Raw genomic sequence first — 100,000 nt, forward strand, 5'->3', positions numbered from 1 at the left:
AGCGGCCGGTCCGTCGATAGGATGATCGAGCAACATCGTCGTCTCCAGGTTGAATGGATGCAACCTCAGTCTGGCCTCAGACTTGGTCGCTATCCACCCCCATGGAATCTTCGTCGCAAGAGCTCCTCGCAATGACAAGAGCGACTAGTCATTGAACAATGGCGGCGGCACGAACCCGCCGAACTCGCGCTCGATCAGCTCGGCGAGCTTCAGCGGCGTGCGATCCTCGAGGAAGGGCCCGATGATCTGCACGCCCACCGGCAGGCCGTCCTTCGACAGGCCGAGCGGAATGGCCGTTGCGGGCAAGCCGGTCAGTGTGGCGATGCCGGGCCAGGCAAGCTGGTCCGGATAGGCAAAGTCCTTGCCGTCGATATTGATCCGGCGCGTCTCCTGCTGCGGCGAATGATCATGCGGGTAGGCCGGTGTCGGCATGATCGGACAGATCACCGCATCGAATGTCCTGAACAATTGCCGCCATTGCGCGCGCAGCCCGGCGCGGGCGCCCTCGTCGAACACCCAGGCTTGATGCGTGCAGGTCATGCCGCGCAGCCGCTCGGCGGCAAGGCTCTTGTCCTCTGGCGAGAGCTGCGCCGCTCCGGCACGTGCGCCGGCGAGAATGTCCGGCGAAAAGAACGCGCCGAGAAAGCTCATCAGCATGCGCATGTAGAGGCGCGAGGCTTCCGTAAAATCGGGAAACAGCGGACTCTCGCGTGCGACGCTGGCGCCCATGCTCGCCAATTGGCCCGCCAGCTTGTCGATCGCGCCGCGAATGTCGGCATTCGCCGGCAGCAACGGGTGAGTGTCAATCACGAGCACACGGAAATCCTTCAGCGTGTGATGTCGCGCCTCCGGCAACGCAAGCCTGTATCCGATGCCGAGGTCCAGCGGATCCGGCCCTGCCATCACTTCCAGGAGCAGAGGCAGATCGGCCGCACTCCGCGCCATCGGACCGATCACCGCCATGTCGCGCTCCATCGGGATGGCGGGAAATGGCGGCGGCGTATGGCCGCGCGTCGGGCAGAGATTGTAGGTCGGCTTGTGCGCATAGACCCCGCAATGGAAGGCGGGCACCCGCAGCGAGCCGCCGATGTCGGAGCCGAGCGAGAGCGGTCCATAGCCGGCCGCCAGCGCCGCAGACGAGCCGCCCGATGAGCCGCCGGGCGTGCGGCCGAGATCGAAGGGATTGTTGGTGACGCCATAGATGTCGTTGTAGCTCTGCCAATCCCCCAAGCCGACGGGAACGTTGGTCTTGCCGAGGATGATGCCGCCGGCGTTTTTCACCCGGGTGATCGACAGTGCATCTTCCGCCGGCTTGAAATCCTTCTGCGGCGTCCAGCCCCATGTCGTGGGCAGGCCGGCGACGTTGAAGGATTCTTTCACCGTGACGGGCAGGCCCAGCAGGGGTTTTCGTTCGCCGCGCGCCAATGCGGCGTCCGCCTCGCGCGCCGCAACAAGCGCGCGATCAAAATCGCGCACGCAGATCGCGTTGATCTTGCCGTCGTGACGTTCGATGCGGTCGATCGCGTCCCGGGTGAGCTCGACCGCGGAGACCTTTTTGGTGGTCAACGCGCTCGACAGCTCGACTGCTGTCTTGAAACTCCATTGCGATTTGGCCAAGGCATGCTCCTGTGCATATTTCGGAGGATGATGCGCAGTTTGGCCCAATGCCGCAACGGCTGTTTGATCGCGGTTGACGCTGTCATGCCCGCCGTGGCGGGGCATGACAGCATCAGATAGGCTGAAAGGGTTGGCTGCCTTACAGCTGGCCGAGCAGCGTATCGCCGCCGGAGACCTCGACCTTGCCGGGCATAGCCTCGAGATTCAGCTTCTTCACCACGCCGTCCTCGACCAGCATCGAATAGCGCTTGGAGCGGATGCCAAGGCCGTTAGCCGAGGCGTCCAGCTCCATGCCGATCGCCTTGGTGAAATCGGCATTGCCGTCGGCGAGGAAGATGGCCTCGTCGCGCTGGTCGGTGTCGCGCTTCCAGGCGTTCATGACGAAGGCGTCGTTGACGGAAACGATGGCGATGGTGTCGACGCCCTTGTCCTTGATGGCGTAGGCGTTGAGGAAGATGCTCGGCAGATGCATCTTGTGGCAGGTGCCGGTATAGGCGCCGGGCACCGCGAACAGCGCCACCTTCTTGCCCTTGAAGATATCGTCGGTGGTCTTCACCTGCGGACCTTCCGCCGTCATCACACGGAATTTCGCCTCGGGCAGCTTGTCGCCAACTTGGATGGTCATCGTCAGTCTCCCTGAATATCGGTCCCGCCTTTTAGACCGAGGCGCGGGCCTGCACAATATTGCCGGCGGCGGAAGCGGCGAGGCCGCGGTCGTTCACCGTGATGTCATCAGCCTGCAAAACCGCCGCCGTCGAGGAAGGCCTGCTCTTCCTCAGTCGTGTCACGGCCGAGAAGGCGATTGCGGTGGGGGAAGCGGCCGAAACGCTGGATGATGTCGGCGTGCTCGCGAGCGTATTTCAGGTTCTCGGCATTGTCGGTGTTTTGAAACAGCGCAACGCAATGCAGCTGGTCACTCAGGTGCTCGGAATGCATGAAGGGCAGATAGAGGAATTCGAGCAGGATGGGATCGACCTTGCGATCTGTGCCCCTTTCGATGGCGCGGCGGGCAACATCGCGCGCCAGCGCATCGCTGGCAAAGGCTTGCGGCGTGCCGCGGAACATGTTGCGGGGGAACTGGTCGAGCACGATGACCAGCGCGAGCGCGCCCTCGTCGCTCGTCTCCCATGATGCGAGCTCACCGGCGGCCGCCTTCTGCCACAGGCCGAGAAAGCGGCGCCTGACCTCTGCGTCGAAAGCGTCGTTGCGCTCATACCAGCGCTCGCGGCCGGCCTCGCGCCAGAAGGCGAGAACGTCGGATGGCGTGATGTCGCCGACCTCCAGCATGAATGAAAGCGGCCTTACGCCGCCTCCGCCTTCTTCTCGTCGCGGAGCTGCCGGCGCAGGATCTTGCCGACATTGGTCTTCGGCAAGTCGGTGCGGAATTCGATGTGCTTGGGCACCTTGTAGCCGGTGAGCTGCTCGTGACAGAACTTGATCACGTCCTCGGCCGTGAGGTTGGGGTCTTTCTTGACCACGAAGGCCTTCACAGCTTCGCCCGATTTGGAATCGGGGATGCCGATCACGGCGCATTCGAGCACGCCCGGATGGGTCGCGATGACTTCCTCGATCTCGTTGGGATAGACGTTGAAGCCGGAGACCAGGATCATGTCCTTCTTGCGATCGACGATCTTGGTGTAGCCTTTCTCGTCCATCACGCCGATGTCGCCGGTGCGGAAAAATCCGTCAGCGGTCATCACCTTGGCAGTCTCCTCCGGCTTGTTCCAATAGCCCGACATCACCTGCGGACCCTTGGCGCAGATTTCGCCGGGCTGGCCGAGCGGGACCTCGTTGCCATCGTCGTCGCGGATCGAGATCCAGGTCGAAGGCACGGGGATGCCGATCGTGCCCGAGAACTCCGTTGCCGTCGCCGGGTTGCAGGTCAGCGTCGGCGAGGTCTCCGACAGGCCGTAGCCTTCGGCGATGAAGCAGCCGGTGATCGCCTTCCACTGCTCCGCGACGGGGCGCTGCACCGCCATGCCGCCGCCGTTGGAGATCTTCAGCTTGGAGAAGTCGAGCTTCTTGAAGTCGGGATGATGCATCAGGCCGTTGTAGAGCGTGTTCACGGCCGGGAAGCTGTTGACCTGGTATTTCGCCAGCTCCTTGACGAAACCGGCGATGTCGCGCGGATTGGGGATCAACAGATTGCAGCCACCGGCGCGCACCGCGAGCAGGTAGCAGGCCGTCAACGCGAAGATGTGATAGAGCGGCAGTGCACAGACGATCATGAGCTGATCGACATGCGGCGGCGCGGCGAGTGCCGGCTGGAGCCAGGCGTCGTTCTGCAAGACGTTGGCGACGATGTTGCGGTGGAGCAGGGTGGCGCCCTTGGAGACGCCGGTGGTGCCGCCGGTATATTGCAGGAAGGCGACGTCGCCCGGCGAGAGTTTTGGCTTGCTGAAGGTCATGCCGCGGCCGGCGGAGAGCGCGTCGTTGAAGGACACTGCGCCCGGCAGCGACCAGGCCGGTACCATTTTCTTGAGGCGGCGGACCACGAGATTGACGATCACGCCCTTGAAACCGAGCAGGTCGCCCATGCTGGCGACGATGACGTGCTTGACCTGTGTCTTCGCGATCACCTGCTCGACCGTGTGGGCGAAATTCTCCAGCACGATAATGGCCTCGGCGCCGGAATCCTTGAGCTGATGCTCGAGCTCGCGCGGAGTATAGAGCGGATTGACGTTGACCACCGCGAAACCGGCGCGCAGCACGGCGGCGGTCGCGACCGGATATTGCAGTACGTTCGGCATCATGAGGGCGACCCGCGCGCCGCGCTGCAGCCCGCGGCCCTGCAAATAGGCGGCGAGCGCGACCGACATCTGGTCGAGGTCGCGATAGGTGATCGACTTGTCCATGCAAATGAACGCCTTGCGGTCGGCGAACCTGGTGAAGCTCTCCTCCAGCAGGTCGACCAGCGATGCGTATTGCGTCGGCTCGATGTCGGCGGGCACGCCGGGCGGATATTGCTTGAGCCAGATGCGCTCCATGGAAACTCCCCTCATCTAACTGAGCCCGTTGTGTCTCGGGCTTGCCTCATTGCCGTCAGTATCGAGCCTGCCGGAACGGGTGGCAAGCCGTCGAGGCTTATTGCAAAGGTCGGGGAGTAGCTATCGGAATCATCACTGAGCGCGCTGCCGCAGGTGCGAAGTGCGGGCGCGGTCCAGCCCCGAGGGGCCGTTAACTGTTGTTGGCCGGCTTGGTGGCGGCAGGCTTGGTGGCGGCCTTGGGCTTGGCGGGCTTCGGAGCCTGATCGCCGCTTGGCGCCGGTTTCTCGGCGGGTTTCGCCGCCGCATCGTGCTTGGCCGCGGCATGCTTGGTCCCGGCCGGCTTGGCTGCGGCCTTGGTGTCGCTTTTGGTATCGCTCTTGGCGTCAGGCTTGGCAGCCGGCTTCGCCGCCGCCGTCTTGGATTCCTTGCCCGCGTCCTTATTCCCGTCCTTCGGCTTGTCGGCGGCGTCAGGCTTCTTGGCGACGCGCGACTTCTTGCCACGCGGCTTCGCCACCGTCTGTTGGTCGGCATCGGCCGCGACGGCGGCGATCAGCGCCGTGCCGGTGCGAGTCGGGCCGGTATAGACCAGCACGGGCTCCGTGGCCGCCGGAGCAGAGGCTATCAACTCGGAGGCCTTGATCAGGGGCGGCTGAAGGCCGGCCGTGAAGAAGGTGACCTGGGCTTCGCCGCCGGTGGCCGATGCCGATCCGGTCGCCCCGCCATTGGCCGCGATCAACGCATCGTCGTCGTCGCTGGCCGGCCGCTTGCGGTTGGGCCCGCACATCTCGTCGCGCAGGTTCGGCGGCGAGGCGTCGACCGGCACGAGATTGTCGACGGTGCCGAGCGAGGGTCGCAGCCAGGTGAGATTGTCTTGAGCGAAGCCGCGCTCGAGCAACTGCGCCGCCTTCACCGCGCGCGCGGTGCCGGAATTGGCGCCCAGCACCACCGCGATCAGCCGGCGACCGTTGCGCGTGGCCGATGCCACGAGATTGTAGCCGGAGGCGCAGATGAAGCCGGTCTTGAAACCGTCGGCGCCGGGATAGCGGCCGATCAGCTTGTTGAAATTGCCGGTGATGCGCTTGCCGAAGCGGATCGCCGGGATGTGCACGAAGTACTCGTATTCCGGCAGGTCGCGCAGGAACGCGCGCGCCAGGATTCCGAGATCGCGCGCGGAGGTGATCTGGCCGTCGGCGGGCAGGCCGTTCGGATTGACGTAGCTCGTCTGCGTCATGCCGAGCTTCTTCGCGGTGTCGTTCATCATCGCGGAGAAGCCGTCGATCGATCCGCCGACGCCTTCGGCAAGCACCACGGCCATGTCATTCGCCGACTTGACCATCATCATCTTCAGCGCGTTGTCGACGGTGAGCTGCGTTCCCGGGCGGAAGCCCATCTTCGATGGCGACTGCGATGCTGCCGTCGGCGACACCGTGAGCAGCGTGTCGAGCGTGAGCCTGCCGTCCTTGACCGCCTTCAGCGTCACATAGGCGGTCATGATCTTGGTGACGGACGCGGGGTACCATGGAATGGTCGCATTATCGGCCTGCAGCACCTTGCCGCTGTCGGCCTCGATCAGCAGCAGCGCTTCGGCACTCGCCGCGCGCGGGGCGAGCAATGCGGCGCATGCGAGGCTCGCAGCGAACAGGTTGAACAGCGACTTGCGAAGCAGCGGGCGAAGGGCGTGCACTATCCGATTCCGGTCCTTGGAGACCCGCCGGTTCCGGGCGGTTCTCGTGATCTGATGTTCGGTTTTGAAATCCAGCGCCGCCGCTTGCGGCGTCGCAAACCTATACCGGCTGATGCCTCGAGAATAGGGGGACCGGTGCGGTATTCCGCAATGAAGTAGGCCGAATTTCGACGGTCCTATGGGGACTTGCTACGGGGATTTGACCGCAGTCGCGGCAGTCTCCGCCGCCGTCACGCTGGCCCGTGCGTTTTCCTGAACCATGAACTGGGCCCTGGCGAGCTCGGCGAAATGGCCGCCTTTGGCCACGAGTTCATCGAAAGTTCCGCTTTCGATCACCCGGCCGGCCTCGAACACCAGGATCCGCGTGGCGTTGCGGATGGTTGAGAGGCGGTGGGCGATCACGAAGGTGGTCCTGCCCTTCATCACTTCGTCGAGAGCGGTATTCACCTTGGCCTCGGTAACGGCGTCGAGCGCGCTGGTCGCCTCGTCCAGGATCAGGATCGGCGGATCTTTCAGCAGCGCGCGGGCGATCGACAGCCGCTGCCGCTCGCCGCCGGAGAGCATGCGGCCGCGTTCGCCGGCATTGGTCTCGAAGCCGCCGCTGCGCTCGATGAAGTCGAGCGCCTGCGCGCGCTCGGCCGCCTTGCGCATCTCGTCTTCGGTCGCATCCGGCTTGCCGACCAGCAGATTCTCCGCAATCGAGCGATTGAACAGCAGCGCCTCCTGGAACACCACGCCGATGTTCCGCCGCAGCGATGTCAGCGTGATCCCGCGTACATCCATGCCGTCGATCCGGATGAAGCCGGATTGCGGGTCGAAGGCACGGTGCAAGAGCGCGATCGCGGTCGACTTGCCGGCGCCGGTCGGACCGACCAGCGCGATGGTCTGGCCGGGCAGCGCCGTGAACGAGAGGTCCTCGACCGCCGGGCGCTTGCCGTCGTAGGAGAAGGTGACGTCGTTGAACTCGACGAGGCCGGAGAGCCTGCCGGCATCGATCGCGTCGGGGCGGTCGTGCACGGCGGGTACGGCATCGAGCACATTGAAGAATTCTCGCAGTCGTGGCGCCTCCATGAACACGCTGTTGATGAAGCTCACGACCTGTTCGAGCCTCTGGATCAGCATCGTCGCGAAACTCACGAACATCACGATCTCGCCGACGGAGGTCAGCCCCCGGTCGTGCAGCGCGATACCTATGGTGAAGATCGTGAGCACCGTGATGGTGGTCGAGGCGCGCGTGATGACGGTGACGAGCGCCCACCATGACAGCACCGGCATCTGCGCGGCCAGCAGCTCGTCGGCGACGGAGCGCAGCCCTTTGACCTCGGATTCGACGCGGACAAAGCTCTGCACCAGCGCGACGTTGCCGAGCGCATCGGAGGCGCGCGCAGACAGCTCGCTGTAGTGTTCCTCGACCTCCATCTGCATCCCGAAGGTCTTGCGCACCACGAAGGTCGTCAGCGCGGTGAAGACAATGCAGAGCACGAACAGCAGGATCGCGAGCCGCCAGTTCAGGTAGAGCGACAGCGGCAGCAGCACCACGACCGAGAGGATCGCAGCAAAATGCTCGCGGAAGAAGCCGAGCCATAGCCGCCACAGCGCGTCAGTGCCGTTGAGCATCACCTTCATCAGCCGGCCCGAATGGGTGCCGGAGTGGAAGGTCAGCGGCAGTTGCAGGATGTGCTCGAAATAATCGGTCAGCACCGCCTGGCGCTGGCGGTGCGAGAGCCGATCGGCCTGCAAGGCCACGAGCGCGCTGCATGCGATGGTGAACAGCCCGAACACGACCCAGGCGGCCAGGAACGGCCAGGCCGAGTTCGAGCCGGCCACCGACTTGCCCGAGAGCACGTCGATGATCCGGCCGAACAGCACGGGCTCGGCGAATTGCGAGCCCGCCAGCAGCAGATTGGCAATCGCGAGCAGCCAGCCCAGCCGCGCTTCCTTGCCGAGCAACTCGAGAACGCGGGTGTAGAGACGGAGGATGGACATGCGGGCGAGGAACTCGGCGAAGACGGACTTCGTATTCTAAGCAGGGATGCCCGCGAGATACAGCGGAAGCTTTCAGTTTTGCTCAGTTGATCACCCGGCCGGCCAGCGGCGGCAGGAATTGGTCGTCGAAGATCTCGGCCGCCGCCGGTCGATTGCGGAATTTGAAGTCCTGCGCGACCTGGCCGATCGAGCGCTCGAGGCGCGCCGGGTCGACGCCGCCGAGGCCGTTGCGCCTGACCTCGTCGGTCAGGATGTTGTCGGCGAGGGCGGTGCGCAGGCGCTCCAGCTCCAGGTTGCGGTCGCCATCCTCGATGCGACTGGCGGCCTCCTCCGCCGCGCGCCCCGGCTCCATGACGGTTGCGTTGACGCCCGCGATCAAGGCGCGGACGAAGCCCTTCACGGCATCCGGCTTTGCTGCGGCGAAGGCGGGATTGACCACCACGGCAAAGCCGTAGGCTTCGCAGCCGTAATCTGCATAGCGCAGCACGACGAGATCGGCTGCGGGCACGCCGCGGTCGCGCAGGTTCACGGCCGACAGGTAACTGAAGCCGGCGACCGCATCGACCTGGCCCGCGGAGAGGATCGGCTCGCGCACCGCCGCGCTGATCTTGTGGAATTTGACCCGCGATGCATTGATGCCGTTCTGCTGCGCCAGTGCCGGCCACAGCCGCATCGACAGGTCGCTGTCGGCGACGCCGACGGTCTTGCCGTCGAGATCGGACAGGAGGTGGATGCCGCGGCTCTTGCGCGCGACGATCGCATAGGGCGCGCGGTTGAACAGCACGAACACGGCCTTGATCGGGGCCGCATGGTCCTTGTCGCGAAAGCGGATCAGCTCGTTGATGTCGACGAGCGCGAGCTCGCTGTCGCCTTTGGCGAGGCGCGCGAGGGCTTCCGACGACCCGGCTGCGGTGTTGAAGGACACGCTGAGATGCTCGGCGCCGAACCTGCCGTCCTTTGCGGCCAGGAAGAACGGCGCCATGCTCGCGTCCAATGGACGATCGAAGGTGAAGTGAATTGCAACGGATGGGACTGCGGTCTCGGCCACGCTCACATCGCGTGCAATCAGCGTCGCAAGCGAAATCGAAAGAGCCAGCAGGCAACGAAGAGCAATCGTCTTGAATTCCGACATCAGTTGCGCTGGTCCGGCATTGTTATGGTTCGTGACGCTCGCAGCGCCGGCTGGCGATCAGTCTTTCCGCGCCAACATGAACGGCGGATGAGCGGCGATTGCGGCATCGTTACGCAACCCCATTCAGCTTGTGTTGGGGTTGGGGAACCCAACTTAGGTTATGCGGGTTTGAGAGGCATGAGCCTGTCCGCAGGCGTCCATTCCAGGTCCCAAAGGAGGGCCCAAGATATGATTGAGCGATTCTCCACGTTTGCGGGCCGAAAGGCCGTTCTTGCCACCGCGACGGCGCTGGCGCTGACCGCGATTGCTCCGACCGCTTCATACGCCGGCGGCCGCCACTGGCATGGCGGCGGAGGCGGCGCGGCCGCAGCTGCAGCTTTGGCCGCCATCGGCACAGGTCTCGCCATTGCCGCCACCCGTGATGTCTATGCCTATGACTACGGTCCGGGTTATGGCTATTACGGCGGGCCAGTCTATTACGGCCGCCCTGCTTACGGTCCCTATTATGGTCCGGGCCCCAACTACCAATATCAGCGCTATGGCGGGACGGCTCCGTCCGAGTTCTGCGGCCAAGGCTATTACACCAACTGCTACTAGCCGCCGGACGCCGTGCGTAACCCTGACAGGCCGTCGCGCTTGCTGTGCCGGCCTGTCGTTGCTTTTATTGCCGGGCGTTAACGCGCTCGCCATTGCTTTAGAGTAGTTTGAGTACATGAGTGATTCGCTTGAGCGGCTATATCTGGCTGTGCTCGCGGCCAGAGATCTTGATCCGGCAACATCGCGCACGGCCCGGCTGTTTCAGCGCGGCCCTTCCAAAATGGCGAAGAAACTGGCCGAAGAGGCCATCGAGGTCGTGATCGACGCGGTCAATGGCGATAGCGAGGCCGTGATCCGGGAGAGCGCCGATCTGCTCTACAATCTTACCGTGCTGTGGGCGTCGGCCGGGGTGCGTCCCGAGGACGTCTGGCGGGAGATGACGCGGCGTGAAGACATGCTCGGCATTGCCGAGAAGCTGCCGAAATCAGCGGTGAAATTGCCCAAAGTTGCGTCACCGCGCATTGCCTCAAGGCGGCCAATTGTCGCGCTCGAGGGCCGTGCCGCACGCAAGCGCCATTAAAGCGCGGCGAAAACGTCACAAAACTCGCGATGGACAAATCCGTCCCATGGTGCTTCATCGCGGCGCCATGCTGAAACGTATCTACGACTGGTGCATCGACGCCGCCCACAAGCCCTACGCGCTCTGGATCATGGGAGCCGTGTCCTTCGCCGAAAGCTCGTTTTTTCCGGTCCCGCCCGATGTGATGCTGATCCCGATGTCGCTGGCGCGCCCGCAGCGCGCCTGGGTCTATGCGGCGATCTGCACCGCGACCTCGGTGCTCGGCGGCATCGTCGGCTACGCCATCGGCGCGCTGCTGTTCGACTCGGTCGGCCAATGGCTGATCCAGGTCTATGGCCTCGGCGGCAAGGTCGATGCCTTCCGCGCCTCCTATGCGGAATGGGGTGCGATCATCATCCTGCTCAAGGGGCTGACGCCGATCCCCTACAAGCTCGTCACCATCACCTCGGGCTTTGCCGGCTACAACATCGTCCTGTTCATCTTGTGCTCGATCGTCGCGCGGGGCGGGCGCTTCTTCGTCGTCGCGATCCTGCTCAACCGCTACGGCGATTGGATCCGGATCAGGATCGAGAAGCATCTCGGATTGTGGGTCGCGATCGGCGCGATCGTGCTGGTGCTCGGCTTCGTCGTCGCTATCAAGTTGATCTAAGGGTGCGGCGGCTTTGCCACCGGGCCGGCTTCGGCTACGGTTGCCGTCATGATGGGTCGATCCGGCAATCCGGTCCTGCGGCTGGGGACGCTGATATTCGTCGTGCCTTGGCTCCTGCTTGGTGCCGCCACGCCGGCGTGGACGCAAGCTGCGCCCGCGCTCGGCCTCCAGGAGCAGGGGACGCAGGCCGCGCCGCCGCCGTCGACGCCCGCTCCTTCGGCGCCGCCGGCGCGCGAGGAAAATCCCGGGCTGATCAACGAAATGGGCAAGCTGTTCGACAAGCTGCCCTCGATCCTGCCGCCGATCAAAAGCCCGGGCGAGACCATGAACGATTTGTCGCGACTGACGAAACCGTCCACCATGGTCTCGGGGCGCGTGGCCTGTCCGGCCTCCGCGAACGGCGCGCCCGACTGCAAGCAGGCTGCCGACCAGCTCTGCCAGAGCAAGGGCTATAAGAAAGGCAAGAGCCTGAACGCCGATTCCGCCGAGAAATGCTCGGCCAAGGTCCTGATTCCGGGCCGGCAACGCAAGCCGGACGATTGCCGCACCGATACTTTCGTGACCAGCGCGCTATGCCAGAACTGACGTGATCGACGTTGCGCGCATGCAACAAGGAGCGCCTATGAGCCGCACGGAGCAGGACTTCCTCGGGCAGCGTGACATCGCCGACGACATTTATTACGGCGTCCAGACCATCCGCGGGAAGGAGAACTTCCACATCACCGGCATTCCGATGAACCAGGAGCCTTACTTCGTGAAGGCGCTTGGTTACGTGAAGAAGGCGGCCGCCATGGCCAATCGCGATCTCGGCGCGATCGACGCCAAGGTTGCGGACGCGATCATCCTGGGCTGCGACCGCGTGATTGCCGGCGACATGATGGACCAGTTCGTCACCGACTTCATCCAGGGCGGTGCTGGCACATCGACCAACATGAACGCCAATGAGGTGATCGCCAACCTCGCGCTGGAATCACTTGGCTTTGCGAAGGGCGATTACCAGCACGTCAGCCCCAACGATCACGTCAATTACGGCCAGTCCACCAACGACACCTATCCGACCGCCTTTCGCCTGGCGCTGATCCTGCGGCTCGAGAGCTACATGACGGCGTTGCGCCAGCTCCAGGAAGCTTTCTTCGCCAAGGGCCGCGAATTCGACCGTGTGCTGAAAATGGGCCGCACGCATCTTCAGGACGCGGTGCCGATGTCGCTGGGGGCCGAATTCCGGGGATGGGGCACCACGATCGGCGAGGAGGTCGATCGCATCTCCGAGGCCCGTGCGCTGCTGCGCGAGATCAATCTCGGCGCCACTGCGATCGGCACCTCCGTCACCGCCGCCGTCGGCTATCCCAAGCTCGCGGTCCGGCACCTGAGCGCGCTGACCGGCGTCGAGTTTGTTCTCGCCGGCGATCTCGTCGAGGCGACCTCCGACACCGGCGCCTATGTGCAGCTCTCGGGCGTCCTCAAGCGCACCGCCAGCAAGCTGACGAAGATCTGCAACGACATCCGCCTGCTCGCCTCCGGTCCGCGCGCGGGCTTCAACGAGATCAACCTGCCGCAGCTTCAGCCGGGCTCTTCGATCATGCCTGGCAAGGTCAATCCCGTCATCCCCGAGGTGGTCAACCAGACCAGCTTCCTGGTCATCGGTCTCGACACCACCGTGACGCTGGCCGCAAGCGCCGGCCAGCTCCAGCTCAACGTGATGGAGCCGGTGATCTCGTTTGCGCTGTTCTTCTCGATCCGCACCATGGAGCGCGCGGTCAACAGCCTGCGCGAAAATTGCGTCGTCGGCATCACTGCCAACGAGGAGCACACCCGCAACATGGTGCTGAACTCGCTCGGTATCGTCACGGTGCTGAAGCCCCTGCTCGGCTACAAGCAATGCGCCGAGATCGCACGCGAGGGCTACAAGAGCGGCAAGTCGCTGCACCAGATCGTGGTGATCGAGCGCAGGCTGCTGACGCAGGAGAAATGGGACGAGATGTTCTCGTTCGAGCGGCTGATCAATCCGGATTTGATTTCGTAGCTGTCGGCCATCCGCAGCTCTCGCCTGCATTTTGAGGAGCCTTTGCGACGAAGCTCCGCGGCGCTCGCACTGACTTAGGCGCGAATTCCGCGCCTTGGAATTGCGGTAATGGCATTCGCCACGGCGCCAAAACGCAATACTTGACAGTGGAAAGATTGCCTTGTTGGTATAATCCCAACCGTGTGACCGCCAAGAGAGGACCGTTCCGCAATGTCCATGCCTGCCTTGTTCAAGGGGCGCCTGTCGATCCCGGTGATCGGTTCGCCGCTGTTCATCATCTCGGTGCCCGATCTCGTGATCGCGCAGTGCAAGGCGGGTGTGGTCGGCTCGTTTCCGGCGCTGAACGCGCGGCCGCCGGAATTGCTCGATGAATGGCTGGCGCGGATCACCGAGGAACTCGCGGCCTATGACCGCGCGCATCCCGACAAGCCGTCGGCGCCGTTCGCAGTTAACCAGATCGTGCACAAGTCGAACAACCGGCTCGATCACGACATGCAGCTCTGCGCCAAGTACAAGGTGCCGATGATTATCTCCTCGCTCGGCGCGCGCGAGGAGCTGAACCAGGCCGTGCACGGCTGGGGCGGCATCGTCTTCCACGACGTGATCAACCAGAAATTCGCGCACAAGGCGATCGAGAAGGGCGCCGACGGCCTCATCCTGGTCGCGGCCGGCGCCGGCGGCCATGCCGGCACCATCTCGCCGCTGGCTTTCGTCGCCGAGACGCGAAAGTGGTTCGACGGGCCGATCGCGCTGTCGGGCGCGATCGGCAACGGCAAGGCGATCCGCGCCGCGCGCATCCTCGGTGCAGATTTCGCCTATATCGGCTCGGCCTTTATTGCGACCAAGGAAGCCAACGCCGTCGACAAGTACAAGGAGATGATCGCCGGCTCGAGCGCCGACGACATCGTCTATTCCAACCTGTTCACCGGGGTGCACGGCAATTATCTGAAACCCTCGATCCTCGCCGCCGGAATGGATCCGGACAGCCTGCCGACCTCCGATCCCTCCAAGATGAACTTCGGCACCGACGCCTCCGGCGAACGCGCCAAGCCGAAGGCCTGGAAGGAGATCTGGGGCTCGGGCCAGGGCATCGGCAGCGTCGAGGGCATCGTGCCCGCCGCCGAAATGATCGCGCGCTTCAAGAAGGAATACGACGAAGCGATCGATCCGCCGTTGTAATCGCGCCGAGCTCGAGTGCAGCATGCCTCCCATCTACCGCGTCGACGGCAACAGCGTCGTCACCAGCCCGGACGCCGCCGGACCCTGGGACCGTCGCATGCAGCACGGCTCGGCGCCGGCATCGCTGGTGACGTGGGCGGCCGAGCGCATTCCGACGCCTGTTCCGATGGACATCGCGCGCGTCACGATCGATCTGATGCGTCCGGTGCCGGTCGCGCCGCTCACGATTGCGACCGAAGTTTTGCGCGAGGGCCGCAAGATCCAGCTCTGCGGGATCAAGCTGCTCGCCGACGGCGTGCAGGTTGTCGGCGCCACCGTGCTCAAGATCAGGCGACAGACCCTGAGCCTGCCCGATGACGTCAAGGAGCTGCCGGTCACGTTGCCATCGCCGGAGGACTCCCTAGTCGAGGACGGTCATGCCGCCACCAGCCCGTTCGTGCGAGCGGTCTCCATGCGTGCGGCACGCGGCCGGTTCGGCCAGGCCGGCGCCGGCGCGATCTGGTTTCGTGTCGATCATCCCCTGATCGCGGGCGAGGAAGTCTCACAGGCGATGCGAGCCGTGGTCGCCGCCGACTTCTCCAACGGCACCGCCTCGACGCTCGACTTCCGCGCCTGGACCTACATCAACGCCGATCTCACCGTGAGCTTGTCGCGGCAGCCGGTGGGCGAGTGGATCCTGCTCGATGGCGAGTCCTGGATCGGCCCAGGAGGCGCGGGGTTGGCAATGTCGCGGCTGGCGGACCGGCAAGGCTATTTCGGCCGGGCGGTGCAGAGCCTGGTGATCGACAAGCGGTGAGGGGGCAAGCCCGCGCCTCAGCTCCGCTGTCATGCTCCGCGAAGGCGGGGCCGGTGCGTCGCATCTCACCCCACCAACCGGTCGCGCCCGCTCCAGAAGCCGGCGCGCAGCACCTTCTTGTCGACCTTGCCGACGCCGGTCATCGGCAGCTGCTTGACGAACTGGATCTGCTTGGGCGCGTGCGCCGAGCCCTTGCGCGTCTTCACCAGGTTGATCAGCTCGTCCGGATCGGGCCTTGCACCCTCGCGCGGCACGACGATGGCGGTGACGGCCTCGCCCCATTTCTCGTCGGGAATGCCGACGACCGCAACCATGGCGACGTCGGCATGCTGCGACAGCACGTCTTCGACCTCGCGCGGGAAGATGTTGAAGCCGCCGGAGACGATCATGTCCTTCTTGCGGTCGAGGATGAACATGTAGCCGCGCTCGTCCATGCGCGCGATGTCGCCGGTGTGGACCCAGCCGTTCTTCAGCGTCTCGGCGGTGATGTCCGGCCGCTTCCAGTACTCCGCCATCACGTGCGGCGCGCGCACGCAGATCTCGCCCGGCTCGCCCGTCTTCACCTCCTGGTCGTTGTCGTCGAGGATCTTGACCTCGCAGGCCGCGATCGGGAAGCCACAGGACAGGAACAGCTCCGGTGTCTTGGGATCGTGATCCGCCTTGCGCAGCACCGAGACGGGATAGCATTCGGTCTGCCCGTAAAGCTGCGAGAACACCGGCCCGATGCGCTCGATGCCCTCGACCAGCCGGCTCGGCGACATCGCGGAGGCGCCATAAAGCACCAGCTCGAGCGAAGACAGATCGGTCCTGCCGAGCGCGGGATGATCGAGCAGCACATAGATCATGGTCGGCACGAGCAGCGTGAAGTTGATGCGCTCGCGCGCAATCGTCGCCAGCACGGCCTCGGGATCGAAACTCTTGAGCATGTGCACGGTGCCACCGCGCATCAAGGTCGGCAGCACCTTCGTGCCCGCGACATGGCTGATCGGCGCGACCGTGAGATAGCGCGCGGCGTCGGGGATCTCGAAGTCGGCGAGGATCGCGCCGGCAGCTCCGGCGTTCTCGCGGTGATAGCGCAGCGCACCCTTGGATTTACCGGTCGTGCCGCCGGTGTAGTTCAGCGTGGCGAGATCGTCGGGCCGGGCGAGGCACAGCGCGCTGGCGTGGCCCTCGATCTCGATCGCCCGCAAGAGGTCGACGCCGTAGTCCGCGGGTCCCATGGTGAAGACCGCTTTGAGCCGGCCGGCCTTCGCGGCGAGTTCGCCGCCGCGATTGCGGAAGGCGGCCGCATCGACCACCAGCATCTCGGCCTCGGAATCCTCGAGCTGAAACAGCTGGTCGTCCAGCGATCCCAGAGGATGCAGCCAGGTGATGCAGAGCTGCGCCAATTGCGCAGCAACGCCCGCGCACCAGCTGTCGGCGCGGTTGGCGGTGAGGAAGGCGACGCGCGCGCCGGGCTGCAATCCAAGCCGCATGAACACGGCCTGCATGCGTCCGATCAGGTCGATGGTGCCCTGATAGCTCAGCGATCCCTCAGGCCAGGCGAAGGCGGTGCGGTCGGGATAGCGCGACAGTGCCCGTAGGGTCTGCGCACAAGCCGGGGACGATGCGTGGAGCGGATCGGACATATGTTTCCTGTTTCCTCGTTGCTTTGTGACGTGCCAATGTTGCTGATGACGCTAGCACAGCGAATGCGGGATGGAACGACAAAGCCCGCGCAGGGAGGCATGCATGCCGTCGGATCGACTGCAACGTTTCCGCGATCGTCTCGCTCTGCCGCTGATCGCGGCGCCGATGTTCCTGGTGTCGGGGGTCGAGCTGATGGTCGCGGCCTGCCGCAACGGCGTGATCGGCAGCTTTCCCAGCGCGAATTGCCGTAGCCCGGAACAGCTCGACGAATGGCTCACCGCGATCGAAACCAGGTTACGGCAGCACGAAGAGCAAACCGGGCGCAAGGCGGCGCCGCTTTGCCCGAATCTGATCGTGCACCGTTCCAACGCGCGGCTGGAGCAGGATATCGCCGTACTGCTGCGGCACAGGCCGGAGATCGTGATCACCTCGGTCGGCTCGCCCGCACAGGTCGCAAAGCCGCTGCATGACGCCGGCGCATTGGTGTTGGCGGATGTCGCCGCGATCCGCCACGCCGAGCGTGCAGCGGAAGCCGGTGTGGACGGGCTGGTGCTGCTCACGGCAGGCGCCGGCGGGCAGACCGGCTGGCTCAACCCGTTCGCCTTTGTCCGCGCGGTGCGCGCATTCTACGACGGCATCATCGTGCTTGCGGGCGGCGTCAGCGACGGCCGCGCGCTGCATGCCGCCGAAGTGCTCGGCTGCGATCTCGCCTACATGGGCACGAAGTTCATCGCGACGCGCGAGAGCATGGCGGATGACCGCCACAAGCGGATGCTGGTCGAGAGCAGCGCCGACGACGTCCTGCTCACCACCGCATTCACGGGACTGCAGACCAGCATGCTGAGGCCGTCGATCGTGGCCGCAGGTCTCGATCCCGACGACCTGCCGGCGCACGGCGCGATCGACATCGCCAAGGACATCGACGTCGCCGCGCGCGAGAACCGGCCAAAACGCTGGCGCGACATCTGGAGTGGTGGGCACTCGACGTCGGGCGTGACCGACGTGGTGGCGGTGGGCGATCTCGTTACGCAGACGCGCGCGGAATATCGGGAGGCCGGCGGGCGGTAGTCCCCGTACAAATCCGGAGAAATAGAGAGGCGCCGGCTCCCGATCACGGTTAATCCCGCGCTCTTCCGTCCCGCTCACTTAACGGCAGATTAACCATCGCCCGCCAAGAATCCGCTCACGGCCGCCAATCAGGACCGAAAGGGACAGGCGATGGACTTCAACTATCTCAACGGCAAGACAGCCGCGACGCTGGACGAAATCCGCGTTCGCGTGGCCCACGCGCTGGCTCGCCACCCGTTGTGCCGCAACGTCCGCTTCGACATCGTCAGCGTCCCCCGCACCCGCCGGGGCGGCAACTGGACCGTGACGCTGCAATCGGTTGAGCCGCGCGCGGTCTGGGAGGCCTCCGAGATCGTGGCCGACATCCAGGACGCCTACGATCTGGCGCGAGCTGCCTGATTCTCTTGAGCTTCCCTGGCGATGTCGCCGTAGTCCGCGCGATTGCCGCCGCAATGGCACGGTTGAGCCTTAATTATCGCCCAGTTTCCGGGCACTGATCACGTGGACTTGAAGCCGGGCGCGGAGGGACGTTTGTCCAAAGCCATCACCATCGTCGTCCTGACCTGTTTCCTGGTCCTCGGGGCTGCCACCACCGCCATTCTCGGGCGCGACAGCGTGCCTAGCGTCAGCGCCGAGATGATCTCGCAGACGCCTCCGGCCAAGCCGCTCGCGGCCAACCGCGCCGCCAAGGCCGACCGTCTGGTTCCAACGCTGGCGCTGGCCTCGGCCGCGATCGAGCCGGTGCAGGTCGCCGCCGATAAGCTCGCCCAGGCTCCGGTGCTGACCGAGCCGCTGCGCCAGGCCTTTGCCGCCGCTACGCCTTCCGATTTTCCGATGCCGAAGGCAAGTGCGCGCCAGGCGCCCGCCGCAGCGGAGATTCCCGCCGTCGAAGTCCCCGCCAAGCCGAAAGTCGTGGCCAAGCCGCAGCCGCAGAAATCCTATTCGCTGCTGTCCGACGCACAGATCGCGGGCATCAGGGATCGCCTGAAATTGTCCTCGTCGCAGGAATATTATTGGCCCTCGGTCGAGACGGCGCTCCGCAATGTCGTCCGCAAGATCTCGGCGAACAAGCTCTCCAATCCGAATGCGCCGGGCGTGCCGATCGATCCGAATTGCGACGAGGTCCAGCAGTTGAAGTCGGCCGCGATGCCGCTGCTGTTCCAGCTGCGTGACGATCAGAAAGAGGAAGTGCGCAAGCTCGCCCGCATCATCGGGCTGGAGAAGGTCGCGCAGCAGATCTGACGTCAGTTCCTTTGGGAACTGCTTCCGGATCAGGAACATCTGGCAATCAACGTGCGTTGCTCGCCCCAAAGAGGGAGTGGATCAATGCGCGCCTCGACAGCCTATTTCGTCGGTGCCGGAACCATAGTCGCGGCCATCGCCATAGGCCTTGGCGGCGGCATCGTCGCCGGCAACATCATGAATCCGGTCGCGCCCAAGCAGGGGCCGGATACCAGCAAGATGGCGCAGCGCGCCGAAGCTGGCAGCGCGCCGGCAGCAACCAACGCACCGTCCGAGCGCGTGAATTATCTCACCGGTTCGCAAGCTTTTGGCGCGATCATTGCCGCGCCGGCCGAAGCAAAGCCCGAACCCGCCAAGCCCGACACGCAAACCACTCAAGCGAACGCTGCACCGCCGGCACCGCGACCTTCGCAAGCGGCCGCGGTCGAGCCGCCCAAGGAACAGTCCAAGCCGGCACCAGCCGCGCCCAAGCCTGCGGAGCAGCAGGCGTCGACAGAGCCGGCCGCCTCGCCGGACAATGCCTATGCCAAGGCCCGGGATTCCGACGTGAAGCGCGCCGCCTCCGAACGGCGCCGAATGGAGCGGCGTGAACGCTGGGCCGAGCGCCGCCACTATTACGAGTCCCGCGAGCCGCGCGGCCTGCGCGACCGCACCGATTGGGACGACGTCGCGCGCAATATCCGCGAAGATTCCGATGCGCGCGACTATGCCGGCCGTTCGCGCAGCGGCTTCCCGCAGATCAGGCTGTTCGGGCCTGATGACGACTAAAACATGATCCGCGAAACCGGGTCCGGGTTCGCTCTGCTGGAGCGCTCCCGGACTTGAGGGCCGGCTCAGCCGCCGTGAGATTCCACGACCTTGCGGCAGGAGTCGGAGAGCTTGGTCTTGTTCTGGCGCAGGCAGGCATTCATCTGCGGCGGCTTGCCGATATGTTCGGCGCAGAATTTGCTGGCATCGCCGCGGCAGGCCATTTGCTCCTGCGGCGTCGGACCGGATTGCGCAGCGGCGGACACGGCGGTGGCGGCGAGCAGCAGCGCGGCAAGAACCGAAATCTTCATAAAGCACCTCTTTGGGATTGTCGTTGGTCCCGCCTGGGATCAAGCGGGCCGGACGATCTCGCGACAGCCGGGCGCAGGTCCATGCCATGTTCATGGCACCGGGTACGCCCTTCCGGCCGCCGCACCCCCATCTTCATGGCATGTATCCACGCGCGCTCTTTTGCCATTGAGCTGCACGTCGGTTGCGAAACCCGGTGATTGCGCCGGGACGCCGAACGGGAGCGGGAGAGCAAGATGTCGAAAAGAGCGGGAGCGCTGAGCGCCGGGCTGACGATCATGGCGCTGGCGGGTGCGGCGATGGTGTCGCTGGGCACGAGCCCGGCACAGGCCGTGGTCTATTGCAAGACGGTCGGCGTGCCCAAGGGCTGCGTGGTGCGGCCGACTGCGGCAGTGGTGGTTGCGCCGGGAGCTCCGGTTGCGCGGGCCGCGGCCGCGACACCCGGCGTCGGCGCGCCCGGTGTCGGCGTGCGCGCAGGAACGCCGATGAACCGCGGCGGCCCGGTCAATCGCGTTGGGGTGCGCTGATCGTCAATTCGGTTGATTTGATTGCATTGCTTCGGGCCGACAGCCCTGCGGACGAACACCCCCGTCCTCTGCAGAGCCAATCACCCGGCCCGTCCCCTCTCTCCGTGCGCCCCACACGTTCGGTGAGGGGGCCTTTCAGCCCGCAGCCGCGTCGCTGTCGGGAAAGCGCTGCGGCAATTGCAGCCGCACGCATGTGCCTGAGGCGTCCGAGCTCAGATCGAGCACCGCGCCGCAGCGTGCGGCGCGGCTCCGCATGTTGCGCAAGCCCCGCGCGGTCTGGCCGCCGCTCGCACAATTGTCGGCCCGCGCAAAACCCTTGCCGTCGTCCGTCACGCTGATCACGCCATACGGCCCGTGACCGTCGTCGAGCGTCTCGATGCTGACCGCGATGTGGCGCGCCTCTGCGTGCTTGACGGCGTTGGTCACGGCCTCGTCGAGGATGCGCACGATCTGGATGACGTGCCATGGCCGCAGTTCGGGATGCAGCGGCAGCCCCTGCGGCGTTGCCACGCGCCAGTCGAGCGCGATGTCGTGCGGGCGCAATTGCGCCGTCGCGCGCTCGCGCCAGGAGCCGAGCGCGAGCATCAGGTCGCCGCCGATGTCGTCCATGGAATCGATGACGAGACGCAGATCTTTCAGTGCTGCGCGAGCGGCCTCCGTGATGGTCGCGCCCTCGTGGCCGCGCTCGGAGAGCGCGACGATGCTGACGAGCTGGCCGCCGAGGCCATCATGCAGGTCCCGCATCAGCCGCGTGCGCTCGTTGGCGAGCGCGGCGGCGCGGGCGCGCGCCTCCTCGCGGGCAAAGCTCGCCTTCAGCCGCTCCTCGGCCTCGCCCACCCGTGCGACGAGCTGGCCGGCAAAGCTGTCGACCTGGTTCAGCGCGCGGGCAAAGCGCCAGGTCAGCCCGGCGCCGATCGCAACCAGCATCGCCGAGTAGGACAGGCGCGAGACGAAGATGCGATCGTTGCTCACGATCTCGAGCACCGTGAGCATGTCCTGGACCCAGCAGACCAGCACGATGGTCACGGCGCAGCCAATCGTGAAGCTTGCCGCGTCCTGGCGCCGGACCACTGCGGCTGCGGTCACGCACGCCATCAGGAACAGGCAAAGCCCGACCGTGGGAATGCCGAGCACCAGAAAGAGTATGCGCGGCAGCGGCGGGCCCCCGATCAGCCCGACCACGAACACGATGAGGCCCGGCACGAACAGCAGCGTGCCGTAGCGCGGCCAGCGCCAGCCGAAGAACAGCATGCCGAACACGACGATCAGCGCGCTCTCCATCGGTGCGGATGCCAATAGCACGGCGGCGAGCCGCGACGTGGTGGCCGGCGGCACCGGTGGGGGCACGAATGCCTGCACCACGCCGAGCACCATCGCCACCGCCAGCACGCCGTAAACCGGCTCGTGGCGCCGCATCAACCACATGATCGCAAGGATGACCGCGAGAATCGATTGCCAGGCGGAGAACACGACCGGCAGCGTGACGAACAGCAACGCGCGCGTCTCGTAGGCTGGACGCAAGGCGGCGTCCGGTCCGACATAGACGGTGTCGAGAAAGCCCTTCAGCGGCCCCCATACGAACAGCCGCACCGTGATGTCGTTGGCGCCCTCGCGCAGCAGCGCGGACGGAATCGCCGCGATCTGCGGCGTGTTGCGGTCCGGCCGGTTGGCATTGGCGTCACGCCGGGAATCCAGCACCACGACGCCGTTGACGGCGACCTCCACCGCGTTGCTGAACCGCGGCAGATACACCGACCATCCTGATCCCACATCGCTCCGCCGGAATGTGAAGGTGGCGGTGTAGAGCGGTGGGTCGGCCAGCGAATAGCGCGATGCGGTGAAATGCGGCAGCGTCACCGCCCGCATCGTGCCATCCTCGCGCGCCGAGAAATCGTTCACGGCGAAGTCTTCGGGATCGCTGGGTTGCAGCAGCCGGAGCCCAAGGATGGTGACGATGACGATCAGGGCCTGGAGCAGCAGATAGGGCACGAGGCGCGACGCAATCAGCCGGCGCCGCGGCCGCGTGAGCGTCTTCGCCGCGATCTCGCTCACAGCTTAATCAAGCCCTGCTGCACGGCTTCGAACACCGCCTCGCTGCGGGTGTGCACCTCGAGCTTGCGATAGATGTTCTTGATGTGGCCCGGCACGGTCTGCCTGGACAGGCCGAGATGGCTCGCGATCTCGGCGTAGCTGAAGCCTTTGGCAATGCCCCAGAGGATGTCGATCTCCCGCGGGGTCAGCTTAGCCGTGTTGAGCAGGGGGCCGGGCGAGGGCTCCGCCGAACTCTGCGTACGCCGGACGATGAAACGGGCGATCGAGGCCGAGATCGGCGAATGGCCGGCGACCAGATCGCGCACGGTGGTGGCGATGTCGGTCGGAAAGGCATCCTTAAGCAGATAGCCGGTGGCACCGACGGTGATCGCCGAGATCACGCTTTCCTCGTCGCCGAGCGCGGAGATCACCATGATCTCGCTGTCGGGAAAGCGCTGCCGGGTTTCGCGAATCAGCTCGATGCCGTGGCCGTCGGGAAGCCTGAGGTCGGTCAGCAGCACCCGAGGCGCCGCCATCCCGAACGCGGAGCGAGCTTCTCCGAGCGTGCCGGCACTGCGCACCTCGTAGCCGGCCTTGACCAGCGCGTCGTGGAGCCGCCAGCAGGTCGGCGCGTCGTCCTCGACGAGGAGGATGGTGATGGCCTCACCCGTCTCGCCCTGTTCGCTCATGTTTATCGTCCCGCGACCCGCGTGTCCCCCGCGGCGCGAGGCAAGTCTAACCGCAGCACGGACGGCGTGACACCCATAATCATGGGGGCGGCAATAACTCGGTCGCGCGTCAGGCGCAGATAGGCGGTTTTGGGATTGCGTCTAAGCCAGAGCGCGTGCTCATCATCCGCGCTGCGCTCAGGCCGCGGATGCGGTCCGCTCTGCCTCTGGCACCGGCCCATTCCGGCAGCTCACCAGACGTCCGAGTTGGGCCACAACCGGACATCCGAATGAAGGTCGGTTGTGCAAATATAATGCTTCAGCTTCAATGCGAAGATGGTATCGTCACGCGGGGACGGAATTGACCGTCCCGCTTCGAGGAGGACGTAGTGATGAGGTTGTCGCTGCACAGGGTTGCGCGGCCCGCTTTCGCCGTCTCGTCAATCACGCTGATGCTGTGCGCCTTTGGCGGCACGGCCATGTCGCAACCGACGCCGCCCGGAGCCGACATTCATCTTCCAATCGTCACCGTCGAAGCGCCCAAGCAGATAATGCGGTCTAAGCCTGCGCATCGTGTGGTCGCCCGCAGCAGCAGGTCCGCCTCCATCTCTCCTGCCTCGGCAACAGCCGCGCCGAATTCGGATGCCGCCAAGCTTGCTAAGCTCGCCGCTACCACCAACAACTGCGTCGGCGGCTGCCAATCGAGCTTCAAATCGGGCGACAAGCCCTGGGTTGGCTGCAACGTTTCGGGCGGCGTGTACTCGGCAACGTGCCGCAACATCGGCAACTACAGGAGCTACGAGGAATGCAAGGAAGCCGGACGCCTTGTTGGCTGGCGGTCGGGTGAGACCTCGGCATATTGCAGCAGCGTGGCGATAGCAGCGGGTTGGCGCTGAAGCAAAAGTCGGCTCCGGGTTGGGGCGAACGTTTCAGTTCAGATGGCTCCACGGAAAGCAGAAACATCCTGCACTGCCGTCAGGGCCATCCCTGGCTCCTAGCCTTGCGCAGCGTGAGTCAGCTTAGGGTCATTCGCGTCGGTTTGGCTGGGCGCCGCCAATTTCCGCACTACCCCTAAAAACAGAGATCGTTACCATGCGTGGGCATGTTTCAGGTGGGCCAGTCAGATGATTGCAGCGGCGGTCCCAGCACCGGTAAGTGCTTCGTTCACTACTTCTGGGTGGGTTCGACCCGACAACGAGGATCAGCGTTTTACACGGCGACTCCTCCGCCGCCTTAGCGCAGCATGAGGGATTACCAAACCGCACACAACAGCTAAACTCGCCGCTGCAAGATCGTTTAGGCTGCGGAGGTCCGGAATTCAGGAGTGCCCTCGGAAAAGCACAGCGAGAAGCCCGGCAGCAACGATCGCAAGCCAGATTAGCGAAACGATGAAAGAGGCGAAGTGCCAATCAACGTCGCGGCGCCTGGACTGCATTGTGTCTCCTTCCGGCGAGTGTGCGCCGGCTCAAAAATTGCTATCGTCCTTGCCGTTGGGGCTGCCGTCGGGCGCCGTTGCCATAGCCATTGTTGCCACGAGGGCCGGCCGGTCCGGCGCCAGACCTTGCAATGGCATCCGACGTGAGGGACGTCGACAGCAGGAGCGTCATGACCGGAGGCGTCACGGCGGCGAACTTTCCGCAGGTCTTTAGGAAGTCGCGTCGGTCATCGTCCTGGTCTGGCATGGCGTTGTCTCCCAATGGCGGATTAAATCACATTAACCCAATTAAATCAATTAAATTTCGTTCCAAGATAAAGCGCACCCGTCATCCGGTCTCAATGGCGAAGGGCTGCCTTTCACGGGCGCAGGGAACTCAGGGTGAGCAATCTAGCCCGCTATGTCCAACGAGCGGGCCTTCACCAGATGGCGCGTCACATCTTTGATTGGCCAGAAGCGGGTAACGCCCCAGTCGCTCTGGCAGCCTCTCAGCGGCGCGCGTTCCGCGAGATAGATATGAGCCATTCAACTGCAGGCCGGACCCGCTGCCATCCTCGCAACCCGAGAACCCGCTTGCAGGCGAGCCACCACCAACGACGGGTTCGTTGAACATTCGGATCAAAACTCACCGCAAGTCTTGAAAGGTCTGCCGAGCTTTCCATCGCTCTTTCGCTGAAGGCAGCGCTGGCGCGGCCGACCGCCTCAAGTGCCAATACGTGGTGCAACCGGGCGCGAAGATGATCAGCGTTTGTGAGCCTCGCCGCGCTATTATTCAGGAAATGTTCAATCGCGGGCTTGCGTTGCAGCAGATCTTGCTCCCGCGAAGGCTCACTTGACATATTGCCCGCGTGCGCACGATAGACGGCTTGGTCAGCGGCGATGACCCCGACGTCGCCGTGTGCGGCGGGCCGTAACCACATTTCCATACCAGAGGCGTAGGGTAAGTCGGCCAAATAGCCGCCCAATCTGTTCTGTAGGCTGGTGCGAACCACCACAGTTGATGACAGCACAATGTTTCTTGCGCCGCTAAGTGCAATGAAATCAAGTCCGGACAGAACGCGGGTTGTGGTCAAAAACAATCGCGCCTCCGAAGATGAACGCGACAGAAGGATGATCGTCCATTAGATCGACCGATCTCGAAAGGGCGCCGGGCAACAAGTAATTATCCGCAGAGCGCAGAAGCATGTAGTCGGCTCTCGCCCAGGCGATGCCTTCTACGATCCTCGCCGACGACGCGAGCGGTGGTCTGGTGAACGTCATTGACCGCAATCCGCGCTGTCGACGGAGAGTTCTGCATCGCGACGGCAAAGATATACGTATCGCCTTTGTACACCTTCACCATGGTTGCAATCGGGACCTGCGAGCTTACGGATACAGCCCCGAATACGCTGGGCTCTTCAACACTGGCGAGAGAGAGAGGATCAATTGGTTCGTTCTCGTGACCTCCTCCACGATATCGGGGGAAGCTGCCCACTTCATCGCGTCGACTCCTGGAGTCGTCCAATGAAGGCTAGCATATTTGAGGCAACGGGCCCGTTGCGCCGGCACTCTCGGTATTTCGATCATGGCACCCGAAAAGAGGGGACCGACCGCGGTCACCCTCTCGTAACGTCATCGGAAGGGACCTTCTGAGCAAGCTTGTGCAAGATGTCGAGGAATGCGGGCGACGTCATTGGCCGGTACGGCACCAACGCCGGGTTCGAGGGCGGCATCGTCAGCAGTAGGTCCGCATCGCCATCGCGATCTTGCAGCCAGAGCGCTACTACGTAAACCGCCGGCACGATGAGCAATAGAGCCTCGAAGCGTCCCTTCTGAACCTCGGGGAGTTTCTCGGCACGGCGAATCCCTTCCTCCGTCGCTGCCACGAACGACCCTTCGTTCAGCTCACCCAGTTCGTACGTCCCCGCTGCCGACGTGACCATTGTGGCAGCGGCAATTGGCACGGGCTCCTCTCGTCCATCATTGTCGGCGACGATGCGCCGCTTCGTCTCATGAACAAGAAATCTCCAGTTACCTAGTACCGCGGCCGTTCTGAGGTTGGCTGCGCGATGGATATTGCCAAGCGGCAGATGGGCGATCCGATGCGGCATGGAAATGGAGACCGCGTTGGGGTTTGCAACGGAAAGGTTGGACCGCGGAAATTTCGATTTGCCGGCGCGGTTGGCCACTGCTCGCCTTACGGCTTCGACGGCAGCCGCCGGAGGATCGCTGGGATGAATTGGCATCTCGTTCTCTCCTTCCGTAGAGGCGATTTGCTAATCGGGAGCCTTCGTGAAGTAGGAATCCGTCCAAACACCGCGCGCGTCCTGATACAGTGTGCAAAATCGGTCATAATTGATCTCGGGTGTCGGGCCGTAAAAGGGATCCTCAAGGATCAAACTGTCAGTGTCCGGCAGATATCCAACTATCGCGAGGAAATGCGCTCCTCCTCCTCCCGCTCCACGAGACCAGACAGTACGAACACAAAGTGGCCGGCCTGCGTTGATCTCCTGCAGCACCTCCATTCGTGTAGCGCGGTGGTCGAGGGCCAATTTACCGAGGCAACAGACTTGGTTGAGTGGTGACCCAAGCGTGTGCGGCACATCGAATTGCAAGTTCGGAACGCCGCAAGCGAAATCGCAGCAATCTTGCCGGTCAAGCACGAGATTGGCGATGAGGCACTGCGTGAAAGGACTCGCCTCGTCGTAAAAACCCGAGACGCTGGAAGCGACGGCTGCCCAGCACCAGTAGTTGTGACACTGTTGCTGCATCGTAAAATTGGGATGCAGCGCCTTGGTTGTCGTCTCCAGCTCCGGCTCCTCAAAGCCCAGGTCCAGCGGAATCCGCGTCCTGTCAATTACGGAAACTTCCTCCAACTCGCCCATGGCAATCCCCTCGAGGCTGAAATCGATAAGTCAAATTTCAAATTCTGTTCGTCGCGTGGTGCTTCGTCGCACAGTCAACGATGCAAATTCGGCTGCGCGACCTTGTACTACGCTCAGTGCTCTCTTTTTGCCGCATCGAGGACCGCGCTAAAAGTGGTGCATTCCTTGAGGTACGGAAACACGGATTCAGCAATTTCCTTCCCGGCTGCGGTGTCGCTTGGATAGTGGACGCCGGCGACCTCGCGATTCCTTCCGATGCGCGCGGCCAGTGCCATCAGTGCGCTCTTAGCGCCGGGCATAATCTCTCCCAGCGACAACGCCATCAGGTGGCCCTCAAGCGAATGTCCGCTTGGATAGGAGGCGTGCCAGGGAGAGGCAATCATTGGAAAAAGCGCTGGACACACCTGTTGCGGCCGCCCACGATTGAACTTGAGCTTATAGTAGACGGCGACCATCAGCCCGACATGGTCAGCCATCTCAATGATCTTGATCGTATTTGGATGCGCGGACGGCGAGAGCATGAGGACCTGCGCAAAATAGCCGACAAGTCTGACATCCTGGTCAATGATTTCATTTGCCAAATCGTCGCGATCATCCATCGCCGGCCCAAGAAGCTCCTCGATCTCCGCAAAAATGACTGCGTGATTGGTCGGCGGACCCCTGACATCTATGCTTTGCCAATTAGTTTTGCCGAACTCGGCCAATGCTATCTGAGCAAAAAAGTCAGGCCGCCAAGCGGATTCGGGGAATGTCGCTTCGTAATTCAAGCGGTCAGGCTGGATGGGACATAGGCCCTCGAAGATCGGGAAGGGACGTGGAGGGACTCCGCCGCCAACGTAGCCGCCGCTCACTGAACCGTTGCCGCCTCCGCCGCCTCCACCTCCGCCGCCTTCGACATCAGTCATGGTGCTCTCCATCGAGGGGCTAACAACCTGAGCTGGGCTCCTGCCCCTTCAATCCGGCAACCCAGCTGCTCTTAAACGCTCTACATACAAAGACGCCTGAGGCTCCTTGAACGGACAACGGCGTGCGTAGTCCGATACTCTAAAGGCGGGCAGGATCCGCTTGTGGTGCAGCGACACTTGCCGCGCCTCATCCGCGCGACCAACAGCGACCAGGCTGGCGGCCAAGACTCGTGCGGCGTTTCCAAAACGTGGACTGAGATTCAAAGACTTTTTCGACCAGCGAATGGCATCATCAAAAGCTGCGTTCAGATAATGATTTTGGCCGAGCAGGCAGAAATTGAAAAAGGCCTGTTGGCCAAGCGGCGATAGCCGGATAGCGCGTTCCGCCCGGGCAATTCCGGTTGGAGCATCGCCGATGAAGCCGGGTGTCCCACTACTGAACACCCATGCCCACGAGTTGCTGGGCGATATAGCGAGAGCACGCTCACACAGATCCAATCCGCTGTCGTAGTCGCGAAAGAACATACTCTTCCCGTGCCCCTGGATCGAGAGCGCGAGAGCGTTGTGCGGGTCTCTTTCGATGGCGCAATTGGACAGCCGGATCACCGCAGCCGAATCCGCATCAAAATCTGACGACCAGCCTTCTGCGATGTTGAAATTGTGCCATTTCGCAGAGAACGCGTATGGCGCCGCGTACTCAGGGTCTTCCTCTATGGCCTTCTCGAGTAGTTCCCTGGCTCGCGAAAAGCTTGCGAAATCAAATTTGTAGAGCAGGTCAAGCGCGCGGAGGAGATAGTCATATGCGTTCAGGCTCTTGGGGGGCTTTCGCAGAGCACGTTTGACTTCTGCCCGGCGGACGTAAGCGGCGATTCTCTCGACGACGCTCGTGGCGATTTCGTCCTGTATACCGAAGACCTCAGCAAGATCCGTGTCATAATTTTCCGCCCACACTACGGATCCGGAGGTGACATCGACCAATTCGACCGAGAACCGGATCCGCTTCCCCGAGCGGCGAACGCGACCGCTGACGAAATAGCGAACGCCAAGCTTTTCACTCACCTCAATGGGATCGATTGCTCGCCGACGGAACGGCATTGTCGACCCACGTGATACGACCAGGAGCTCCTGAATATTACTCAGGCTAACAATAATATCTTCGACGAAGCCTTCGGCAAAATAGCTGTCGTCGACCTCCGAGGAGATATTCGTGAACGGAAGAACGGCTATGGAAGGTAATTTGGCGCGCCCCGAGGGCTTGCTAGAAGCGCCAAGCACTGTGCTGCGCTCTACTCCCGGCATGAGGAGGAGAAAGGCATGAACAGGCCGCGACAGGTTCTTGAGATGGAGTTCACCCAAATCGTCGAACTTGAACTCGCTCAGGTCGGGGGCCATCCGTAGGAGGACCGAGGAGACCACAACGCCGCCAGCGGGAGCGACGGATTGCAGGCGTGCTGCGATATTGACGCCATGTCCATAAACATCGTTCAGATCAAAGATAACCGGCTCCCAATGGACACCGATGCGAAAAGCGATGCGGCGCTCGGGAGGTTGTTGAGCCTCAAACCCAGTGACTTCCCGCTGCAGCTCAGAGGCGCAGCGGAGGGCATCTAGCGGGCTTTCGAACACCGCGACGAAGCCGTCACCAGTGTTCTTGACAATCTCGCCTCTGCGACCAACCAAGGCAGGGTCTATTACGCCCACACGAAGAGCCCGATAACGACTATGCGTCTCGACCTCTGCAGCTTCCATAAGCCGAGTGTAGCTGACCACGTCAGCCACAAGAACGGCTCGGAAAGGTCTTTCGAACTCGGGGACAGCGCTTATTGAGGGATCAGAGTCCTGCTGTGCGCAACTGCTCAACGTCGTCGTACCGCCGTCATTGGCAGTGTTCGGCGAACATGGAGCAACGCACGAAGGCACTGATTTCATTGATCCTCGCGAGGAATGTCGCGCTCGTCCGCGGATTCAACAATTTCGCCGAACAGAGCCTCGTCGTTTGGAACCAATCGACAAATAGCCTAGACGCAATTTCGTCGGGACGCTACCGAAATCAAACGCGATGGCTGAAGCGTAAAGTGGCACCGTTACAACCGTTTGCGGTTGAAAATGGACGGCTTGCCTTCTGGAGTGTGATGCCACGGAAAGGAAGTGGCGGCGCAGCGCGAGCCAGGCGAAGCTGGTGGGGTCCAATTCAGCGCTCAGGATAAACGTCGGCTCCATGCCGGCCAGATCGGCAGGTCGAGCGGGGGCTTCGCCTCGGCGGCTGTCTGCCGCACGCAAGCACGCGCCGGTGCGCCGCCTAACAAGCTCCGAACTATCAAAACGACAATCGCCCGAGACGAGCCGCAAGTGACCATCACGATATAACATTCGGGCGTGTTCATGATCACAGGCCGCCGATCACGCTCAAGCGGAGTGACTTCCGCTCTGGTTTGCGGAGCCGACGCTTATGAGGACACACCGTAGCCCGGCTCACGAAGGATCAACCCGCGGCGGCGGATAGCGCCGGGCCAGCACCGACAAGGATAGGGGCCGCTCGTCTTCCGGCAGTTCCAGATAAGCCAGAACGAGCGTCCGCTTCCATTCGCCGACGCCGAACTCCATCGTCATCCATTTCTGCGGCTCGGGGCCTTCCAGGCCTCGCACCCAGACGAAGTAGCGGGGAAGGTCGTCGGTGTCCGCTTCCGTCATGCGTCTCTTTGCCATCGAAGCTGCTCATTGCTTCAGCAATCGTTGCCGCACGATATAGGTAATGGCGAAGCGAAGTCGAACGCCATGCAGGGCGGGATTGAGGAGTGGCTTCCCAGCCGCGCATGCTTCGACCCGCCCTGGGCTGGCGCTCAGGACCCGGACGGAGAGCGCGGCAGCGACTTCAAAGCGCAGGTGCCGTTTAGCTGCATCCCGAGGACACCATTAGAAGCGTCGTCTGGAAGACAAGGCGCGCGTTGCGGCCGCCGCGAAGGACATGCGATCGCCGCCGCGCCCGGGTGCAGCGAAATCGGGAGCTCGGTCGCTTAAATTCTGATTGACAGAAATTCGGAAATGCCGTATGTGATCTGCCATCCCGGTCCATGGATAAGGGGCGTTTCGCGATCGTCACGATACGCGGGCGGGGTGGCGGTGGGCGTGGAGCGCATCGGCGCGCAGGCAATCGCAGGGCGGGCTTGGCCCGTGAGCGGTTGAGCAGCGCGCGCACGACAGGTGCGGTTCGCGTACGGCAAAAGCGTGTGGTCCTGGCGCCCGGGGTCTGTGCGTCAAGGCTTGCGGTGATGTTGCGGCCCGACCGGGCGAGCGCATCAGCTATCTCGCAAGGCGACGGGGGCAATAGTGCATCGCTCCCCGGGGAGAGCGCGCCATAAGCCGTCAAACCACTGCGCAGGGAAGGCCGGGATGTCCAGGCTGCCCTGTATGCCGCTGTGCATTTGTCTTCGCGCAATTTGCGCACAGCGGACCGCGGGTGCCAGCCGGCACTCGGTCTTCCCTGCGCCCTTTCCAAGGACGGGGCGTCAAGAGAAGCTCAAGACTCGGGCGTCATGCGTCGCGAGGCTGTACAGGCGCGCCTCGCCCTGTTTGACAATGGAAGCGTGCACGCTCGTCCTGCCGATCACCGCCACAATTCGCAGGCCGCGACGCGGTTGATGTCGGCGAGCCGCCTTGCGCCATCTCCGTGGAGATCGAGGCTGTCGACCAGCGTCAGCAGGCGACGATAAGCGGTGTCGGCAATTTCGACCGGCAGCGGGGCCTCGTCAAAGGCCTCGACATAGCTGCCGACGACACCGCTGAGCAGGCGGCACAGGCCGCGCTGGGCGGGATCGTCCCGGCCGAGCGTCTCGAGCTTCTGCTGGAAGATTTGGAAGGTCCGCAAACCGTGGTGCTGCTGGGAAAGCCACGCGTGCAGATCGTTCATGTGAGCTCCTTCGAGTTACAGAAGAAGCTACCGGCTTATACAGTGGGGATGGGAGAAGGGCTAGATCGCGCTACGTTGAGCCAGTCCGCCTTCGCCAAGGCTTCGGCGGGACAGCCTTCGCTGCTTCGCATGGATAGACCGGTGCCAGGCTCGCCTAGCCGTAGCTGCGAAGCAGCGAAGGCTGGTGCCCCTGGCCGGAATCGAACCAGCACTCCTTGCGGAACTCGATTTTGAGTCGAGCGCGTCTACCAGTTCCGCCACAGGGGCCCTCGGTCGGCCGCTCGGATGAGGGCGTCGCGAAGCCGGCGGACTATAGCCATGGACAGGATGGGGTCAACCCGCGCCAAAGTGATCCCGGCCGTTCTCGACAGCCACATAAGCCGGAGTTAGAGGCTTGGAGCGCGACCGATCGGAGAGAGGCTGCCGTGACGACCCGGAGTGCCGCAATACCAGCGTTCAAGCCGACTGGCGCCGGTCCCGCGCTGACGGCCTCGCTGCTCGTCACATTGATCGCCGCGGCCACGATCGCGGGCGCCTGGTTCTTCCAGCTCGTGCTGGAGATCCTGCCCTGTCCGCTCTGCCTGGAGCAGCGTTACGCTTATTACCTCGCGATCCCGCTCGGTGCCCTCACGGTGCTCGGGGCCAGAAGCGGCGCGCCGCGGCCGCTGCTGCTCGTTGCGCTAGCGATTCTCGCGCTGTCGACGCTCGCCAATGCCGGTCTCGGCGCCTATCACTCCGGCGTCGAATGGGGATTTTGGAAGGGGCCGACCGATTGCTCCGGTCCCGTCGTCAATCTCGGTAACGCTGGCGACCTTTTCTCGCGGCTCGACACCGTGAAGGTGGTGCGCTGCGACGAGGTGCAGTGGCGCTTCCTCGGCCTCTCGCTTGCCGGCTACAACGTGCTGATCTCGCTGCTGATGGCCGCGATCGCTGCATGGGGATTTGTGCGGACGGCGAAGCGCTGAGCTCAATCGTCCACGTCATCCTGCGTACGACCGAACAAGTGCACGATGCCAGGTGTCGCTATCGTCACGAAGACGAAGCGCGACAGGTGATGGGCGCCGACGAAGATCGGGTCGATGTGCAGTGTCAGGGCCAGCGCCAGCATCGCGTCCATCGCGCCCGGAGCGAAAGCGACGACGACATCGGAGAATTTCACCTGCGTGGTGAGCGCGACGATGCCGACGAAGATGGCGGAAACGGCAATTGCGACCGCGAACGAGCCCAGCGCCGCGTTGATATGGCCGGCCAAAGTCTTGATCCGCATCCGCGCAAAGCGGCTGCCGATCAGGGCGCCGATGCCGACCAGCGCCACGCCGCGCACCCAGCCCGGCAGGCCGCCCTCGACCCAGCCGGCGCCATGCAACACGCTGGAGGCGATCATCGCGCCGAACATCCAGCTCGCCGGAAATTTGATCAGCCGCAGAAACAGCGCCAGCGCCAGCGAGGCTGCGGCCAGCGCAACGAGGTCGAGCGGCGATGCAATGGTTGTCGTCAGCGACGGTGCGGCCGAGGGCACCACGCCCGCGATCGCCAGCACCATCGGCAGCGCCGCGGTGAGGATGATGACGCGCATGGTCTGCACCACCGCGATGCCCGGCAGGTCGGCGCCGCGTTCGACCGCCAGGATCGTGATCTGCGAAAGCGCGCCGGGGCTGCCGGCGAGGAAAGCCGAGGTGCGGTCCCAGCCATGGACGCGCTGGAGGTAATAGCTCGAGCCGAAGGTCGAGCAGAACGTCGCGAGCGCAAGCAGGCCGATGGTGACGGGATAGGCGCTGACCTGCTGGATCAGATGGCGCGAGACCACCGAGCCCAGCGAGGTGCCGAGCAGCACCAGCACGGTCTGGGTCAGGATCGGCGGCAGCATCAGCTGACGACCGGCAATTGCCGCGATCCCGACCGCGATCATCGAGCCCGAGATCAGCCCGCCCGGCAGGCCGGCGAGTAGAAACACGAGGCCACCGGCGGTGCCGACGACAAGCGTCTCGATCGTGCTCAAGACGTTGGCACGGCTCGGCCATTCGAACGGCAGGGAGGCGACGATTTGCTTCACGTCACCTTATCGCAAATCAGCGAGAGGCACACAATTGCAGGCTCGTCATGCCGCAATGCGCGTGCCTCTCACCGATGCTGGCGGAGGATCGTGACGGACTTACTTCTTGTCGGCGGTGGCGGGGGCGGCAGTGCCGGCCTTCGCTTCCTTCATGCACTCGCGGCGAAATTTCTTGCGCTCCTTGCCCTTCAATGCCTTGGCGTCGGCTTGCTTGGAGCATTCAAGCGATTCGGCCGAGCGCTCCTTCGACGCCTTCTTGTCGGCGGTGGCAGCAGTGTCGGTCTTTGTATCGGTCTTGGCGGCCGGCGCGGCGGTCTGGGCGAAGGCGCTGCCGGTGGCGAGCAAGGAGACGAGAGCCAGGGCGGCGAGGCGGGAGGTGACGGTCATGTGTTGCACTCTTGTTGAATTGCGAGGGGCTGGGAACGTCGGCCTGCGTTGCTGAACGCGACATGAATGAGTCGAACGGCCCCACGACTAAATTTTGCCGGCGCAAACCCATCGCATCCTTGTCGCAAGCGATCGACACGCTAGGATAGCAATCCTCGTTTCACTTTCGTCGGGAAGACCAAGGAGGAGACCCAGGGATGACCATTCAGGCAAAATTGTTGTGTTCGATTGCAGCGTCGGCTGTCGCGGCATTGGTGGCGAGCGCGCCGGCGCAGGCACTGACCGCACAGGAGTGCAGCGCAAAATATCAGGCGGCCAAGAAGGATGGCTCGCTCGGCACCATGAAGTGGAATGACTTCCGCAAGGCCCAATGCGGTGCAGACGCAACGCCAGCCGCTGCGCCCACCGCAGCTGCTCCGGCTGCGCCCGCCGCTCCTGCCGAACCGAAGCAGGCGAAGAAGGAAGCCGCGCCCGCCGCCGCGCCGACGCTGCCCGCTGGACCTGCGATCTATCCGAACGCGGTCGATCCGAAATACGCCAAGGAGACCCCCGGCAAGGCGCGGCTCCACACCTGCGTCGACCAGTACAATGCCAACAAGGCCACAAATGGCAATGGCGGCTTGAAGTGGATCCAGAAGGGCGGCGGCTATTACAGCGAATGCACCAAGAAGCTGAAGGGCGCAGCCGCCTGAGCTTCGAAAGCAATGCGATGGCCGGGGCAAAGCTCCGGCCATTTCGCTTAGTCGAGCAGCTTCTCGGCCGATTTGGCCACAAGCTGCGAGCGCTTGCGCGGCCCGCGCTCGACGAACAAGAGGCTTTGGCCGAAGATGAAGCAGTAGAACAGGAAGGCCTGCGCCTCGGCCTCCTCGGCGGCAAGGCCGGTCGCGCGATAGAGCTCGGCGACGTGCTTGAGCCGCGCGGCATCCACGCTCGCCACCGCCGCCGCCGGGCCCTCATCCGAACGGGCCCATTGCCGGATCGCGAGCTCGATCGCCATGCCCTCCGGATTGAGCCGCTCGGAATAGAGCTGGATTAACGCTTTCAGCCGCTCGCGGGGCTCTTGTCCGTCGAGACTCGTCTGCTGCGCGATCGCCGTGGCGCGTCCCTCGCGCCAGCGTTCCAGAATCGCTTCGAGCAGTGCGGCGCGGTCGGCGAAGCGGCGGTAGAAGCCGCCCTTGGTGACGCCGAGGTTCTTGGCGAGCACCTCCACCCGCACGCCCTCGACGCCCGAGCGGGCGAGCTCGGTGAACCCTGCCTCGACCCAGACATCGCCCTTGCCGTCGCTCATGAAGAAAGCCTCGCCGGTTCTTGATACGGTGCCGTATTGCTAGCGCGGTGGAGCTCTGATACGCTACCGTATCAACACGAAGGCGGAAGAAAAGGATAAGGCGGGGAGGCGTGAACGACGATGGCATTCAAGCCGAAAAACCCGGATTATCGAGCTGCGGCCACGGCGATGTTCGCGGCCCAGCCGGCGATGCACACGCTTGGTATCTCGATCATTCATCTCGGCCCGGGCGAGGTGGAGCTGGCGATGCCGCATTCGGCTGCCTTCACGCAGCAGAACGGATTTGTCCATGCCGGTATCATCACCGCAGGCCTCGACAATGCCTGCGGCGTCGCCGCGTTCACCCTGATGCCGCGTCAAGCGGACATCCTCACCGTCGAATTCAAGACCACGCTGCTCGCACCTGCTCGCGGCGCGCGCTTTGTCTTCAAAGCCGCGGTGGTCAAACCCGGCCGCACGCTGACCTTCTGCGAAGCCAGGGCCTTTGCCGAGCATGAGGGCAAGGCGACGCTGATCGCTTCCATGACCGGCACGCTGATGGCGATGCTGCCGCGCGACGCGGCGTCGCCAACGCCAGCCGCAATCCACGCATAGCATGGCGATGACATCGCGCCCGCGACGCTCTATATGAGCCGTAACAACTCTCGGTCGCGGATCGTATTTGCAGCGATGGGACCGAAACGGGACGAGATATGGCTGGATTTGGCAATAAGGGCCTAGTGCCGACGCGGCGCGCGGCGTTGACGTTGATCGGGGCAGGCGCCTTGGCGGCTGGTGGGATCACTTTCGCCCGCGCCGCCGTCAATGACGACGAGGTGCTGACCGAATCCAAGGTGTTGCGTGATCCCGACACGCCGGTTGCCGGCAATCCCGACGGCAACATCACCATTGTCGAATGGTCCGATTATAATTGTCCCTATTGCCGCAAGCTCGAGCCTGAGCTGCGCCAAGTCGTCCAGGACGACGGCAAGGTGAGGCTGGTGATGAAGGATTGGCCGATCCTCGGGCCGGTCTCGGTCACGGCGGCGCGGACCGCGCTGGCGGCGAAATTCCAGGACAAATACCATCAGGCCCACGACGCCATGATGGGCGTCAGCTCGCGCCTGACCGAGCCGCGCATCAACGAGATTCTTGCTGGCGCCGGTGTCGACATGGACCGCCTGAAGCGCGATCTCGCCGGCCACGCCAAGGACATCGACGCCATCCTCAAGCGCAACAACGAGCAGGCCGAAGCCTTCGGCTTCCGAGGCACGCCGTCCTTCATCGTCGGCAAATACCGCGTACCCGGCGTGCTGAGCATGAACGAGTTCGAGCAGGTCATTGCCGACGCGCGCAAGGCCAAGATGAACTGAGCCAGGCGATAGTCATCACCCGACACAAAGGCGCCGCCGCGGAGTTCGCGACGGCGCCTTGTTCATGATACCGCGTCGCTACTTCGACGAGATCCGGACCCAGTCCTTGTGCGCGCGGTCCCGCAGCGCGTCCCAATCGGCCTTGGCGACATCCCAGTTCACGATGGTGCGATTGGTGATCGCGACCTCGCCATTGGCGACCGACGACGTCTGCATGGAATCATAGACGTAGACCCCGCCCGCAAGCAGCAGCGCGCCGAGGATCATTCCGAAAACAGTCTGCATGGCGAACCTCCGGTGACGAGCGATAACGTCGGTGCGGAGCGATTGTTCCGCGGCGGTGCGGCGCGGGTAAGGACGGATCGTTCATGTCCTATTCAGCCAGTCCAGCAGCTCCGCGTTGATCTCGCGCGGATAGGTGTGACTGAGGTCGTCGATCTCCCGATAGGTGACGTCGGCGCCGGCGGCAGAGAGCCTCGCCTGCGTCTGCCGTGCGGTCTGCACCGGAAACATCCAGTCGAGCTTGCCGTGGGTGATGAAGACCGGCAGGCGCTGGAGGCGCTTGGCGTTCGCCACCTCCGCCATCAGCGGGTGGAAGGTCGCCGACACCGGCGCAAGATGGGTAAAGGGCGAAGCGCCGTCGAGTCCGGTGACGTAGCAGAAGGTGCCGCCGTCGCTCATGCCGGTCAGCAGCATGCGCGAGGCATCGACCGTCCAGCGGCTGCGCACGGTCTCGAGGATGCGCATGAGATTCGGCGTGTCGGCATCATCGCCCATTAGCGCCCATGTCGGGCCGGTTGCGGTCGGCGCTACCAGGATTGCGCCGAGGCTGCGCGCATCGCGCAACCAGCTCCACAGGAAACCGCGCCCGTTGCCGCTGCCGCCATGCAGCGCCATCACCAGCGGCATGGCCCGATCGGGCGTGTAATATTCGGGCACATAGACCGAGAAGCCGCCGCGGCTGCCCGGCTCGTTGTGATCATGGAAGATGCCGGTATTTTCGCTAGCGCCACCTTCGAGCCGGGACAACAGGTCGGCACTTCCGCGATTGGCAGCGTTGAGAAAGAAGCTGCTCACGGGAGGAAACTGCACCGCCAGCGGATAGAGCGCCTCTTGCGCGCGCGGCAGGTGGCGCAGCGCGCGGAACACGGCGACGAGGTCGCCATTGCCGCGCTCGACCTCGCGGATCCCGGCAAAGGCGGCGAGCGTCTCGTTGCAAGCGCGATCGAGCCGCTCGCGCAGCCCGGCGAACTGCTCCGGCCAGTCGCCGATCGCTGCCCGCGCCGCTTGCAGCGCCTCGTCCGGCGAGCCGATCGCGTTCATCACCGAGGCGAAGGCTGGCGGGTGCAGATGCCGCTGGAAGAAGCCGAGCGCCTCCAGCGCATTGAGCAGCGGCGGCAGCACGGCCACGATGTCGTCCACCACGGCCTCGGTCATAACCACTTCCTCAAGCCTTGCGTCAGTGCAGCTGCGGCGCCTTCAGGAGCTTGAAGCGGTCGGTCGAGGTCACCGTGACGTCGAAGGTGACGCCTTCATGGTGCACGGTGAGCGGCACGTCGACGCCGGCGGCGCCGAGCGCCCACATTTTCCGATAGAAGTCGGTCTGGCTCGTGACCTTCTCGCCGTTCACGGCGAGGATGACATCGCCGGTCTTGAGCTCGGCGCGCGCGGCCGGGCCGTTGGCGGAGATGCCGATCACCACCACGCGGTTATCGATCTCGGTCGAGTAGAGCCCGAGCCAAGGCCGCGCCGGCTTGTTTACGCGGCCGAACTTGCGCAGGTCGTCGAGGATCGGCTTCAAGAGGTCGATCGGCACGATCATGTTGACGTGCTCGGCCTTGCCGTCGCGTTCGCGCTCGAGCTGGAGTGAGCCGATGCCGATCAACTCGCCGCGTTCGTTGAGAAGCGCGGTGCCGCCCCAGTTCGGATGTGCGGGATAGGTAAAGATGGCCTCATCTAGCAGATATTCCCAATAGCCGGCGAATTCCTGCTTGGCCACGATTTGGCTCGCAACCGAGCGCGTGCGGCCGCCGGCGCCGCCGACCACGACGCGATCGCCGATCCGCGATTCCGCCGAGGTGCCGAGCGGCAAGGGTTCGACGTCGAGCTGGCCGAGCGCCTGCACGAGGCCGAAGCCGGTGACGGAATCGAAGCCGAGCGCATGGCCTTCGACCACGCGTCCGTCGGCCAGGTGCAGCCATACGGATTCCGCCTCGGTGATGAGGTAGCCGATTGTGAGCACCAGCCCGTCGTCGATCACGACGCCGTTGCCGGCGCGTTCGGTGCCCAGCGTCTCGGCGCTGAAGGCGTCGGGCGGGATGATGGCGTGCAGGCCGACGACGGACGCGAGCGCGCGGTCGAGATCGAAACCATAATCGCTTGCACGCGGCTGATTGGCCGGTGGCACTCTCCATTCGGTCAGTGCGGGCATGGAGTTCTCCTGGCTGAGAGCATCGCTCCGCCGTCGCCGGGGGAACGAGGCGCGAAGCACGCATAATTTAGGCCGGAGGACGCCGTCTTGAAAGCCTCGTTCCCAACTATTCCAGAGAACGCCGCGTGAAATCTTCGAAAGGCATAACGACGGTTCGTGCGCAGGTGACAGCCGGCCCTTTGATCCGGCAGCCGTCGCATGGCTGGTGTCCGGCGAGGTGCTAGGCGCGGTGCAATGAAGCTGCTAACCATTGCCGCTTCGTTTGACCAGGGATCACGGATCGAAGCATGGATAACCGCAGCGACATCTGGCGTGGCGTCGACACGATCAAGGCGCGTTTCATCGACCTCAGCGATAAGATCTGGGGCACGCCCGAGGTGTGCTACACCGAGGCGCGGTCCGCCGCCGAGCATCTCGCCGAGCTGCGTCATCAGGGTTTCCGCATCACCGAGAATCTCGCCGGCATCCCGACTGCGCTGATGGGCGAGTGGGGCGAAGGCGGTCCGGTCATTGCCTTCATGGGTGAATATGACGCGCTGCCGGGGTTGAGCCAGGAGGCGGGTGTCGCCGAGCACCGTCCGATCGAGGTCGGTGGCCATGGCCATGGCTGCGGTCACAATCTGCTCGGTTCCGCTGCGCTGCTCGCCGCGACGGCGGTGAAGGACTGGCTCGCCGAGAACAAGGTGCCCGGCCGCGTGCGCTATTACGGCTGCCCCGCAGAGGAAGGTGGCGCGGCAAAGGCCTTCATGGTGCGCTCGGGTGCGTTCGAAGATGCCGACATCGCCATCACTTGGCATCCGCACAGTTTCTGGGAAGTGGCGGTCACGCCCTCGCTCGCCAACACGCGCGCGGATTTCATCTTCACCGGTCGCACCTCGCATGCGGCGGCCTCGCCGCATCTGGGCCGTTCTGCGCTCGACGCGGTGGAATTGATGAACGTCGGCGTGAACTACATGCGCGAGCACATGCCGAGCGATGCGCGCGTTCACTACGCCTTGCTCGACACCGGCGGCATCGCGCCCAACGTGGTGCAGGCCCATGCACGGGTGCGCTATTCGATCCGTGCCCGCGATCTTCCCGGCATGAACGAGCTGGTCGAGCGCGTGTCCAAGATCGCTCAGGGCGCGGCGCTGATGACCGAGACCAAGATGGAAATGAAGATCATCTCCGCGGTCTCCAACATCCTGCCGAATACCCCGCTGGAGCAGGCGCTGCACCGTGTCATGGAAGACCTCGGACCGCCGCATTTCGACGACGCGGACAAGGGCTTTGCCAGCCAGATTCGTGCGACGCTGACCGACAAGGACATTGCGTCAGTTTACTACGCGATCGGAATGGAGCCCACCGATCGGCCGCTGGCCGACTTCCTGGTGCCGCTGGATGCCAAGCGCAACCCGCTGGTCGGTTCGACCGACGTGGGCGACGTGAGCTGGGTGGTTCCGACCGTGCAGGTTCACGCACCGACGGTTGCAATCGGCACGCCCTTCCACACTTGGCAGGTGGTGGCGCAGGGCAAGAGCCCGCATGCCCACAAGGCGATGGTGCAAGCCGCCAAGGCGATGGCCGGGCTCGGTATCAAGGCGCTGACGGAACCGGAGCTGATCAAGTCTGCCAAGGCGGATCTTCAGAGGCGGACGGCCAAGACGCCTTACGTCTGTCCGTTGCCGGACCATGTCGCGCCGCCGCTCGATATGTCGGTGACGTAGAGCATCGATACTTAGTCTGATCCGACGAACAAATTTTCCGCAGTGCAGCGCGCAATCCAGCATGTTTTGATGCTGGATTGCCGAATGGATGGGCTCACGGAAGGCAGTTCTGCCCAACGGACAGCCAGAAGACCGTTTGCATACATACGGTCCCAGTTGACGCGCCCCCCATTCGGTGTGCCATCTACTGCCAGCTAATTGGGCGGCAGCTCTGACCGCCGTCGTCATCACGATAGGAACCAGACGGGGGACAACCATGCTGGATAAAGAACTGCGTTCGATGATCGGCCAGGTGAAGGACGGGCGGATGGATCGCCGCGGCTTCATCCAGCACATGGCCGCGGTCGGTCTCACCGCTCCTCTGGCCAATCAGATCCTCGCGCTCGGCGGCGTCGCTATGGCCGAGGGCGCCTCGACCTACAAGCCGACCAAGCGAGGCGGCGGCGGCGCATTGAAGCTGTTGTGGTGGCAGGGCCCGACCCTGCTCAATCCGCACTTCGCCACCGGCACCAAGGACCAGGACGGCTCGCGCCTGTTCTACGAGCCGCTCGCCTCCTGGGACCCCGACGGCAACATGAAGCTGGTTCTTGCGGCAGAGATTCCCTCGATCCAGAACGGCGGGCTCGCCGCCGACGGTAAATCGGTGACCTGGAAGCTCAAGCCCGGCGTCAAATGGCACGATGGCAAGCCGTTCACTGCCGACGACGTTGTGTTCAACTGGGAATATGCAAGCGATCCCGCCACCGCAGCAGTCACCATCGGCACCTACCGCGACATCAAGGTCGAAAAGATCGATGATCTCACGGTACGCCTCCTTTTCGCCAAGCCGACCCCCTTCTGGGCCGATGCTTTCGTCGGCGCACCGAACTGCATCATCCCCAAACATCTTTTTGCGGACTACAAGGGCGCCAAATCCCGCGAGGCGCCGAACAACCTGTCACCCGTCGGCACCGGTCCGTACAAGTTCGTGGAATTCAAGCCCGGCGATCTCGTGCGCGGTGTGATCAATTCCGACTACCACATGCCCAACCGCCCCTACTTTGATACGCTTGAGATGAAGGGCGGCGGCGATGCCGTTTCGGCGGCGCGCGCGGTGATCCAGACCGGCGAATACGATTTCGGTTACAACATCCAGGTCGAAGATGACGTGCTGCTGCGCTTGGAAAAGGGCGGCAAGGGCAAGGCGGTCTACGCCGTGGGGGGTGACACCGAGTTCATCGCGCTCAATTTCACCGATCCAAACACCGAGATCGATGGCGAACGCTCTTCGATCAAGACCAAGCACCCGCTGTTCTCCGATCCGGCCGTGCGCAAGGCGCTGTCCATGCTGGTCGATCGCGAGTCGGTCAAAAAGGCCATCTACGGCCGCGCCGGCCGCACGACCGCTAATTTCCTCAACGGTCCCGAGAAATTCGTGTCCAAGAACAACACTTGGGAATTCAGCGTCGAGAAGGCGGCGAAACTTCTTGATGACGCCGGCTGGAAGCCCGGCGCGGACGGCATCCGCGAGAAGGACGGCAAGAAGCTGAAGCTGCTGTACCAGACCTCGATCAACGGACCGCGCCAGAAGACTCAGGCGATCGTCAAGCAAGCCTGCCAGAAGGCTGGCATCGATGTCGAACTCAAATCCGTTGTCGCCTCCGTGTTCTTCTCCTCGGACGTCGGCAATCCCGACACTTATCCGAAGTTCTATGCGGACCTGGAGATGTTCCAGATTCCCATGAGCCAGCCGGATCCTTCGCAGCACATGCGCCGCTATACGTCGGACAGGGTGTCAACCAAGGAGAACAAGTGGCAGGGCACCAATTTTCCGCGTTGGGTCAACAAGGACTACGACGGGATCATCGCAGCGGCGGAAGCCGAAATGGACCCGATCAAGCGCGCCGCGCTGTACATCAAGGCCAATGATCTCTTGATTCAGGAGGTCGTATTCATCCCCGTGCAGCATCGCCTCAAGGTGGAAGCCGCGGCCAACAACCTCGTCTGCATCGTTAGCGGTTGGGCCAACGAGACCGACAACCTGTTCGATTGGTACCGGGAGGCATGATCGCGCGGGCGTAAACGGATTTCCCTATGAGCCAATACGTTCTGCGTCGCCTGCTGATCGCGATTCCGAGCCTGCTCGGAATCTCGGTCGTGCTGTTCGTCGTGCTCGCGCTCGCCCCCGGCGATCCGTTCTCCGAACTGGCGACCAATCCGAACGTGCCGCCCGAAGTGCAGGCGGCACTTCGGGCCAAGTTCGGCCTCGACGATCCGATTCACCTTCGCTACCTGCATTGGCTCAACGCCATGCTGCACGGCGACTGGGGCTTCTCCTTCGTCAGCCGGATGAACGTCGACACGCTGATCCTCCAGCGCCTGCCCGCGACCCTCTACGTGATCGGCTCGGCGCAGATCCTTGCGCTCCTGATCGCGATTCCCGTCGGCGTGTACGCGGCGACCAGGCCATATTCGCTGTTCGACCAGATCGCGAATACGCTCGCCTTCGTCGGCTTTTCGCTGCCGACCTTCTTCACGGGCATCCTGTTCATCCTGATCTTCTCGGTCACGCTCGACTGGCTGCCCTTCGTCTACACCACCGACATCAAGGGCACGGGAATCCACTGGGTGCTGGAGATGATCCGCCAGGCGATCATGCCGGTGGCGGTGCTCGGCCTGTTCCAGGCGGCCTCGATGACGCGCTTCGTGCGCTCGGCGATGCTCGACGTGATCCGGCTCGACTATGTCACCACGGCGCGCGCCAAGGGCCTCGGACAAACCAAAGTCATCGTCAAGCACGTGATGCGCAACGCCATGATCCCGGTCGTGACGCTCATTGCGTTGCAGATGCCGGCGGTGTTCGGGGGCGCCATCGTCACCGAGCAGATCTTCCGCATTCCGGGCATCGGCTCGCTGCTGATCTCCTCGATCCTGTCCAACGACACGCCGGTGGTGATGGCCGTCACCTTCGTGTTCGCTTGCCTCGTCGTGCTGTTCAATCTCATCGCGGACATCCTTTATGGCTGGCTTGACCCTCGCATCTCCTTCCGCTGAGCGGCGCGTTTACTCGCCCTGGCGGGAGACGTGGCGGCGCTATAGTCGCCACAAGCTCGCTGTAGTCAGTGCGTTCCTGCTCCTCGTCCTGATCCTGGCGGTGGTGATTGGCCCCTTCGTCTGGCGGGTCAAGATCGACGACATCGACATCGTCGCGGGTATGCAGGGCCCGTCGCTGGCCCATCCTTTCGGCACCGACGATCTCGGCCAGGACATCCTGGCCCGCATGATCTATGGCGGGCGCATCTCGCTCGCGGTCGGTCTCGCCGCAATGCTGGTCTCGGTCTTTGTCGGTGTGCTGATCGGCGCGCTCGCCGGCATGTCGCGCGGTGCGCTCGGTCATGGGCTGATGTGGCTCACCGATCTCTTTTTGTCGCTGCCGCAATTGCCGCTCCTGCTGTTGCTCATCTATCTCTTCCGCGACGGGCTGAAAGCCGCGTTCGGCCCAGAGGGCGGCATCTTTATTCTGATCGTGCTCGTGATCGGCGGCCTCCGCTGGATGCCGGTGGCGCGCCTCGTGCGCGCGCAGTTCCTGTCGATCCGCGAGAAAGAATTCGTCGAGGCCGCGCGAGCGCTCGGCGCCAGTCCAGTGCGGCAGGTGGTGCGCCACATCCTGCCCAATGCGCTCGGCCCCGTGATCATCGCCGGCACCATCGACGTCGCTGCCGCCATCATCGCTGAATCGACGTTGTCGTTCCTCGGCCTCGGCTTTCCGCCGGATACCCCGACCTGGGGGCGGCTGCTGTATGACGCCAAGGATTTTCTCGACATCGGCCCGCATTGGGCGCTGTTCCCGGGCGGCGCGATCTTCATCGCGGTGGTCGCCATCAACTTCATTGGTGACGGCTTGCGTGACGCGCTCGATGCGCGACGGGTGATCTGATGCCGCCACTGCTCGAAATCAAGGGTCTGAAAACCCACTTCTCCACCGACGACGGCATCCTCCAGGCCGTCGACGGCGTCGACATCTCCGTCAATCGCGGCGAGACGCTCTGCGTCGTCGGCGAGTCCGGCTGCGGCAAGACCGTGACGGCGATGTCGATCCTGAAACTGATCGCTATGCCGCCGGGCCGGATCGCGGCCGGCCAGATCATCTTCGAGGGCCGCGATCTCGTCCCTTTGACGAGCAATCAGCTTGACGAGGTTCGCGCCAAGGAGATCGGCTTCATCTTCCAGGAGCCGATGACCTCGCTCAATCCGGTGCTCACCATCGGCGAGCAGATTGCCGAGAGCCTGCGGCGGCACGAAGCGGTAACCAAGAAGCAGGCGCTCGAGCGCACCATCGAGATGCTGAAGCTGGTGCAGATCCCGAACGCCGAAGGCCGCGTGCACAACTATCCGCACCAGTTCTCCGGCGGCATGCGCCAGCGCGTGATGATCGCGATGGCGCTCGCCTGCAAGCCGAAGCTGATCATCGCCGACGAGCCGACAACCGCGCTGGACGTCACCATCCAGGCCCAGATCCTCGACCTGCTCCAGGACATGAAGGACCGCTTCGGCATGGCGGTGATGCTGATCACCCATGCGATGGGTGTCGTCGCCGAAACCGCGCAGCGTGTCGTCGTAATGTATGCCGGCAAGGTGGTGGAGGAGGCGCTCGTCGACGACCTGTTCGGCGATCCCCGCCATCCCTATACGCAAGGGTTGATCCGCTCGATCCCGCGCATCGATCTCGACAGCGAGCACAAGACGCGGCTGGAGGCGATCGGCGGCTCGGTGCCGATCTTGATCAATCCGCCGGTTGGCTGCCGCTTTGCCCCGCGCTGCAAGTTCGCCATGAACGTCTGCACCGAGAAAGAGCCGCTGCTGCGCGAGATCGCGCCCGGGCATCGCGTGGCCTGCCACTTGGGAGATACCACTCTGGGAGGCGCGGCATGAGCCAACCGTTGCTGCGCGTCAGCGGCCTGAAGAAACATTTTCCCGTGCTCGGCGGTCTGCTGTCGCGCCAAGTTGGCACCGTCTACGCGGTCGACGGCGTGTCTTTCTCCGTCAATCGCGGCGAGACGCTCGGCCTCGTCGGCGAGTCCGGCTGCGGCAAGTCCACGACGGGGCGTTGCGTGCTGCGCCTGATCGAGCCGACAGACGGCGAGGTCACCTTCGACGGCCAGGACGTGCGTAAGCTCGGCGGCAACGATCTGCGCGCGATGCGGCGGAACATGCAGCTCGTATTCCAGGATCCGTTCGCCTCGCTCAATCCGCGCATGACAGTCGGTGCGATCCTCGGCGAGGCCTTCACCATCCACAATCTCGCCTCGTCCGCGAAAGAGCGCGAGGAGCGCGTCGCGGGTCTCCTGGTCAAGGTTGGGCTCAAGGCCGAGCACATGCGGCGCTACCCGCACGAGTTCTCCGGCGGCCAGCGCCAGCGCATCGTGATCGCGCGGGCGCTCGCGGTCGAACCGAAGCTGATCGTCTGCGATGAGCCGGTCTCCGCGCTCGACGTGTCGATACAGGCGCAAGTGATCAACCTGTTGGAAGATCTGCAGGCCGAGCTGAACCTCACCTATCTGTTCGTCGCGCACGATCTCTCTGTCGTCGAGCACATCTCCGATCGCGTCGCGGTGATGTATCTCGGCCGCATCGTCGAGCTCGCGAAGGCGAGCGATCTTTACCGCAACCCGCAGCATCCCTACACCAGGGCACTTCTGTCCGCGGTGCCGGTGCCCGATCCCAAGTTCAAGCGCGAACGCATCCGCCTCAAGGGCGACGTGCCGAGCCCGATGAAGCCGCCATCCGGCTGCCACTTCCACACCCGTTGTCCGATCGCCCAGCCGCGCTGTGCGGAAAGCGCGCCGGAGCTGAGGGAAGGGGCGGGCGGGCACTTCGTGGCGTGCCATCTGGCTTGATGCCGCCGGAAGGCGGAGCGCGAGTCATTCGTGAAGCAGGCCGTGCTCCGAAAGGGCCTGCTTGAAAGCCTGCACCGACGTATGGTGATGCGCGGAGAGACCCGCCTCGCGCGCGCCGGCAACATTGGCCGCGACATCGTCGACGAACAGGGCCGTCTCCGGCCTCACGTTGAGCTCGGACAGGCAGAGGCGGTAGCAGCGCGGGTCCGGCTTCGCCGTCTTGAACTGGGCCGAGGTGTAGATTCGAGCGCCGAACAGCGGGCGCAGGTCCGGCAGCAGAGTGTCGATATGGTCAGCGACCAGCGTGGTGTTGTTGGTCAGGACGGCAATGTCGACGGTTTTGCGCAAGCTGCCGGCAATCTCCAGCATCGCGCGTTTGGCCTGCATTGAACGGCGCCGCGCCTCGACCCATTCGTCGAGCGACAGGGAATAGCCTATGCGCTCGCCGAACCCGCGCAGATAGTCTGAAGCGTCGAGCGCGCCAGTGTCGCCGAGAAACTCGAATCCGGATTCCCAGATCGCCTTGTAGACGGCTTCACTCGTGATCCCGGCCAGCTCCGCAAGAAAGGCGACGCGCTTTTCCCTCTCGTAGTCACAGAGGACGTTGTCCATGTCGAAAAGGACAAGCTTAATCTCGCCAGTCACCGCAGCACTCTCGGATCGGCCGAACATCCGGCCGCGGTGCAAATCATATCCCGTCCGAACCCGACGGACAAATCCAGAGGAGAGGTCGTCACGCGCTCTTGGCCGGCCACGGAACGACCCGTCCCGACATCACCAGCCGGTCACGGCCGCTGTCCTTGGCTGCGTAGAGCGCGCGGTCGGCGGCCGCGACCAGCGTGCTGCAATCCATCGTGGTTTGGGACGGAAGAGCCGTCGCGCCGCCAACGCTCGCAGTCACCAGCCGGGAAGGTGGATTCTGTGCATGCAGCATGCCGAGACCGTGCAGCGCCTGGCGAATCCCTTCGCCGACCTCGGCGCAGCCATCCGGGCCGGTGTTCGGCAACAGCACGGCGAATTCCTCGCCGCCGTAGCGCGCGGCGAGGTCGGCCGGGCGCTTGGCCTGGGCGGACAGGATCCTGCCGAGCGCGCGCAGGCAGGCGTCGCCCGCCTGATGTCCGTAATGATCGTTGAACTTCTTGAAATGATCGACATCGACCAGCAGCAGCGAGAGCTGCGTGCCGTCGCGCCGGGCGCGCGCCCATTCATCGGCGAGACGTTCGTCGAATGTGCGTCGGTTGGCGAGGCCGGTAAGGCCGTCGGTCGTTGCGAGCGAGGCGAGTTTGTCCTGAAGGTCCTTCTGCTCGGTCATGTCGCGCACCACCGCGACGACGCCGTCGATGGCACCACTGTCCGAGGCAAGGGTCACGTGCAGCGCCGCCTCGGCCCAGATCTCGCCCTTGTCGCGATGACGCTGGCGATAGACGAACCGCGCTTCCTCGGCTTCGCCATTCTTCAGCGCGATGATCGCCTGCTCGACCCGTTGCATGTCGTCCGTGTGAATGCCGGCCAGGGCCGACGTGTCCAGCAGTTCCTCGGCGGACCAGCCGGTGATGCGCGCGCATGAGGGAGAGACGTAGAGCAGCCGGTTATCGAGCCCGATCCGGGTCACCATGTCGCTGGATTGCTCGGCCAGCAGGCGGAAATTCGCTTCCTTGGCAACCAAGGCCTGGGCCATGAGCTGCCGCTGCACCAGCTGACGGACCAAGTAGAAGCCGATCACCGCGATCAGCAGAACGAGGCCGAGGACGAAGGTTATGCGCGCGGCCGCCGCGCGTCGCCAGGGCGCCAGCACGTCATCTTGCGACTTGCTCGCCAGCACCATCAGCGGATAGCGGCTGCTGCGCTGGTAGTAGCTCAGCCGCTCCACGCCATCGAGCGGCGACTTGAAATAGTAGACCGAGGCGGCGGGGCGGCTTTTCCAGCTTCTGAACAGGGGCGCATTGGACAGGTTGCGTCCAACGAAGGCGCCGCTCTCGTCGCGACTGCGCGCCAGCATGATGCCACTATTGTTGAGCAGCGATGCCGAGCCGTTCGGACCGATGTCGAACCGCTCGTAGAACTTGACGAAATAGCTGACGTCGATCGTGAGCAGGGCAACGCCGGCGAAGCCGCCGTCGGAATCGTTGATCCGGCGGGATGCGGTGATGATCCATTGGCCGCCGGCTCTGCTCTTGACGGGCGGTCCGATCAGCGTGCCGGTCGCAGGCGAGTCGCGATGGTGGCGGAAATAACTCCGATCGCTGTTGTTGAGGTTGGAAAAGTCGAGGCGTTCAGTCGTGGCAAGCCAGCGGCCGGTCGCGTCGTAGACGAAGATGCCGCGGATGCGGTCCGATGATTTGCGTGTCGGCAGATAAGCCTGGAGTTTCGCAATCGTGTCCGGACCCGTCCCGTCGATTTCGAGCCGATGGACCAGCCCGACCAGGATCGTATCGACGAGCTCGAATGTATCGTCCGCGTGCTGGATCAGCGAATGCGCCAGATTGGTGACGTCGACTTCGGCTGCCCTGAGATCGGCATTGCGCGCTTCCCATTCGCGCCAGGCGCTCAAGCCGAGGATCGCCACGCAAGTCAGCGCGACGAAACTCGCCGCCCAGAGCGGAAGGCGCGTCTTGCCGAGTTCGCGGCTCGTGACCATCAGGCTTGCTCCAAATCGGCGCAAACCTCTCACTTTGGCCTTAACGGCCTGTTGCAACTTCTGCGATGATTTTGTGCGTCCGTAGTCAACCGGACGGGTCGCCGAGATCTTGACCGACTCTGCTCGGCGATTGTTAACCACCTTCGCCGCAGCGTGACGGCCTCATCCTGCGTCCGCCGCGTCATCCTTCCAGCGTGAAGCCAACGCGCAGCGTGACCTGATAATGACGGACAGTGCCGTTCTCGATGTGGCCGCGCGTCTGCACCACCTCGAACCATTTCATCTCGCGAACGGTCTTGGCGGCGCGGCCGATCGCGTTCTGGATCGCATCCTCGATCGAGGTCTCGGATGATCCGACCAGTTCCAGGATCTTATAGACGTGATCATGTTCGGCTGTGGGCATGACTGCTCTCCCTGGCGCTACAGCGGGTTCGGATATGCATCTCGCGAGGCAACTTGGGTTGGCGAGACAAAACGGGCCTCACTCTGAACCGACTCCGGCGCTTCGGGTTCCATGCTCGCCCGGCGCGCGCAGCGGATCTGGAGTTATCCTGCGAGGTGCGTAGTTTGATGCTGTACCGATGCTGGCCGTGCTCCCTGCCACAACATCTTCAACAGCAGCGCAAGCAGGGCCATCATGGCGAGGCCGGCGATGGCGGGCGTGAAGTGCTGGCTGGAATCGGCCTTCGGCCCGAACTGCACTGTGAGCCGCGCCGACTGCAATAATCCGTAGGCGCCTGCGAGCAGGATCAGGCCGTACATCACACCGCGCTCGCGCGCGCTCGCCAGCTTAGCGAGATCGGGCAGCATCAGGGCGAGACCGATCCCGAGCACCGGCAGATCGTAATCATAGGCATAGGGGCTGACCATCACCGACGCCGTCGCGACGACACCGAGCGCGAATGCGGCCGAGGCGCCACGTGCCCGGTGGAGGAAGACGGCGAGCACGACAGCGAATAACGCGATGCAGGCAAGGCTCGCCTGCCCCCAGAATGCAAAGCTGGCGGAGACGCCGGCCTTGTAGAGCGCCGCGTAAGCCGAGATCATGCGAAACAGCGGATAAAAGCCCTGCTCGAGATAGCTCGCCGATTCCCTGATCGCGCCGAGCCAGGCGGTCCAGATCTGCCAACCGAACAGGAGCGTGCACAGGAGCGAGCTCGCCAGCACCACGGCTGTGGCGGCCGCGAGCGCCGCCCAGCGTCGCGTCGCCAGCAAATAGATGCCCAGGGCAACAGCGAGATGCGGCTTGATCACCATGGCCCCGAGCGCCAGGCCCGAGAACAGCGGTCGCCGCTCGAGGTTGAGGCAGACGAGCCCGATCAGCGCGCCGGTGAGAAAGCCGTTCTGCCCGCAGCCGATGGTGATCGCCAGTGCCGGAAACAGGATCACCAGCACTTGCGCCAGATTATTACCTGCGATCCTTCGCAGCGTCAGGAGATAGAGCACGAGCGTCGCCGCGGTGAACAACAGATAACTGATGCCGACCGGCAGGAATGCGAAAGGCGCCACCAGAAGATCGTATTGCGGCGGATAGGTCCAAGGCATGAAGCCGGTCATGCCGCCGGCCGCCTCCGCCTGCATCTTCAGCAGCGCCTCGAAATGATAGACCTGGTCGAGATCGCCGCCCCAGACGCGCTGCGCGACGATGTGAAAGGCGTCGAAGTCGGCGAGCTCGCGGTTCGCCCAGGCGCCGAAGCGCCCGAACCAGCAGGCCTTGAAGGCGACGATCGCCATCAGCGCCGCGAGCACGAAGCGCACGTAGGCAATCGGCTTCGAAGGCGAGGACTGAATCGCTTCCAGCGTCGCGGCGAACATGAATGGCAGCCTCATGGTAGCCGGACGGAGGCCGCCGGCCATGCCAAGATGGCCCGCAGAGGCTTAAAGGATGGTAACGAAGCGGAAAGGATTGTTGCCGGCGCCGGAGCGCAGTTCGGTGATCCGCAAACGCTAGCGGGACGCGGGACCAGACGTCCACGCTACGGGTCCAGCTCCGTATCCCAGTAAAGATAGTCGAGCCAGCTGTCGTGCATAGAGTTCGGCGGGAATCTGCGGGCAAGCCAAAGCAGCCGGCCACCGTAGTTAACAATGAACTGACGCAATCGATCAGAATCGAAGGCGCCGAAAATCCAGGATTAAGCACTTGTACCGTATGGTCAGTCAGACTGACGGCGGTCCTCGCACAGACCGCGCTTTGACTGGGGGAGCCGTGTGACGGTCATCGTTGGTGATTTCGATCGCCTGAAAGAGGTGCGCGGGTCATCGCCTGAGCGCGTGGGCGCTGTGTGGAGAAGCCCTTCAACGATCGCCGTACTGCTTTGGCTGTCGCTATTTGCGGCGGCGATCATCGTCAGCGTGGTTCTCTGCGACTTCAGGCTCGTATTCACGCTTGACGACGCCTATATCCATCTTGCGGTCGCGGATCAAATTCTCTCAGGTGGCTACGGCATCAACGCTGGGGAATATTCGTCGCCCAGCTCGTCGGTTGTGTGGCCATATATTCTGGCACTGACCGAGGCGATGCATCTCGGCGTTTTCGGTCCGCTGCTGATCAATGCGGTCGCCGCGTGTGCGACAGTTTTCGCCCTGCTGCGCCTGTTCGAAACGAGTCGGCTGCTCGATGCGGGTCCACTTACCTGCGTGATCGTGCCGCTTCTCATTTTCAACACCAGTGCCGTCGCGCTACCCATGACCGGCATGGAGCACAGCGTTCACGTTTGGGCATCTGTCGTGACCTTTGCTGGCCTTGCCGGGGCGGCGCGCAAATCCACGCCAACCTCGCTGCATTTTCTCGCTCTGGTGCTTCTTCCCTTGATCCGCTTCGAAGGGGCAGCATTCGCCTGTGCCGCGACTGCCGGTTTTGCGATGCTTGGTTACAGACGCTTTGCCGCCGGCGCGGCATTTGTCATCATCATCAGCTTGCTGGGTTATTGCGCGCTGATGTCGTCGCGTGGCCTGCCGCTTCTGCCGAGTTCGGTGCTGTTGAAGGGATATCTCGCCAACCTCGATGAGACCGCAGCCTCATTTCGGGCGATTGTCAACAACGTGCTGCGGAGCTTGACGAGCGTCTATGGCCTGCGGCTGACCATGCTTGGGCTTGCAGTTGCGATCTGCGCGAACTGGCTGCGCGCAGATCGCGAAGCGCTGATTGTTCTTCTGACCGTCATAGCTGCCATCGGTGCGCATCTGGTCTTTGGCCAATACGGCTGGCTCAACCGGTATGAGGTCTACATCATGGCGCTCGCGACGGCTGCGCTATTATGGGCTGCCGGGCAGGTGAGGCCGCATCTCTCGGCGTTGCGGTGGTCGATTGCGAAGGTCGTCCTGGCTTTCGGGCTTGGCACTGCAGCCATGCCGTACGTGACAGCGGCGATAGTCTCGCCGATCGCGGCAAGCGATATCTACGAACAGCAATATCAATTGGCTCGCTTTGCCCGTTCATTCTACAGGCATGCGGTCGGGGTCAACGATTTGGGTCTGCTCGCCTACGGCAATACCGATTACGTGCTCGATCTCTGGGGCCTTGGTTCGGAGGACGTACGCAAGGCGAGGATCGCGGGGGAGTACGGGCCGCCCGAGATGGCGGCTCTCGCGAGCAAGCATGTGGTCGGCCTGGTGATGATCTATGATGCCTGGTTTCCGAAGGGGGTACCTGCGGACTGGACAAAGGTCGCCGTCCTCGAGACAAAGACCGTGACGCTGTCGCAAAGAAACGTCGCATTCTATCGAACGCCACTGGGCAACGAGGCGGAAGTGACCTCAGCGCTTCATGCATTCAGCACGACGCTTCCGCCGCGGGACACGCTGCACATCATTGCGCCGTAGCGCCGTGCGAGCCGCAGAACGCGCGCCCCCTACGGATCCAGCTCCGTATCCCAGTAAAGATAGTCGAGCCAGCTGTCGTGCAGATAGTTCGGCGGAAACAGGCGGCCGTTGCGGTGGAGTTGGTGTACGGTCGGCGCGAACGCACTCTGGCGCGGAAACATTTTTGCTTGCGCCGGGGTGAGATTGCCCTTGCGCAGATTGCAGGGCGAGCACGCCGCGACCACGTTCTCCCAGGTGGTCTGGCCGCCTTTGCTGCGCGGGATGATGTGATCGAACGTGAGGTCTTCAGGCGAGCCGCAATATTGGCAGGCGAAACGATCGCGCAGGAAGACGTTGAAACGGGTGAAGGCGGGATGGGTGGTCGGCTTGACGAAGGATTTGAGCGAAACCACGCTCGGCAATTGCATTTCTAACGTCGGACTTCGAACCGCCTGGTCGTAATGCGCGACGATGTTGACGCGGTCGAGGAACACCGCCTTGATCGCGTCCTGCCACGACCACAAAGACAGTGGGTAGTAACTCAGCGGCCGGAAGTCCGCGTTCAGCACCAACACCGGCCAACTGCCTTGCGAGACATGTGCGTTCAAGTAACGCTCCCGGCCTCCAATGTACGCTGCGAAGCAGCAAGTACTGACATACTACATGCAGCGTGACGGGATTGTGAAGCCCGTTGAGCGACTTATTCAGTCGCAAGCAATGCGGCGGCGAGGTGGCAAAAGCGCTCAAAAAGCCGCGATCCCCGGGGACCATGCAGCCGGCCCGGAACCGCCTTCACGGTGCGTTGCAGCTCTATCTTCGCTACTCCCGCACCCGCTCGAGCTTCTGCAAACATCGCGTGGCGCGCACCGCGGGCGGCATCTCCTCGTCCGGAAAGCTCGTCTTCCAGTCGGTAACACCGACTTCACCGACATAGATGGCGCCCTTCGAATCCAGGGCGATGCCGTGCGGCGCCAAAAACTTTCCGCTGGCCACGCCGGACCCTTCCTCGCCGCCAAGCCGCGCGATGCGCCTGCCCTGCGCGTCTACGATCGATAGCCGCGGCCCGAGATTGGGCACCTTGCGGTTGACGGCCAGGCCGGGGCCGAGCTCGCCGACCACGAAGGTCGGGCTCTTAGCCCCACCGCAGCAGCACAGCGCGCAGGGGCGGTGCAAGTTGTTCCACTGCGCCTCGTATTTGCCGTCTCCATCGAACACCTGCACGCGGTGGTTCTCGCGGTCGGCGATGTAAACCCAGCCGTGGGCGTCAGTGGCAATATTGTGCACGATGTTGAACTGACCGGGATCGGTCCCCGGCTCGCCCCAGCTCCTCATCAGCTTGCCGTCGGGGGTGAACTTGTGCACGCGCGCATTGCCATAGCCATCGGAGACGTAGATCTCGCCCTTCGGCGACAACGCGGTGTGGGTGCAGCGGTGGAAGGGATTGCCGCTCATGAACGGCGCTGGCTTCTCGGGAATGCCGATCGTCAGCAGTACCTTGCCCTCAGTGGTGCATTTGCGCACGGTGTGGTCGCCGTCATCGGTGCAGTAGAGATTGTCCTCCGCGTCGATATGCAGGCCATGCGCGCGCGAGAACAGGCCTTCGCCCCAGCTGCGCAGGAAATTGCCTTCGCGGTCGAGTACCACCATGGGATGAGCGCCGCGGTTGAAAACGTAGATCTGGTCCTTGCTGTCGACCGCGACCGAGGCGACGTCGGTGAGTTGCCAGCTGTCCGGCAGCTTGGCGAAGTTTTCGACGACGCGGTAGCGGTGCTCGCCGCTGCCAAGAATGGCTGGCATGGGTTCCTCCTCCTGTCATTCGGGGGCGCGCGTTATCGCGAGCCCGGAATCCATCCATCCGCCAATATGCGACGCAATGGATTTCGGGCTCGCGACTTCGTTGCGCCCCGGAATGACGGCTGGATCATGTGGCACTCACCTCACGCCCGCAATATCCCCTCCTCGATCGCCTTGATCTGGAGCGCGAGATATTTCGAGTTGATCCGGCACTGCGCGAGGCTGCCTGCGATGAACCAGAGACCTGGCTGCTTCGTGCGTGTGTACATGTTGCGCAGCTCGAAGCCATCGCCAAAACCCCAGACCGGGCCGACGCGGTCGGCGATGGCGTCCCCAAACAATTTACGCACCAGATATTCCTGCGGCTTGTAGCCGGTGGAGAGGACGATGAGATCAGCCGGAATGATCGAGCCGTCCTTCATCCGTGCACCCTCGGTGACGAAGCTCTCGATGTCGGTAAACTGCTTCAGCTTGATCGCGCCCTCGATGATCAGGTTGGAGCAGCCGACGTTGAAATAATAGCCGCCGCCGCGGGTGAGGTATTTGAATTGCCAGCCGGTACCGGCCTCGCCGAAGTCGAGCTTGAAGCCGACGCGCCGCAGGCCGTCCAGCAGCTCCTTGTCCAACTCCTTCGACTGCTCCGTCAGCATCACATGGGTCTTCCGCGCGAGTGGTGTCGGCATCGAGGCCGCGATCAGATCATTGTCCTCGAGCGTGCCCTCATTGTAGGTCGCGTAAGCCAGTTGCGCCGACGGCTCGATATTGGTGACAAGCGTCGGCGAGCGCTGCACCAGCGTCACCTTCGCGCCGCTGGAGTGAAGGTCCTGCGCGATGTCGTGGCCGCTATTGCCGGTGCCGATCACGATGGCGCGCTTGCCCGTCCAGTTCTCGCCGTCCTCATAGCGGCTGGAATGCAGCAGCGTGCCCTTGAAATCGGCAAGGCCCGCAATGTCGGGCATGTTGGCGATGCCGCTGACTCCGGTCGACATCACCACATGGCGCGGATGCATGGTCCGCTTGCTGCCGTCGGCGCGGCGCAGCGTCACCAACCAGCGCCCCTTCGCCTCGTCATAGACGCCGCCCTCGAGTTCGGTGCCGGTCCAGAAATTCAGCTCCATCGCCTCGACGTAAGCTTCGAACCAATTGGCGAGCTTGTCCTTTGGAATATAGACCGGCCAGGTCGGCGGGAACGGCATGTAGGGCAGGTGATTGACCTGCACCTGGTTGTGCAGGGTCAGCGCATGGTAGCGCTTGCGCCAGTTGTCGCCGATCCTCATCTCGCGATCGACGATCAACGTATCGACATTCAACTGCTTCAACCGCGCCGCGATGGCAAGCCCGGCCTGGCCGCCGCCGACGACCAGCACCGCCGGGTCGCGATCGGCGTAGTGACGCGAGGCGTTGCGGTGGTCGAGCCAGTTCGGCCCGCGGAAATCGCGCGAATAGGCCTGGTCGCGGGGCCGCGACCTGCCGAGCTGCTCCTCGAACCCCTTGAGCTCGTCGAGGGCGGTGAGCAGCGTCCACGCCTGCAGGCGGTCGCCATTGGCAGTATCGGGAACGAGCCGCACGATGCCACTGCCGCGTCCGATCGCCGTCTCGAAATCGAAGATCGCTTCGATGGTGTTGGTGCCGGCGCGCGTGACCCAGCGCGGCGGCGCTCGGTTTGGCGCGATCTTGAAACCGGTCGGTGCCGCCTTCGGTGCGACGATGGTCAACTCCCGTGCGATAGCATCGTGGCCTGCGAGCGTCTGCAGATTCCAGCTTAGTGCCAGCACATCGCGCCAAAAGCTGTCGGTGAGAAAGAGGCGGTCCAGCGCAGCGGGCTCGGGCCGGCCCAATGTGCGCTCGAATTCATCGAGCCAAGCCTGTGCGGAGACGGAAATATCCTTCGTCCTGTCCAGCATGCGCGACCTCGTGGCCGTCTTCGCGGCGTTTGCTCGCGAGCATGATCCGGAAAGGCGTGTAGCGGTTTTCCGAACAGATCATGCTCTGATATAGAGCTCGACGCTATACTGGATGAGCTTTCGTCGAAAGCGGTTTACCCGAGCAGCGAAAGCATGTGGCCCTGCTCGGGCGGAATACGCCCGTCAGGCCGAGAGCACGCCCTCGCGCTTCTTCACCGCGCGATAGTTGCTCCACCACAGATGCGCCGCGGCGCCGCGCAGCGGACGCCAGGGTTCGGCGAGCGGCGCCATCTGCTTCTCCGTCGGCCGCGTCTTCAGGCCGAGCCCAATCTTGATCCCCTCCTGCACAGCGAGGTCGCCGGCCGGCCAGGCGTCGCCATGGCCGAGGCAAAACAGCAGATAGACGTCGGCAGTCCAGGGGCCGATGCCGGGCAGCGAGATCAGCGTGTGATGCGCGGCGTCGGCATCCTCCTCGGCGAGCACCTCGAGGTTCAGCCGTTGCGCGCCGATCTCGCGCGCGAGGTGTTTCAGCGTCTTGATCTTGGCGGCGGATAGGCCGAGCCGCCCCAGCCGGTCGGTGCGGGCGCGCCGGACCGCCTCATGGTCGAACGGATCGAAGGCGGCGGCCAGCCGTCCCCAAATCGCCGCCGCGCTCGCCGTCGACAGCTGCTGCCCGCACACGATATGGGCAAGCCCCGCAAAACCCGGCTCGCGCCGCCGCAAGGCCGGCATGCCGGCAATTTCCAGCACGGGCTTGAGGCGCGGATCGCGCTTGATGAGCGCATGGACGGCCTCTTCGAGATCGGACTGGGATTCGAGGTGGATGGCCATTGCTTTGCTCAACTCGTCATGCGCGGGCTCGCCGTTTCTGCTACAGCTACGCCGGCCCAATGCCGTAAAGCCCGCCGAAGCCTTCGGCGTCGGCGGGACCGGCGCATCGATCTCCTCACAAGAGTCCTGGAAGATGGATTGCCGGGTCAAGCCCGGCAATGACGAATACACCGAGAACTCATGCCGCCCGTTTTCCGATTTGCCCCGAGCCCGAACGGCTTCCTGCATCTCGGCCACGCCTATTCCGCGCTGCTGAACTTCGAGCGCGCACGCGAGACCGGGGGGCGGCTGTTGCTGCGGATCGAGGACATCGACGCGACGCGCTGCCAGCCGGACTATGAGTCGGCGATCTACCAGGATCTCGCCTGGCTCGGGATCTCCTGGGAGACACCGGCGCGGCGGCAGTCGGAGCATCTTGCCGACTATCGCGCCGCGCTGGAAAAGCTCTCTGCGCTCGGTCTCGTCTATCCCGCCTTTGAAAGCCGCGCCGAGATCGCAAGGCTCGTTGCCGCGCGCGAGGTGGATGGGCCGTGGCCGCACGATCCCGACGGCGCGCCGCTATATCCCGGCGACGCCAAATTGCTGTCGGCCGGCGAACGCGAGCAACTGATGACGTCCGGCGCGCCTTATGCGCTGCGGCTCGACATGGTGGCCGCCTCTCGGCGCGTCGCCGGTCTGACCTGGAACGAACTCGGCGCGGGACCGGATGGCGAGCGCGGCATCGTCCCGGCGCGACCGGAAGCCTGGGGCGACGTCATTCTCGCCCGCAAGGAGACGCCAACCAGCTACCATCTGTCCGTCGTGGTCGACGACGCCCTCCAGGGCGTCAGCGAGATCGTGCGGGGCCAGGACCTGTTTCATGCCACATCGGTGCACCGCCTGCTGCAGGTTCTGCTTGGCCTGCCGGAACCCGCTTATCGCCACCATGCTCTGATCCGCGACGGCGAGGGGCGGAAGCTGTCGAAATCGAGCCGCTCGACGGGCCTGCGGGACTTGCGCGCAGCCGGCGCCACGCCGGCCGATATCCGCCGAACGGTGGGATTAGGTTAAGTTTCTCTGGGGGTTAGCCAAACGCCGCCGTGACTCCGGGCGTTCTGCCGTGCCATGCTTCCCCCCGATAGCCCGGGGTTCGAAGGGGATCATGGCGGCGAAAACGCGCCCAGTGCGCACCACGCGGACGTCCAAGCGACCGCCTCGGAAGCGGTCCGGGGCGGCCGGCCGGTTGGGCAAGCGCAGCGCCAAGGCGGTCGCGCCGGACGTGGTCCAGGCCGCGCTCGCCGCCTTTGCCCATGAGGTCCGCACTCCCCTGACCGGTATACTGGCAATCAGCGACCTGCTCGCGACCTCCGATCTCGGCGAGCGGGAGCGGCGCTGGGCCGACACCATCAAGGCCGGCGCCGAACATCTGGCGAGCCTTGCCACGCTGTTTGTGGACGCGGTCCGGACAGGAAAGCGGGCCGGGAAGGGTGGACACGCGCTCCGGCAGGACCTGTTCGACCTGCGGACGCTTGCCCGCAGCGCCGGCGATTCGCTGGCCGGCCGCGCCGCGGCCAAGGGTCTTCGAGCCCAGGTCGATATCTCCGAGAAGTTGCCGGGGCTGGTGGTCGGCGATCCGGTCCGCCTGCGCGCTGCGCTCGAGAACCTGATCGACAATGCCGTGAAGTTCACCGACCAGGGCGGCGTGGCGCTTGCGGTGGCGCCCTGGCGCCCCGTCAAGGACGAGCGCAAGGGCAAAGCAAAGGATAAAGCAAAGGGTAAAGGTAGAGTCGGCATCGCCTTCGCCGTGTCTGACAGCGGCATCGGCCTTACCATGGCCGAGATCAAGCGGCTGTTCCGCCCGTTCACCCAGGCCAATGTGACCATTGCCTCGCGCTTCGGCGGCGCCGGCCTGGGGCTATCCTCGGTGAAGCAATTGGCGCGCGCGATGGGCGGCGACATCACGGTCGCTGCGCGCCGCGGCGGCGGCGCCACGTTCACGCTGACGGTGTCGCTGGATGCGAGGGAAGCGGGTAAATCGCGCAAGGCGAAGGACGGTAGTGAGCCCGAGGCGATGGCCGCCCTCCGCGTGCTCAGCGTCGAGGACAATCCATTCGGCCGCGTGGTGCTCAACACCATTTTGACCGAGCTCGGCCATCATGCCGAGTTCATCGGCCGCGGCGAGGACGCGGTGGACCGGCTCGCGCAGGGCACCTTCGATGCGGTGTTGATGGACATGGTACTGCCCGGAATCGACGGCGTCGAGGCCATCCGGCGGATACGCAGCATGGCGCCGCCGCTGGCGCAGATTCCGATTATCGGGGTGTCAGGTCGCGGCGAAGACGAAGCGGCGTCGCGCGAGGCCGGTGCCGACGCCTTCCTGGTCAAGCCTGTGTCCCCGCGGGCCTTAGCGACTGCGCTGCTTGAAGCGACACGCCGTGTGGCAGCCGCGACTTGATGATCGCCGCGTTGAGCTCGCCGCCGTACACGAAGATCGCCGCGATGAAATACAGAAACACCAGCGCGATGATCACCGAGGCCAGCCCAGCATACATCGTCACATAGTTGTTGGCGAAGCGCGCGAGATATTGGCCGAACACGATGCTCGAGATCAGCGACGCCACGATGGTGAAGACGATGCCGGGCAGGATCTGGAGAAAACTGCGGCGTCCCGCCGGCAGCCAGGCGTGCAGGATGAGCAGCGCCACCACCAGCGCGCTGATGGAGATGCCGTAGCGCAGCCAGGTGAGAATGCTTTCGTTTGACTCGACGAACAAGGGAATGTGGCGTCGTGCCGCTTCGATGATCAGCGGACCGAGCACGATCAGGAACGCCATGGCGAGTGCAGTGAAGGCGGCAATCAACGTGTAGGCAATCGATTCCAGCCGCAGCCAGTACCAGCGCCGCATCTCCACCACCGCATAGGCGCGGTTGAGCGCGACGCGGAGCGCCTCGACGCCGTTGGAGGCGAAATAGACCGACAGCGCCGCGCCGATCGTCAGAATACCGGTGCGGGTCGTGGTCAGCACGTCGTGGACCTCGCCGGAGATCGAGTCGGCGACCTGCTTTGGCCAGACCTGGAGCATCAGGCTGGCGGCCTGGTCGGCGAGTTCCTTGGAGCCGAAGAAGCCGGCGAGCGAGGTCAGCACGATCAGGAACGGGAACAGCGCCATCAGCGTCGACAATGCGATGTGGCTCGCGATCGCCCAGCCGTCGTCGGCGAGGAACGTGTAGAAGGCGTCCATCACGACGACGTAGATGTAGCGGATCGCTTTCACGTAGCACCTACACCGCTGCTCTCTCCCCCTGCGCGCAGGGAGAGATCGGAAGAACAGGCAATCGGCGCAAATCGGAAATCATCGCGCTACCATCTGATATTATCGGCCCAAAAGCCAGTTCGCGAAGCGCGGCGCTGGTCATTCCGGGGCGCGCGCAGCGCGAGCCCGGAATCCATTTAGCCGCAGGACAGATGGCCCGATGGATTCCGGGCTCGATGCTTCGCATCGCCCCGGAATGGCGCCGGAGGCTGGCGTGGCACCATGGCGGAGCGGCGCACACGGTGCTATCTACCCTCAAATGGCATCTCTCCTGAGTACTTTCATCCTGCCGGCGGCAGCCGGCGCCGTGGCCCTGGTGCTGCTGCTCGGGCTCATCAACATGATGCGCGGCGGCTCGCCCAACACCTCGCAGAAGCTGATGCGCTGGCGCGTGCTGCTTCAGTTCGTGGCGATCATCATCGCAATGGCCGCGGTCTGGGCGATGGGGCGCTGACATGGTTGTATTGAATCGAATCTACACGAAGACAGGCGACGACGGCACCACCGCGCTCGGATCCGGCGAGCGTCGTCCGAAATACGATCTGCGCATCGAGGCCTATGGCACCGTGGACGAGACCAATGCCGCGATCGGCGTGGTGCGGCTCCACACCTCTGATATGCCCGAGCTCGACGCGATGCTTGGCCGCATCCAGAACGATTTGTTCGATCTCGGCGCCGACCTTGCGGTGCCCGAGCGTGAAGGCAAAGCGGAGCGGCTGCGGGTGGTGGCGAGCCAGGTCGAGCGGCTCGAGCGCGACATCGACGCACTCAACGACAAGCTCGCGCCGCTGACTTCCTTCGTGTTGCCGGGCGGCACGCCGGCCGCGGCTCATCTCCATGTCGCCCGCACGATATGCCGCAGGGCGGAACGAGTGGTGGTAGAGCTGGCGGCCCGGCCCAGCGAACCGGTGAGCGCGGCTGGCATCCAATATATGAACCGTTTGTCGGACTTCCTGTTCGTGGCCAGCCGAGTCGCCAACGGGGACGGTGCCGGCGACGTGCTCTGGGTTCCCGGCCAGAACCGCTGACCCATTTGGGCCGGGCGTTTCTAAGGTCTAAAATTTGGCCCTTCGCGCGTTGACCGGGCCTGATCAGGCCTTTAGGTTCCGCGCCAGTTGATAACCCCTTCCCAAATTGACTGAAAGAGGATCGATGAAGGTCTTAGTGCCGGTAAAGCGGGTGGTCGATTACAACGTCAAGGTCCGCGTCAAAAGCGATGGATCGGGCGTTGAACTCGCCAACGTCAAAATGTCCATGAACCCGTTCGATGAAATCGCGGTCGAGGAAGCGCTGCGCCTGAAGGAAGGCGGCAAAGCGACTGAGATCGTGGTGGTCTCGATCGGGCCCGCACAGGCGTCGGAGACGATCCGCACCGGCCTCGCCATGGGCGCCGACCGCGGCATCCTGGTGAAGGTCGATGGCAATGTCGAGCCGCTCGCGGTGGCCAAGATTTTGAAGAAGGTTGCCGAAGAAGAGCAGCCGGGCCTGATCATCCTCGGCAAGCAGGCAATCGACGACGACTCCAATCAGACCGGCCAGATGCTGGCCGCGCTGCTCGGCTGGTCGCAGGCGACCTTCGCCTCCAAGCTCGAGGTCGAAGGTTCTGACTTCAAGGTCACGCGCGAAGTCGATGGCGGCCTCCAGACCGTGAAGCTGAAGGGACCGGCGATCGTCACCACCGATCTGCGTCTCAACGAGCCGCGCTATGCCTCGCTGCCCAACATCATGAAGGCCAAGAAGAAGCCGATCGCGGAAAAGACCGTCGCCGATTACGGCGTCGACGTCGCTGCGCGCCTCGAGATTCTCAAGACGACCGAGCCGGCGGGCCGCAAGGCAGGCGTCAAGGTCAAGGACGTCGCCGAGCTGGTGTCGAAACTCAAGAACGAAGCCGGGGTGCTCTGATGACGACGCTTCTGATTGCCGAACACGACAATGCGTCGTTGAAGGATGCGACCAACAAGGCGCTCACCGCGGCTGCCGCGCTCGGCGCGGAGGTCGAGGTGCTGGTGGCCGGCCAGAACGCCAAGGCCGCGGCGGATGCCGCCGCCAAGCTTGCCGGCGTCAAGAAGGTGCTGCTCGCCGATGGCGAGCTCTACGCGCACGATCTCGCCGAGCCGCTGGCCGCGCTGGTCGTGTCGCTGGCGTCCAGCTATGACGCGATCGTCGCGCCCGCGACCTCGCGCTTCAAGAACGTGATGCCGCGTGTCGCAGCCCTGCTCGACGTCATGCAGGTCTCGGAGATCATCAAGGTGGTCGCACCCGATACCTTCGAGCGCCCGATCTATGCCGGCAACGCCATCCAGACGGTGAAGTCGAAGGACGCCAAGAAGGTCATCACGGTGCGCACCTCCACCTTCGCCGCAGCAGGCGAGGGCGGCAGTGCGCCCGTCGAGAACGTCGCGGCGGCCGCCGATCCCGGCCTGTCGACGTTCGTCGGCGAGGAAGTCGCCAAGAGCGACCGTCCGGAACTGACCTCGGCCAAGATCATCGTGTCCGGTGGCCGCGCCATGCAGAGCCGCGAGAATTTCGCAAAGTACATCGAGCCGCTCGCCGACAAGCTGGGCGCCGGCGTCGGTGCCTCGCGCGCGGCGGTCGACGCGGGCTATGCGCCGAACGACTGGCAGGTCGGCCAAACCGGCAAGGTCGTGGCTCCCGAGCTCTATGTCGCGGTGGGCATTTCCGGCGCGATCCAGCATCTGGCTGGCATGAAGGACTCCAAGGTGATCGTGGCGATCAACAAGGACGAGGACGCGCCGATCTTCCAGGTCGCCGATTACGGCCTGGTGGCGGACCTCTACCAAGCGGTTCCGGAGCTGACGGCCGAACTCGGCAAGCTCGGCAAGTAAAACGGGCTAAAAACACCGGCCGGAGCTATAAACTCCGGCCGGTGTTGCTTTTCTGAGGCGTTTTCTTTGGCGTGGGGCACGCCTTGGAAGCGATCCAATCTAGGTTTCGAGCCAGGGTTCTGATTAAATCGGAGCTCCCGGCTCGAGGGGATAGGCAGGGCGCGCTCGTCGCGCGCCGTTCCGGTGGATGACATGATGGCGGCAGTGATCAAGAAGGTCGGCGTGATCGGCGCGGGTCAGATGGGCAACGGTATCGCGCATGTTGCGGCGCTGGCCGGCTTCGACGTGGTGCTCAATGACGTCTCGGCCGACCGCCTCAAGTCGGGCATGGCCACCATCAACGGCAATCTGGCGCGACAGGTCTCCAAGAAGGCCGTCACCGAGGACGACAAGGCCAAGGCGCTCGCGCGCATCAAGCTTGCCGAGAAGCTGGACGACCTCGCCGACTGCGACCTCGTGATCGAGACCGCGGTCGAGAAGGAAGAGGTCAAGCGCAAGATTTTCCACGAACTGTGCGCGGTGTTGAAGCCGGAGGCGATCGTCGCCTCCGACACGTCGTCGATCTCGATCACGCGGCTCGCCGCCGCCACCGACCGGCCGGAGCGCTTCATCGGCATTCACTTCATGAATCCGGTGCCGCTGATGGAGCTGGTCGAGCTGATCCGCGGCATCGCTACCGATGATGCGACCTTCGAGGCATCCAAGGAATTCGTCGCCAGGCTCGGCAAGCAGGTCGCAGTCTCCGAGGATTTCCCGGCCTTCATTGTCAACCGCATCCTGCTGCCGATGATCAACGAGGCGATCTACACGCTGTACGAAGGCGTCGGCAACGTCGAGGCGATCGATGCCGCGATGAAGTTAGGGGCCCATCATCCCATGGGCCCGCTGGAGCTCGCCGATTTCATCGGCCTCGACACCTGCCTCTCCATCATGCAGGTGCTGCATGAGGGGCTGGCAGATTCCAAGTACCGCCCGTGCCCGCTGCTCGTGAAATACGTCGAAGCCGGCTGGCTCGGCCGCAAGACCCAGCGCGGCTTCTACGACTATCGCGGCGCCAAGCCGGTACCGACGCGGTAAGGTACTCTCGTGCCCCCGGACGCAGCGCGGAGCGCTGCCGAGCCGGGGCACGGAAACTCGCTCACCTCTCGTTAACCCCTCACGCCTAGGTTAGGGCCGGTACGAGGGTTCGCGTAATGGACATGATGGCGATGGTCAGCACCATGCTGGCCGCTCAGCAAGGCGCGCTGCAATCGAATATCGCAGCGACGCTGACCAAGCAGAACATGGACATGGAGAAATCCACCGTCCTGGCGCTGATGGGCGCCGGCCAGCCCTCGCTCGCCAATGTAGGCCCCGGCATCGGCGGCAATCTCAACGTCACGGCCTAAAATTCTCTAAAGCGACGCGGCAGCCTTGCCCGTCGCCGCCCGGATCAGCTTGAGCGCGTCCTCGCTGGCCCATTCCGCCGGCCCCGCAATCGTCGCGATCTCGCAGCCTTGCGGGTCGACCAGCACCGATGTCGGCATCCCCAAGGCCCGGCCCACGGCTTTAAGATCCTGAAAAACCTTGGCTTTCTGGTCGCTGAAATAGCCGAGCCGGGTCAGATTGGCCTCTCTCAGGAAGGTCTTGGGCTTTTCGGGGTCGCGGGTGTCGATGTTGATCGCCACCACCTCGAAATTCGGGCCCGACAGCTTGCCCTGGAGCTCGTCCAGCGCCGGCATCTCCTTGCGGCAGGGCACGCACCAGGTGGCCCACAGGTTCACCAGCAGCGTCTTGCCGCGGAAGTCGGACAGCTTCTTCGGCTTGCCGTCGGCGTCCTCGAAGACGAGGTCTGGCAGCTTGAAGGGGGTGCTCGCCATGGTCAGCGCCGCCACCTCGCCATGGGCGAGCGGGGCGATTTTCTGCGCAGTCGCCACCGCGGACCGGCAGACCGGATCGCCCGACGGCGCCCGGCTCAGACCCAGCCCGTACAGCGCGGCGAAGCCGGCCAGGCCCCCGATCGCCACAATGGCGATGACGAGTGGGATTCGGCGCGTGGCCGAAGGCGTTTTGTCGAGCATATCGTTTGTCATCCGGTCGCAGATGTGGCTATCAGGGGCCTCTTAATACGGCTGGCCGCGGCCAGCAAACGTGACTAGCGACAGGCAAGGCGTGAGCAGGGGATCATGAGCAACAAGATGTGGGGCGGCCGGTTCTCGGAACGTCCCGATGAGATCATGGAGGAGATCAACGTTTCTATCGACGTCGATCGTCACCTGTTCGCCCAGGACATTGCCGCGTCCAAGGCCCACGCCGCGATGCTCGCCAGCCAGGGCATCATCACTGCCTCTGATGCGAAAAATATCGGCAAGGGTCTAGACACGATTTTGTCAGAGATCGGCAAGGGCGGCTTCGCGTTCAAGCGCGCGCTCGAGGACATTCACATGAACGTCGAGAGCCGGCTGTCCGAGCTGATCGGCCCCGCCGCCGGAAGGCTGCACACGGCGCGCTCGCGCAACGACCAGGTCGCAACCGATTTTCGCCTGTTCGTCCGCGACGTCATCGACGAGACCGATGCTGCGCTGGCCGCGTTCCAGCAGGCGCTGGTGGAGCGCGCGCTGGAGCACGCCGCGACCGTGATGCCCGGCTTCACGCATCTGCAGACCGCGCAGCCCGTCACTTTCGGCCACCACCTGCTTGCCTATGTCGAGATGGCCGCGCGCGACCGCGGCCGCTTCCAGGACGCGCGCAAGCGGCTCAATGAATCGCCGCTGGGCGCGGCCGCGCTCGCCGGCACCTCATTCCCGATCGACCGCCACGCCACGGCGAAGGCGCTCCTCTTCGACCGGCCGATGGCGAACTCGCTCGATGCGGTGTCCGATCGCGACTTCGTGCTGGAGACGCTGGCGGCCGCCTCGATCTGCGCTGTGCACATGTCGCGCTTTGCCGAGGAGATCGTGATCTGGACCTCGCCGCTGGTTGGCCTCATCCGCCTCAGCGATAAATTCACGACTGGCTCCTCGATCATGCCGCAGAAGCGCAACCCGGATGCCGCCGAGCTCGTGCGCGCCAAGACCGGCCGCGTGATCGGTGCGCTCAACGGTCTTCTGATCGTGATGAAGGGCCTGCCGCTCGCCTATCAAAAGGACATGCAGGAGGACAAGCAGGGCGCGATGGAAGGTTTTGCCGCGTTGTCGCTGGCGATCCGCGCCATGACCGGCATGGTCCGCGACCTCGCGCCCGACGAAGCGAGGATGAAGGCGGTCGCGGGCGAGGGTTACGCCACCGCGACCGATCTCGCCGACTGGTTGGTGCGGACGCTGAAGATGCCGTTCCGCGAGGCCCACCACGTCACCGGCCGAATCGTGGCCAAGGCCGCCGAAGGCGGCGTCGCGCTGCACGAGCTGCCACTGAAGGAGATGCAGGCGATCGAGCCCAAGATCACCAAAGACGTGCTCGGCGTGCTCTCGGTCGAATCGTCGGTGAAGAGCCGCACCAGCTTTGGCGGCACCGCGCCGAAGAACGTGGCGTCGCAGGCCAAGGCTTGGGCGAAGCGGCTGGAAAAGCAGCGAAAATCGGGCTAATGGCAAAATTTGGCTTGTTTTTCATGGTCATGCGGGCTCTCGCCAGAGCGCACCAATCTCTGTATGGTGCGCGCCGCGTAGTGGGGATTTCGTCGTGACGTCAAAGTTTCGCCCGGCCGGCTCGGGGTGGGCCATCATTGTCCTTAGTCTGACGGCGCTGGCGCTCGCCGGCTGCGGACGCAAGGGTCCGCTGGATCTGCCGCCGACCGCCTCCAATGCGCCCACGGCCAACGGTGCGGCGCCGACCGACACCGAGATCGAAGCCCAGGGGACGCCGAGCGTGTTCAATCCCACCTACGGTGTGGACGCCGCGCCCGCGGCGGCCAAGGGCAGGAAGAAATCGTTTATTCTCGATCCGCTCCTGGACGAACCTCCCGGTAAGAAATAAGCCGGGACAACCGAGCCTGCGCCATGAACCATTTCGACTATCGCAACGGCGTGCTGCACGCCGAGGCGGTGAACCTGTCCGAGCTGGCCGCAACCGTCGGCACGCCGTTCTATTGCTATTCGACGGCGACGCTGGAGCGGCACTATCGCGTCTTCTCGGAAGCCTTCGCCGGCGAGAAGGTGCTGGTCTGCTACGCCATGAAGGCGAACTCCAACCAGTCGGTGCTGCGCACCCTGGCCAAGCTGGGCGCCGGCGCCGACGTCGTCTCCGGCGGTGAATTGAAGCGCGCGCTCGCCGCGGGCATCCCCCCAGCTAAGATCCTGTTCTCCGGTGTCGGCAAGACGGAAACCGAATTGCGCGCGGCGCTTGCCGCCGACATCCTCTGTCTCAACGTCGAATCCGAGCCCGAGCTCGAGCTTTTGTCGCGACTTGCGACCGAGATGGGCAAGACCGCGCGCATCTCCGTGCGCGTCAATCCCGACGTCGATGCCGGCACGCACGCAAAAATCTCCACCGGTAGGTCCGAGAACAAGTTCGGCATTCCGATCGCTCATGCCCGCGAGGTCTATGCCCGCGCCGCAAGACTCCCGGGCATCGAGGTGACCGGCACCGACGTGCATATCGGCAGCCAGATCACCGACCTCTCCAAGATGGAGACCGCGTTCCGGATCCTCTCCGAGTTCGTGCAGACGCTGCGCGCCGACGGCCACAACATCTCGCATGTCGATTTCGGCGGCGGCCTCGGCATTCCTTATTACATGGATCGCGAGGCGCCGCCGGCACCCGACGCCTACGCCGCCATGGTCAAGCGCGTCAGCCACAATCTCGGCTGCACGCTGATGTTCGAGCCGGGGCGCATGATCGTCGGCAACGCCGGCATCCTGGTCACGAAGGTCATCTACGTGAAGCATGGCGACGGCAAGAATTTCGTCATCATCGACGCTGCCATGAACGATTTGATCCGCCCGACGCTGTACGAGGCGCATCACGACATCCTGCCGGTGACGCAGCCCGCCAAGGGTGCGGCCACCATCATGGCCGACGTCGTCGGCCCGGTCTGCGAGACCGGCGACTATCTCGCCCTCGACCGCACGCTGCCGACGCCAAAGGCGGGCGATCTGCTCGCCATCATGACCGCCGGCGCCTATGGCGCGGTGCAGGCGGGCACCTACAACACGCGGCCGCTGGTGCCGGAGGTGCTGGTGAAGGGCGAGCAATACGCAGTGGTGCGCCCGCGCATCGAGGTCGAACAGCTGATCGCGATGGATACGCCGGCGCCGTGGCTGTGACAGCACGACGGCGGGGCGCCACAAATTCAGTGTCGTCGTGCGACAGCCAGGATCCATAACCCCCGAGGGCGTGTCGCGCGAAGCTGCTAACGACGAATCTTCGGCAGACCTTTCCCTCGGGTAGTGGGTGCTGCATCTGCACTTCGATCTGCACTTCGCTACTTCCCGGCCAAACCGCCCTTCGCTTCAACCACAACTCCCGCCTTCCTCTCGATCGGCTTGATTGCCGCGGTGAAGTCGGACTCGGCGCCTTCCGCGCTGATCACCGTCTCCCACAACCGTCCCACGGCATCAGCGACTTCCATCGATAGCCCGAGCTGCTTCATCTCCTCCAGCGCCAGCCGCACGTCCTTCACCATCAATCCCGTGGCGAAACCGAAGTCGAAGGTGCGCGGCAGAACCGAACGCGGAAACTTGTCGCGGCTCGCCGTGTTCATGCCCGAGCCCGCATTGATGACGTCGATCATCACGGCGGGATCGAGCCCGGCCTTGACACCCATCACCACGGCCTCCGACGTTGCCACGATGGCCGTGGCCGACAGGAAATTGTTGGCGAGCTTCATGGTCTGCGCTGCGCCCGGCTTCTCGCCGATGAAGAACACCTTTCCGATCACGTCGAGCGCCGGCTTGAGCAGCTCGAACTCGGCTTTCGGCCCTGAGACCATCACCGCCAGCGTGCCTTTCTCGGCGCCGCCGACCCCGCCGGACACGGGGCAGTCGACCTGCACGATGTTGCGTTTGGCGAGCAGGCCGTGAATCTTCGAAGCCATCTGCGAGCCGACCGTCGACAGATCGACGAAGCGTTTCGCGCGCCTGCCCTCGATCACGCCGTTTGCGCCCGTCGCGACCTCGAGCGAGGCCTGCAGCGACGGCAGGCTCGCCATCACCGTCTCGACCTGGTCGGCGACATCCTTCGGTGATGTCGCAGCCGTCGCGCCGCGTGCCATCAGCCTGTCGACGACCTCCTTGCGCGTGTCGAACGCGACGAGCTTGTGTCCGGCCTCAATCAGCCGTCGCGCCATCGGGAAACCCATGTTTCCGAGCCCGATGAATCCGATGTCCATGCTGTTTCCTTGGGTTTGTTATTCGTTGTTATGAAAGATGCGCACTCCACCCTCGGAGTCGTCCCGACAAGCGCGGCTCAAGCGCGCGCCGATCGAGATTTGCGCTGACGCTTGACCGGGATGACGGCGGAGGTGGCTTGCCCTCACGCCTTCCCATCGATCTCTGCGAACACCTCGCGCGCGATGCGGAAACTGTCGACGGCGGCCGGCATGCCGCCATAGATCGCGACCTGCATCAGGATCTCGCGGATCTCCTCTCGGGTGACGCCGTTGGTCAGTGCGCCCTTCAGATGCGCGCGGAACTCGTGCTGGCGGTTGAGGATCGCGATCATCGCGATGTTGAGCATGCTGCGGGTCTTGCGCGGCAGTTCCTCGCGGCCCCACACCGCGCCCCAGCAATATTCGTTGAGCATCTCCTGGAACGGACGGTTGAAATCGTCGACGTTCTTCAGGGCGTTGTTGACATAGGCCTCGCCCAGCACCGCTTTGCGGACTTCCAGGCCCTTGTCGTGCATCTTCTTGTCCATGGCGTTTCCTTCGTTTTTCCTCGGAATGGCGTCGCGGAAATTACGGGGTTGCGCCGGGCCAGTCACGTCCTCGTGTTATGCGGGAAAAGGGGTCTCTCCCGTGCCGGAATGGATGCCTCAGTGCTGCCGTTGTGGTAGGCTTCTCTCTACCGGGCAACCTGGAGAGCTGATTGAACGGCGTCACCCCCGACCCGTCAGACCCGATCCGCGAGGGCGACGCTCTGTCGCGGCTGAAGCTGGCGCAGGCCCTCGATCGGGCGACCTATGCCATCGCGTGGGAGCGTGCCTGGCCGAATCTGGCGCGGCTCCTGACTGTCGCCGGCCTTTTCCTGGTGGTGTCCTGGGCTGGCCTCTGGCTGTCCTTGCCGTTTGTCGCCCGCGCGATCGGTCTTGTCATCTTCGCCGGCGTCGCGATTGCTACCCTGTTCCCGTTGATACGCTTTCGCTGGCCGAGCCGTGAGGAGGCGCTGAGCCGGCTCGACCGTGGCTCCGGCATCCGCCACCGCCCGGCCACCACACTCACGGACACGCTGACCTCGCAAGACCCGGTCGCCAAGGCGCTGTGGCAGGCGCAACGCGAGCGCACGCTGGCCTCGCTCAAGCGCATCCGCGCCGGTCTGCCGCATCCGCGGCTCGCGTTTCACGATCCCTGGGCGCTGCGTGCGCTGGTCATGGTAATGCTGGTTGCGACCTTCTTCGCCGCCGGCGACGAGCGCGCGATGCGGCTCCGGGCCGCCTTTGACTGGAATGGCGTGCTGGCCCCGACCAATGTTCGCGTCGACGCTTGGGTGACGCCCCCGCTTTACACCGGCAAGCCGCCGGTCATCCTGTCGGCCGCCAACAAGGAAGCCGCGGCATTGCCGGCCAGCAGCCCCCTTGCCGTCCCGGCCGGCTCGACCCTGATCGTGCGCTCCTCCGGCGGCAGTCTGGATGTCGCGGTCTCCGGCGGCCTCAAGGAGGTCGCCCCGGTGGAAGCCGCGCCCAAGGGCACCAACGAAAAGCACTTTGCCATCGCCGCCGACGGCACCGCGCATGTCCGCGCGCCCTCCGGCCAGCCGCAATGGACCTTCACGGCGACGCCGGACCGCCCGCCGACGATCGCGCTCGCCAAGGACCCCGAGCGGCAGGCGCGCGGCGCGCTCCAGCTCTCCTACAAGATCGAGGACGATTACGGCGTCACCGGTGCCGACGCGCACATTGCGCTGCGCCCCGCCGACGCCAAGGATGCTGCCAAGGATGCCGGCAAGAATGGCGCCAAGGATACCGCCAAGGATAACAAGGACAACAGCAAGGACGCCGACGGCAAAGGCGCGGCGCGGCCGCTGTTCCAGCCGCCGCAATTCCCGCTGGTGCTGCCGAACGCGCGCACCCGTAACGGCGTCGGCCAGACGGTGAAGGACCTCAGCGAGGATCCCTATGCCGGCGCGGAGGTCACGCTGACGCTCACCGCCAAGGACGAGGCCGGCAACGAGGCGCGAAGCGAGCCCTTCAACATGCGCCTGCCCGAACGGCTGTTCACGAACTCGCTCGCGCGCGCGCTGATCGAGCAGCGCCGCATCCTCGCGCTCGACGCCAACAGGAATTCCGACGTCTACACCGCGCTCGACGCGCTGATGATCGCGCCCGAATTGTTCACGCCGGATGCCGGCTGCTATCTCGGCCTGCGCAGCCTGGCGTCCCAGCTGGAGGCGGCCCGCACCGACGACGCGCTGCGCGAGGTGGTGGCGAGCATGTGGGCGTTCGCGGTCACCATCGAGGACGACGGCGTCGCCGGCAGCGTCAACGCGGCGCTGCGTTCGGCGCAGGACGCGCTCAAGGCGGCGCTGGAGCGCGGCGCCAGCGAGGACGAGATCAGGGTGCTGACGCAAAAGCTCCGCGAGGCCATGGCCGGCAAGGTGCGCGACCTCGCGCGGCGCGCCGAGCAAAATCCGCTCGGAGCGCGGCAGCCGTTCCCCGCGGAGGTCCAGCTCATCCTCGACAAGGCGATCGAGCTGCGACAGAAGACCCAGCATGCGACGCCCGAGCAGCTCGCAGAGCTGGCGCAGCAGCAGGACACATTGCGCGAGCAGCTTCAGGCCTATCGGAAGTCGGCAAGCAGCGGTGCCAACAAGACGGGGGACGACAAGACCAACCAGTTTACGCGGGACCGGAAATGCGGAAGCTAGCACGCGTGCCAGTCTTGAAGGCGATGTCGATCGCCTGTGTCGCCCTGCTGCTCGGCGGCGTCTCGCCGGTCGCTGCCCAGCTGGATCAGGATCCTGACGCGCTGCTCGACAGCGCCGAAAAGGCGATGCAGGAGTCCGGCGACAGCCTCAGGCAGAAGGAATCCGGCAAGAGCCTGAGCAATCAGTCTGACGCCATCCAGAAGCTGGAGGAGTACAAGCGGGCGACGGAACGCAGCCAATCCTCCAGCCGCGATCGCAATGTCATCACGCAGCGCGATCTGGACGACCTCTTGCGGCAGATCGAGAAGGCGGCGCGCGAAGGCAACCGCGAGGCGGCCCAGCGCATGCTCGAGCAGCTCGCGCAGATCATGGAAAATCTCCAGATGGCGCAGCCCGGGCAATCCGGCGACAGCGACATGGAGCAGGCGCTCAACGAGCTCAGCGACATGATCCGCAAGCAGCAGCAATTGCGCGACAAGACGTTCAAGCAGGGCCAGGACTCCCGGCGCGACCGTTCGCGCGGCAAGCAGCAGGGCGACCAGTCGATGTCGGACCTCCAGCAGGACCAGCAGGCGCTGCGCGACCGTCTGAAGAAGCTGCAGGACGAACTCGCCAAGCGCGGCCTCGCGCAGAAGGGACAAAAAGGTCAGAGTCAGAAAGGGCAGAAGGGTCAGCAAAGCGACCAGGGCCAGCCCGGCCAGAATGGCGATCAGGACGGCGACCAAGGCGATGACGACGGCAGTCTGGATGACGCCGACGGGGCCATGGGCGATGCCGGATCGAAGCTCGGCGAGGGCAACGCCGACGGCGCCGTGGATTCGCAGGGCAAGGCCCTCGATGCCTTGCGCAAGGGCGCGCAGAAGATGGCCGAGGCCATGCAGCAGGGGGACGGTGACGGGCAGGGCGATGGTCCCGGCAATCGGGCCGGCCGTCAGCAGAGCGGCGCCAATCAGACCGATCCGCTGGGCCGTCCGCTTCACGGCCGCGATCTCAGCGACGACTACACCGTCAAGATCCCCGGCGAGATCGACGCCCAGCGTGTCCGCCGCATCCTCGAAGAGCTCCGCCGCCGCTTAGGCGATACCTCGCGCCCGCAGATCGAGCTCGACTATATCGAGCGCCTGCTCAAGGATTTTTGACCTCACACTTGGTGTCATCGCCCCCCTTGTGCGCTTGCGCACTGGGGCGGGCGATCCAGTATTCCGACACAATTGTGGTCCGAACGATAGGCTGCAGCGTACTGGATGCCCGCCTTCGCGGAGCATGACAGCGCTATGCGTGGCTAATGCCGCCCGCTACCCCTTCCTCGCTGCCAGCGCATCCGCCACGGCGGTGCGGATGTCGGCGACCGAGAAGGGTTTTGTCACGACATCATGCACCAGCGCATTGAGGTTCGAGGCGCGCTCGCGCTGATCGGCAAAGCCGGTCATCAAGAGAATGGTCAGGTTGGGGAAATCGCGCGCGGCGGAGAGGGCGAGCGCGATTCCGTCCATAACGGGCATCTGGATGTCGGTGAGCAGCAGGTCGAACGCCCCGCCCTCTCGGTTCAGGATCTCCAGCGCCTCGGCGCCGTCTTGCGCGGTGACGGTCTCGTGGCCGTCCATGGCGATGGCGCGCGCCACCAGCGTGCGCATCGAATCTTCGTCATCGGCGATCAGGATTTTCGGCATCAGACAAACCTCGGGACCAACTCCCGCGCGGATCTTGTGAGGCTGATTATACGCTGCCACCGGCAATGTCGCGCCGGTTGAAGAAGCGAACGTCGATATTGCGGCCGTCCGGCGGCGGCGAGGCCAGGCGCGAGCGGAAGAAGGCGCGCTCGCCGGGCCGCAGCACGGTCTGCTCCAGCACCGTGTTCCAGGCGTAGATCTCCGCTCCTTGCGCGTCGCGCACGGCGAAGCGCAGGCGCGGGATGTCGAGCGGCTTCTTGCCCTCTCCGACGATCACGCCCTCGATCACCAGCACCTGCTTACCGTCCACGGTCTCGCTGGATAGCTTGACGTCCTTGAAGGCCAGCCCTCTCACATTAACCTCGAGCCCCACCAACTTGTAGAACGCCGCCGTCTGCGGCAGCAGCCGCACCATGTCACCGCGCCAGATCACCAATGCCAGCACCAGCGCGCCCATGGCGGCGCAGGCCGTCGGCAGGCCGAAATTGGATTTTGGCGACGCCGCCGGGGCGGCCGGGCGACTGACCCGCGCGCCGCGGCGACGGAATAGGCCGCGGAACCAGGACTGGTGCTGCGCGCCGGCGACGTCCTCCTCGGCGGCCCGGGCCGCCGCCGACCACTCATCCTCGATCTCCTTGATGTCCTCGGTCGGCCAGTCGCTGGCGATCGAGGGGCTTTCGACAACCGGAGTGTCGGCAGTGCTATCGTCCTTGGCGTATGAGTTCCACTGCGCGGCGAGGTCGGACTGGTCCTCGGCCTGGCTTGCCGCGGCCATGGCCGGGACGGACGCCTCCTCGATCGCATCCTCGGCATGGGCGACCCAGGTCTCCTTGCAACGGGAGCAGCGCACCGTCCGGCCGTTCGCACCCAGGCTCGCAGGCTTGATGGCGTAGGATGTCGTACAATGAGGGCAGACGATATGCATGGACGAGCCTTGATGCATGGACTGGTCTTGACGATGTCACGGTCGCGAAGAACCGGGTTGTCCTTATGCTACCGGGCGAGCGTTAACGAACCGGAAACCATAACGGTCGCAAAACCCGTCAGTCGCGTATGGCAGGGTGCAGCCGTGTGGCCCGCGCCCCCTCTCGAACGGAGCTGAGCTTGGTTCGGTTCGAAAATGTCGGATTGCGTTACGGTCTGGGGCCGGAGGTTCTGCGCGACCTCAACTTCCAGATCCCGGCGCATTCCTTCCAGTTCCTCACCGGACCGTCCGGCGCCGGCAAGACCTCACTGTTGCGCCTGTTGTTCCTGTCGCATCGGCCGACACGGGGCCTCGTCAATCTATTCGGCGAGGATATCTCGCGGCTCGGCAAGGACGAGATCGCCGACCTGCGCAAGCGCATCGGCATCGTGCTCCAGGATTTCCGCCTGCTCGACCACATGACGACCTATGAGAACGTCGCGCTGCCATTCCGCGTCATGGGGCGTAGTGAGTCGAGCTATCGCAAGGAGGTCATCGATCTTCTGCGCTGGGTCGGCCTCGGCGACCGCATGGATGCGCTGCCGCCGATCCTGTCCGGCGGCGAAAAGCAGCGCGCGGCGATCGCGCGCGCCGTGATCTCGCGCCCGCAGCTGCTGCTCGCGGACGAGCCGACCGGCAGCGTCGACCCGACGCTCGGCCGCCGCCTGCTGCGGCTGTTCATCGAGCTCAACAAATCAGGCACGGCCGTCATCATCGCAACCCATGACATCGGCCTGATGGACCAGTACGAGGCGCGGCGCCTGGTGCTGCATCAGGGACGGTTGCACGTCTATGAGTAGGACCGACGAGCGCGGCGTGCTGGTTGACCTCGGGCAGGAGCGTCCGCAGCTTCCGGCCCAGGCGCGCAACATGTCGCCGATCGTGCCGCGTGCCTCGATCCACGGCCGCGCGCTGGTCGCCGTCGTCGCCATCATGACCTTCCTCGCCTCGATGACGACCGGCACGGTGCTGCTGGTCAGCGCTTCCGCCGCCGAATGGCAGTCGGAGGTCGCGAGCGAAATCACCATCCAGGTCCGTCCGCAGGCTGGCCGCGATCTCGAACGCGACACCGCGGCGGTAACGGAGGCGATGCGCGCGCAAGCCGGCATCGTCGAGGTCAAGCCGTTCAGCAAGGACGAAAGCGGCAAGCTGCTCGAGCCTTGGCTGGGCAGCGGCCTGTCGATGGACGATCTGCCGGTGCCGCGCATGATCATCGCGCGCGTGCAACCGGGCACGCCGCTCGATCTCGGCGTCCTGCGCGCGCGGGTCACCCAGGTGGCGCCGAGCGCGAGTGTCGACGATCACCGCGCCTGGATCGAGCGCATGCGCTCGATGACCAACGCCACCGTGCTCGCCGGCATCGGCATTCTCGCCCTCGTCATCATCGCCACCATCATCTCGGTCTCGTTCGCGACCCGCGGCGCCATGGCGGCGAACCGCCCGATCGTCGAGGTCCTGCATTTCGTCGGCGCCGGCGACCGTTACATCGCCAACCGCTTCCTGCGCCACTTCCTCAGGCTGGGCCTGGAGGGCGGCGTGATCGGGGGCGGCGCCGCCATGCTGGTGTTCGGCTTCTCCGAGTCGATCGCGGGCTGGTTCTCCGGCACCCCTGTCGGCGATCAGTTCGCCGCGCTGCTCGGCACCTTCTCGCTGCGGCCATCCGGCTACATCGTGCTCGCGGTCCAGGCGGTGCTGATCGGCGCCATCACCGCGGTCGCCTCCCGCCAGACGCTGTTCGCGACGCTGAATGATATCGATTGAGTGTTGGGTGATAGAGTTGGACGACATACTCGCGACTGACTCGCTGCTTCCCTTCTCCCCTTGTGGGAGAAGGTGGCGCGAAGCGCCGGATGAGGGGTATCTGTCCGCGCGCACGAACGTCGAGGCCGAATGTGCGGAGACAGACCCCTCACCCGTCTCGCCGCTTCGCGGCGAGCCACCCTCTCCCACAAGGGGAGAGGGTAAAGAAACCAGACTCCACTTCGCCTCAAAACGTCTTAAAATCACCTCTGGGAAGGGATCACCGACATCGCATGACCTCGCCGACCGACGATCGATCGCCAAAACTGCCGCGCGGCTGGCTGCGCGCGGCAATCGTGTCGACGATCGCGCTTGCCTTCATCGGCGCGGCAGCAGGCTTCGTTGCGTTCCTGTCGCAATTGCGCGGCGCCGAGATGGTGCCGGATCGCAAGGCGGACGGCATCGTGGTGCTGACCGGCGGCTCCTCCCGGGTGTCGGACGCGATGGAGCTGCTCGCTGCCGGCTACGGCAGGAGGCTCCTGATCTCGGGCGTGCATCCGACTTCGACGGCGAGCGACATCTCCCGCACCCTGCCGGAGAACCACTCCTTCATGTCCTGTTGCGTCGACCTCGACCGCACCGCGCTCTCGACCCGCGGCAATGCGGCGGAGGCGCGGCGCTGGGCCGAGGGGCGCCAGTTCAAATCGCTGATCGTGGTCACCTCGAACTATCACATGCCCCGCGCGCTGGTGGAATTCTCCCATGCGATGCCGCAGACCACATTGATCCCGTTCGCGGTGGTCGGGGACAAATGGCGCGAGGAGCCGTGGTGGACTTCGGCGCCGACGTTGCGGCTGCTGCTGTCGGAATACGCCAAGTACGTCGCGGCCGAGCTCAGGGTGCGGCTGGAGAATTTCGGGATTGACCTTTCGCCCGAAGTGTCGGAGCAGCCTGTGGGCGTGCAGCCGAAGCGGCCCGCCACAGCACAGGCCAATTGACCGGCAATTGATCGGATCGTCGATGTTCCTGATTTTCCTGCGCTCGCTCGTGTTCAACGTGCTGTTCTACGCCGTGCTGGTGTGCCTGGCGATCGTGGCGCTGCCGACCTTCGCATTGCCGCCGCGCGCCATGCTGACGGTCGCGGAATGGTGGGCGAAGGCGACGCTGATCCTGATGCGCGTGATCTGCAACATCAAGGTGGAATTCCGCGGGGTCGAGAAGATCCCGCAGGGACCGTTGCTGGTCGTGGCAAAGCACCAGTCGTTCTGGGAGACGTTCGTGCTGCCCGGCTTTTTCGAGCACCCGATCTTCATCCTCAAGCGCCAGCTCATGCAGATCCCGGTCTTTGGTCAATTCCTGGTCAAGACCGGCATGATCGCGATCGACCGCAATGCCGGCGTGAAAGCGCTGCTGGACATGACACGGCGGGCGCGCGAGGCCGTGCGCGGCGGCCGTCAGCTCGTGATCTTTCCGGAAGGCACGCGCCGCGCGCCGGGCGCTGCCCCCGCCTACAAGACAGGGTTTGCGCAGATCTACTCCTCCTGCGGCGTGCAGTGCCTGCCGGTCGCGCTCAATTCCGGCCTGTTCTGGCCGCGTCGCACCTTCATGCGCTATCCCGGCACGCTGGTGGTGGAATTCCTCGATCCACTGCCGTCGGGCCTGCCGAAGGACGAGTTTCTCGCGCGCGTGCAGACGGCGATCGAAGACGCGACCGACCGTCTCGTCGAAGCCGGCCGGAAAGAGCAGGAGCACTTGATCGGCTCCGCGCCGAGCTACGCGCGGTCGGACAGTTAGCGGTTCTCGCGATCTTCGGTCGGCGCCGGCGCGTGCAGGGAATGCGCATCGCCGTGCAGCATCGTCGCAAGCTGGTGCAGCTGCGTGTCGCGAAAGCCTTCGGCTTCGATCGCTTTCACCGTCGCGGTGACGTAGTCGCGATTGGCGCCGGACTGGCCATGGCCCTGGATGACATGGCGGTGCTGCTCGGTGAGCGAGAGCCGGCCGGCATATTGGACATGACCGCGGTCCACGACATAAGTGAGTGCGGAGACGCGCTGCCGCGCATCGTTCTCCAGCCATACCGAGCGCATCACCTCGCGGTAGACCGAGGTGACCTGCTCGCGTGCCCGCAAATAGGCGACGACCTCGCTGCGGTTCTTCTCGGCGACGCGGAAGGCGATGCCGCGGCAGGCGCCGCCGCGGTCGAGCCCGAGCACCAGGCCGGGCTTCTCCGGCGTGCCGCGGTGCACGAAGGAATAGACGCAGAGCGCGCGATGCTCGCCGACCAGCCGCGCCGGGACGCGCTCCTCGAATTCGAACCCCGGCCGCCACATCAGCGAGCCGTAGCCGAACACCCAGAGGTCGCCGTTGGCGGTGGTGACGGAGGGGAGGGTGATTTCCGACATTTCGGGCACGGCTAAAGCATGATCCGGAAAAGTGTGAAGCGGTTTTCCGAAAAGATCATGCTCGAACAAGGAGCTAAAGCGCGATGACGATTTTTCCAAATCGCGCCGCGCTTTAGCAGAACGGTGCCCCCAAGCGAAGCGGATTCTCCGCCTTTCGTCGGGGGCGGACCTCGCTTACATTTGCCTGAATCTGGGGTCAAAGGGTCGCCGCATGTCCAATATGACCGTTGCCACAGGCCGTCGCTCCCGTTGGGGCCTTTTCATCGCACCCGTTCTCGTCCTGGTCCTCGCGGTCGCCTGGAGCTGTTTCTGGTTCTACGCGGCGTCGCAGGCCGAAATTGCCGCAGACGCCTGGCGCGCGCAGGAGGCCAAATCCGGACGCATCTATGATTGCGCCAAGCGCTCGATCGCGGGATTCCCGTTCCGCTTCGAGGTCCAGTGCTCCGGCGCCAGCGTCGCCCTGGTGTCGCAGAATGCGAGCAAGACGCCGTTTACGGCCAAGCTCGACAACATCCTGGTCGTCGCCCAGGTCTACGACCCCAAGCTCGTCATCGCCGAGTTCTCCGCGCCGGCGACGCTGACTGACGGCGTCACGCAAAACACCTTCGTGGTGAACTGGAGCAAGGGCCGCGCTAGCGTGGTGGGTCTGCCGGCCGTGCCGGATCGCGCCTCCATCGTGTTCGACGATCCCGGCCTCAACCGTCTCGACGGCAGCGTGCCGGTGCCGCTCGCGCGCGCCAAGCAGGTCGAGCTGCACGGCCGCCTCGCGGACGGATCGTCGCCCGATCATCCGGTCATCGAGACGGTGCTCCATGTCGCGCAGGGCAGCATCCAGGGCGTTCATCCCTTGCTCGCCGAGCCGTTCGAGGCCGACACGCGCGCGAAGGTCACCGGCCTCACCGACGTCACGCCAAAACCCTGGCCGCAGCGCTTCCGCGAGATCCAGGCCGCCGGCGGCCATATCGAGATCGTGCAGTCGCGGATCCAGCAGGGCGAGATGATCGCGGTTGCGGCCGGCACGCTCGGCCTCTCGGCCACTGGCCGGCTCGACGGCGAATTGCAGATGACGGTGACGGGCCTCGAGCGCGTGATCCCGGCGCTCGGCATCGACAAGATACTGGAGGAGGGCGTACCGCAGGCAACGCTCGACCGCGTCGCGCCCGGCGTGAAGTCGCAGGATCTCAACAATCTCTTCGGCGCGCTCGACCGCGCCGTTCCGGGGCTCGGCAAGGTCATCAAGCAGAACGCCAATGCCGGCGTCGCCGCCGGCATCAATTCGATCGGCACCGAGAGCACGCTCGAGGGCAAGAAGGCGAGAAGCTTTCCGCTGAAATTCGTCGACGGCGCCGTGCTGCTCGGTCCGGTCAAGGTCGGCCAGATCCCGCCGCTGTATTGACTCGCCGTCATTCCGGAGCATTTGCGAAGCGAATGAACCCGGAATCTCGAGCCGCAATCTCGAGATTCCGGGTTCGCGCTTCGCGCGCCCCGGAATGACGGGAGTGAAGTTACGGCTTCTTCAGCGCAGCGTGCGGCCGGCCGAAATCGGGCGCGGCCGAATCCTGGCCGATCTCGACGATGCCGCGGCGGATGGCGCGGGTGCGGGTGAAGTGGTCGAACAGAGCTTCGCCGTCGCCGCGGCGGATCGCGCGGGTGAGCTTGGCGAGGTCCTCGGTGAAGGTGCCGAGCATCTCCAGCACGGCCTCCTTGTTGGCGAGGAAGACGTCGCGCCACATCGTCGGGTCGGACGCGGCGATCCGGGTGAAATCGCGAAAGCCGCCGGCGGAGAATTTGATCACCTCGGATTCCGTCACCTGCGCCAGCTCGTCGGCCGTGCCGACGATGGTGTAGGCGATCAGATGCGGCAGATGGCTGGTGATCGCGAGCACGAGATCATGATGATCCGGCGTCATGATTTCGACCTTGGCGCCCATCGCCGCCCAGAACGCGCGCAGGCGATCGGTGGCAGCAGCATCGACGCCTTCCGGTGGCGTGAGGATGCACCAGCGGTTGATGAAGAGCTCGGCAAAGCCCGAATCCGGACCGGAATGCTCGGTGCCCGCGACCGGATGCGCCGGCACGAAATGAACGCCCTGCGGCAGATGCGGGGCCATGTCCCTGACCACCGCGCCCTTGACCGAGCCGACGTCGGAGATGATTGCACCCGGCTTGAGATGCGCGGCGATCTCCCGCGCGACCTCGCCACAGGCGCCGACGGGAATGCAGAGGATGACGAGATCGGCATCCTTCACCGCTTCCGCGTTGGTCGCCACGACGTGGTCGACGATGCCGAGCTCGGCGACCCGCGCGCGCGTCTTTTCCGAGCGCGCGGTGGTGACGATCTCACTCACCAAGCCCTGGAGCTTCGCAGCGCGCGCGATCGAGCCGCCGATCAGGCCAAAGCCGATCAGCGCGACGCGCTGGAAGTGCGCCTGCGCGCTCATTTGCCGCCCATGAAGTCGCGCAAGGCCTCGACCACGAGGCGGTTGGCCTCCTCGGTGCCGATAGTCATGCGCAGCGCATGCGGCAGGCCGTAATTCTTCAGCGCGCGCAGCACCAGGCCCCGCTCGGTGAGGAAGGCGTCGGCATCATCCGCGGTCTTGCCCTTGTCGGTCGGGAAGTGGATCAGCACGAAATTGGCGACGCTCTGCGTCACCTTCAGCCCGATCTTGCCGATCTCCTCGGTCAGCCGGTTGCGCCAGGTCTCGGTGAACTGCTTCGACATCGCCTGGTGCGCGGTGTCCTCGATCGCGGCGACCGCGGCATACATCGCCGGCGTCGACACGTTGAAGGGACCGCGGATGCGGTTGACTGCGTCGATGATGTGCTCGGGGCCGAACATCCAGCCGATGCGCAGCGCCGCAAGTCCGTGGATCTTGGAGAAGGTGTGCGTTACCACCGTGTTCTCGGTGGTGGCGACGAGCTCGATTCCCATCTCGTAATCGTTGCGCGAGACGTAGTCGCAATAGGCGGCGTCCAGCACCAGCAGCACCTGCGAGGGCAGGCCGGCGCGCAGGCGCTTGACCTCATCGAACGGCAGATAGGTGCCGGTCGGGTTGTTGGGATTGGCGAGCCAGACCAGTTTTGTCCGCGGTGTCACGGCCTCGAGGATGGCATCGACGTCGGCGGTGAAGTTGGTTTCGGGCGCCACCACGTTCTTGGCCCCGTTCGCCATGGTCGCGATCGGGTAGACCAGGAAGCCGTGGGTGGTCGAGATCGCCTCGTCGCCCTGGCTGAGATAAGTGTGCGCGAGCAGATTGAGGATCTCATCGGAGCCGGCGCCGCAGATGATGCGGTTGGGGTCGAGGCCGAAGCTGCGGCCGATCGCTTCGCGCAGCACGCGCGAGGTGCCTTCCGGATAATCCTCCAGATGATCCGCCACGCGCTTGAACGCCTCGATCGCCTTCGGCGAGGGCCCGAACGGCGTCTCGTTGGCCGAGAGCTTGAACACCTTGCGGCCCGGCTCCGGCACCGGGCTCTTGCCGGGCGTGTAGGGCGCAATATCGAGAATGCCGGGATTCGGCACGGGGCGGGACATCTTCAACTCCGGATTGGCGGGACGGCTCGCGACTTACGATTTCGGCCCGGTCGGGGGCACCGTATAGCGCGTTGCGTGGCTGCCGACGAGGGCCGTGGAGCGCACCGAGGCCCCCGCCTCGATCAGGGCAGCCCTGATCTTGTCGATGCTGGTCGCGCTCGTGACCGAGACCAGCAGGGCGGCGCCGTCGAAGGCGGTATCGGGCACCGCCACGATTTCGGCAAGCGGCGACAGGGCGCGCGCGACCTCGGCGTTCCAGCCCGATACGCGCACGCTGAAGGTCTCGACCTCAGTCACCAGCGCGCTGTCGGCGACGCGCGAGATCGCGAACACCGGCAGTGCAGCCGGATGGTCGGCGCGCTCGACGAACGGCATCCGCGCGATGATCTTGGGCGCGCCGGTCTCTTCCAGCTCCAGCCACCACGGCGTGCGGCTCGAGGTCGCCGAGACCAGCGCCAGGTCGCCCTTCGACTTCGCCACCGCCTCGACCGCGGCCTGCGCGCTGAAATGCGCGATGTAGGGCACGGTGAAGCCGAAATGGAAGCGCGCGGAATCGCGCATCGCCGGCTCGCTCACCGAGATGTCGGCATGCACGGAGAACGGCGCCTGCACATAGGTGAAGGTCGAGATGATGACGCGCCAGATGCTCTCGACCGTGTCGAGCGGCAGGATGCCGCGATGACGCTGGACGAGGTCGCGCATCATGGCGGCCTCGCGCGCCGGCCGGAATGCGGAGCCGACCTCCTGGGTCTGCTTCACCTGGATCAGGCGGTGGATGATGTCGCCGCGCTGCATCAGGAGGCGATGCATGCCCTCGTCGATCGCGTCGATCTCCTTGCGCAATTCCTGAAGCGATGGCGGCGCGGGCGGACGTTGGGACATGACTGACAACGGCTGTTCAGAGGCGTTCCAATGCGGATCGGTCAGTGCCGTCACCGCTGCGGTCGATGTCCTGATTAGGCAGGATAGGCCGCGAAAGCAAAGAGAAATGCTAGGAGAAGCTGGGCCTTTTCAGGCGACGTATCAGGGACGAATGGGGTTAATCCGGACCGCGGCTTGACGAAGACCGCTCCAAACAGTAAGTTTTTGCCTGTTCCGTGGTCATTTGAGCCGGCCGGCTTGCAGCCACGTTAAAAAACTCGCTAAACAGGCCGGGGACGCTTCCGATCCCGGCCGAACCTATCGTTCAGGCCGGGTTTTTTATGGCCTGATGTCACTGCGGTCGTAAGTCTGATCGCAAACGAGGTCGATGCTCAGATGGGTAGCGTCAAGTCGATTCCGAGTCCCGCGATCAGCGCCGACGATCGATCGCACGAGGTAGATCATCCGAGTTCGCAGGTTGTGCATTTCGGCGCCGATCAGCCGCTGCGGCTCGATTGCGGCGTCGATCTCTCCCCGTTCCAGATCGCCTACCAGACCTATGGCGAGCTGAACGCCGATCGCTCCAACGCCATTCTGGTTTGCCATGCGCTGACCGGTGACCAGCATGTCGCCAACGTGCATCCGGTCACCGGCAAGCCCGGCTGGTGGGAGACGCTGGTCGGCCCCGGCCGTCCGCTTGATCCTCAACACTACTTCATCATCTGCTCCAACGTGATCGGCGGCTGCATGGGCTCGACCGGGCCGGCTTCGATCAATCCCGCGACGGGCAAGGTCTGGGGCCTCGATTTCCCCGTCATCACCATTCCCGACATGGTACGGGCGCAGGCGATGCTGATCGACCGGCTCGGCATCGACACGTTGTTCGCGGTGGTGGGCGGCTCGATGGGAGGCATGCAGGTGCTGCAATGGACCGCGGCCTATCCTGCCCGCGTGTACTCCGCGCTGGCGATTGCGTGCTCGACGCGGCACTCGGCGCAGAACATCGCCTTCCACGAGCTCGGCCGCCAGGCCGTGATGGCCGATCCCGATTGGCACAATGGCGGCTATGCCGACCATGGCATCCACCCGCATCGCGGCCTCGCGGTGGCACGGATGGCGGCGCACATCACCTATCTCTCAGACGCCGCGCTGCACCGAAAATTCGGCCGCCGCATGCAGGACCGTGAGCTGCCGACCTTTTCGTTTGACGCCGACTTTCAGGTCGAGTCCTATTTGCGCTATCAGGGCTCGTCCTTCGTCGAGCGCTTCGATGCCAATTCCTATCTCTATCTGACGCGCGCGATGGATTATTTCGACATCGCCGCCGATCATGGTGGCGTGCTGGCAAAGGCGTTCGTGGGCATCAAGACCCGCTTCTGCGTGGTCTCCTTCACCAGCGACTGGCTGTTCCCGACATCGGAATCGCGCGCGCTGGTGCACGCGCTGAATGCGTCGAGCGCGCGGGTGTCGTTCGCCGAAATCGAGACCGATCGCGGCCACGACGCCTTCCTGCTCGACGTCCCCGAATTCTTCGACATCTCGCGGGCCTTCCTGCAATCCGCGGGCAAGGCCCGCGGTCTCAACGGCAAAGGTGGCTAAGATGTCGGTACAGGAGGTGCTGCCGCTGAACGGCGTTGCGACGGGGCCGTCCGGTCAGTTTCGCGCCGATCATCTGCTCGTTGCCGACATGGTCAAGCCCGGCTCGAAGGTGCTCGACGTCGGCTGCGGCGAGGGCGATCTGCTCCAGCTGCTGGAAACGCGTGGCATCGACGGCCGCGGCATCGAGCTGTCGCGCGAGGGCGTCAACCGCTGCGTCGCCAAGGGGCTCGCGGTGGTGCAGGGCGATGCCGATACCGACCTCGTCAACTATCCCGACGACGCCTTCGATTACGTGATCCTGTCGCAGACGCTGCAGGCGACGCGGCAGCCGCGGGTGGTGCTGGAGAACCTGCTGCGCATCGGCCGCCGCGCCATCGTGTCGTTTCCGAATTTCGGCTTCTGGAAGATGCGGCTCCAGCTCCTGATCGGCGGCCACATGCCGCGCACGGAGAATCTGCCGGCAACCTGGTACGACACCGCCAATATCCACTTCTGCACCATCAAGGATTTTGTCGAGCTCTGCGACGAGATCAACGTCAAGATGGAGCGCTCGGTCGCGCTCGACCTCTACGGCCGCCCGGTGCCGCTGAACCTGCCCTGGTGGGTGTGGAACATGTTCGGCGAGCAGGGCGTGTTCCTGCTGAGCAGAGGCGAGGGGAAGTAGTCTCTGTCCGTCATTCCGGGGCGCGCGAAGCGCGAGCCCGGAATCCATCGTGCAACAGCGACCGCGGCCCGATGGATTCCGGGCCTGCGCCTTTCGGCGCATCCCGGAATGACAGCTAATGCGCCGCCAGCGACCTCGGATCGCGCACCGGCCAGCGGCCCGCTTCCACCAGCGTGACGAACCGCTCCACGCTCTCGTTGAATAGCGCCGGCTCTTCGAGGTTGAGGACGTGGCCCGACTTCGGAAACATCGCGAGCCCTGCGGCCGGAAGATGCTTCTTCAGGAACAGGCTCGGTCCGACGCACGGATCGTCCTCGTCGCCACAGATGATCAGCGCCGGCGTTGCAACGCCTCTGATCGCATCCGTCATAGTATAGATCGAGGGACGGCCGCCCTGGAAGCCGCGCATCGTGCGCGCCGATCCCTTGGCATCGTGGCGAGCAAGGGCAGCGTAGAAATCGGCGTGGCCGCGCGGGTCCTTCACCAGGAAGGGAATCCGGCTCGGCGCCTCGCGCGTGACCTTTGCGACCTCGGCGGAGCCGAGCGTCTCGAACTGCTCGGCGTTGGCGCGGCACTGCCTGCGCCAGGCGTCGAGATTCTCGATCTCGGAGCCCGAGCCGACGCCGGCCAGCGTCATCGACAATGCGCGCTGTGGCGCATTAAGCCCGATCTGAAGCGACGAGTAGGCCCCCATCGACAGGCCGACGAGATGGGCGCGCTCGATCCTGAGGTGATCAAGCACCGCGAGCGCGTCGGTGTAGAAATGCGTGTAGGTGTAGGCCTCGCCATCGGGCACGTCGGACGGCGTGTAGCCGCGCGCAGAATAAGTGATGCAGCGATGGCCGCGCGAGAAGTAGCGCATCTGCGGCTCCCAATTGGTGTAGTCGGCCGCGAACTCGTGCAGGAAGATGATCGGCGTACCGGCGCCGGCTTCCTCGAAATACAGACGGCAATCATCCTTCGTCACGGCGTAAGGCATGCGGTTCTCCCTGAGAGTGCTGCGGCATTGGAATGCCGTTCTGCAGTTCACGCATGAGGGTTCTAGCACCGTTAACCTCCGCGCAAAATCTCCCGGGACGTGTCTTGATCTCGCCACATCGGGATTCTGATACGCAAAGTAGATGTCGGCCGCGCACGGGCCGATCGGGGAAGTGGGGGTGTAACGAAGGATGAAGAATGTTCGAGTTGTTTGCGTCTCGCCTGTCGCGTTGTGTTGTCGCGCTGGCGCTCTTCTTCGCGACGGTCGTCGCGTTCGTTTCTCCGGCCTCAGCGCGGCCGCATCATCGTCATAGCGCAGAGCGGCACGCTTACGTGCACCACGCCAGACATCATCACAACCGCCACCATGCCCGCAGCTCGCGCTTCGAGCGCAGCGCGGCGCGATTGCAGGCGAGCGGATTCGCCAACATTCAGGCGAGCTATGATCCGAACGCCAATAGCGGCGGCATGGCCACTAATGGAATAGCCCCTAGCGGCTTGGCCAATAACGCCATGAGCAGCGGCGGTTTCGGCGGCGGATCGGGCCTCGTGTCCGAGGCGCGCCGCTATCTCGGCGGCAATCCCACCGGACGCGGCAGCCTGTGGTGCGCGCGCTTCATGAACATGGTGCTGCAACATACCGGGCATCAGGGCACGGGCTCCGATATGGCGAGTTCGTTCGCGCGCTATGGCACGCGCATCTCCGGTCCGCAGGTCGGCGCCATCGCGGTGATGTCGCGCGGCGGCCGCGGCGGCCATGTCGGGATCATCAGCGGCATCGATGCGCGGGGTAATCCGATCATGATCTCCGGCAACAATGGCAACCGCGTCCGCGAGGCGCCGGTCTCGCGCGGCAAGATCTATGCGTATGTGATGCCGAACTAACGATGGAGCCGAGGGTGGGCAAAGGCGCGAAGCGCCGTGCCCACCAGCGGTGCGTCAACATTCGAAAACGGAAGTGGTGGGCACGCTTCGCTTTGGCCACCCTACGGCAGCGAAGGGTTCGCTCACACCAGTCTCGGCTCTTCCACCGCGACCGCATCGCCGACGCCGATCTCGCCGCCTTTGATCACCTCGGCATAGATGCCGCAATCCATGTGGCCGAGATGGCGCGAGAGCGCCGGCGGGATCTCGAGGTCGCGCTTGGCGGTCACCGGGTCGACGTTGGTCGCCGGGCAGCGCTTGATGCGCTTGACCACCTTCAGCCGCGCCTGCCCGATCGCGAGCGTCTGGTCGACGAGGTCGAGCTCGGACCAAGCCGGCCAACCTCGGACATAGAGATTGGCGCGGAAACGCAGGGGGTGGACGGCGGCGCCGAGCATGGTCTCGAGGGCGCGGACGCTGTCGAGATTGATGATGGACACGACCTTGCGGGCGACGTCGGAGAAGCTGTGGTCGCGGCCGGACAGGACCTTGGGCGGGCCCTTCAGTTCCGGCTGAAAGTTCTCGCTGAAATAGCTCTCGATGGCGGCGCGCCCGGCAGCGGTCTCGAGATCGCCGCTGGCGACGATCTGGCCGTCCTTGCGGATGGTCAGGCGATTGGTCGCGTCCTCGAACCAGCTGTCGAGGGAGGCCAGTCGCTCATTGCGCGCCAGCATCAGAAACTGGATTTTCGGCTTCCACTGGGGCGCCTCGGGATCGAACCCGCTCGGCCCGTTCTCAATGGCGTAGCGGCGGTCGGCGGGCAGGGTCTGGCCGCTCCGCAACACGACGCGGGTCAGGTGTTCCGGCGTCAGGCCCTTGATCGGGTAGCGGTAGAGGCCGGTAATCTCGGCGGTGCGGCTGGCTATCATGCCGCTACTTAGGGGATTCGGCAGGCCCGCGCCAAGCGGCCCGTGAGCGCACGAAATTGTGAACGCGCCTCTTCCGCATCAGCGACCCGCTTCCCACATTTGCCTCAGGTCGGCGGCACCGCCGGCAGAACACGACTGTTACCGGTTGAAACGTCAATACGGTGATCGGAAACCCAATGAAGATGCCGTCTGGAGTGCCTTTGAGGGCTCCGAGGGCAGGCCGAGGGATAGAAAAGACATGAATATCGAGAAGTACACCGAACGCTCCAGGGGCTTCATCCAATCCGCGCAGTCGCTTGCGATGCGCGAGGGGCACCAGCAGTTTTCCACCCTGCATGTGCTGAAGGTCCTGCTGGACGACACTGAAGGGCTGGCTGCCGGTCTGATCGAGCGCGCCGGCGGCAATTCGCGTGCAATCCTGAAGGCGACCGAGGACGCGCTGAACAGGGTACCGAAGGTCTCCGGCGGCGGCGCTGGCCAGATCTATCTCGCGCCCGAGCTCGCCCGCACCTTCGATGCGGCCGAGAAGGCCGGCGAGAAGGCCGGCGACAGTTTTGTCACCGTCGAGCGGCTGCTGCTCGGTCTGGCGCTGGAGAAGACCAGCGAGGCCGGCACGATCCTCAATAAGGGCGGTGTCACCCCGCAAAATCTCAATGCGGCCATTGAAGCGCTGCGCAAGGGCCGCACCGCGGACAGCGCGACCGCCGAGAATGCCTACGACGCGCTGAAGAAATATGCCCGCGACCTCACCCAGGCGGCGCGCGACGGCAAGCTCGACCCGGTCATCGGCCGTGACGAGGAGATTCGCCGCACCATCCAGGTGCTGTCGCGCCGGACCAAGAACAATCCCGTGCTGATCGGTGAGCCCGGCGTCGGCAAGACCGCCATCGCCGAGGGCTTGGCGCTGCGCATCGTCAATGGCGATGTGCCCGACAGCCTCAAGGACAAGAAGTTGCTTGCGCTCGACTTGGGCGCCCTGATCGCCGGCGCGAAGTATCGTGGTGAATTCGAGGAGCGGCTGAAGGCCGTGCTCCAGGAAGTCACCGCGAGCGAGGGCACCTACGTCCTGTTCATCGATGAGATGCACACGCTGATCGGCGCCGGCAAGGGCGATGGCGCGATGGACGCCTCCAACCTGCTCAAGCCGGCGCTCGCCCGCGGCGAGCTGCACTGCATCGGCGCGACCACGCTCGACGAGTACCAGAAGCACGTCGAGAAGGATGCGGCGCTGGCGCGGCGCTTCCAGCCGATCTTCATCAGCGAGCCGTCGGTCGAGGATACCATCTCGATCCTGCGCGGCTTGAAGGACAAGTACGAGCAGCACCATGGCGTACGGATCACCGATTCGGCGCTTGTGGCGTCCGCGACCCTGTCCAACCGCTACATCACCGACCGCTTCCTGCCCGACAAGGCCATTGACCTCATGGACGAGGCCGCGGCGCGGCTGAAGATGCAGGTCGATTCCAAGCCCGAAGAGTTGGACTCGCTCGACCGCGAGATCATCCGGCTCAAGATCGAGCAGGAGGCGCTGAAGAAGGAAAGCGATGCCGGCTCCAAGTCCCGGCTCCAGACGCTGGAGAAGGACCTTGCCGAGCTCGAGGAGAAGTCTGCGGCACTGACGGCGCGCTGGAGCGCGGAGAAGAGCAAGCTCTCCGATGCCCAGAAGCTGAAGGCCGAGCTCGACGGCCTGCGAGTCGAGCTGGCCAACGCCCAGCGGCGCGGCGAATTCCAGAAGGCCGGCGAGCTGGCCTATGGAAGGATCCCGGAGCTGGAGAAGAAGCTCGCGGAGATCGAGGCCAAGGAGAACGCCGGCGAGATGATGGAGGAGGCGGTCACCGCCAACCACATCGCGCAGGTGGTCTCGCGCTGGACCGGCGTGCCCGTCGACAAGATGCTGGAAGGCGAGAAGGAGAAGCTCCTGAAGATGGAGGATCAGCTCGGCAAGCGCGTCGTCGGCCAGGCCGAAGCCGTGCGTGCGGTCGCAACCGCCGTGCGCCGCTCGCGCGCAGGCCTGCAGGACCCGAACCGGCCGACCGGCTCGTTCATGTTCTTGGGCCCCACCGGCGTCGGCAAGACCGAGCTGACCAAGGCGCTTGCCGAGTACCTGTTCAACGACGAGACCGCGATGGTCCGCCTCGACATGTCCGAATACATGGAGAAGCACTCGGTCTCGCGGCTGATCGGCGCGCCTCCGGGCTATGTCGGCTATGACGAGGGCGGCGCGCTCACCGAAGCGGTGCGGCGCCGGCCCTATCAGGTGGTGCTGTTCGACGAGATCGAGAAGGCGCATCCCGACGTGTTCAACGTCCTGCTCCAGGTGCTCGACGATGGCCGCCTGACCGATGGCCAGGGCCGCACGGTCGACTTCCGCAACACGCTGATCATCATGACCTCGAACCTCGGTTCGGAATTTCTGGTCAACCAGCCGGAAGGCGAGGACACCTCGGCCGTGCGCGAGCAGGTGATGGGAATGGTGCGTGGGCATTTCCGCCCCGAATTCCTCAACCGCGTCGACGAGATCATCCTGTTCCACCGCTTGCAGAAGAGCGAGATGGGCCGGATCGTCGAGATCCAGTTCGCGCGGCTGCAGAAGCTCCTCAGCGATCGCAAGATCGTGCTGACGCTCGATGCCGCAGGCCGCGACTGGCTTGCTGCCAAAGGCTGGGATCCCGCCTACGGCGCACGGCCGCTGAAGCGGGTGATTCAGCGCTATCTCCAGGACCCGCTCGCCGAGATGATCTTGGCCGGCGAGATCAGCGACGGCGACAGGGTTGCGATCTCGTCCGAGGGCAACGTGCTGACCTTCAACGGCAAGGCGCCGCAAACCGCGGAGATCGCCCAGTTCGAGGCCCCGGTGCCGAAGCGGAAGCTGAACTGAGCGTATCTGCCGCCTGAAGCAACAGGACGCCCCGGAGAGATCTATCTTTCCGGGGCGAATTCGTCGGTTGGCTTGCTGGCTAGCTGAGCGCGGACGCGGAGCCGGGAGCGGCGGGGCCTTGCTCCTCGTCGTCCTCCTCGAGCTCCGAGAGAATATCCACCAGCTCGCGCACCCGGCCCTGCGCCAGCGGCCGCAAGTCGTTGATCATCGGCTCGTCATTGGCGAGCCAGGCCTGGGCTTCGGCGAGTTCCTCGGCCGTCGCGCCGGTCCCGATGATCTGGGCAATGGTGACGTCATCGGCCCGGTCCACGGCCTTGACGACATCGTCACGTGAGAGGCGCGTCATGGGCGATCCTCCTGCTGGTACGCTTCCGTCAGCGTCTAACCGGGAACCCGAGCCTGGGTTCCGCGGTCAGCTCTTGTTCGGCGATTGCTACTTCTTCACCGCCTTGTAGATCGCATTCTCCACGTCCGAGGTGAAGTAAATGACGCCGCTCGCACCGACCGCGACGCCCGTCGGGATATGCGTCGGCAGGCCGCCGGGTGCGCCTGTCAGGCCGATCGGAAGATTGGCCGCGATCTCCGTCACCTTGCCGGTCTCCGGCGCGATCTCGACCAATCGTTTGGCGCCGACTTCCGCCACGATCAGCTTGCCGTCGCTGGCGCGCGCAATGCCTTCGGGCATTTTCAGCTCCTTGGCGAGCACGGTCTTTGCGCCGTTCTTGTCGATCCGGGAGACGGCGCCGGAGAAGGCCTCGGTGACATAGACTTCGCCAGCCGATCCGCCGACGAGACCCACCGGTCCCTCGAGATCGCCGATCAGCGTGGCGCGATCCTGGCCATGCTCACCGCTCACCTTGACCAGCGATTTGGTGCCGAGCTCGGCCACCAGAATGCTGCCGTCCGCGAGCACAATCGCGTCATGCGGGGCCTTGAAACCGTGCAGCATGTCCCGCGTGGCGCCGGTCTTGCCGTCGATCACCTGCACCGTGCCGGTGAACCAGCTCGACAGGACCACGTCGTTGCCCTTCGCAGTCGCGCTCATCGGATATTCGAGATTGACGCCGGCGGCGTGCATGCGCGCCTTCTCGGTGACCTCGCCGGTGGCACCGTCGACCGTACGATAGGCGAACACGTCGGCGACATGGATGGTATCCTTGCCATTGTCCGAGGTGACGCCGATGCCGCCGGGCAGGGCCAGCTTGCCGATGATAATTTGCTTGGCCTGGCCGGTCGCCGGATCGACCTCCTGGATGCCGTTATCGGCCATGTTGGAGACGTAGATGCGGTCCTTGCCGTCGATCGCGAGATTGTCCAACGACGGCTTCAGTTGCGCGACCATGGTCTTGGCGCCGGACTTCGGATCGACCCGGACGAGCTGGCCGAGCGCGGTGTCGACGACAAAGAGGTTGCCTTTGGAATCGAAATTCACCGCGGCCGGAACCTTGAAGCCATCGGCGACGACGGTCAGCTCGGCCTTGTCGACGTCGACTTTTGCGACCTGTCCCTTGAACCAGAGCGGACCGTAGAGCTTGTCGCCGGGACCGAACTCGAAGCCGTTGAGGCCGCCCATCTTCTCCATGATCTGGCGCGGCGGCTTGATGCCCTCGACGTCGATCTCGTAGAGCGTGTCGCCGAGGAAGACGGTGGTGGCGTAGAGCCTGCCGTCCTTGCGGAAGGCGAGCGAGTTGATACCGGGAAGGCCGGAAGCAAGCTTCTTGATCGGGCCATCACCCTTGCGGGCATAGAGATCGCCGGCGAGGAAACCGGTCCAGGCCATGGTGCCGTCGGGCGCGAACGCGATGTCGTCGGCCATTCCGATCGGCGCGGGGATCGCGATCTTGGCCGTGCCGCCTGCGATGTCGACCTCGTAGAGCGCGGCGCCGGCGACACTGCCGGCAAACAGATGGCCGGCCTTGTCGATGCCGAGCCCGTGGACGCCGTGGAATGCGGAGCCCGGGACGAGCTTGGTGACCTCCCAGGTTGCCGGCAAGGTCTCAGCCGATGCACTCGTGATGGAGAAAACTGCAGCAACCAGGGCTGCGCAGGCGAGCCTGTTCTTCATGGCGAGACCTCCCTTTTTCGGAAAGTATTCGCCCGTCGAGCGGCTTTGGCAAACGAAACTTGACGTTGTGAGGTGGCGCGCGGCCGCGCCGATTTAGCGGTTCGTCACCTGCAACGGTCCGCCGGTCGCATCCGACATCCTCGCGATGGCGCCGCCGCGGCCGCTCATCATGCCGTCGAGCCGGTCGCGCTCTTTCTCGAAGCTCGCCAGCATCGGGCCCTCCAGCGAGCGCCCGCGCGGCAGCTTTACCCGCATCGGATCGACGAAGCGTCCGTTGACCAGGATCTCGTAGTGAACGTGCGGGCCGGTCGACAGGCCGGATGAGCCGACGAAGCCGATCACCTGGCCCTGCCGCACCTTCTTGCCGACTTCCATGCCCTTGGCGAAGGCCGACATGTGGCCGTAGGCGGTCTCGTAGCCGTTGGCGTGCTTGATGCGGATGTACTTGCCGTAGCCGCCCTCGGGGCCGGCCTTCTCGATCATGCCGTTGCCGGAGGCGAAGATCGGCGTGCCGTAGGTGGTGGCCCAGTCGACGCCGGTGTGCATCTTCACGTAGCCGAGGATCGGATGGCGGCGGCCGCCGAAGCCGGAGCGCATGATGGCGTTGTTGACGGGCTTCCTGACCAGGAACTTCTTCGCGCTCTTGCCGGTCTCGTCGTAGTAGTCGACGACGCCGTCGTCGGGGCTCTGGTAGCGGTAATATTTCTTGGTCTCGCCGCCGACGGTGAGCGAAGCGAACAGCACCTCGTTCTTCTCGCTCGCGGTCACGCCCTCGTCCTCGCCGGCGTAGAACACGTCGAAGGAATCGCCTGGCTGCACCTTGCGCTGAAAATCGACGTCGTAGGAGTAGATCTTGATCATGTCGTCGATGACAGGCATCGGCACCTTGTTGCGCATCGCGGTCTCGTAGATGCTCTGATAGAGCCGCACGCCGGAGCCGTCATCGTCGTCATCGTCGTCGCTGTTGGCGCTGGCCGCAGCGTCGGTGACGGTGTTCATGCTGGAGACGTCAACCGCGACGTATTTGCCGAGATCGGACAGCGCCGCGATCGCCTCGACCATGGTGTCATTGGCGACGACGACGCGGTAGGGCTGCAGGCGCGCGCCGGGGCTTGCGGGCGCCATCAGGATGCGGAGCTTCTCGCCTTCCTTCAGACCACCGTCGCGGCCGCGCGGACCGAGCGTTGCGGTGATCGCCTTGATCTCGTCGGCGGTGGCGCCGAGATCGCGCAGCACGCCAGCGACGCTGTCGCCCTTCTTGACCATGTGGACGCGTTCGCCGTTGGGATTGCCGCCGGTGATCTGCTCCTTGGTCTTGGGCAGCAGCGTGACGTTTTCCGGCACCACGCGCGTCTCGAAGCCGGCATAGGGATCGGACGGCGATACTTCGGTGGCATAGGCCATCTTGATGTCGGAGGCGCCGGTCGCGCCGGAGACGTCGGCGGCGGCATTGGCGAGCGAGGCGTAGCGCACCCCGCCATTGCCGCGCCAATTGGCGGCATCGCGCACCCGCATCAGGATGTCGTCGAGCGCCACCACCGCGGAAATCTTGGCCTTCGGCAGCACAGGCGACAGGTCCTTGGTGACGAAGGAGACCTCGGCGTCGGGCTCGACGGCTTCGGGATTGTTCGGGTCGTCGGAGGCGGTCTTCGGATCGGAGCCGACGTCGGTGAGCATGCGCTGGGCGTTGAACGGCGGAATCTTCGCCGACAGATCGCTCGTCGTCATCGACAGATTGCCGGCGATGCGGACGAACGGGCGCACCCGCATCACGTCGCGGTTGCCGACGCGGGCGACCGTGGAGACGCGGACGATGTTGCGCGAAGCCGTGGATTCGCTTGGCGGCGGCAGGCGGTCGCTCTTGTGCAGCGTGGCGGCGCGATCGGCTGCGCCGAATGCACCGCGCAGCGCGCCTTCGACCCGCTCCGGCACTTTGGCGAAGGTCATCTCGCCATCGAGCGACGCAAAAACGGCGCCGCCGATGAGGGCCGCGCCGCAGAGTCCGGTCAGAATCGTCCCGCTGAACCATTGTACCGAGACTCGGCGGCGATCGATCACGGCGGCCTCAGAACCGTCGACCGACAGCGGCGGCTCGTGGCCGAGATCGATGATCCCGGTCTCACGCCCGTAAGCGCTGCGTGACGTCCTGTGGTTCAACCCAAAGTCCCCCAATTCAACGACCCAAAAGCCCCGTATCGAGCCTTTTCCCGGTCGCCCTCTTCGAGGCGTATCGCAGGAAAAGGGCAAGCCGCATAGGCGTTCGCGGTCAGAAGGCCCCGATGACGGGCCGGCCGAAATTACGAACAGCTAAACGGAAAAAGGTCTCTCGATGTCTCTCGAATGCCGGAGGAAGGCCGCGCCATCTGCAAGATCGCCTTCCTCTGACCCATGAAAACCGCCGGCAGCCCCCACTGGCATCCCCGCGATTCAAGCTTGTCTCTTATCAGAACGCCGCGGGATTGTGGCTCAAGTACGGCGCCTCCTATGGAAAAAGTTTCCTGAAGGGCGGTCGCGGGAGGCCTCCTTGGACGGGCGTCCCAAGCCCTCTCCCAAGCCGCCTCCGAAGCCCGCTCCAGAGCCCGCAGGGGCCCAAACTTTTTTCAGTTTTTTCCTCGCACAGCATCGGCCCGGCCGTTCTCCGTCCTCCTAAGTGGCTGTAAACACGAGAAATTTTCAGGTGGTCCACTGTGCGACGATTTGTTGACGATGGGCGTTGACAATCCCGATGAGGGGGGACTATAACCCCAACCACTGAGCGCGGCGCCGCCGGGTCACTGACCAAGGCGAGCGAACGCGCCACTGATGCTCCTCACCTTGTTGAGTGACACAACAATCGACACCAGTCGGTTGGAGTCATTCATCGTCGGTAAGGGTGTCGGAACCCTTCCACGCTGGAAGGTTGGGGTCTCCAAGGTCCCGGGCTGTTTGACAAGTGAAGATGAAGAAAGAGAAACGTGGACGGCGGAGTCCTTGCGGGTCTCGCTTCTGAGAAGCTTCGGCTTTTCTGATCGAGACCGGACGAAAGACTTCGGCGGTACACGTTTCAAAGGTAACACCATGGCCTCTTCATTGAGGTCAGTTCGCAAGCGATGTGAATCGCTTCGCGAGTATGGTGGGACCTCGTCAAACGTTGTGATCAGCCGGTTCAAAGTTCAAGTCCAACTTGAGAGTTTGATCCTGGCTCAGAGCGAACGCTGGCGGCAGGCTTAACACATGCAAGTCGAGCGGGCGTAGCAATACGTCAGCGGCAGACGGGTGAGTAACGCGTGGGAACGTACCTTTTGGTTCGGAACAACACAGGGAAACTTGTGCTAATACCGGATAAGCCCTTACGGGGAAAGATTTATCGCCGAAAGATCGGCCCGCGTCTGATTAGCTAGTTGGTGAGGTAATGGCTCACCAAGGCGACGATCAGTAGCTGGTCTGAGAGGATGATCAGCCACATTGGGACTGAGACACGGCCCAAACTCCTACGGGAGGCAGCAGTGGGGAATATTGGACAATGGGGGCAACCCTGATCCAGCCATGCCGCGTGAGTGATGAAGGCCCTAGGGTTGTAAAGCTCTTTTGTGCGGGAAGATAATGACGGTACCGCAAGAATAAGCCCCGGCTAACTTCGTGCCAGCAGCCGCGGTAATACGAAGGGGGCTAGCGTTGCTCGGAATCACTGGGCGTAAAGGGTGCGTAGGCGGGTCTTTAAGTCAGGGGTGAAATCCTGGAGCTCAACTCCAGAACTGCCTTTGATACTGAAGATCTTGAGTTCGGGAGAGGTGAGTGGAACTGCGAGTGTAGAGGTGAAATTCGTAGATATTCGCAAGAACACCAGTGGCGAAGGCGGCTCACTGGCCCGATACTGACGCTGAGGCACGAAAGCGTGGGGAGCAAACAGGATTAGATACCCTGGTAGTCCACGCCGTAAACGATGAATGCCAGCCGTTAGTGGGTTTACTCACTAGTGGCGCAGCTAACGCTTTAAGCATTCCGCCTGGGGAGTACGGTCGCAAGATTAAAACTCAAAGGAATTGACGGGGGCCCGCACAAGCGGTGGAGCATGTGGTTTAATTCGACGCAACGCGCAGAACCTTACCAGCCCTTGACATGTCCAGGACCGGTCGCAGAGATGTGACCTTCTCTTCGGAGCCTGGAACACAGGTGCTGCATGGCTGTCGTCAGCTCGTGTCGTGAGATGTTGGGTTAAGTCCCGCAACGAGCGCAACCCCCGTCCTTAGTTGCTACCATTTAGTTGAGCACTCTAAGGAGACTGCCGGTGATAAGCCGCGAGGAAGGTGGGGATGACGTCAAGTCCTCATGGCCCTTACGGGCTGGGCTACACACGTGCTACAATGGCGGTGACAATGGGATGCTAAGGGGCGACCCTTCGCAAATCTCAAAAAGCCGTCTCAGTTCGGATTGGGCTCTGCAACTCGAGCCCATGAAGTTGGAATCGCTAGTAATCGTGGATCAGCACGCCACGGTGAATACGTTCCCGGGCCTTGTACACACCGCCCGTCACACCATGGGAGTTGGCTTTACCTGAAGACGGTGCGCTAACCCGCAAGGGAGGCAGCCGGCCACGGTAGGGTCAGCGACTGGGGTGAAGTCGTAACAAGGTAGCCGTAGGGGAACCTGCGGCTGGATCACCTCCTTTCTAAGGATGATCCTTCAGCGAGCTCACGCTCACTATCGGATCGTTTTAGAAACATCAGTGGCCAACAGATCGCCAGATCGTTGAGCTGCATTGGCGGGATTTCGCCGTCTTCGTTTCTCTTTCTTCGCGGACGAACACGCGCCGGGGCTGCGCTGTGCGATTGCATTCGGCGCTGGTCGCCGATGCATGCACGCAAGACCCTAGTCCTGATAAGGATAGCGTTAGGGGCTTGTAGCTCAGTTGGTTAGAGCGCGCGCTTGATAAGCGTGAGGTCGGAAGTTCAAGTCTTCCCAGGCCCACCACGCTTCGCCGTTGGCTTTGCGTGGCACCGCCACGCGAGACAAGAAGCGAAGCGTGTCCGGCATAGCCCCTCGGGCGGCGCCGGACTTAAGAGAGGCGCTTCGTCTTCTGGTTACGGGGCCATAGCTCAGCTGGGAGAGCGCGTGCTTTGCAAGCATGAGGTCGTCGGTTCGATCCCGTCTGGCTCCACCAGCCTCCGCAGGCT

General features: G+C 64.2%; 93 protein-coding genes, 3 tRNA genes, 1 rRNA gene, 2 pseudogenes and 1 riboswitch. Of the genes and pseudogenes, 49 read left to right on the top strand and 50 right to left on the bottom strand.

The genetic code is table 11. The annotated features are described in order from the left end of the window. Positions 1–144: 144 nt before the first annotated feature. The 7 genes from IVB12_RS11595 to IVB12_RS11625 form a co-directional block, all read right to left on the bottom strand. The gene (locus tag IVB12_RS11595; RefSeq protein ID WP_247298957.1) at positions 145–1,617 is read right to left on the bottom strand and encodes an amidase; all 1,473 of its coding nucleotides are present in this window, start codon (positions 1,615–1,617) and stop codon (positions 145–147) included. A gap of 139 nt (positions 1,618–1,756) precedes the next feature. Continuing rightward, complete coding sequence (locus IVB12_RS11600) at positions 1,757–2,242, bottom strand: peroxiredoxin (protein ID WP_247278954.1); 486 nt, start codon at positions 2,240–2,242, stop codon at positions 1,757–1,759. Positions 2,243–2,349: 107 nt separating this feature from the next. Then, entirely contained in the window at positions 2,350–2,904 is a 555-nt protein-coding gene (locus IVB12_RS11605) for a DUF924 family protein (RefSeq protein ID WP_247298959.1), read from the bottom strand. 14 nt (positions 2,905–2,918) lie between these two features. Next, complete coding sequence (locus tag IVB12_RS11610; RefSeq protein ID WP_247298961.1) at positions 2,919–4,604, bottom strand: long-chain fatty acid--CoA ligase; 1,686 nt, start codon at positions 4,602–4,604, stop codon at positions 2,919–2,921. Between the two features lie 190 nt (positions 4,605–4,794). Then, the gene (locus tag IVB12_RS11615) at positions 4,795–6,288 is read right to left on the bottom strand and encodes a D-alanyl-D-alanine carboxypeptidase family protein (protein WP_247298963.1); all 1,494 of its coding nucleotides are present in this window, start codon (positions 6,286–6,288) and stop codon (positions 4,795–4,797) included. A gap of 189 nt (positions 6,289–6,477) precedes the next feature. Further along, a complete protein-coding gene (locus IVB12_RS11620) occupies positions 6,478–8,274 on the bottom strand; it encodes a glucan ABC transporter ATP-binding protein/ permease (RefSeq protein WP_247298965.1) in 1,797 nt (598 codons plus the stop codon). An 82-nt stretch (positions 8,275–8,356) separates the two neighbouring features. Then, on the bottom strand, positions 8,357–9,406 hold the full coding sequence (locus IVB12_RS11625; RefSeq protein WP_247298967.1) for an ABC transporter substrate-binding protein: 1,050 nt from the start codon (positions 9,404–9,406) through the stop codon (positions 8,357–8,359). Between the two features lie 228 nt (positions 9,407–9,634). Between IVB12_RS11625 and IVB12_RS11630 the strand changes: the two genes are divergently transcribed. The 7 genes from IVB12_RS11630 to IVB12_RS11660 all read left to right on the top strand — a co-directional run bounded on the left by IVB12_RS11630 (position 9,635) and on the right by IVB12_RS11660 (position 15,170). Continuing rightward, complete coding sequence (locus tag IVB12_RS11630) at positions 9,635–10,003, top strand: hypothetical protein (protein ID WP_247298968.1); 369 nt, start codon at positions 9,635–9,637, stop codon at positions 10,001–10,003. Positions 10,004–10,118: 115 nt separating this feature from the next. Beyond that, positions 10,119–10,523, top strand: coding sequence for a phosphoribosyl-ATP diphosphatase (gene hisE, locus IVB12_RS11635; protein ID WP_247298970.1), 405 nt, complete (start codon positions 10,119–10,121; stop codon positions 10,521–10,523). A gap of 46 nt (positions 10,524–10,569) precedes the next feature. Further along, complete coding sequence (locus tag IVB12_RS11640) at positions 10,570–11,172, top strand: YqaA family protein (protein ID WP_247298972.1); 603 nt, start codon at positions 10,570–10,572, stop codon at positions 11,170–11,172. Between the two features lie 48 nt (positions 11,173–11,220). Beyond that, entirely contained in the window at positions 11,221–11,757 is a 537-nt protein-coding gene (locus IVB12_RS11645) for a hypothetical protein (protein ID WP_247298974.1), read from the top strand. A 37-nt stretch (positions 11,758–11,794) separates the two neighbouring features. Then, the gene (locus IVB12_RS11650; RefSeq protein WP_247278944.1) at positions 11,795–13,195 is read left to right on the top strand and encodes an aspartate ammonia-lyase; all 1,401 of its coding nucleotides are present in this window, start codon (positions 11,795–11,797) and stop codon (positions 13,193–13,195) included. A gap of 210 nt (positions 13,196–13,405) precedes the next feature. Then, the gene (locus IVB12_RS11655) at positions 13,406–14,374 is read left to right on the top strand and encodes a nitronate monooxygenase family protein (RefSeq protein ID WP_247298976.1); all 969 of its coding nucleotides are present in this window, start codon (positions 13,406–13,408) and stop codon (positions 14,372–14,374) included. A 22-nt stretch (positions 14,375–14,396) separates the two neighbouring features. Further along, positions 14,397–15,170, top strand: a complete 774-nt coding sequence (locus IVB12_RS11660) for a thioesterase family protein (RefSeq protein WP_247298978.1) — start codon at positions 14,397–14,399, stop codon at positions 15,168–15,170. Positions 15,171–15,235: 65 nt separating this feature from the next. Here the strand turns inward: IVB12_RS11660 and IVB12_RS11665 are convergent, their stop codons facing one another. Further along, positions 15,236–16,798, bottom strand: coding sequence for an AMP-binding protein (locus IVB12_RS11665; protein WP_247298979.1), 1,563 nt, complete (start codon positions 16,796–16,798; stop codon positions 15,236–15,238). Positions 16,799–16,901: 103 nt separating this feature from the next. On the opposite strand from IVB12_RS11665, the gene IVB12_RS11670 reads away from it, so the two are divergent. The 4 genes from IVB12_RS11670 to IVB12_RS11685 all read left to right on the top strand — a co-directional run bounded on the left by IVB12_RS11670 (position 16,902) and on the right by IVB12_RS11685 (position 19,877). Next, a complete protein-coding gene (locus IVB12_RS11670; protein ID WP_247298981.1) occupies positions 16,902–17,867 on the top strand; it encodes a nitronate monooxygenase in 966 nt (321 codons plus the stop codon). 150 nt (positions 17,868–18,017) lie between these two features. Then, positions 18,018–18,266, top strand: coding sequence for a hypothetical protein (locus IVB12_RS11675; RefSeq protein ID WP_247298982.1), 249 nt, complete (start codon positions 18,018–18,020; stop codon positions 18,264–18,266). 132 nt (positions 18,267–18,398) lie between these two features. After that, positions 18,399–19,109 (top strand): hypothetical protein, encoded by a 711-nt coding sequence (locus IVB12_RS11680; RefSeq protein WP_247298983.1) that lies wholly within the window; start codon positions 18,399–18,401, stop codon positions 19,107–19,109. An 84-nt stretch (positions 19,110–19,193) separates the two neighbouring features. Further along, positions 19,194–19,877 carry a hypothetical protein gene (locus IVB12_RS11685; protein WP_247298985.1) on the top strand — a complete coding sequence of 228 codons (684 nt, stop codon included), beginning with the start codon at positions 19,194–19,196 and terminating at the stop codon, positions 19,875–19,877. Between the two features lie 65 nt (positions 19,878–19,942). Here the strand turns inward: IVB12_RS11685 and IVB12_RS11690 are convergent, their stop codons facing one another. Next, positions 19,943–20,167: a hypothetical protein gene (locus tag IVB12_RS11690; RefSeq protein WP_247298986.1), complete on the bottom strand. Its 225-nt coding sequence runs from the start codon at positions 20,165–20,167 to the stop codon at positions 19,943–19,945. A gap of 234 nt (positions 20,168–20,401) precedes the next feature. On the opposite strand from IVB12_RS11690, the gene IVB12_RS11695 reads away from it, so the two are divergent. Further along, entirely contained in the window at positions 20,402–20,692 is a 291-nt protein-coding gene (locus IVB12_RS11695) for a hypothetical protein (RefSeq protein ID WP_247298988.1), read from the top strand. Positions 20,693–20,827: 135 nt separating this feature from the next. Here the strand turns inward: IVB12_RS11695 and IVB12_RS11700 are convergent, their stop codons facing one another. Beyond that, positions 20,828–22,744, bottom strand: a complete 1,917-nt coding sequence (locus IVB12_RS11700; protein ID WP_247298990.1) for an ATP-binding protein — start codon at positions 22,742–22,744, stop codon at positions 20,828–20,830. Continuing rightward, on the bottom strand, positions 22,741–23,412 hold the full coding sequence (locus IVB12_RS11705; protein WP_247298992.1) for a response regulator transcription factor: 672 nt from the start codon (positions 23,410–23,412) through the stop codon (positions 22,741–22,743). Before IVB12_RS11705 ends, IVB12_RS11700 begins: the two co-directional genes overlap by 4 nt. A 371-nt stretch (positions 23,413–23,783) precedes the next feature. Here IVB12_RS11705 and IVB12_RS11710 point away from each other — a divergent pair, with 371 nt between their 5' ends. Continuing rightward, positions 23,784–24,287 carry a hypothetical protein gene (locus tag IVB12_RS11710; RefSeq protein ID WP_247298994.1) on the top strand — a complete coding sequence of 168 codons (504 nt, stop codon included), beginning with the start codon at positions 23,784–23,786 and terminating at the stop codon, positions 24,285–24,287. A 599-nt stretch (positions 24,288–24,886) separates the two neighbouring features. Here the strand turns inward: IVB12_RS11710 and IVB12_RS11715 are convergent. The 9 genes and pseudogenes from IVB12_RS11715 to IVB12_RS11755 form a co-directional block, all read right to left on the bottom strand. Continuing rightward, positions 24,887–25,073, bottom strand: a pseudogene (locus tag IVB12_RS11715) (hypothetical protein); the annotation flags it as partial. Positions 25,074–25,314: 241 nt separating this feature from the next. Next, positions 25,315–25,905: a hypothetical protein gene (locus tag IVB12_RS11720; protein WP_247298995.1), complete on the bottom strand. Its 591-nt coding sequence runs from the start codon at positions 25,903–25,905 to the stop codon at positions 25,315–25,317. 516 nt (positions 25,906–26,421) lie between these two features. Further along, the gene (locus IVB12_RS11725) at positions 26,422–27,051 is read right to left on the bottom strand and encodes a hypothetical protein (RefSeq protein ID WP_247298996.1); all 630 of its coding nucleotides are present in this window, start codon (positions 27,049–27,051) and stop codon (positions 26,422–26,424) included. Positions 27,052–27,081: 30 nt separating this feature from the next. Then, entirely contained in the window at positions 27,082–27,690 is a 609-nt protein-coding gene (locus IVB12_RS11730) for a papain-like cysteine protease family protein (RefSeq protein ID WP_247298997.1), read from the bottom strand. A gap of 113 nt (positions 27,691–27,803) precedes the next feature. Further along, the gene (locus tag IVB12_RS38250) at positions 27,804–28,595 is read right to left on the bottom strand and encodes a phosphatase PAP2 family protein (protein WP_276577995.1); all 792 of its coding nucleotides are present in this window, start codon (positions 28,593–28,595) and stop codon (positions 27,804–27,806) included. Positions 28,596–28,643: 48 nt separating this feature from the next. Beyond that, on the bottom strand, positions 28,644–30,374 hold the full coding sequence (locus tag IVB12_RS11740) for an adenylate/guanylate cyclase domain-containing protein (RefSeq protein WP_247299000.1): 1,731 nt from the start codon (positions 30,372–30,374) through the stop codon (positions 28,644–28,646). Between the two features lie 693 nt (positions 30,375–31,067). Then, complete coding sequence (locus tag IVB12_RS11745) at positions 31,068–31,301, bottom strand: hypothetical protein (RefSeq protein ID WP_247299001.1); 234 nt, start codon at positions 31,299–31,301, stop codon at positions 31,068–31,070. Between the two features lie 898 nt (positions 31,302–32,199). After that, positions 32,200–32,502, bottom strand: a complete 303-nt coding sequence (locus IVB12_RS11750) for a hypothetical protein (protein WP_247299002.1) — start codon at positions 32,500–32,502, stop codon at positions 32,200–32,202. Between the two features lie 182 nt (positions 32,503–32,684). Then, a tRNA-Leu gene (locus IVB12_RS11755) sits at positions 32,685–32,769 on the bottom strand. Between the two features lie 158 nt (positions 32,770–32,927). Between IVB12_RS11755 and IVB12_RS11760 the strand changes: the two genes are divergently transcribed. Beyond that, on the top strand, positions 32,928–33,467 hold the full coding sequence (locus IVB12_RS11760; protein ID WP_247299004.1) for a disulfide bond formation protein B: 540 nt from the start codon (positions 32,928–32,930) through the stop codon (positions 33,465–33,467). Between the two features lie 2 nt (positions 33,468–33,469). On the opposite strand, the gene IVB12_RS11765 is transcribed toward IVB12_RS11760, so the two are convergent. Continuing rightward, positions 33,470–34,555: an AbrB family transcriptional regulator gene (locus IVB12_RS11765; RefSeq protein ID WP_247299006.1), complete on the bottom strand. Its 1,086-nt coding sequence runs from the start codon at positions 34,553–34,555 to the stop codon at positions 33,470–33,472. Positions 34,556–34,654: 99 nt separating this feature from the next. Next, positions 34,655–34,942: a PsiF family protein gene (locus tag IVB12_RS11770; protein WP_247299008.1), complete on the bottom strand. Its 288-nt coding sequence runs from the start codon at positions 34,940–34,942 to the stop codon at positions 34,655–34,657. 197 nt (positions 34,943–35,139) lie between these two features. Here IVB12_RS11770 and IVB12_RS11775 point away from each other — a divergent pair, with 197 nt between their 5' ends. Then, on the top strand, positions 35,140–35,634 hold the full coding sequence (locus IVB12_RS11775) for a hypothetical protein (RefSeq protein WP_247299010.1): 495 nt from the start codon (positions 35,140–35,142) through the stop codon (positions 35,632–35,634). Between the two features lie 47 nt (positions 35,635–35,681). Here IVB12_RS11775 and IVB12_RS11780 read toward each other — a convergent pair whose 3' ends face one another. After that, entirely contained in the window at positions 35,682–36,230 is a 549-nt protein-coding gene (locus IVB12_RS11780) for a TetR/AcrR family transcriptional regulator (protein ID WP_247299011.1), read from the bottom strand. A 120-nt stretch (positions 36,231–36,350) separates the two neighbouring features. Here IVB12_RS11780 and IVB12_RS11785 point away from each other — a divergent pair, with 120 nt between their 5' ends. Then, positions 36,351–36,824, top strand: a complete 474-nt coding sequence (locus tag IVB12_RS11785) for a PaaI family thioesterase (protein ID WP_247299013.1) — start codon at positions 36,351–36,353, stop codon at positions 36,822–36,824. 98 nt (positions 36,825–36,922) lie between these two features. Then, positions 36,923–37,582 carry a DsbA family protein gene (locus IVB12_RS11790; protein ID WP_247299014.1) on the top strand — a complete coding sequence of 220 codons (660 nt, stop codon included), beginning with the start codon at positions 36,923–36,925 and terminating at the stop codon, positions 37,580–37,582. Between the two features lie 78 nt (positions 37,583–37,660). On the opposite strand, the gene IVB12_RS11795 is transcribed toward IVB12_RS11790, so the two are convergent. The 3 genes from IVB12_RS11795 to IVB12_RS11805 form a co-directional block, all read right to left on the bottom strand. Further along, positions 37,661–37,867, bottom strand: a complete 207-nt coding sequence (locus tag IVB12_RS11795) for a hypothetical protein (RefSeq protein ID WP_247299016.1) — start codon at positions 37,865–37,867, stop codon at positions 37,661–37,663. A gap of 81 nt (positions 37,868–37,948) precedes the next feature. Beyond that, positions 37,949–39,019 (bottom strand): phospholipase, encoded by a 1,071-nt coding sequence (locus IVB12_RS11800; protein WP_247299018.1) that lies wholly within the window; start codon positions 39,017–39,019, stop codon positions 37,949–37,951. 22 nt (positions 39,020–39,041) lie between these two features. After that, positions 39,042–40,013, bottom strand: a complete 972-nt coding sequence (locus tag IVB12_RS11805; protein ID WP_247299020.1) for a S1C family serine protease — start codon at positions 40,011–40,013, stop codon at positions 39,042–39,044. Positions 40,014–40,300: 287 nt separating this feature from the next. Between IVB12_RS11805 and IVB12_RS11810 the strand changes: the two genes are divergently transcribed. The 6 genes from IVB12_RS11810 to IVB12_RS11835 all read left to right on the top strand — a co-directional run bounded on the left by IVB12_RS11810 (position 40,301) and on the right by IVB12_RS11835 (position 47,595). Further along, positions 40,301–41,719, top strand: a complete 1,419-nt coding sequence (locus IVB12_RS11810) for a M20 family metallopeptidase (RefSeq protein ID WP_247299022.1) — start codon at positions 40,301–40,303, stop codon at positions 41,717–41,719. Between the two features lie 256 nt (positions 41,720–41,975). Continuing rightward, the gene (locus IVB12_RS11815) at positions 41,976–43,766 is read left to right on the top strand and encodes a peptide ABC transporter substrate-binding protein (protein ID WP_247299023.1); all 1,791 of its coding nucleotides are present in this window, start codon (positions 41,976–41,978) and stop codon (positions 43,764–43,766) included. Positions 43,767–43,792: 26 nt separating this feature from the next. Continuing rightward, positions 43,793–44,752, top strand: coding sequence for an ABC transporter permease (locus IVB12_RS11820; RefSeq protein WP_247279718.1), 960 nt, complete (start codon positions 43,793–43,795; stop codon positions 44,750–44,752). Next, positions 44,718–45,635 (top strand): ABC transporter permease, encoded by a 918-nt coding sequence (locus IVB12_RS11825; protein WP_247279717.1) that lies wholly within the window; start codon positions 44,718–44,720, stop codon positions 45,633–45,635. Before IVB12_RS11820 ends, IVB12_RS11825 begins: the two co-directional genes overlap by 35 nt. Continuing rightward, positions 45,635–46,630: an ABC transporter ATP-binding protein gene (locus IVB12_RS11830; protein WP_247299026.1), complete on the top strand. Its 996-nt coding sequence runs from the start codon at positions 45,635–45,637 to the stop codon at positions 46,628–46,630. Before IVB12_RS11825 ends, IVB12_RS11830 begins: the two co-directional genes overlap by 1 nt. Then, positions 46,627–47,595 carry a dipeptide ABC transporter ATP-binding protein gene (locus tag IVB12_RS11835; protein ID WP_247279715.1) on the top strand — a complete coding sequence of 323 codons (969 nt, stop codon included), beginning with the start codon at positions 46,627–46,629 and terminating at the stop codon, positions 47,593–47,595. The genes IVB12_RS11830 and IVB12_RS11835 overlap by 4 nt, the downstream gene beginning before the upstream one ends. Before the next feature lie 24 nt (positions 47,596–47,619). Here the strand turns inward: IVB12_RS11835 and IVB12_RS11840 are convergent, their stop codons facing one another. The 5 genes and pseudogenes from IVB12_RS11840 to IVB12_RS11860 all read right to left on the bottom strand — a co-directional run. Beyond that, entirely contained in the window at positions 47,620–48,267 is a 648-nt protein-coding gene (locus tag IVB12_RS11840) for an HAD family phosphatase (RefSeq protein ID WP_247299028.1), read from the bottom strand. 61 nt (positions 48,268–48,328) lie between these two features. Beyond that, a complete protein-coding gene (locus IVB12_RS11845) occupies positions 48,329–50,233 on the bottom strand; it encodes a sensor domain-containing diguanylate cyclase (RefSeq protein ID WP_247299030.1) in 1,905 nt (634 codons plus the stop codon). 181 nt (positions 50,234–50,414) lie between these two features. Further along, on the bottom strand, positions 50,415–50,636 hold the full coding sequence (locus IVB12_RS11850) for a dodecin (protein ID WP_247279712.1): 222 nt from the start codon (positions 50,634–50,636) through the stop codon (positions 50,415–50,417). A gap of 143 nt (positions 50,637–50,779) precedes the next feature. Next, complete coding sequence (locus IVB12_RS11855; protein ID WP_247299033.1) at positions 50,780–52,048, bottom strand: glycosyltransferase family 87 protein; 1,269 nt, start codon at positions 52,046–52,048, stop codon at positions 50,780–50,782. Between the two features lie 161 nt (positions 52,049–52,209). Beyond that, a pseudogene (locus IVB12_RS11860) lies at positions 52,210–52,284 on the bottom strand (HNH endonuclease); the annotation flags it as partial. 157 nt (positions 52,285–52,441) lie between these two features. Between IVB12_RS11860 and IVB12_RS11865 the strand changes: the two are divergent. Next, positions 52,442–54,055 (top strand): hypothetical protein, encoded by a 1,614-nt coding sequence (locus IVB12_RS11865; RefSeq protein ID WP_247299035.1) that lies wholly within the window; start codon positions 52,442–52,444, stop codon positions 54,053–54,055. Between the two features lie 29 nt (positions 54,056–54,084). Here the strand turns inward: IVB12_RS11865 and IVB12_RS11870 are convergent, their stop codons facing one another. The 4 genes from IVB12_RS11870 to IVB12_RS11885 form a co-directional block, all read right to left on the bottom strand. Beyond that, positions 54,085–54,642 carry an HNH endonuclease gene (locus IVB12_RS11870; protein ID WP_008543309.1) on the bottom strand — a complete coding sequence of 186 codons (558 nt, stop codon included), beginning with the start codon at positions 54,640–54,642 and terminating at the stop codon, positions 54,085–54,087. Positions 54,643–54,853: 211 nt separating this feature from the next. Further along, complete coding sequence (locus IVB12_RS11875; protein ID WP_247299037.1) at positions 54,854–55,831, bottom strand: peptidyl-alpha-hydroxyglycine alpha-amidating lyase family protein; 978 nt, start codon at positions 55,829–55,831, stop codon at positions 54,854–54,856. A 140-nt stretch (positions 55,832–55,971) separates the two neighbouring features. After that, positions 55,972–57,732: an NAD(P)/FAD-dependent oxidoreductase gene (locus tag IVB12_RS11880; RefSeq protein WP_247299038.1), complete on the bottom strand. Its 1,761-nt coding sequence runs from the start codon at positions 57,730–57,732 to the stop codon at positions 55,972–55,974. A gap of 183 nt (positions 57,733–57,915) precedes the next feature. Next, positions 57,916–58,563, bottom strand: coding sequence for a DNA-3-methyladenine glycosylase 2 family protein (locus IVB12_RS11885; RefSeq protein WP_247299040.1), 648 nt, complete (start codon positions 58,561–58,563; stop codon positions 57,916–57,918). A gap of 180 nt (positions 58,564–58,743) precedes the next feature. On the opposite strand from IVB12_RS11885, the gene gluQRS reads away from it, so the two are divergent. Together gluQRS and IVB12_RS11895 are read left to right on the top strand one after the other, a co-directional pair. Then, a complete protein-coding gene (gluQRS, locus tag IVB12_RS11890) occupies positions 58,744–59,613 on the top strand; it encodes a tRNA glutamyl-Q(34) synthetase GluQRS (protein ID WP_247299042.1) in 870 nt (289 codons plus the stop codon). 91 nt (positions 59,614–59,704) lie between these two features. Next, on the top strand, positions 59,705–60,997 hold the full coding sequence (locus tag IVB12_RS11895; protein ID WP_247299044.1) for an ATP-binding protein: 1,293 nt from the start codon (positions 59,705–59,707) through the stop codon (positions 60,995–60,997). Here IVB12_RS11895 and IVB12_RS11900 read toward each other — a convergent pair. After that, positions 60,924–61,817, bottom strand: coding sequence for a YihY/virulence factor BrkB family protein (locus IVB12_RS11900; protein ID WP_247279706.1), 894 nt, complete (start codon positions 61,815–61,817; stop codon positions 60,924–60,926). The two genes, IVB12_RS11895 and IVB12_RS11900, sit on opposite strands and share 74 nt — an antisense overlap. A 298-nt stretch (positions 61,818–62,115) precedes the next feature. Here IVB12_RS11900 and IVB12_RS11905 point away from each other — a divergent pair, with 298 nt between their 5' ends. The 6 genes from IVB12_RS11905 (at position 62,116) to IVB12_RS11930 (ending at position 66,090) form a co-directional block, all read left to right on the top strand. Further along, entirely contained in the window at positions 62,116–62,310 is a 195-nt protein-coding gene (locus tag IVB12_RS11905) for a twin transmembrane helix small protein (RefSeq protein ID WP_024337274.1), read from the top strand. Between the two features lies 1 nt (position 62,311). Further along, positions 62,312–62,884: a cob(I)yrinic acid a,c-diamide adenosyltransferase gene (locus IVB12_RS11910; RefSeq protein ID WP_247299046.1), complete on the top strand. Its 573-nt coding sequence runs from the start codon at positions 62,312–62,314 to the stop codon at positions 62,882–62,884. Between the two features lie 124 nt (positions 62,885–63,008). Beyond that, on the top strand, positions 63,009–63,758 hold the full coding sequence (locus IVB12_RS11915; RefSeq protein ID WP_247299048.1) for an electron transfer flavoprotein subunit beta/FixA family protein: 750 nt from the start codon (positions 63,009–63,011) through the stop codon (positions 63,756–63,758). Further along, positions 63,758–64,702, top strand: coding sequence for an FAD-binding protein (locus IVB12_RS11920; RefSeq protein WP_247299050.1), 945 nt, complete (start codon positions 63,758–63,760; stop codon positions 64,700–64,702). The genes IVB12_RS11915 and IVB12_RS11920 overlap by 1 nt, the downstream gene beginning before the upstream one ends. Positions 64,703–64,897: 195 nt before the next feature. After that, positions 64,898–65,779 carry a 3-hydroxybutyryl-CoA dehydrogenase gene (locus IVB12_RS11925; protein ID WP_247279737.1) on the top strand — a complete coding sequence of 294 codons (882 nt, stop codon included), beginning with the start codon at positions 64,898–64,900 and terminating at the stop codon, positions 65,777–65,779. Positions 65,780–65,895: 116 nt separating this feature from the next. Further along, positions 65,896–66,090 (top strand): hypothetical protein, encoded by a 195-nt coding sequence (locus IVB12_RS11930; protein WP_247299052.1) that lies wholly within the window; start codon positions 65,896–65,898, stop codon positions 66,088–66,090. Between the two features lie 6 nt (positions 66,091–66,096). Here the strand turns inward: IVB12_RS11930 and IVB12_RS11935 are convergent, their stop codons facing one another. Continuing rightward, complete coding sequence (locus tag IVB12_RS11935; RefSeq protein ID WP_247299053.1) at positions 66,097–66,762, bottom strand: TlpA disulfide reductase family protein; 666 nt, start codon at positions 66,760–66,762, stop codon at positions 66,097–66,099. 105 nt (positions 66,763–66,867) lie between these two features. On the opposite strand from IVB12_RS11935, the gene argH reads away from it, so the two are divergent. From argH to lysA, 3 genes are all read left to right on the top strand, one after another. Then, positions 66,868–68,265 carry an argininosuccinate lyase gene (gene argH / locus IVB12_RS11940; RefSeq protein ID WP_247299055.1) on the top strand — a complete coding sequence of 466 codons (1,398 nt, stop codon included), beginning with the start codon at positions 66,868–66,870 and terminating at the stop codon, positions 68,263–68,265. Positions 68,266–68,359: 94 nt separating this feature from the next. Next, a complete protein-coding gene (locus IVB12_RS11945) occupies positions 68,360–68,653 on the top strand; it encodes a lipoprotein (protein ID WP_247299057.1) in 294 nt (97 codons plus the stop codon). Positions 68,654–68,676: 23 nt separating this feature from the next. Beyond that, positions 68,677–69,942, top strand: a complete 1,266-nt coding sequence (gene lysA / locus IVB12_RS11950; RefSeq protein ID WP_247299059.1) for a diaminopimelate decarboxylase — start codon at positions 68,677–68,679, stop codon at positions 69,940–69,942. A 158-nt stretch (positions 69,943–70,100) separates the two neighbouring features. On the opposite strand, the gene IVB12_RS11955 is transcribed toward lysA, so the two are convergent. Together IVB12_RS11955 and IVB12_RS11960 are read right to left on the bottom strand one after the other, a co-directional pair. Beyond that, positions 70,101–71,006 (bottom strand): NAD(P)-dependent oxidoreductase, encoded by a 906-nt coding sequence (locus IVB12_RS11955; protein ID WP_247299063.1) that lies wholly within the window; start codon positions 71,004–71,006, stop codon positions 70,101–70,103. A gap of 143 nt (positions 71,007–71,149) precedes the next feature. After that, on the bottom strand, positions 71,150–71,533 hold the full coding sequence (locus IVB12_RS11960) for a carboxymuconolactone decarboxylase family protein (protein WP_247299064.1): 384 nt from the start codon (positions 71,531–71,533) through the stop codon (positions 71,150–71,152). A 170-nt stretch (positions 71,534–71,703) separates the two neighbouring features. Here IVB12_RS11960 and IVB12_RS11965 point away from each other — a divergent pair, with 170 nt between their 5' ends. Together IVB12_RS11965 and IVB12_RS11970 are read left to right on the top strand one after the other, a co-directional pair. Beyond that, on the top strand, positions 71,704–73,698 hold the full coding sequence (locus tag IVB12_RS11965; RefSeq protein WP_247299066.1) for a TIGR02302 family protein: 1,995 nt from the start codon (positions 71,704–71,706) through the stop codon (positions 73,696–73,698). After that, positions 73,686–74,837 carry a DUF4175 family protein gene (locus tag IVB12_RS11970; protein WP_247299068.1) on the top strand — a complete coding sequence of 384 codons (1,152 nt, stop codon included), beginning with the start codon at positions 73,686–73,688 and terminating at the stop codon, positions 74,835–74,837. The genes IVB12_RS11965 and IVB12_RS11970 overlap by 13 nt, the downstream gene beginning before the upstream one ends. Before the next feature lie 156 nt (positions 74,838–74,993). Here IVB12_RS11970 and IVB12_RS11975 read toward each other — a convergent pair whose 3' ends face one another. Then, entirely contained in the window at positions 74,994–75,368 is a 375-nt protein-coding gene (locus IVB12_RS11975) for a response regulator (protein WP_247299070.1), read from the bottom strand. 46 nt (positions 75,369–75,414) lie between these two features. Further along, on the bottom strand, positions 75,415–76,293 hold the full coding sequence (locus IVB12_RS11980; RefSeq protein WP_247299496.1) for an MJ0042-type zinc finger domain-containing protein: 879 nt from the start codon (positions 76,291–76,293) through the stop codon (positions 75,415–75,417). 179 nt (positions 76,294–76,472) lie between these two features. Here IVB12_RS11980 and ftsE point away from each other — a divergent pair, with 179 nt between their 5' ends. The 4 genes from ftsE to IVB12_RS12000 all read left to right on the top strand — a co-directional run bounded on the left by ftsE (position 76,473) and on the right by IVB12_RS12000 (position 79,866). Further along, positions 76,473–77,132: a cell division ATP-binding protein FtsE gene (gene ftsE / locus IVB12_RS11985; protein WP_247299072.1), complete on the top strand. Its 660-nt coding sequence runs from the start codon at positions 76,473–76,475 to the stop codon at positions 77,130–77,132. Further along, positions 77,125–78,093, top strand: a complete 969-nt coding sequence (locus tag IVB12_RS11990) for an ABC transporter permease (RefSeq protein ID WP_247299074.1) — start codon at positions 77,125–77,127, stop codon at positions 78,091–78,093. The genes ftsE and IVB12_RS11990 overlap by 8 nt, the downstream gene beginning before the upstream one ends. A gap of 272 nt (positions 78,094–78,365) precedes the next feature. Further along, positions 78,366–79,070: a YdcF family protein gene (locus tag IVB12_RS11995; protein WP_247299076.1), complete on the top strand. Its 705-nt coding sequence runs from the start codon at positions 78,366–78,368 to the stop codon at positions 79,068–79,070. 22 nt (positions 79,071–79,092) lie between these two features. Further along, a complete protein-coding gene (locus tag IVB12_RS12000; RefSeq protein WP_247299078.1) occupies positions 79,093–79,866 on the top strand; it encodes a 1-acyl-sn-glycerol-3-phosphate acyltransferase in 774 nt (257 codons plus the stop codon). Here the strand turns inward: IVB12_RS12000 and IVB12_RS12005 are convergent. Next, entirely contained in the window at positions 79,863–80,474 is a 612-nt protein-coding gene (locus tag IVB12_RS12005; protein ID WP_247299080.1) for a gamma-glutamylcyclotransferase, read from the bottom strand. The two genes, IVB12_RS12000 and IVB12_RS12005, sit on opposite strands and share 4 nt — an antisense overlap. 211 nt (positions 80,475–80,685) lie before the next feature. Here IVB12_RS12005 and IVB12_RS12010 point away from each other — a divergent pair, with 211 nt between their 5' ends. Next, on the top strand, positions 80,686–81,870 hold the full coding sequence (locus IVB12_RS12010; protein ID WP_247299082.1) for a DUF2125 domain-containing protein: 1,185 nt from the start codon (positions 80,686–80,688) through the stop codon (positions 81,868–81,870). Between the two features lie 109 nt (positions 81,871–81,979). Here IVB12_RS12010 and IVB12_RS12015 read toward each other — a convergent pair whose 3' ends face one another. Genes IVB12_RS12015 through IVB12_RS12025 form a run of 3 tightly spaced genes read right to left on the bottom strand, consistent with a single transcriptional unit; the run spans position 81,980 to position 84,891 of the window. Further along, positions 81,980–82,915: a prephenate/arogenate dehydrogenase family protein gene (locus IVB12_RS12015; RefSeq protein ID WP_247299084.1), complete on the bottom strand. Its 936-nt coding sequence runs from the start codon at positions 82,913–82,915 to the stop codon at positions 81,980–81,982. Next, positions 82,912–84,009, bottom strand: coding sequence for a histidinol-phosphate transaminase (gene hisC / locus IVB12_RS12020; protein WP_247299086.1), 1,098 nt, complete (start codon positions 84,007–84,009; stop codon positions 82,912–82,914). Before hisC ends, IVB12_RS12015 begins: the two co-directional genes overlap by 4 nt. Before the next feature lie 33 nt (positions 84,010–84,042). Beyond that, a complete protein-coding gene (locus tag IVB12_RS12025) occupies positions 84,043–84,891 on the bottom strand; it encodes a chorismate mutase (protein WP_247299088.1) in 849 nt (282 codons plus the stop codon). Between the two features lie 205 nt (positions 84,892–85,096). Further along, a riboswitch (SAM riboswitch) is annotated at positions 85,097–85,176 on the top strand. A 90-nt stretch (positions 85,177–85,266) separates the two neighbouring features. Between IVB12_RS12025 and IVB12_RS12030 the strand changes: the two genes are divergently transcribed. Both IVB12_RS12030 and metW read left to right on the top strand, forming a co-directional pair. Then, the gene (locus IVB12_RS12030) at positions 85,267–86,469 is read left to right on the top strand and encodes a homoserine O-acetyltransferase (RefSeq protein WP_247299090.1); all 1,203 of its coding nucleotides are present in this window, start codon (positions 85,267–85,269) and stop codon (positions 86,467–86,469) included. A 1-nt stretch (position 86,470) separates the two neighbouring features. Next, positions 86,471–87,133 carry a methionine biosynthesis protein MetW gene (gene metW / locus IVB12_RS12035; protein ID WP_247299092.1) on the top strand — a complete coding sequence of 221 codons (663 nt, stop codon included), beginning with the start codon at positions 86,471–86,473 and terminating at the stop codon, positions 87,131–87,133. A gap of 115 nt (positions 87,134–87,248) precedes the next feature. Here metW and IVB12_RS12040 read toward each other — a convergent pair whose 3' ends face one another. Beyond that, positions 87,249–88,112: an alpha/beta hydrolase gene (locus IVB12_RS12040; RefSeq protein WP_247299094.1), complete on the bottom strand. Its 864-nt coding sequence runs from the start codon at positions 88,110–88,112 to the stop codon at positions 87,249–87,251. 197 nt (positions 88,113–88,309) lie between these two features. Between IVB12_RS12040 and IVB12_RS12045 the strand changes: the two genes are divergently transcribed. Then, the gene (locus tag IVB12_RS12045; protein WP_247299096.1) at positions 88,310–88,996 is read left to right on the top strand and encodes a TIGR02594 family protein; all 687 of its coding nucleotides are present in this window, start codon (positions 88,310–88,312) and stop codon (positions 88,994–88,996) included. 122 nt (positions 88,997–89,118) lie between these two features. Here the strand turns inward: IVB12_RS12045 and IVB12_RS12050 are convergent, their stop codons facing one another. Next, positions 89,119–89,904 (bottom strand): MOSC domain-containing protein, encoded by a 786-nt coding sequence (locus IVB12_RS12050; protein WP_247299098.1) that lies wholly within the window; start codon positions 89,902–89,904, stop codon positions 89,119–89,121. 238 nt (positions 89,905–90,142) lie between these two features. Between IVB12_RS12050 and clpB the strand changes: the two genes are divergently transcribed. After that, a complete protein-coding gene (gene clpB, locus IVB12_RS12055; RefSeq protein ID WP_247299100.1) occupies positions 90,143–92,782 on the top strand; it encodes an ATP-dependent chaperone ClpB in 2,640 nt (879 codons plus the stop codon). Between the two features lie 79 nt (positions 92,783–92,861). On the opposite strand, the gene IVB12_RS12060 is transcribed toward clpB, so the two are convergent. The 3 genes from IVB12_RS12060 to IVB12_RS12070 form a co-directional block, all read right to left on the bottom strand. After that, positions 92,862–93,128 carry a hypothetical protein gene (locus IVB12_RS12060; protein WP_247276784.1) on the bottom strand — a complete coding sequence of 89 codons (267 nt, stop codon included), beginning with the start codon at positions 93,126–93,128 and terminating at the stop codon, positions 92,862–92,864. An 87-nt stretch (positions 93,129–93,215) separates the two neighbouring features. Further along, positions 93,216–94,847 carry a hypothetical protein gene (locus IVB12_RS12065; protein WP_247299102.1) on the bottom strand — a complete coding sequence of 544 codons (1,632 nt, stop codon included), beginning with the start codon at positions 94,845–94,847 and terminating at the stop codon, positions 93,216–93,218. A gap of 93 nt (positions 94,848–94,940) precedes the next feature. Beyond that, the gene (locus IVB12_RS12070; protein ID WP_247299104.1) at positions 94,941–97,004 is read right to left on the bottom strand and encodes a M23 family metallopeptidase; all 2,064 of its coding nucleotides are present in this window, start codon (positions 97,002–97,004) and stop codon (positions 94,941–94,943) included. Between the two features lie 1,002 nt (positions 97,005–98,006). Between IVB12_RS12070 and IVB12_RS12075 the strand changes: the two genes are divergently transcribed. From IVB12_RS12075 to IVB12_RS12085, 3 genes are all read left to right on the top strand, one after another. Continuing rightward, a 16S ribosomal RNA gene (locus IVB12_RS12075) occupies positions 98,007–99,495 on the top strand. Positions 99,496–99,720: 225 nt separating this feature from the next. Further along, positions 99,721–99,797: transfer RNA gene (locus tag IVB12_RS12080), tRNA-Ile, on the top strand. A gap of 114 nt (positions 99,798–99,911) precedes the next feature. After that, positions 99,912–99,987: transfer RNA gene (locus IVB12_RS12085), tRNA-Ala, on the top strand. Positions 99,988–100,000 lie beyond the last annotated feature (13 nt).

This window comes from Bradyrhizobium sp. 179 (assembly GCF_023073535.1).
Taxonomy (GTDB): Bacteria; Pseudomonadota; Alphaproteobacteria; order Rhizobiales; family Xanthobacteraceae; genus Bradyrhizobium.

Coding starts and splice junctions, on each gene's coding strand:
- IVB12_RS11730 (WP_247298997.1), bottom strand. CDS start 27,690: ATGGGCGAGTTGGAGGAAGTTTCCGTAATTGACAGGACGCGGATTCCG.
- IVB12_RS11620 (WP_247298965.1), bottom strand. CDS start 8,274: ATGTCCATCCTCCGTCTCTACACCCGCGTTCTCGAGTTGCTCGGCAAG.
- IVB12_RS11695 (WP_247298988.1), top strand. CDS start 20,402: ATGTCGAAAAGAGCGGGAGCGCTGAGCGCCGGGCTGACGATCATGGCG.
- IVB12_RS11895 (WP_247299044.1), top strand. CDS start 59,705: ATGGCGGCGAAAACGCGCCCAGTGCGCACCACGCGGACGTCCAAGCGA.
- IVB12_RS11810 (WP_247299022.1), top strand. CDS start 40,301: ATGGATAACCGCAGCGACATCTGGCGTGGCGTCGACACGATCAAGGCG.
- IVB12_RS11880 (WP_247299038.1), bottom strand. CDS start 57,732: ATGCTGGACAGGACGAAGGATATTTCCGTCTCCGCACAGGCTTGGCTC.
- IVB12_RS11750 (WP_247299002.1), bottom strand. CDS start 32,502: ATGAACGATCTGCACGCGTGGCTTTCCCAGCAGCACCACGGTTTGCGG.
- IVB12_RS11845 (WP_247299030.1), bottom strand. CDS start 50,233: ATGGTCACGAGCCGCGAACTCGGCAAGACGCGCCTTCCGCTCTGGGCG.
- IVB12_RS11990 (WP_247299074.1), top strand. CDS start 77,125: ATGAGTAGGACCGACGAGCGCGGCGTGCTGGTTGACCTCGGGCAGGAG.
- IVB12_RS11770 (WP_247299008.1), bottom strand. CDS start 34,942: ATGACCGTCACCTCCCGCCTCGCCGCCCTGGCTCTCGTCTCCTTGCTC.
- IVB12_RS11805 (WP_247299020.1), bottom strand. CDS start 40,013: ATGCCCGCACTGACCGAATGGAGAGTGCCACCGGCCAATCAGCCGCGT.
- metW (WP_247299092.1), top strand. CDS start 86,471: ATGTCGGTACAGGAGGTGCTGCCGCTGAACGGCGTTGCGACGGGGCCG.
- IVB12_RS11670 (WP_247298981.1), top strand. CDS start 16,902: ATGCCGTCGGATCGACTGCAACGTTTCCGCGATCGTCTCGCTCTGCCG.
- IVB12_RS11920 (WP_247299050.1), top strand. CDS start 63,758: ATGACGACGCTTCTGATTGCCGAACACGACAATGCGTCGTTGAAGGAT.
- clpB (WP_247299100.1), top strand. CDS start 90,143: ATGAATATCGAGAAGTACACCGAACGCTCCAGGGGCTTCATCCAATCC.
- IVB12_RS11910 (WP_247299046.1), top strand. CDS start 62,312: ATGGTTGTATTGAATCGAATCTACACGAAGACAGGCGACGACGGCACC.
- IVB12_RS11790 (WP_247299014.1), top strand. CDS start 36,923: ATGGCTGGATTTGGCAATAAGGGCCTAGTGCCGACGCGGCGCGCGGCG.
- IVB12_RS11935 (WP_247299053.1), bottom strand. CDS start 66,762: ATGCTCGACAAAACGCCTTCGGCCACGCGCCGAATCCCACTCGTCATC.
- IVB12_RS11850 (WP_247279712.1), bottom strand. CDS start 50,636: ATGCCCACAGCCGAACATGATCACGTCTATAAGATCCTGGAACTGGTC.
- IVB12_RS11800 (WP_247299018.1), bottom strand. CDS start 39,019: ATGACCGAGGCCGTGGTGGACGACATCGTGGCCGTGCTGCCGCCGCTG.
- IVB12_RS38250 (WP_276577995.1), bottom strand. CDS start 28,595: ATGACTGATGTCGAAGGCGGCGGAGGTGGAGGCGGCGGAGGCGGCAAC.
- IVB12_RS11835 (WP_247279715.1), top strand. CDS start 46,627: ATGAGCCAACCGTTGCTGCGCGTCAGCGGCCTGAAGAAACATTTTCCC.
- gluQRS (WP_247299042.1), top strand. CDS start 58,744: ATGCCGCCCGTTTTCCGATTTGCCCCGAGCCCGAACGGCTTCCTGCAT.
- IVB12_RS11855 (WP_247299033.1), bottom strand. CDS start 52,048: ATGTTCGCCGCGACGCTGGAAGCGATTCAGTCCTCGCCTTCGAAGCCG.
- IVB12_RS11660 (WP_247298978.1), top strand. CDS start 14,397: ATGCCTCCCATCTACCGCGTCGACGGCAACAGCGTCGTCACCAGCCCG.
- lysA (WP_247299059.1), top strand. CDS start 68,677: ATGAACCATTTCGACTATCGCAACGGCGTGCTGCACGCCGAGGCGGTG.
- IVB12_RS12040 (WP_247299094.1), bottom strand. CDS start 88,112: ATGCCTTACGCCGTGACGAAGGATGATTGCCGTCTGTATTTCGAGGAA.
- IVB12_RS11645 (WP_247298974.1), top strand. CDS start 11,221: ATGATGGGTCGATCCGGCAATCCGGTCCTGCGGCTGGGGACGCTGATA.
- IVB12_RS11745 (WP_247299001.1), bottom strand. CDS start 31,301: ATGGCAAAGAGACGCATGACGGAAGCGGACACCGACGACCTTCCCCGC.
- IVB12_RS11640 (WP_247298972.1), top strand. CDS start 10,570: ATGGTGCTTCATCGCGGCGCCATGCTGAAACGTATCTACGACTGGTGC.
- IVB12_RS11875 (WP_247299037.1), bottom strand. CDS start 55,831: ATGCCAGCCATTCTTGGCAGCGGCGAGCACCGCTACCGCGTCGTCGAA.
- IVB12_RS11980 (WP_247299496.1), bottom strand. CDS start 76,293: ATGCATATCGTCTGCCCTCATTGTACGACATCCTACGCCATCAAGCCT.
- IVB12_RS11930 (WP_247299052.1), top strand. CDS start 65,896: ATGGACATGATGGCGATGGTCAGCACCATGCTGGCCGCTCAGCAAGGC.
- IVB12_RS11780 (WP_247299011.1), bottom strand. CDS start 36,230: ATGAGCGACGGCAAGGGCGATGTCTGGGTCGAGGCAGGGTTCACCGAG.
- IVB12_RS12065 (WP_247299102.1), bottom strand. CDS start 94,847: ATGAAGAACAGGCTCGCCTGCGCAGCCCTGGTTGCTGCAGTTTTCTCC.
- IVB12_RS11825 (WP_247279717.1), top strand. CDS start 44,718: ATGGCTGGCTTGACCCTCGCATCTCCTTCCGCTGAGCGGCGCGTTTAC.
- hisE (WP_247298970.1), top strand. CDS start 10,119: ATGAGTGATTCGCTTGAGCGGCTATATCTGGCTGTGCTCGCGGCCAGA.
- IVB12_RS11960 (WP_247299064.1), bottom strand. CDS start 71,533: ATGGACAAGAAGATGCACGACAAGGGCCTGGAAGTCCGCAAAGCGGTG.
- IVB12_RS11655 (WP_247298976.1), top strand. CDS start 13,406: ATGTCCATGCCTGCCTTGTTCAAGGGGCGCCTGTCGATCCCGGTGATC.
- IVB12_RS11905 (WP_024337274.1), top strand. CDS start 62,116: ATGGCATCTCTCCTGAGTACTTTCATCCTGCCGGCGGCAGCCGGCGCC.
- IVB12_RS11975 (WP_247299070.1), bottom strand. CDS start 75,368: ATGCCGAAAATCCTGATCGCCGATGACGAAGATTCGATGCGCACGCTG.
- IVB12_RS11625 (WP_247298967.1), bottom strand. CDS start 9,406: ATGTCGGAATTCAAGACGATTGCTCTTCGTTGCCTGCTGGCTCTTTCG.
- IVB12_RS11830 (WP_247299026.1), top strand. CDS start 45,635: ATGCCGCCACTGCTCGAAATCAAGGGTCTGAAAACCCACTTCTCCACC.
- IVB12_RS12005 (WP_247299080.1), bottom strand. CDS start 80,474: ATGTCGGAAATCACCCTCCCCTCCGTCACCACCGCCAACGGCGACCTC.
- IVB12_RS11690 (WP_247298986.1), bottom strand. CDS start 20,167: ATGAAGATTTCGGTTCTTGCCGCGCTGCTGCTCGCCGCCACCGCCGTG.
- IVB12_RS11775 (WP_247299010.1), top strand. CDS start 35,140: ATGACCATTCAGGCAAAATTGTTGTGTTCGATTGCAGCGTCGGCTGTC.
- hisC (WP_247299086.1), bottom strand. CDS start 84,009: ATGTCCCGCCCCGTGCCGAATCCCGGCATTCTCGATATTGCGCCCTAC.
- IVB12_RS11840 (WP_247299028.1), bottom strand. CDS start 48,267: ATGTTCGGCCGATCCGAGAGTGCTGCGGTGACTGGCGAGATTAAGCTT.
- IVB12_RS11650 (WP_247278944.1), top strand. CDS start 11,795: ATGAGCCGCACGGAGCAGGACTTCCTCGGGCAGCGTGACATCGCCGAC.
- IVB12_RS12050 (WP_247299098.1), bottom strand. CDS start 89,904: ATGATAGCCAGCCGCACCGCCGAGATTACCGGCCTCTACCGCTACCCG.
- IVB12_RS11925 (WP_247279737.1), top strand. CDS start 64,898: ATGGCGGCAGTGATCAAGAAGGTCGGCGTGATCGGCGCGGGTCAGATG.
- IVB12_RS11885 (WP_247299040.1), bottom strand. CDS start 58,563: ATGGCCATCCACCTCGAATCCCAGTCCGATCTCGAAGAGGCCGTCCAT.
- IVB12_RS11785 (WP_247299013.1), top strand. CDS start 36,351: ATGGCATTCAAGCCGAAAAACCCGGATTATCGAGCTGCGGCCACGGCG.
- IVB12_RS11685 (WP_247298985.1), top strand. CDS start 19,194: ATGCGCGCCTCGACAGCCTATTTCGTCGGTGCCGGAACCATAGTCGCG.
- IVB12_RS11795 (WP_247299016.1), bottom strand. CDS start 37,867: ATGCAGACTGTTTTCGGAATGATCCTCGGCGCGCTGCTGCTTGCGGGC.
- IVB12_RS11675 (WP_247298982.1), top strand. CDS start 18,018: ATGGACTTCAACTATCTCAACGGCAAGACAGCCGCGACGCTGGACGAA.
- IVB12_RS11955 (WP_247299063.1), bottom strand. CDS start 71,006: ATGGACATCGGATTCATCGGGCTCGGAAACATGGGTTTCCCGATGGCG.
- IVB12_RS11970 (WP_247299068.1), top strand. CDS start 73,686: ATGCGGAAGCTAGCACGCGTGCCAGTCTTGAAGGCGATGTCGATCGCC.
- IVB12_RS11665 (WP_247298979.1), bottom strand. CDS start 16,798: ATGTCCGATCCGCTCCACGCATCGTCCCCGGCTTGTGCGCAGACCCTA.
- IVB12_RS12015 (WP_247299084.1), bottom strand. CDS start 82,915: ATGAGCGCGCAGGCGCACTTCCAGCGCGTCGCGCTGATCGGCTTTGGC.
- IVB12_RS11915 (WP_247299048.1), top strand. CDS start 63,009: ATGAAGGTCTTAGTGCCGGTAAAGCGGGTGGTCGATTACAACGTCAAG.
- IVB12_RS12045 (WP_247299096.1), top strand. CDS start 88,310: ATGTTCGAGTTGTTTGCGTCTCGCCTGTCGCGTTGTGTTGTCGCGCTG.
- IVB12_RS11605 (WP_247298959.1), bottom strand. CDS start 2,904: ATGCTGGAGGTCGGCGACATCACGCCATCCGACGTTCTCGCCTTCTGG.
- IVB12_RS11815 (WP_247299023.1), top strand. CDS start 41,976: ATGCTGGATAAAGAACTGCGTTCGATGATCGGCCAGGTGAAGGACGGG.
- IVB12_RS12060 (WP_247276784.1), bottom strand. CDS start 93,128: ATGACGCGCCTCTCACGTGACGATGTCGTCAAGGCCGTGGACCGGGCC.
- IVB12_RS12025 (WP_247299088.1), bottom strand. CDS start 84,891: ATGTCCCAACGTCCGCCCGCGCCGCCATCGCTTCAGGAATTGCGCAAG.
- IVB12_RS11710 (WP_247298994.1), top strand. CDS start 23,784: ATGAGGTTGTCGCTGCACAGGGTTGCGCGGCCCGCTTTCGCCGTCTCG.
- IVB12_RS12030 (WP_247299090.1), top strand. CDS start 85,267: ATGGGTAGCGTCAAGTCGATTCCGAGTCCCGCGATCAGCGCCGACGAT.
- IVB12_RS11600 (WP_247278954.1), bottom strand. CDS start 2,242: ATGACCATCCAAGTTGGCGACAAGCTGCCCGAGGCGAAATTCCGTGTG.
- IVB12_RS11705 (WP_247298992.1), bottom strand. CDS start 23,412: ATGAGCGAACAGGGCGAGACGGGTGAGGCCATCACCATCCTCCTCGTC.
- IVB12_RS11610 (WP_247298961.1), bottom strand. CDS start 4,604: ATGGAGCGCATCTGGCTCAAGCAATATCCGCCCGGCGTGCCCGCCGAC.
- IVB12_RS11995 (WP_247299076.1), top strand. CDS start 78,366: ATGACCTCGCCGACCGACGATCGATCGCCAAAACTGCCGCGCGGCTGG.
- IVB12_RS12000 (WP_247299078.1), top strand. CDS start 79,093: ATGTTCCTGATTTTCCTGCGCTCGCTCGTGTTCAACGTGCTGTTCTAC.
- IVB12_RS12010 (WP_247299082.1), top strand. CDS start 80,686: ATGTCCAATATGACCGTTGCCACAGGCCGTCGCTCCCGTTGGGGCCTT.
- argH (WP_247299055.1), top strand. CDS start 66,868: ATGAGCAACAAGATGTGGGGCGGCCGGTTCTCGGAACGTCCCGATGAG.
- IVB12_RS11725 (WP_247298996.1), bottom strand. CDS start 27,051: ATGCCAATTCATCCCAGCGATCCTCCGGCGGCTGCCGTCGAAGCCGTA.
- IVB12_RS11630 (WP_247298968.1), top strand. CDS start 9,635: ATGATTGAGCGATTCTCCACGTTTGCGGGCCGAAAGGCCGTTCTTGCC.
- IVB12_RS11820 (WP_247279718.1), top strand. CDS start 43,793: ATGAGCCAATACGTTCTGCGTCGCCTGCTGATCGCGATTCCGAGCCTG.